We start from the raw sequence: 113,683 nt of genomic DNA on the forward strand, positions 1-113,683 counted from the left end.
CAGCGCCCGCGAGACACCCGCCCGCGCGGCCACATCCGCCATCGTCGGCCGCTGCCTGCCCGCCGCATCCACCAGTGCACCCACCCTCCGACGCCGGTCGTGCCGGAGCCTGTCGGCGATCTCGGAATCTCCTGGCGACAGGCTATTGACATGACATTTGGACTGGAGTCATCGTACTTGAGCTAGAGCGCGCTAGTAGAGCGCTTCACCAGCTCCTCGAAAGCCGCCCTCCCTCCTCTCCCCAAGGACTCGAGCATGACCGTACGTGTAGGTGTCATCGGCGCCGGATGGATCGGCCAGGAACACATACGACGCCTCACCGAGGTCGTCACCGGCGCCACCGTGACCGCCGTGACCGACATCGACGACGCGCGCGCCGAGGAGGCGGCGGCCCGGGTCGGCGCCCGGGTGTACGCGAGCGGCGCGGAGCTGATCGCGGCGGACGAGGTCGACGCCGTGCTGGTCACCTCGTGGGGGCCGACGCACGCCGAGCACGTGCTGAACGCGATCGCGGCCGGCAAGCCGGTGTTCTGCGAGAAGCCCCTGGCCACCACGGCCGAGGACTGTCTGAAGATCGTCGAGGCCGAGCGGGCGCACGGCCGCCGGCTGGTCCAGGTCGGCTTCATGCGCCGTTACGACGCGGGTTACCGGCAGATGAAGGAGGTCATCGCCTCCGGCCGGATCGGCGAGCCGCTGGTGGTGCACTGCGCCCACCGCAACCCCACCGTCCCGGAGTCCTACACCTCGGAGATGGCCGCTCTCGACACGGCGGTGCACGAGGTCGACGTGCTGCGCTGGCTGCTCGACGACGAGATCGTCTCGACCCAGGTCGTCACGCCCCGCGCCACGAGCAAGCGGTTCGAGCACCTCAAGGACCCGCAGATCATGCTCTTCGAGACCGCGAAGGGCGTCCGGATCGACCTCGAGGTGTTCGTCAACTGCCAATACGGCTACGACATCCAGTGCGAGACCGTCGGCGAGGAGGGTCTGGTGCGGCTGCCCGATCCGTCCTCGGTCGACGTGCGCACGGCGGGCCGGCACAGCACCACCGTGCTCACCGACTGGGTGGGCCGTTTCGTGGACGCCTTCGACACCGAGTTCCGCGAGTGGATCGCGAACCTCGCGGCGGGCAACGAGCCCGTCGGCCCTTCCGCCTGGGACGGCTACGCCGCGACCGTCATCACCAGAGCCACCGTCGAGGCCCTCAACTCGGGCCGCATCGTCAGCACGGACATGAAGCCCCGCCCCGCGTTCTACGGAGGTGCCGCGTGAAGATCGCCCTCGATCCGTACATGTTCCGCGCCCTGCCCATCGACGACATGGTCCGCACCGTCGCCGAACTCGGCTACGACTACATCGAGTTGTCACCGCGCGAGGACTTCATGCCGTTCTTCCTCCACCCCCGCGCGGACGACGAACGCATCAGCCAGCTCAAGAACGCCCTGCGCACCCACCGCGTCCAGCTCTCCTCCGTGCTGCCGCTGTACAAGTGGTCCTCCCCCGACGAGAGCGAACGCCAGGCCGCCGTCCGCTACTGGAAACGCATGATCGAGATCACCGCGGACCTCGCCTGCCCCCTGATGAACTCCGAGTTCAACGGCCGCCCGGAACGCGCCGCGGAGAGCGAGGCCGCCTTCTGGCGCTCCCTGGAGGAACTCCTGCCGCTCTTCGAGCGGGAGGGCATCGCCCTCAACCTGGAGGCCCACCCCGACGACTTCTGCGAGGAGAACACCCCCGCCGTCGACCTGGTCCGCGCCATCAACCAGCCCTGGGTCAACTACCTCTACTGCGCACCCCACTCCTTCCACCTCTCCGGCGCCGACCCGACCGCGGACATCGCCGCGATGCTGCGCTACGCCGGCGACAAACTCCAGCACGTGCACATCGCCGACTCCTTCAACCACAAGGGCTCCTCCGGCCTGCGCTACATCCTCAACCCGCCCGGCACCCCCGCCCGCATCCACCAGCACCTCGACATCGGCCAGGGCGAGGTCGACTGGGACACCTTCTTCACCACCCTGCGCGAGCTGAACTTCGACGGCGTCGCCACCGCCTGCGTCTTCGCCTGGGAGGAACGCGCCCGCGAATCCTCCGCCTTCATGCTCGACCGCATCACCAAGGAACTCGCCGCGTAGCTGTTCCTGCCGCGCTGTTGCCCGGTTTCACCGAGCCGTTGTCACGGCCGGACTAACAGCGGGCCCGGGGGACTCATCTCCCGCAAATAGAACAGTGATTCCCCCATTTCGCCTCTGCGTCGCTGCCATATTCGAAAGCCACTTCGGAGGTGGCTGTGACGCGAGAGGCGACAACATCCCGTGGCGGGGAGACGGCGACACGCGCTCCCGACCGCTCCATCGACCGCACTGCCGGGCGCATCGCCGAGCTGGAGGGCCGTCGGGCGCAGGCCGTGGCGGGTGGACCGAGGAGGCGTGGGGAGTTCGGGGCCCGGGAGCGGATCGAACGGCTGCTGGACGCGGGCTCCTTCACCGAGACGGGAGTGTTCGTGCGGGCCCGACCCGCCGGGGACGGTGCCCAACGCCCGTACGGCGACGGGGTGGTGACCGGGCACGGCACGGTCGACGGCCGTGATGTCTGCGTGTTCGCGCAGGACTCGACGGTCTTCGGCGGGAGTATGGGCGAGGCCTTCGGGGAGAAGACCGTCGCGCTGATGGACCTCGCCCTCAAAACCGGCCGTCCGGTCATCGGGCTCAACGACGGGGGCGGCGCCCGCATCCAGGAGGGCGTCGCCTCGCTCGCCCTCTACGCCGAGCTGGTCCGCCGCAACGTCAAGGCATCCGGCGTGATCCCACAGATCTCGGTCGTCCTCGGCCCGTGTGCCGGCGGGGCCGCCTACTCCCCCGCCATCACCGACTTCACCGTGATGGTGGACGGCGCCTCGCACATGTTCGTCACCGGGCCCGACGTCATCGAGGCGGTGACCGGCGAGCGCACCAGCGCCGAGGACCTGGGCGGCGCCCGCACCAGCAACACCGTCAACGGCAACGCGCATTTCCTCGCCGCCGACGAGCAGGACGCCTTCGACACCGTACGAGATCTGCTGTCGTATCTGCCCGCGAACAATCTGGAGCGGCCGCCGGAGTACGCACCGGCGGACGTGCCCGGCGGTGCGTGGCTGGACGAGGTCGTCCCTGACCGGCTCGGGCAGGCCTACGACATGCGGGACATTCTGCGCGCGGTCGTCGACGACGGTGAACTCCTCGAAGTGCAGGAGTTGTTCGCGCCGAACATCATCTGTGCGCTGGCCCGGGTCGAGGGCCGGTCGGTCGGTGTCGTCGCCAACCAGCCGCTGCACTTCGCCGGGGTCCTCGACATCGACGCCTCCGAGAAGGCGGCGCGGTTCGTGCGGTTCTGCGACGCGTTCGGCATCCCGCTGCTCACGTTCGCCGACGTGCCGGGCTATCTGTCCGGGGTCCGCCAGGAGCAGGCCGGGATCATCCGGCGCGGCGCCAAATTGCTCTACGCCTACGCCGAAGCCACCGTCCCGAAGGTCACCGTGGTCGTCCGCAAGGCGTACGGCGGCGGGTACGCGGTGATGGGGTCCAAGCATCTGGGCGCGGACATCAACCTCGCCTGGCCGACCGCCCGTATCGCCGTGATGGGCGCCGAGGGCGCGGTGGGGGTGCTGCACCGGCGCGAGCTCGCGGCCGCCTCCGACCCCGAGGCGCTGCGGGCCGGCCTGGTCGCCGCGTACGAGCGCACCCACGGCACGCCCTATCTCGCCGCCGAGCGCGGCTACGTCGACGACGTCATCGCCCCGCGCGACACCCGTGCCCAGGTCTGCCGTGCCCTGCGGGCGCTGCGCGGCAAGCGCGCCCCGATGCCGGAGCGCCGGCACGGCAACATCCCCCTCTGACCTGCCGACTGCTCCAACTGCTGCGCCCCGCAAGCCGATTACGTGACGTGAGGAGCCATGCCCGATGGAGAGCCGCCGCCCCCCGCTCGCGCCCGTCCACCCCAGCCTGCCGGAGTATGTACGCCACTGGGCCCAAGTCACCCCCGAACGCCGGGCGTTCACCTTCGTCGACCATCCGGCGCCGGGCTCGCGCGGCGTCCACCGCACGCTCACCTGGAGACGCCTGGACCTGCGGGTGCGGGCGCTGGCCGCGCGACTCGCAGAGGCGGCCGAGCCCGGGTCGCGGGTGGCGCTGCTGTGTCCGCAGGGCACGGAGTACGTCACCGCGTTCCTGGCGACCCTGGCGGCGGGCCTGGTCGCCGTACCGCTGTACCCGCCCGGTCTGCCCGGGCACGGTGACCGGCTCTCGGCCGTGTTCGCCGACGCGCGCCCGGCGGTCGTGGTGACCGCGAGCCGAGCCCTGGAAGAGGTGCGGGACTTCTGTGGCGACACCTCGGTGGGGATCGTCGCCGCTGACCAGGTGCCCGACGCCGCCGCCGGGGAGTGGCAGCCCGTCGCCCCGGACCCGGCGGCGATCGCCTATCTGCAGTACACCTCCGGCTCGACCCGCACCCCGGCAGGCGTGGAGATCACCCACGGAAACGTCGTCGCCAACGCCCGTCAGGCACTGACCGCCTACGGTGCCGACGCCCACCCAGTGACCTGTGTGGGCTGGCTGCCGCTGTACCACGACATGGGGCTCGTGCTGAGTGTCGCAGCCCCGGTGGTGCGCGGGCTGCTGTCGGTGCTGATGGATCCGGTCGCGTTCCTGCACGAGCCCGTGCGCTGGCTGCGGTTGCTCGCAGCGCATCCGCGCGCGCTGACGGCCGCGCCCAACTTCGCGTACGACTACTGCACTTCGGCCGTCACCGACGCGCAGAAGGCGGATCTGCGGCTGGACCAGGTCGCCGCGCTGATCAACGGCAGTGAGCCGGTCCGTCCCGGCACGGTCGACCGCTTCCACGCCGCGTTCGCCGCGCAGGGGTTGTCGCCGGAGGCGCACTGTCCGTCGTACGGGCTGGCCGAGGCCACGGTCTTCGTCAGCGCGGCCCGGCCGGGGCAGCCGCTGCGCCGGTTCGCGCTCGACCGCGACGCCCTCGCCGCCGGGAAGGCCCTGGCCGCGCGGGCGGACGATCCCCGGGCCGTACTGCTGGCGGGCTGCGGCACCCCGGCGGGTCAGCGGGTGCGTATCGTCGATCCGCTGTCCGGGGCCGGCCTGTCGGAGGGCGAGGTCGGGGAGATCTGGGTGCAGGGGCCCAACGTCGGCCGCGGCTACTGGAGTCGGGAGCGGCAGACGCGGCTCGTCTTCGGCGCCGAGTCGGACGCCGGGCCGGGCGGCTGGCTGCGCACCGGCGATCTGGGGACGGTGCTGGACGGGCAGTTGATCGTCACCGGTCGGCTCAAGGACCTCATCGTCGTCGACGGACGCAACCACTATCCGCAGGACGTGGAGGCCACGGCCCACGACGCCCATCCGGCGGTGCGCCGCGACCGCCTGGCCGCCTTCGGCGTGCCGGGCGGCGTGGGTGAGCGGGTGGTCGTCGTGGCCGAGCATGTGCGGGCCATGAGCCTCGCCGAGATCGACGTGCCGGCCGTCGTACGGGCCGTGCGTGCCGCCGTTTCCGGCCGGCACGGGCTGCGGCTGGCCGAGGTGGTGCTCGTTGCGCCGGGCACGGTGCCCCGGACGTCCAGCGGCAAGGTGTCGCGGGCGCTGGCCCGGGAGCGGTATCTGGCGGGTGCGTTCGCGGCGGAGTGTGCGCGGTGAGAACGGTCGACGAGGGCGGGGTGCGTCGGCTGATCGTGGAGCGGGTTGCCGCGTGGAGCGGGTCGGCGGCCGAGGCGGTCCCGATGGACCGGCCGTTGGCCGACCTGGGGATGTCCTCGCGGGACGCGGTGATTCTGGCCGGTGAGCTGTCCACCCTGACGGGGCGTGAGCTGCCGGCGACGCTGCTGTGGGAGGCGCCGACCGGCGATGCGCTGGTGGCGCGTCTGTGCCGGGGCTCGGCGGAGCCCGCGTCGACCACGCTCCCGGCCTCTGTCACGGCGGACTTCGGTGAGCCCGTCGCCGTCATCGGGGTCGGCTGCCGCCTGCCCGGGGGTGTGCATGGGCCGGGCGACTATTGGCGGCTGCTGAGCGAGGGCGTCGACGCGATTCGCCGCGTGCCCGAGGACCGGTGGCGGGACTTCACCGCGTTTCCGCCCGCCGATGCACCTTCGTACGGCGGCTATCTCGACGACATCGCGGGATTCGACGCGGAGTTCTTCCGGATCACCCCGCGCGAGGCCGCGGTGATGGACCCGCAGCAGCGGATCCTCCTGGAGGTCGTCCGCGAGGCGCTCGACCATGCCGCCGTCCCGGCCGCGTCGCTCGCCGGCAGCAGCACCGGCGTCTTCGTCGGTGTCTCGGCCCCCGAGTACGGTCAACTCACCGGCGCTGACACGGGTGTTGTCGATCCCTGGGCCCCGGCCGGTGCGGCGCTGAGTGTCGCCGCGGGCCGGGTGGCGTACGTGCTGGACACCCGCGGGCCGAGCATGGCCGTCGACACCGCGTGTTCCTCCTCTCTGGTGGCGGTCCATCACGCGTGCGTGAGCCTGCGCACGGGTGAGAGCGACCTGGCGATCGCCGCCGGGGTCAACCTGCTGCTCTCCCCCACGATCGGCGTCGCGTTCGGGCGGGCCGGGGCGCTCGCGCCGGACGGGCGGTGCAAGCCGTTCTCGGCAGGGGCCGACGGCATCGGCCGCGGCGAGGGCTGCGCGGTGGCGCTGCTGAAGCGGTTGTCCGACGCCGAACGCGACGGCGACCGGATCCTGGCCGTCGTCCGCGCCACGGCCGTCAACTCCGACGGCCGCTCCAACGGCCTCCTGGCACCCAACCCCGCAAGCCAGCAAGCTCTGTTGGCGACCGCGTACGCACGGGCCGGACTCGATCCGGCGGGCATCGACCATGTCGAGGCGCACGGCACCGGCACCCCGCTCGGCGACCCGATCGAGGCGGGCGCGCTCGGCTCGGTTCTCGGCGCGGGCCGGGATCCCGACCAGCCGCTGCTGCTGGGCTCGGTCAAGGGCAACCTGGGACATCTGGAGTCGGCCGCGGGCATCGCCGGGCTGGTGAAGACCGTGCTGGCGCTGCACCACGACGTGGTTCCGCCGTCCTTGCACTGCGCGGAGGGCAGCGCCCTGGACGACGTGCGGCTGCGGGTGGTGACCGAGCCCGAGCCGTGGCCGCGTTACGGCGGCACGGCCACCGCGGGGGTCTCCGGATTCGGCTTCGGCGGCACCAACGCCCATGCGGTACTGGAGGAATGGCGGCCCACCGTCCTGTCTCAGCCGCCCGCCGAGGAACCGGCTGCCCGCCTGCATCTGCTCTCCGACGTCGACGGCGAACGCCTGCGGGACACCGCGGCCCGGCTCGCCGACTGGCTGCGCACGCCCCAGGGCGGCACCGCGCGCCCCGCCGACGTGACCCGCACGCTCGCCGGCCGCACCGGACGCGGACCCGTGCGGGCCGCCGTCGCGGCCCGCGACCGTACCGAACTCACCGACGCCCTGGGTGCGTTGGCGCAGGCCCACCCGCATGCGCGAGTCCTGACCGGCGAGCGTGACCGCGTCGGGCGCGGCCCGGTGTGGGTCTTCTCCGGATACGGCAGCCAGTGGACCGGCATGGGCCGCCGCCTGCTGGCCGAGGAGCCCGCCTTCGCCTCCGCCGTCGAGAAGCTCGACGCCCAACTCGCCCCGGAGTGCGGCCTGTCCCTCTACGACCATCTGGCCTCCGGAGACGACCTCGACCGCCTGGAGGTGGCCCAGCCCGTCCTGTTCGGCGTGCAGGTCGCGCTCGCCGAGCTGTGGCGCTCCTACGGCGTCGAACCGGCCGCCGTGATCGGCCACTCGATGGGCGAGGTCGCCGCCGCCGTGTGCGCGGGCGCCCTGGACGTACCGGACGCGGCGCGGGTGATCGCCGTACGGGCCAGGCTGCTTGCTCGGCTGCGGGGCGGCGCCATGGCGGTCGTCGACGTCCACGACACCGAACTCGCCATCCTGCAAAGTGAGTTCCCGGGTGTCCATGTCGCCGTCCACTCCTCCCCCGGCCAGAAGGTGGTCACCGGCGAAGAGCCGGCGGTGTCCCGGCTGGTGCGGCGGCTGGAGGAGGAAGGGCGGGCGGTCCGCGTGATGCGGGTCGTCGGCGCCGGGCACTCACCACAAGTCGACCCGCTGTTGGAGGAGTTGACCGAAGCCTTGGCCGACGTCGAGGGCAGACGGCCGCGCATCCCCGTCTACTCCACCGTCCTGGACGACCCCCGCGGCGACTCCGCCTTCGACGCCGCCCACTGGGCGGCGAACCTGCGGCGACCCGTGCACCTGGAACGGGCGCTCTCGGCCGCCGCGGCCGACGGCCACACCGCGTTCGTCGAGATCTCGCCCCACCCGGTGCTGCTGCGGGCCGTCGCCGACACCGCTCCGGGTGCCCTCGTCGTGGGTACGCTGCACCGCGACGGCGACGACTTGGTCTCGTTCCTCGGCGAGTTGGGTGCCCTGTATGCCGCGGGGCTACGGCTGCCGGTGCCGTCCGGTCGCGTCATCGACCTGCCCGCACCGCGCTGGCGGCACGTGCGGCACTGGTGGACGGACGGGCGTACGGCGACCACAGCTGCACCGGCGGAACAGGTCGCCGTGCCGTCCGATACTTCCGTCGCCGCACGCCTGTGCCACCACATCGCCGCCGTCACCGGTCACGCGCCGACCCGCATCACCCCCGTCACCGTGCTGGCCGACCTCGGCCTGGACTCCTTGATGGCGGTGCGCATCCGCACCGCCCTGGAGCGCGAGTTCGGCATCGAACTGCATCTGCGCGAGCTGCTCGGCACCCCCACGGTCGAGCAACTCGCCGAGCGCATCGGGCAAGCGCTCCCGGCCGACGGCGGCTCACCTCTGCGCACCTTGCGCGCCACCGGCTCCCGTCCGCCGCTCTTCCTCGTGCACGCCGCCGGTGGAACGACCGACGTCTACCGGGCGCTGGCGGACCGGCTCGGGGAGGACCGGCCGGTGTTCGGGCTGGAACGGATCGAGGAGGCGGGCACGGTGACCGAGAAGGCGCGCCGCTATGCCGAGGCCATCATCGCGACCCGCCCCAACGGGCCCTGCCTGCTGGGCGGTTGGTCCTTCGGCGGCTTCGTCGCCCAGGAGACAGCGCGCCAACTCACCGCCGCCGGGCGGGAGGTGGAGCTGGTCGCGCTCATCGACTCCGTACGGCCCCTGCCCAGGCCCGGACAGTCGCCGGAGGACCGGATCCGCGCGCACTTCACGGGGTTTGCGCGGCACGTCGCCGACACCTACGGGGTCCGGCTGGAGTTGCCGTACGACGAACTGGTGGCGATGGACGACGATGGCGCGCGCATCGACGCCGTGCTGCGGGCCCTGCGTGAAGCCGCCGACGTGCCCGCCGCCGTGCTGGAGCATCAGCGGTCCTCCTACCTGGACTTGAGGATCGGCGAGGCGCATCGGCCGGGCCGTTACGACGGGCCCGTGGTGCTGTACCGGGCCACGGAGGCCGCTCCGCACACCGTGCGCGACCCGGCGTACGAGCGGGACGACGAGGCCCTCGGCTGGGACGAGGTGTGCCCGCGGCTGTCGGTCGTGCGGGTCGGCGGTCACCATCTGTCGCTCCTCGACCCGCCGCACGTCGAGGAGATCGCCGCCCATCTGCGGCGGGAGCTCGCCGCTCAGTCCCGCTGAACCGGATATCGAGGAGCCGCCATGCCCCACCGTCACCGCACCACCGCAATCTCCCGACGCACCGTCACCAAGGCCGCGGCTGCCGCCGGTCTGGCCGCCCTGCTCGGGGCGGCTGCCGGTACCGCGCGGGCCGCGACGCAGGTCGGGGCGCGCACCTTCGACGTGTCCGTGGGCTCCGCCGCGCTGGGCCGCAGCGCCCCGGTGCGGCTGATCCTGCCGTCCGGCTTCGACTCGCAGACCGGGCGGACCTACCCCGTGCTGTATCTGCTGCACGGCGCCCATGACGACTACACCTCGTGGACCCGGGAGACCGACATCGAGGCTTTCACCGAGGGTCGGGATCTGATCGTGGCGATGCCGGACGGGGGTCCGACCGGCATTCCTTCCGCCTGGCTGAGCGGCCCCGACTACGAGACCTTCCAGCTCACCGAGGTACCGGCGATGCTTGCGCGCGACTACCGGGCCTCGGGCGTGCGGGCGGTCGCCGGCGTCTCCACCGGCGGATACGGCGCGATGGCGCACGCGGCCCGCCATCCCGGCGCGTTCAGAGCCGCGGCGTCCTACAGCGGCATCCTCGACACCACCGCCCTCGGCGTGCCCACCCTCGTCGACGCCATCGTGGCCCGCGAGAACCTGTCGCCCTTGTCGCTGTGGGGCAACCCGGTGCTGAACGTGCTGACCTGGCGCGACTTCAATCCGCGGGCCCGCGCCGAGGGGCTGCGCGGCACTCCGCTGTACGTCTCCGGCGGCAGCGGCGTGGTCGGTGGGACCGGTGACTGGCTGCCCGAGGCGCTGGAGAGTGCGCTGTGGCCTTCCGCGCACAGCTTCACCAGCACGCTCAACCGGCTGGGCATCGCGGTCACCACCCACTTCTACTCAGGAGGAGGACACAGCTGGGCGTATTGGAAGCCGGAGTTCGCCGCGTCCTGGCCGATGCTCGCCGGTGCACTGGGACTGCCGGAGTGATGTCGGTGCCGTCGGGGCACGGAACGGAGCGCAGGGGACGTCCGTCCAACACAGGACTTGCCCCTCGACCCACGGGACCCAGCCCGCGGGTGAGCCTGCTCCGGTTGAAAGGAGGGTCCGCGATGGCCGTCCCCACCCCGCACGGCGGGCCGGCCGGTCCGGCATCCCCCTCGGTGCCGCCCGGCCTCGCCGAGTTGCTCCGTGCCCAACTCGAGGCGGTGGCCGACGAGGTCGAGGACGAGGTCCGCCGACAGGTGCCCGAGTACGCGGGCCCCGCGGACGGGATGTACGCCAGGAACCTGCGGGCCGGGGTGGTGCAGGCGCTGACCCTGTTCGTCGACCACATCGCCGACCCGCGCCGCCGGAGCGACGCGATCGCGTCGACGTACTACGAACTCGGGCGCGGCGTGGCCCTGGAGGATCGCAGCCTGGACGCGTTGCAGTCCGCGCTGCGGATCGGCGGAATGCACGCCTGGCGGCTGATGGGCCGTACCGCGGAGGAGCTGGGGCTGGACTCGGCGGTGGTGGCCGCGCTGGGCGAGCTGGCGTTCCGGACCGTCCACGAGGTGGCCGAGGCGGCCGCGGCCGGTTACGCGGAGGGCCGGCTGCGCAGCACGGACGAGCTCGAGCGGCGGCGCAGACGGCTGCTCGAACTGCTGCTGGGCGAGGGGCCGGTGTCGTTGGAGGCGGTGCAGGATCTGGCGCACGGTGCCCGGTGGTCGGTGCCGCGGCAGGTCGCGGTCGTCGCCCTCGCGGCCTGCCCGGACCAGCGCGAGGAGGAGCGGCCACTGGCGGCCGCCGGGGCGCTGGTGGACATGGAGTCCCGGCCGCCGCGGATGCTGGTGCCCGATCCGGACTCGGGCCGCTTCGGCGGGCGGGCGTTCACCCTCGCGCTGCGCGGCCGTCCGGCGGCGATCGGACCGACGGTGCCGCTGACCGAGGCCGCCCAGTCGCTGCGGTGGGCCGCCCGGGCGCTGGGGCTGATGGGTCGCGGGATCCTGCCCCGGCAGGGCGTGGTGCGCTGCGCCGACCATCTGTCGACGCTGCTGCTGCACGGGGACGAGCCGCTGCTGGCCCAGTTGGAGACGCGTGCCCTGGCCCCGCTGGAGACGGCCTCCGAGGGGCAACGGGCCCGGCTCGCCGAGACGTTGCTCGCCTGGCTGCTGAGCGGCAGCAACGTGCCCGATGTCGCCGCCCGCCTGCACATCCACCCGCAGACGGTCCGCTACCGCCTGCGCCAGCTGGAGAAGCTCTTCGGCGACGCCCTGCACGGCCCCGGCACCCGTCTGGACCTCATTCTGGCCTTACGTGCCGAGGAACTGCGGGCGGACCAGGAAACGCCTTCCACGCAAGGAATTCCCCCCGGCTCACCTCAGCTCAAGAAATCGTAGAACTTCTGAATTCCCATACATAACACCCTGTCAGACAAAGCGAATACGTTCGGGACGTCCTTTCCGCAGGCGCGCTCAACGCGCCCGACCCTCAAAGGATCCCCATGCGTATTCGCTTGTGCCTCGCAGCGCTCTCCCTGGCCGGCGGGGCCGGACTGGCCACCGTCTCGACATCGACCGCATCGGCCGCCGCCTGCTCGGACATCGACGTCGTCGCGGCCCGCGGTACCTTCGAGCCGGGCACGCTCGGCGCGATCGTCGGCGACCCGGTGTATTCCGCCCTGCAGAAGAAACTGACGGGAAAGAACCTCACCAGCTACAAGGTGAACTACCCCGCGGACCTTTCCCTCACCTCCGCCGCGCAAGGAAACGCGGACCTGGTGAACCACGTCAACAGCCAGGCCGCGGCCTGCCCGAATCAGCGTTTCATTCTCGTCGGCTATTCGCAGGGCGCGAACGTCGTCGACAACTCCATCGGAATCAGCAGCGACGGCGCGGTGGTCGGCAGCCCCATCGTGGCGACCATTCCCGCCGCGCTCGAACCGCGGGTCGCCGCGGTGCTGCTGTTCGGCAACCCGATCCGGGCCCTCGGCAAGAGCGTCACCGGCACCTACCAGAGCCGCACCATCGACTTCTGCGCCAAGGGCGATCCCATCTGCGAGAACGGCGGCGGCGACGTCCTCGCACACCTCGGCTACACCGCGAACGCCGACGCGGCGGCCGCCTTCGCCGCGGGCAAGATCTGAGCGCGGCAGGCAACAGGCATCGGGCCCGGGAGGAGCTCCTCCCGGGCCCGACGGCTGTGCGGCCACGGCTGCTTCGACCTGATCTCGGCCTGCTGCGGGCCGACAGGTTCGGGCCATCTATTGCGTGGTTCAACGGAGTCAGCGGGACGCCGTCTGGTGGAGACCGGGGACGTCCAATTCGTCAGCGCTGAGGTACTGGTTGTACGCGGTGACGTTCGTGAAGAAGATCGGGATGGGAAGGGTGAGCCCCGGTGGAAGCGGCGGCGGCATGCTCGGGGTGAACGTGACGGGGAGCAGGCCGAGGAGGTTCCCGCTGAGGATCTTGGTCAGCAGGACCACGGGCTGACCGGTGGCAACCGTCGTGCCGGCGGTACCGTCCGTCTCCAGCGTGCCCTGGCAGGGATACCAGGGGCCGGGAGCGGACGGGTCCACGCGGCCGATCCCGGGGATGCCCATGTCGAGCAGGGGCAGCCGGAGGCCGGGCAGGCCTTGGAAGGGCGGCTCGGGCGGCGGTGGCTGGTTGCGGCCGCACTGGGGCGCAAGAAGCGGTGCGGTCTCGCGCAGGCTCGCAATGTCGACCCGGGACGCGGTGAAGACCAGGACCTCCTCGGAACCCAACGCCGTTGGCACCTCGGTGATGCCGTGATAGGTCAGGCCGGTGAGCACCATCAGTGGGCTGAGGACCCGGAACGGCTGAGCGGCGGTGCGTACGCCGTACGCGGCGGCATCGACACCGAGGCGGAGAGAGATCAAGGGCTGCGGAAGGCACCATTGCGAATGCTCGTCCCGGCCGGAGTGGGCGCCCAGTTCGATGTGCAGGGGCAGCAGCGACAACGGCCCGTCCATCCGTCCGTCGGCAGGCAGCGGCGGGATGTTCAAGCGCAGGACGGATGGCGAGGCGGTGTTGTCGGCGGCGACGCGGGACCGGCTCGGCTGCTTGTCCGACGTACCCGGTCCGGCGGTGTGCTCGGGCCTACTGCGCTGCGACGGGCCGGCGGGGCGGGTCGGGCGCGGCGTCGCACGATCGTGCTGGGCGGCCGGGCCGCTGTCGTGGTCGTCGTGTGAATCGTGCAGGCCGAGCAGGTCGGCGACCGAGCCGAGAAGGCCCGCTCCGGATGAATGGGTGGGAGCGGGCGCAGGCGCGACGGAGTCGGGTCCGCGACTGGGCCCGTGTTTGTCGTGTGCCTCGGTCCGCGGGTTCGGCAGACGGGGGCCGAGGGACGTGTGCGGGCGCGGCGGGCCGTCCACCGGGATGCGGCTTCCGGTGCCGCGCGCGCCGGGTACTGCCCCGGCCAGCAGTCCGTCGAGCAGGGAGCAGACGGTCAGGCTCGGTGGGGATTCGGCGGCGGCAGTGCCCGCGAGCACACTGGGCGGATCGTCGAGCCTCGGCACCATCCGGGGGAGGTGCACCGGTGCTGGTTGCAGCCCGCCGGTCAGCAGAGCCCCGATCGGAAGCACACCGAGCGCCCGCATACGGTTTGTGCGCAAGCTCAGACGGTTCATGCGCGGGCTGCTGCCGGCTTGTCGGCCGCCGCCCGTATGACCTCCGGAGCCGCTTTCCCCGCTGCCCGGTGCACGGAAGCCGCCGGGGCCACCGGGCCAACCGAGACCGCCCGAATCATCAGGGTCACCACCGGTCCCACCGGAACCGTCCGAACCGCCAGGGCCGCCCGGACTGGGCCCCTGCGGGCCGCCGGATCCGGGGCCGTCCGAGCCGCTGCCACGACCCCAGTCCGGCCGGATCCGTGGCCGTTCCGGCCGCGCATACGGCACCCAGCTCACCGCCATCGCGCCGCCGGTGATGCCCAGCAGAAAACCGATCAGGAAGCCGCCGAAATTGGAGAGCACGAGTGAGGCGACGGCGAACACCAGTGTCGCGATGCCCGCGAACACCCGGTGCCCGGGCGCCAGCCACATGCTGAGCGCGAGGACCGCCATGAAGATCCCCATGAGTGACCCCGCCACGCCGGCGATGCCTTCATGCATCATGATCGGCAACGGCGCGAACGGGATGGAGAGGATCTCGACCCCGGCCAGCAGCGTCCACACCCCGGCCCAGAACGGGCGGCTGCGCCGCCAGTCGTGGAAGGCGTTCCACCATCCGAGCAGCCGCCCGTCGGAATCCGCCTTCCGCTGACGTCCCGCGCGCAGCCGCGCACTACTCACGTCGATCTCCCCCAGTGTGGTGGTGGTGGTCTTCGTGACCCGGCGTCAGAAAACATGAGTGGTCGCCGACCTGCACGCTCAGGTGGAGTCCCGGCAGCCGGAACGTCGCCGCACTGACCGAACGCGTCTGCTGTCGCAGATCATCGATGTGTACGGTGTCGGCCTGCTCGCCGAAGCCACCGGGTTCGCCGTGCACACCGGGCACACCCTGCACGGTGGCGGCATCCTGGCCGATGTTGATGTTGTGGAAGACCGCGTCACCCTGTAGGTCGTGACTGTCCGCGACGAGCCGGTCGGCGTGCGCGGGTTCCCCGCCGCTGCCCGAGGTCAGCCGCAGGGTGACGGGCCCGAGGACGGGCACGTCCTGTACGACGGACTGGCACAGGTCGTACAGGTCCGCGGACCGGATCCCCGACAGCGCTTCCGGGTACGAGGCGTGAGCGCCGCGGTCCAGCACACCGAACTGGACGAACCCGCGCCCTTCGAGCGTGCTGGCTCCGATCTGGAAACTCTCGCCGGAAACCGTGAACGAGTTGGGTGACACTCCGAAGGACGCGGCCAGGGCGCCACGCGCCATCGCCGTGCACAGCGCTGCGGACGCCAGCAGGGTGGGCACCATGGCCACGGCCAGGCGCCTCCATCGGGTGTGGCCCGTGAGCCGTGTGCTCACGGTGGTCTGGGTGGCACTGTCGGCGTTGCTCGTCATCCCTCTCCCCGTCAGACGATCGGGGTCGGCCCACGACCGGGCTGAGAAACCCCGATACCCGAGTCTCGGGCGGTACGCATCGCCAACTCCGGCGGGACCCTCTGGTGACTCCGAAGATCAGCCGGGGACCCCAATGGACCGACGATTTCACCCGCTTGGCCCCAAGGGAGAGGGAGGGCCGTTCAATAGCAGGGCTTGGCTCCGGCCTTCACGCTCAGGTGCAGGCCGGTGAGCCGGAAGGTCGCTGCGGTCACCTCTCGGGTCGACTGCTGCAGGTGATCGATGCGTACGGTGTCGGCCCGCTGTCCGAAGATTCCCGCCAGGGCACCGGAACCGTCTCCGAAGGTCGAGGCATCCTGTCCGATGGTGATGTCGCGGAACACGGCGTCGCCGCCGAGGTCGTCGGTATGGACGACGAGATGGTCCGCGTGCGCGGGCTTGCCGCCCCCGCCGGCGCCGATCCGCAGCGTGGTCTCGCCGACGACGGGCAGGCGGATGACCATCGACTGGCACAGGTTGTACAGGTCGGCCGAATCGATGCCGGCGATGGCTTCCGGGTACGCCTGGGACTTCGACTGGTCCATCCCGACGTACTGGGTGAACCCGGTGCCCTGCAGCCGGTCGGCGGAGATCTTGAGGTTCTGTCCGGAAATCACCATGGACTGTGCGGACACCGCGAGCGAAACAGGGAGGGTGCCGGTGCCGATGGCCGCCAGGAGTACCGCGGACACCAGCAGCGTCGGCACCATCACCAGGCCGAGCCGCTTCCACCGGGTGTGCCCCGCGGGGCGGGCCCCGGGATCAGGGAACGTCATCGCTGCCTCCCGGCTCGGGCGGTGCCGAGCGGCGGGGCGGGACAATCCCACGCCGCTGGCTGCGACCGTCGGGCCACAGCCTCATTGCAACCTGCGGCCTGACGGTCGGCAACCGGAGCTTGTGCAAGATCGAAGCTAGTGGGGCTCTCCGGCGAAGTGTGCGAGGTTGGTGGATACGGGCTCGGGCCGCCCGTTGTTCTGCTCGGGTGCCGCGGTGAGCACGTCGAGGTGCTGGTAGCCGTCGGCGACCACCGGATGCAGGTCGGCCGGGATGCGGCCGGCGAGCAGACCGTCGCCCGCGAGCACGGTGAGCGTCGGGTTGGCGGTGAGCCCCTCGGGGTGCACGATCAGCTGCTTCACCTGTGGGGAGGTGGCCAGTTCGAGGTCGGTGACCAGTTTGGTGGGGAAGTACTGCTCGGTGAAGTCCAGCGGCTGCCGGGCCAGGCTGCGGGCCAACTCCCCTATGTCGGTGACCTCTTTGCCGGCACTGGTGAAGGGCGTGCCGTCGGCCGACTTGTACCCGGGGTCGTCGGCGGCGCCCACACGGTCGTAATTGCGCCATGTGTAGAGCGGCCCGTGCGGTTCGGCGGGGATGGCCTTGTACTCGACGCCGAACAGTCCCGGCTGCTGCGAACTGCCGTTGGCGGCGGGGAAGTTCTTGTCGGCGATCGGTCCGCCGTCGAAGAAGCCCACGCTGCTCTGCAGAAATGCCAGCGGTACGGAGTTGTCGTCCAGCAGCGCTCCGAGGACGGCCGTGTTGGTGAGCCGGAAGTCCTTCACCGCGGGAGAGCCGGTGAGGAACGTGGCGGTGTCCTTGGAGAACAGGAAGCGGTTGGTGGCCTCGATGTTGGTGTTGGCGGGCAGATAGCTCGGCAGGTCCGCCTCACCGCCCGGATCCTGTACGGCGCCCACGCCGGCGATGGCCAGCAGGGTCATGGTCTCGGGGTTGAGCAGGACCGGCGCGGACAGTGAGCGCGGCAGCACTCCGCTGTCGAGTCCGGTCTGTACGGCGCCGTAACCCAGGCCCACGTCGGGCAGGTTGGTGTCGTCGGGCATGCTGCCGCTCAGGTCGCCGAGCGAGGTGGAGACGGTGGTGTCGAGGGCGAAGTAGCCGGCGCACTGGTTGTATCCGGCGTCCGTGGTGGTGGCCCGGTTGCCGTCGAAGTCGGCGGCCGCGAAGTAGCCGGTGATCACCCCGCCGAGCGAGTGTCCGCCGCACAGCACCTTGTGCTTGCGCATCTGCTGGTCGGGCAACTCGGCGGCGAGCAGGTCGTATTGGTCACGTACGGTCTGCTCGATGCCGAGCTTGGCCATCCACCCGAGTTTGTCGTTGCCGACGAAGCCGGCGAAGGTGCGGCCGTCGACCTGCTTGGCGCGGTAGTAGTAGTCGACGGCCGTGTGCTGGTCGCCGGAGTCTATGCCGGTGTGGTCCTCCAGGCAGTTGGAGCGCCGATCCAGCGCCCAGAACTCGATGTGCCTCCCCTGCTCGGCGGCGCGCGCCACGGTGTTGCGGGCGACGCTGTCGAAGGCTCCGGCTCCCTCGAGGATGCCCGGCTGGGCGACGAGGATCCGGTCGGCGTCGGCCGAGGCCGCCGGCCCGTCGGTGGAGCGGTAGCGCAGATACGACAGCCAGTCGCATGCCGCCGGACGGTCACCGAAGGACGCCGGCAGCGGGATCTTCACTCGCACCACCGACTCGCTCACTCCGGCGACCGCACTCGTCGACGCGACGGGTCTCTCGGTCCGCGCGCTCTCCCCCCGGGCGTCCGGTGCGGTCATGGTGATCGCCCCGGTGGTCAGCAGCACCGCCAGCGCGGCACTGCGCAGGGTCTTCGCGGTTCTTCCTCTGCTGCGGCTCGTGTCCATAGCCGGACCGTAGGGCTGCGCGGACCGCGCGATCGGGCAGTGCTCACAAAGACTCAGCTCCTGGTGAAGCGTTTGTCACCAGGAGCTGAGGCGCCCGTTCCGCGTCCCGATCCGCATGATCCGAGATGTGACCCAGCCCACGACGAAAACGATGCCGTTTCGATAGCGGCGGGGGCTATTCTGAGCAGCAAGTGAACGAAACAGTTTCGTTTAGAGGATGAGGGAGGACGGACGTGGTCTCCGTACTCATCGTCAACGACCAGTCCCTGCAGCGCGTCGGCCTGCGCATGCTCCTGGCCGCCGAGCCCGACCTGAGCATCGCAGGTGAAGCCGCGAGCGGGGCCGAGGCGGTCCGCATGAGCGCCGCACTCCGTCCGGACGTCGTCCTGATGGACAGCCGCCTGGCCGAAGCGGACGACATCGATGCCATCCGGCGCATCGCACGGCCCCCGCGCCTGCTGTCGGCAGCCGAGTCCCCCATGACCGCGGGCTCCCCTCCCCGCGTACTGGTGCTGACCTCGAGCACTGACGACAGGCACGCACACGCGGCCCTGCGCGCCGGAGCCGGCGGATTCCTCCTCACGGACGCAGCTCCGGAGGAACTGACCGCGGCCATCCGCGTCGTGGCCGCCGGCGACGCCGTCATCACCCCGGCCCTGACCCGCGCACTCATCGACGCCGTCCGCACACAGCCGGTCCTGCGCCCCCTCACTGGGGAGGCCGGGCTGGCCACCCTCACCGAACGCGAACGCGACGTCCTCACGGCCGTGGCTTCGGGCTGGTCCAACACCGAGATCGCCGTCCGACTCTCCATCGCCCCGACCACGGTCAAATCGCACGTCAGCCACATCCTCGCCAAGATCGGCGCCCGCGCCCGCGTCCAGGCGGTGGCCTTCGCCTACGAGTCCGGCCTGGTACGGCCGGCGGCCTGACGATCGCAGGACTGCCCAGCGTGTGCCTCAGGCGGGTGCCGCCGTAGTGCCGCGGACGACCAGGTGCGGGGCGAGCACGACCTCACGGGGTTCGGTGCGGTCCTGGTCGAGGCGCTCGACGGCGGCGGTCACCGCGTGCCGGGCCTGCTCCAGGGCGCCCTGGCTGACGGTGGTCAGGTTGAAGCAGCCCAGCCGGGAGAGCGTGTCGTCGTCGTAGCCGGCCACGGAGACCCGGCCCGGGACGGAGATGCTCGCGCGGGAGAGCGCGGCCAGGACACCGATGGCGCACTGGTCGTTGAACGCCACGACGGCGGTGGGCAGTTCGTCGCCGTCCAGGAGATGCCGGGCTGCACGCTCCCCGGCCGCTTCGGTGGTGGCGCCGCTCAACACCCGGATGCGCTCGCCGAGTCCGTGGCGGCGCATTGCCGTGCGGTAGCCGCGGCGCCGGTCGGTGGCGATGACGCCCTTGCCGCCGTCGACGTAGACGATCTCCTGGTGGCCGAGTCCGACCAGGTGGTCGACGATCTGGCCGACTCCGTCGTCGTCCGCGGTGCGTACGACGTCCAGCCCGGCGTCGGCGATCCGGCGGCCGACCGCGATGACGGGCGCCTTGTTGCCCAGGGCCGAGAGCGTGTCGGCGACGGCCGTGGGGCCGAGCAGGATCAGGGCCTCGCTGCGGAAGGCCAGCAGCGCGTGTGGCCCCGTTCCCGCCGACTGGGAACGGGGCCACTTGCGTTCCCGGGTCCGCAATCTGTGCACGTGCACAACCTCAGCACACGTATTTACAGCGCACTGGGCCCACTTCTACTGTGAACGTTCCCGGACACTCTTGCATGCACATGCCAGGTGACGACCACATCCATCAAAGGAGATGGGATGCCCGCGAACGGTTCGAGCCGAACAGTGAAGGCCGCCCTGCTCATTGCGGCGGCCGCCCTGCCCGCGTCCCTGCTCACCACCCCCACCACCGCCTCCGCCGCGAACTCGCTCAGCATGCTCGGCGCGGACGTCTCGACCGCTCAACGGGCCCTCGACCTCGGCGCCAGGTACTACGACGCGAGCGGCACCGCCAAGGACCCGCTCGACATCCTCAAGGGCCTGGGCGTGAACTACGTCCGCCTGCGGGTCTGGAACAACCCGGCCGGCGGATACAACAACAAGGCGAAGGTGCTGGCGTACGCCAAGCAGGTCAAGGCCAGGGGTCTGAAGCTGCTGGTCGACTTCCACTACTCGGACACGTGGGCGGACCCGGGCAAGCAGTACAAGCCCGCGGCGTGGTCCAGCCACGGCATCAGCCAGCTCCAGACCGACGTCTACAACTACACGTACGACGTCTGCAACAGCCTCAAGTCCCAGGGCACCACCCCGGACAGCGTGCAGATAGGCAACGAGATCAACGTCGGCATGCTCTGGGACGACGGCAAGGTGGTCAACAACGACTTCACCAATCTGAGCCTGCTCCTCAAGTCGGGCTACAACGCGACCAAGGCATGCAACAGCGGCACGAAGGTGGTCATCCACACGGCCGACGCGGACAGTGACGCGCATGCGCGCTGGTTCTACGACGGCATCAAGGCGAAGGGCGTCAACTGGGACATCACCGGGCTGTCGTACTACTGCATGTGGCACGGCACGCTGGCCAACATGGGCAGCGTCGTGTCCGACATGAAGTCCCGCTACGGCAAGGACGTGATCATCGCCGAGACGGCCTACCCGTTCACCTCGGCGAACGCGGACAGCACGAGCAACTCGGTCACATCCGGCTGCTCTGGCTATCCGCTCACCTGGCAGGGCCAGGCCGCCAACTTCACCGCCGTACAGAACACGGCCCGCAGTGCCGGGGCGATCGGGGTCTTCTACTGGGAGCCGACCTGGTACGCGGTCCCCGGCAACGGATGGGATCCGGCCGACATCAACAACAGCGGCGACGGCTGGGACAACATGGCCACGTTCAACTGGACCGGCCAGGTGAACCCGAACATCAAGTGGACGCCGTAGACGCTGCGTTGAGCGCGGACCGGCGGACGGATCACAGGGTGAAGCCGATGACCTGTCCGTCGGTCTCGATGTTGGCGCCGCTGACGTTGAGGGCGTCGTAGCAGCCGTGGCTGCTGAAGACCTGCACCCACTGGCCGGCGCAGACGGTGACCGAGATGTCCTTCGCCTCGCCGACGGTGAAGCCGCTGTGGCAGGTGTAGAAGCCCGTGGTCTGGGTCATGACGGAGTCTCCGTCGGTGATGGTGACACGCAGGGTGGCCGTGACATCGGCCTGGGCCGCCGATGCGGGTGCGGGTGCGGCGACGGCAGTACGCCTGCCAACTCCGGATTCTCGGCCCCGGACGCTCGGCGGCGACGGAGTGGGGGTGCCTCGAAACGGTTGCGCGGCGCCGTGCGGAAGCGCCGCCCGGGGATTGTTGGAGGTTCCACATCCATGGGCCACACCACCTTCGGCCATGTTCCGGCCCAGCCCGCCCAGCCAGTCCATCAAGCCACCGTCAACCACCGCTGCAGAACGCCGAGTTGGTGAACGAACTCCCGTCGCGGCGCTGTGCCTCGCACCGTACGGACTCGTGTGCACGGCAGCGCGGAACCGAGCCAAAGCAAAGGGCAGTTCGCTACAACGAGCCCGTCCAGCCCGTGGCGGCCGCCACCTCCCGCGCAATGTCCACCACAAGCCGCCCGTCGGTCGCCACCCGCACCGCGTCCGCCGGAGCCCGCTCGTCCAGGAGACGTGCCTTGCGCATGCTGCCCTGCAGTTCCGTCTCCAACTCCGAGCCGAGTTCCCGCCCCACCAGCCGCTGTCGGGCCGTGGCATCGGAGGCGGTGAGCAGCACTCGTACGATCCGCACCCCGGTCCCCATGGCGCGCTCGAACATGCCCGCCGCTTCAGGAAGCACGCTCGCGGTGTTCGTATAGATCAGGCGGCGGTACCCGCGTCGAGCGAAGTTCCCCCACACGGCCGTCAGATTGCTCTCGGTGATTTCGGAGCGGTCGGGGTCCCCGTCCGGCGCCGGATGCACCTGCCCCATGAAGTCCCCGTCGATGACGGCGTGAGGCACAGCCGCGGCACGCAGCAGTGCCGAAACCTCCCACCCCACCGTCGTCTTGCCCACCCCGGCCCGCCCACCGACGAGCAGCACTTCCGCGCGATCCATAGCGGTAGCGTGCCAGTTGACGACCACCGCGGGCGATCCGATACCGCACCCGCAGCCACGTACCTGGGGGACGGACCACAGCATGCCTACGATTCACCGCGAACCGCGTTTCCAGTACGACGACTTGGTCGACCTCGTGGAGGGACAGCTGCGGGTCGTGGAACTCACCGCCATCAACAGCGAGATCGGCGGTCCGGGCGAGCGGCTGTGGATGACCGAACCCGGACTCGGCATGGCCGATGTCTACCGGCTGTGGCGCAAGGGCAAGGGCAACCGCACGTACTGGGCCGTGGACCGGGACGACCCGTGGGATGCGATGCGCTGGCTGCGCGAGGCGCTTGCGGATGTCCTGGACCGGCTGACCCGCCCCGGATCGACGAAGGAGTACGCCCTGGAGGCGGGCCGCGAGGAGCGTGACCTCGCGGTACTGGCCGAGTTGGAAGCCGTCTGGCTGTCCGGTCTCTCACCGCTGAGCGAGGCATTCGGACCCCGTGCTGCCGAACTGGAACTGAACCGCGAGCTCCTCATCCCGGCCCGGGCGGAGCTCGCCCGGGCCACCGCACTGCGCTCCCGCATGCTGCAGGAACAGTTCGGCACCGGCCCGGAAGCCGCAGAGCGAGCCGCGAACGAACTCGGCTGGGAGCTCGACAAGGCCCGCACGGCACTGGCCGCGCGGGACGACTACCAGCGCTGGGTGCGCGAGGGGGCCGCGCACGCCCGCGCCACCATCCCGGTACACCGGCCGCCGGGCGAGACCGGCCTGCCCGACGTACTGGCGGCCACCCTGATGACCGCGGCATGCCAGGGCGAGAAGGTCGTTCCCGAACGCCCCAGCCCCATCCCGCTGCCGGACGAACTTACCCCCTGGTACGTCTTCGTCGAGAACCTCGGCGCGTGCGTCGCCATCGCGGTCGAGGACGCCTACGCCCCCGACGCCGGCCCCTGGGAGTACATGGACGTCGCCCCGGTCGCCATGGTCATCGAAGCCGGCTGGACCGTGCGCGACGGCGTGGTCTTCTCGCCCGTCCCCTACGACGGTTACTACGAGTGCATCGAGTACGACGAGGAGGCGATCCTCGTCGGCGGAGGCAGTCCGGTCCGCGGCGACACCGACTGAACGCCGGGGCCGCTCGCCTTGTGAGTCTTGTTGGCGTAGCCTCCTGCGCTGGTGTTGGCCCGGTACGTGGGGGGCCGGTTTCTTTGGGGGTTGGTGGCATGGTTGCTGGTCGTGTTGTGCGGTTCGACGGAGCCCGCGGTTATGGGTTCATCGCTCCCGACGACGGCACCGACGACGTCTTTCTGCACGTGAACGACCTGCTCATTCCCGAGCAGCAGCTGCGCCCGGGACTCGCGGTCGAGTTCGAGGTCGAGGAGGGAGACCGCGGTCTCAAGGCCTCGTCCGTGAAGCTGGCTTCGACGGTGGGCGTAAGGCCACTCGCACACGTGAGGGCGTCCTTCCCGGGCACCACCAGACCGGTGGACGGCGACGACTCGCTCTGCGACGTCCTCACCTCGGACGAGTTCCTCCACGAGGTCACCGAGGTCCTGCTCGCCACGGCTCCCACGCTGAACGGCGAACAGATCCTCCAAATCCGCCGCGGGCTCCTCCGGTTCGGCAAGAACCACGGGTGGACCGAGGACTAGGCTTCCCCCGGCTCGGTTGCCGCCACGACCGTTGCGGAGCCCGGGGCCGTAGCACGGTGGAGTTGAGCTCCGCTGTCTTCCCGGGAGCCGGTGTTCGCCCGAGCCTTCGCCGCAGCACGGCTCGGCGTGGTGAGCACGGCGAGGCAGCCGACGACGAGAGCGATGCCCAACCAGCCGAGCAGCGGCAGGCGTTCACCCACCACGAGTACGGCGAGTACGGCCGCGACGGCGGGTTCCAGCAGTGAGAGTGTGGTCGCGGTGCTCGCCGGGACGTGTGCCAGGCCCCAGCCGAAGAGGACGTAGCCGATGAACATGGGCACCAGGGCCATGTAGGCGCCGACGGCCGCGTTGGACCAGGAGTCGAGAAGTGGCGCGCCGGTGGCCAGCAGCACGGGCAGGAGCAGCAGACCGCCCAGCCCGAAGACGGTGCCCATGGCCGCACCGGAAGTGACACCGCGGCTGATCAGCCGGTGGGCCGCCCAGGAGTACAGGGCGTAGGTGAAGCCGGCCAGCAGGCCGAGCCCGACGCCGAGCACGATCGTCTGCGCGGAGTGGGCCCCGGACCCGGACTCTGCCCGGGCCGCTTCGGCCAGGCACAGCAGAACGGTTCCCGACAGGCCCAGGGCGGCACCGATCATCCAGCGTCGCGTCAGGCTGCGTTTGTCCACCACGCGCTCGATCACGGCCGAGGCGAGCGGGGCGGAGCCGATCGACACGACGGTTCCGGCCGCGACCCCGGCCAGATGCATGGAGCTGTAGAACGCCAGCGGGTAGGCCCCCACCGACAGTGCACCGAGCGTGACCACCCCGCGCTGCGCACGCAGCGCGGATGTCTCCCGCACGATGCGGGGAGCGGCCACGAGAGCCTGGAGCAGTCCGCCCAGGCCCATGGCGGCGGCGCCGATCGCGAGGGGTCCGACGGCCGGGGCGAACGTCGCGGCGGTTCCCGTGGTGCCCCACAGAACCGACGCCACGAGAACGCACAGGGAGCCCATTCCCACCGAGCCGGCCCCCCGTCCGACGGGCCGCGTCACAGCCGGTCCAGCAGGTTCGCCGCCATGGCGCGCGCATGCTCCAGACGCGTAGCCGCGCCCTCCAGCCCGGCGCGCGCCATCGCGCCTTCCAGCAGGAACGACAGATGCTCGGCCACCGCACGGGCCTCTTCGGGCCGGTCGGGCAACAGCCCTTCCAGGTGTGCGGCGAGCAGCGACTCGACCTCTTCCTTGTGCCGGCGCACCACGTCCCGCCCCTCGTGCCCGGCGGGCAGTTCGGCAGCCGCGTTCAGCAGTCCGCACCCGCGAAAGCCGTGCTCGTAGGCGAAGGCGGCGTGATCGGCGTACGCGTCGAAGACGGCCAGTACGCCGCCGCGCCCGTCCTGGACCTCTGCCAGCCGCCGCCGGTACAGGCCCAGCCACTCCTCGTGCCGTTCATCGAGATAGGCCATCACCAAGTCGGCCTTGGAGGAGAAGTTGTTGTACAGGCTCATCTTCGCCACGCCCGCCTCGGCAGTGATCGTGTCGATCCCTGTGGCCGACACGCCGTCCGCGTAGAAGCGACGCGCTGCGGCGTCGAGCAACCGCGTACGCGCGCTTCCCCGCTTCTTGCTGGGCCGTGCTGCGGGGGTGGGAGTGTCACTCATTGCGCACCTTCCTGCTACTAGGTAGGTCAGTCTACCTAGTAATCGGAGGAGACTACACCCGGGATATTGACAACGACGCCGAGCACTCGCTGGATTCTGCGTAAGGCATTACGCATCACGCCTCAGCGGCGCGGAGCAGCGGACCTCGTATCCGCGTGGACACCACCCTGCGAAGGACCCCATGCCCATCCATCAGGTATCCACCACCGACTACCACACCGGCGGTGAACCGTTCCGCGTCGTTCCCGAACCGCCTGTCGCCATCGCAGGTGCCACCGTCGCCGAGCGCCGGATGTTCGCCATCGGCGACCCCGAGGTGGACAACCTGCGCAAGCTGCTGTGCTTCGAGCCCCGCGGACACGCCGACATGTACGGCGGCTTCATCACGCCGCCCGACGACGAGGGCGCCCACTTCGGTGTGCTGTTCTGGCACAAGGACGGCTTCTCGACGGCCTGCGGACACGGCTCCATCGCGCTCGCCGTCTGGGCCGTACAGACCGGCCGCGTCGCCCGCGAACCCTCCGGCCCCACCACGGTCGTCATCGACGTCCCCTCGGGCCGGGTCACCCTGCGCGTGCACACGGCCGGCGAACAGATCACCGGCGTCGACTTCGTCAACGTCCCCAGCTACCGCCTCGCCGAACACGTCACCGTCGCCACCACGCGCGGAGACGTTGTCGTCGACATCGGCTACGGCGGCGCCATCTACGCCCACTTGAACGCAGCCGGCGTCGGACTGACCGTCACCCCCGAGCACTACGGCGACCTCATCGCGATCGGCCGCGAGGTGAAGTGGGCGCTCAACGACACCGAACACGCCCGGCACCCTGTCGACGACCGCCTCAGCGGCGCCTACGGCACCATCCTCTACGACGACCTCGGCACCGACGAGAACGGCAACCCGCACCAGCGCAATGTCACCGTCTTCGCCGACGGCCAGGTCGACCGCTCCCCGTGCGGCTCCGGCACCTGCTCACGCGTCGCCGTGCTGGCGGCCACCGGTCGCCTCAAGCCGGGCCAGACCTTCGTCCACGACTCGATCGTCGGCACCCGCTTCCATGCCCGCATCGCCGGGGAGTTGACCGCCGACGGACACCCCGCCGTCGTACCGGAGGTCACGGGGACGGCGTACCGCACCGGCGAGCACCGCTTCGAACTCGATCCCACGGACGACCTCGGCACGGGCTTCGTCCTGCGGTGACCGCCCGGCCAACCGACTGAGCGGGCGCGGCACTTCTGGCCACGCCTGCTTCCAACTCCGGAGACTCAGGAGTCGTTCTCGGCCCGTCCCGCCCAGATGCCGCGGCTGTGAGCGAGGGTCAACTCGCCCTGGTCCGCGAGCTTTTGAAGCCCTGCATCCGGGCCTGGTCGCGCAACTGGCCGACCATCGCGACCAGACGGCGATTTCCCCGCAGCTCCAGCAGACCCAGGTGGAACTGTCGGTCCAGATCGAGGAAGGAGGTCAGGTCCCCTTCCCGGGCGGCGTCGGTGATCTGCTCGGCCAACGGAATGGCCTGGCCGTCGAGGAGTTCGGTGACCTCGGACGTGGCCGGCGGCGTTCAGCGCGGCCTCGCTCCTCCCCCGGCGCAACGTCCGGCTAGGGACGCGCCAGGCCGTCGATCATCAGGGTGAGGGTGAAGTCGAAGCGGTCGTGGCCCTCGCCGGCCGTGAGTTCGGCCGCGTGGCGGGTGGTGTGCGGGAAGGTCTCGGCGGGCAGCGCGGCCAGTCGGCGCCGGAGCTCGTCGGTGTCGAGAACCCAGTCCGCCTCGCTGTGGACCTTGCGCTGCTGCACGATGGAGATCTCCAGGCAGTAGGCGGCCACGTACAGCAAGAGGGCGTCGACGGCCCAGGCGGCGGTCTGCGGGGCGACGCCGCCGGCCAGCAGGATCGCCAGCATTCCCTCGCTGACGCGCAGGGCCTCGAGGTCGGTGGGGGCCATGGCGAGCGCGGCGCGGGAGATGCCGGGGTATTTCAGGTACTGGTCGCGCACCTGGATGCACACACCGCGGAGCTGTTCCCGCCAGGCCGCGGGGTCGGGCTCGGGCAGCGCAAGCTCGCCGCACAGTCGCCCGATGAGCAGTTCGTCGAGGTCGGCCTTGTTGACCACGTGGGCGTAGAGCGAGGCGGGTCCGGTGTCGAGCGCGCCGGCCAGCCGACGCATCGTAAGCGCCTCGTACCCCTCGGTGGCGACGACGCCCAGTGCGGTGTCGATGACCTGCTCCACGGTGATCGGGGCCGTGCGGCGCCGCGGCCTGGGAGCGGCTTCGGCATCGGGGTTCGGCGGCTGGTGACGTGCCGCGCGTCGCTCTCTCGGGTTCACCCGGCCACTATAACTTGACACGAACACTGTTCGTTCATAGAACAGTGTTCGTGACGACGAATGTGAAGCAAGACGTGGACGTGACCGTGGTCGGAGCCGGGCCGGTAGGCCTCGTGCTCGCCGCGGAGCTGGCGCTCTCCGGGGCGACGGTGCAGGTACACGAGCGACTGGCCGAGCCGGACGAGGGGATGAAGGCGGGATCGATCAACATTCCGACGGCCGAGGCACTCGACCGCCGCGGCCTGCTCCCTGCCGCCGAACAGGTGCAGCGAGAGATCCTCGAGCGGGTGGGGTCGTTCGCCCCCAAGGCCGACGACCAACAGCCCGGCGGCCACCGGCGAGCACGCGAGTCCCGCTTCACCGGGCACTTCGCCGGAATGGTCCTGGACGCCGACCTCGTGGACTGGTCCGATGCCGACCTCGCCGCGCACACTGCGGCCGACGTTGCGCGGATGGTGCCACAGCGTGAGCTGGAGCAGCTGCTGGCCGAGCACGTCGCACGACTCGGCGTACCGGTGCGCCGCGGGGTGGAGGTCACCGCGCTCGAGGACACCGGCGACGGTGTGCTCGTCGGGACCACGGCCGGCTCCGTGCGCACGGGGTGGCTGGTCGGGTGCGACGGCGGGCGCAGCACCGTGCGCCGCCTCGCGGGCATCGACTTCCCCGGCACCGACCCCGAACTCACCGGACACCTGGCGGTCGCCGACATCGCCGACCCGGAGAAGCTCGCGAACGGATGGGCGTGGTCGGCCCGGGGGGCGTACCGCTACGGGCCGCAGCCCGGGCGAGTGGTCACCGTCGAGTTCGACGGCGCTACCGCGGACCTCCCCCACGCGCGGCCCCGCTCGCGCGGGGCGACCCCCGCGGCGCCGGTGACTCTCGAGGAGTTGCAGACGAGTCTGCGCCGGGTCTCGGGGACCGATGTCACGCTGAACGCGCTGCGCGGCCGCGCGACCCGCTGGACCGACAACGCCCGCCAGGCCGCCGCCTACCGGTCGGGGCGGGTACTGCTGGCCGGCGACGCCGCGCACGTGCACTCGCCGTTCGGCGGTCAGGGGCTCAATCTCGGGGTCGGCGACGCCATGAACCTCGGCTGGAAGCTCGGTGCCGTGGTCGCCGGGTGGGCACCCGAGGGACTGCTCGACACCTACGACGCCGAGCGTCGTCCCCTCGGCGCCTGGGTGCTGGACTGGACGCGGGCCCAGATCGGGGTGATGCGCGGGGACGCCAAGTCGGCCGCGCTGCGGGAGGTCGTAGCCGAGCTGCTGAGCACTCGGGCGGGCACGACCTACGCGGTCAAGAAGATCTCCGGCGTCACACAGCGCATCGATCTGCCCGGCGATCATCCCCTGATCGGCCGCTACGTCCCCGATCTGTGGCTGAGGGACGGCTCCCGCCTTGTCGACCACGGTCACGCCGGCGGGTTCCTGCTGCTCGACCGCACTCCGGACGGCACGTTCGCCCGCCTTGCCGCGGCCTGGAACGGGCGTGTGAGCACCGTGACCGACGACCAGGCAACGCCGACCGGGGTGTTGGTACGCCCGGACGGTGTGGTCGCCTGGGCCGCCGACACCCCCGACACCGACGCCGTCACCGGCCTCGAAGCCGCCCTGAACCGATGGGCCGGCGCGCGGTCGTCCTCACCCGAGCACCGGCCGGTGGGCTGAGACTAGGCATCGCCCGGCCTCCTCTGCCAAGGGAACGGCTCTCGTTCAGGCCCCCGTGTCCGTCGGCTCGCCGGGCAGCCACTGCAGAGCGAACCAGAGTTCCATCCGGACGCCGGGATCCTGAAGGTCGACGTCGAGGAGGTCGGCGAGCCGTGCCAGACGGTGGCGCACGGTGTTGCGGTGGACCTGCAAGGCCGCCGCGGTGCGGTCCCAACTGCCGTGCAGGGTCAGCCAGGTGCGCAGGGTGTCGAGGAGGACCGGGGCCCCCGGTGCGCCGGCGCGGTCCAGTGGGGCGAAGCGGGTGCGGGCGAGTTCGCGGCCGTCGGCCGGGGGGACGAGGGCGTGGACGGTGAGCGCGTCGGGGTTGTGGATGACGGCGGGTGCCTCGGCGGCGATCGCGCGTTGCAGGGCGCGTTCGGCCTGGGTGTCGGCGTGCGGCAGGTCGGGTGCGGACATGGGTGCGCTGAAGCCGAGGACCCACCCCAGGTCGGCGGCCTGGGCGGGGACGCTCGGCGTGGTGTCGGGGGCGCTGGGGATCAGGGCCTTCAGACTGGGGCCGTCCATGTGGACGTAGGGGGTGCCCAACAGGGCGGCCAGGGCTGCGAGTTGAGCCGGGTCGGCGGCGGTCCGCGGTACCGAGGCGTCCCGTGCGGGCCGGTGTCGGCCGTGTACGACCGTCCAGTGATCGCTCGTCCCGTCGCCGGGCAGGAGGGCGGGCGCCACCTCGGCGGGCGTGGCCCCGAGCATGAGCCGAACCAGCGCGCCGACGCTGTGGGTGTCGGTGCTCAGGGCGTGCCGCGGGCTGGTGAGCAGGGCGAGCAGGACCGTCGCCGTGCTGGTGACCTGGCGGTGCACGACGGTCGGGGCCGTGGTGGCGGCCTGGCCGAGAGCCAGCGCCGTGGTGCTGCCGTCCGCACCGGGCAGGGTGTGGACGGTCAGGTGGACCCCTTGGGCGTGATGGGCCGCTGCCGCCGTCGGACCCCCGCCCCGCTGCAGTGTGCGTACCGCGAGGTCGTGGAGGAGCCGTGGCGCGGGGGACGAGGGGCGGGAGCCCGCGCTGAACAGTTCGGTGCCCTGGGCGTCGTAGAGGACCGACCAGGTTCCGGTGCGGGCGGCGAGCTGTCCGAGGACGGCGCGCAAGGTGTCCGGGCGGGCGGCGGCCGAGGCCAGTGCCGACTGCGCCCGGGAGATCTCCCGCAGCTCCCGGTTGCGGGTCTCGGAGATCGCCGCATACGTGGCCTGCCCGACGGCGACGAAGGGGGTGGCCGGCGGCAGGCGCAGCAGCGGCAGCCCGTGCCGGTCGCAGGCCCGGACGAGGTCGGGCGGCACCTCCGGGTGCACGGGAGCGACGCCGAAACCGAGCGCGGCGACCCCGGCGGCGACGACCCGGCGCACGTACATGTCGACGCCGTCCGCGTCGTCGGGTAGGCGCACCCCCGCGGTGAGGAGGAGTTCGCCGCCGACGAGGTAGGGCGTGGGGTCCTCGATCTCCGTGGTGCCGACCGTGCTGACCAGGCGGTCCTCGGGCGGCCCGGCGACCTGGGTCAGGCCCAGCCCCGGGTCGGCGAGCAGCACACCGAGCCGCACGGACGGCTGCTCGGCGTTGGCGGATTCATCCAACGGGCGTCTCCATATTGGACAGAAACTTCACTTCAGACCCAGTACACCCGGTGGCTACGGTCATGTCACCCCCCACCTCTCCCCGCTCTCCCTCTCCCCTCCCCGGAGCACCCACATGACCGTCGATTACCTCGTCATGGCCGTATACCTGTTGGGCATCATCGGCGTGGGCTGGTGGGGCAAACGGCGTGCCGCCTCCAAGAGCGACTTCCTGGTCGCCGGCCGCCGGCTCGGCCCCCTCATGTACAGCGGCACCATGGCCGCCGTCGTCCTCGGTGGCGCCTCCACGATCGGCGGCGTCCGCCTCGGCTACACCTACGGCATCTCGGGCGCCGCCATGGTCTTCGCCATCGGCCTCGGGCTGCTGGCGCTGAGCGTCTTCTTCTCCGCCCGGATCGCCAGACTGCGCGTCTACACGGTCGCCGAGATGCTCTCCCTGCGCTACGGCGACGCCGCCAGCGTGATCTCCGGCCTCGTCATGTGGGTCTACACCCTCATGCTGGCGGTGACCTCGACCATTGCGTACGCCAGTGTCTTCGACGTCCTGTTCGACGTGCCGCGCTGGGTCGCGGTGGTCGTCGGCGGCACGATCGTCGTCGGCTACTCGGCGCTCGGCGGCATGTGGTCCATCACCCTCACCGACATGGTGCAGTTCGTCGTGAAGAGCATCGGCGTGCTCGTCCTGCTGTTGCCGATCGCGGTGGTCAAGGCGGGCGGCTTCGGCGCCATGGCCGACCGACTCCCGCACGGCTACTTCTCGCCCACCTCGATCGGCGGGCAGACCATCGTCACCTTCGTGCTGATCTACACCTTCGGCATGCTCATCGGCCAGGACATCTGGCAGCGGGTCTTCACCGCGCGCAGCGACAGGGTCGCCGCCTGGGGCGGCACCGTCGCCGGCGTCTACTGCCTGGTCTACGCCCTGGCCGGCGCCTTCATCGGCATGGCGACGAAGACCCTCTACCCGAACCTGGCCGCAGCCGACCAGGCGTTCGCCACCATCGTCAAGCACACTCTGCCGACCGGCATCCGCGGCCTGGTCCTCGCCGCCGCCCTGTCCGCGATGATGTCCACCGCCAGCGGTGCCCTGATCGCCTCCGCCACCGTGGCCAACAACGACATCTGGGCCCGGCTGCGCCGCCGTACGGCATCGAGGGACCACGACGAGGTCGGCTCCAACCGCCTCGCCATCGCCGTACTCGGCGTCGTCTCCATGGCGATCGCCTGCGTCCTCGGGGACGTCATCGAGGCGCTCACCGTCGCCTACAACCTGCTCGTCGGCGGCCTGCTGGTCCCGATCCTCGGCGGCCTGGTCTGGCGGCGCGGAAACCTGCAGGGCGCCCTGACCGCCATGGTCGCTGGGGGTGCGACGGTGATCACCCTGATGGCGACCGACGGCCTGCTCGCCAACGAGCCGATCTACTACGGGCTGCTCGCCAGCCTCGTGGCGTACGTCGTCGTCAGCCTCCTGACCAGGCCGACCGAGGACACGATCGTCGAGGCTTGGCGCCGCCGCCTGGCGGGCGAGCAGGCGCCGACCGCGGCCGCCGCCCCGGAACTCAGCGCGGCCTGACCCACACTCCGCACCCGCACCCGCACGTGCCCGTACTCCCGAAAGGCTCCGATGCCCTCCCCCGCCTGCGCCTCGGAAGAACTCCGCCTGCGTCGTGAACTCGCCGCGGTCTACCGCCTGGTGGCGCACTTCCGGATGACCGACCTGATCTTCACGCACATCTCGGCACGGCTCCCCGGGCCGGAGCACCACTTCCTGATCAACCCCTACGGGCTGCTCTTCGAGGAGATCACCGCCTCGAACCTGGTGAAGATCGACCTCGACGGCAACCCCGTCGAGGAGACCCTGCACCCCGTCAACCCGGCCGGCTTCGTCATCCACAGCGCGATCCATGCCGCCCGGCCCGACGCCCACTGCGTCCTGCACACCCACACCAGGGCGGGCTGCGCGGTCGCGGCCCAGGAGGAGGGCCTGCTCCCGCTCAACCAGATCTCCATGGAGTTCTACGGCAGGCTCGGCTACCACGACTACGAGGGCGTCGCCCTCAACCTCGCCGAACAGCGGCGGCTCGTCGCCGACCTCGGCGACCATCCGGCGATGATCCTGCGCAACCACGGCCTCCTGACCGTCGGCGAGACCCCCGCCCAGGCGTTCCTGCGCATGTACTACCTGGACAAGGCCTGCGAGATCCAGACCACGGCCACGGTCGGCGGCGCGAAACTCGTCCTTCCCGACCCCGAGACCTGCGAACTCACCGCACGCCAACTGGCCGGCCCGGACCACGGCTCCGACCTCCAGGACGACAAGGCGTACGACCTCGCCTGGTCGGCACTGCTACGGCTCGTCCGACGCATCGCCCCTGACTACGCTACGGACTGACCTCAGGCGGTCGGAGGCTCGGCGGCCGGGTGCGGCAGGTCCAGCAGGGCCCGCAGCGGGGCCGACGAGTGCGGGCCGGCACGCCAGACCAGCGCCTTCGCGTACGGGATTCGAGGCGTCACCGGCACCACGGTGACCCGTGGATCCCCGGCGATGCCCCGGGCGCCGCCGGCCGCGAGGGCGATGCCGACGCCGGCGGCGACGAGTTCCAGCTGCAGCGCGACGTGGTTGGTAGCGTACGCGGGCCGGAAAGGGACGTCGGCCGCTTCGAAGGCCTTACGCAGACGGACGTACAGGCCGCTGTCCGAGCCGTATGTGATCAACGGGGTGGCGGAGACCTCGCGCAGGGACAGTGCCGGCTGTCGGGCCTGCGGCCGGTCGGCGGCGACGAGTGCCACAATCTCGTCGCGGACGAGGACCCGGTGTCCGAACAGCGGGTCGAGTCCCTCCGGCGGGACGGCGACGAACACCGCGTCCAGGGAGCCCTGCCGCACCTGGGGAATCAGGCCGGCGCTGACTCCCTCGAGGAGATTCACGGTGACACCGGGATACAGCCGGTGGAAGGTGCCGAGCAGTGCCGGGAGGCTGCTGCTCTCCACGCCGTCGGCCACTCCGAGGGCAAGGGCACCGGTGAGCAGACCGGAACGTGCGGCGAACTCGGCCTTCGCGGCGGCGACGGCCGTCGACACCGTACGGGCATGCGGCATCAGCGCCTCGCCCGCGGCGGTCAGCCGGACCGTACGGGAGTCGCGCTCGAAGAGCGCCTCGCCCAGTTCCCGCTCCAGGGAACGGATCTGCTGGCTGATGGCGGGCTGGGCGACATGGCAGCGGGCCGCGGCCCGCGTGAAGGACTGTTCCTCGGCGACGGCGAGGAAGTACTGCAGCGTGCGCACCTCCATGACATCAGTGTATTCCCTCTCCTTATAGCTGGAGGAAGACCTAGGTCTTTGACCTATGAGTAGTGCGGCAGCAGGCTGGTGGCACATCCACCGTCGAGTCGCTCCGACACGAGCAAGGAGTTCCGTCATGCCCCTGGTCCGCATCGATCTCGTCAAGGGCCGCAGCGACGCCCAGGTCCGCGCCGTCGCCGACGCCGTCCACGCGGCCGTCGTCGAGGTGCTGGCCGTCCCCGAGCGCGACCGCTTCCAGATCATCACCGAGCACGAGGCGAGCCGGGTCATCGCGCTCGACGCCGGCCTGGGCTTCGAGCGAAGCAACGACACCGTGATGATCCAGATCTTCACGCAGACCGGCCGCTCGACCGCGGTCAAGCAGCAGCTCTACGCCGCCGTCGCCGCCTGGCTGGCGAAGGTGGGTGTGGCCGGGGAGGACGTGTTCATCGGATACGTCGAGAACACCCCGGCGGACTGGTCGTTCGGCTTCGGCCGGGCCCAGTACGTCGAGGGCGACCTGGGCATTCCCGCAGCCGCTGCCCGCTAGCCGCACTCCGGTGGTGGGTTCGAGGTGCGTCGGGCCTCGATGTCGCCGCTCCACGCCCAGCCCTACGGCAGCATCGCGGCCACCACCAGGGCGAGCAGGCCGATGTACGCCCAGACCGAGCCACTGCTGGATGCCGTCCACTCTCGCCGGGCCACACCTCAAGCACATGCTCACCGACCGGGATCCCCCAACCGCGGGGCCGGCGAACGGCCCCGGGCCGCACGCTTGCGCCGCATGCCGCACCAGGTCCCCTCTTGCCTCCGACGGGACGGCACCGTACGCTCACCGACCGTACCGACTGGACGGTATGCCTGGCAGACGCATCGGTGCGCGACGGCGGCGGGCTGCCCGGCTGCACCGACCGCCGATCCCACGCGACCGTCGAAGGAGCCGCCCGAGATGAGCAGAATCAACCACCAGGTGCGCCTGGCCGCACGTCCCGTGGGAGAGCCGCGGCCCACCGACTGGGAGCACGTCGAGGAGCGGACGGGGCAGCCGGGCGACGGGGAATTCCTGGTGCAGGTGCTCTGTCTGTCGATCGACCCGGCGATGCGCGGCTGGATGAACGCGGGCAGGTCATACATCCGTCCGGTGGAGATCGGCGAGGTGATGCGCGCCGGCGCGGTGGGAAGGGTGGTCGCCTCCCGGCACTCCGGGTTCGCGGTCGGCGACCATGTGTCCGGCTCGTTCGGCGTGCAGGAGTACTGCGTGTCGGACGGCCGCGACGTGACCAAGGTCGACCCGGCGGCTGCCCCTTTGCCGACGTATCTCGGCGCTCTCGGCATGTCGGGCCTGACGGCCTACTTCGGCCTGATCGACATCGGGCGTCCCGAGCCCGGTCAGACCGTCGTCGTCTCCGGAGCGGCGGGGGCGGTCGGCAGTGTCGTCGGTCAGATCGCCAAGATCCTGGGCTGCCGGGTCATCGGCATCGCCGGCGGTGAGTCCAAGTGCCAGCTGGTGGTCGACGAGTTCGGGTTCGACGCCGCGATCGATTACCAGAAGGAGGACGTCCGCAAGGCGCTGCGCGAGCACGCCCCCGACGGCGTCGACGTGTACTTCGACAACGTCGGCGGTGACGTTCTGGACGCCGTGCTGCTGCGGCTGGCGCGCGGTGCCCGCATCGTCGTCTGCGGCGCGATCTCCCAGTACAACAGCACCACGCCACAAGGCCCCGACAACTATCTGTCGTTGCTGGTGAACCGCGCCTCAATGACCGGCATGGTGGTGTTCGACTACGCCGACCGGTACGCGGAGGGCATCGCCCAACTGACCACGTGGCAGGCGGAGGGCCGGCTGAAGTCTCTGGAGGACGTGGTATCGGGCCCAGTGGCGGCATTCCCCGACACCCTCATGCGGCTGTTCCGTGGCGAGAACCGCGGCAAGCTGGTGCTGAAGATCGCGGACTGACCGGGCAGAGGGAGGGAGAAATCCAGTGAAAGCACTGAGCTACCACGGCCGTCACGACATCCGCTACGGGGATGCCCCCGACCCGGCCGTCATCAACCCCACTGACGCGGTCATCGAGGTCACCACGGCCGGCATCTGCGGCAGCGACCTGCACATCTACCAAGGCAGCCCGTTCAGTCCGGAACTCGGCTACACACCGGGACACGAGTGCGTCGGTGTGGTGGTCGAGACCGGCGACCGGGTCACCCGCTTCAAGGCCGGCGACCGGGTCCTGGTGCCCGCATCGGTCGGCTGCGCCCTGTGCCGGTCGTGCGCGGCCGGGTTCACCGCCCGGTGCGAGCGCGCCAAGTCCAGCACGGAGCTCTGCTACGGAGTCAGCCCACAGCTGCAGGGCAGCCAGGCCCAGGCCCTCTCGGTGCCGTACGCCGATGTCAATCTGGTGCACGTTCCCGAGGGCATCTCCGACGAAGCCGCCGTCGTCCTGACGGACAACGCCCCCACGGCCTGGTACGGCTGCCGCCGTGCCCGCATCCAGCCCGGTGAGACGGTCCTGGTCATCGGCCTCGGTCCGGTCGGCCTCATGGCCGCCCAGTCCGCCTTCGCGATGGGCGCCGCACGGGTGCTGGGCACGGACCTGGTCGCGGAGCGCCGCGCCTTCGCCGCCAGCCTGGGGGTCGAGCCGGTCGAGGGCGAGGACGCGCGGACGGCCATCCGGGACATGACCGGCGGACGCGGGCCGGACGCCGTGGTGGAAGCCGTGGGCTCGGACGCCACCATCGAGCTCGCTCTCAAGGCCGTCCGGCAAGCCGGCCGAGTCAGCGTCATCGGGGTCAGCCAGAGCAAGGCGTTCCCCTTTCACATGGGGCTGGCGCAGGTCAAGGAACTGGAGTTCGCCATCGGGCTGTGCTCGGTGCACTACGAGCTCCCTCCCCTGATCGCCCTAACCCGTGCGGGCCGGATCAAGCCGGAGGTGGTCGTCTCGCACCGCTTCCCCCTCTCTGAAGGCCCGGCGGCGTACGAACTGTTCGCAGGCCGCTCCGACGGCGTCCGCAAGATCCTTCTCGACCCCGCCCGCTGACCCTGTTCATAGGGGGAGACAGGGTTTCCTTTCATGCCGGGCATTTCCTGGCACGGGCGAACCGCCCATGCGCGATTGACGGCGTACGACCTTGTCGCCACGGATCACTGGTCGCCGGCTATGAGCCGGCGGCTGGTCATCCGGCGGACCGGCGGGGCCGGCACACCAGTGCCGTCGAGGATTCCGCGCCAGCGCGCTCGTTGCGCGCGGCCGCGGTCCCGGCGCGATCAGCGCACGCGGCGGGACGCGGCTTGGCCGGCTCAGCCGAGCAGGTGCGCACTGCTCGTCCGACATGTCGGCCGCCCGCTCAGCGGGCCGACGTAGTGCAGCCCGACGGTCTGTTACTCAACTCTGTGCGACCGGGAACAACGAGCCCTTCCGCAGCTCGGGCATCCGCAGGTCGGAGGGCATCGACTCGGACCGCCCATGCCGGCTCGGTTCGCCGGGGAACCGGACTGCTTGCGGATGTTCACCGGCTTACCGATCTCCGCCCGGCACCACTCAACCCCGAAACGTGACCCACGTCAGACTTACAAGGCATCCCAACCAGTCGGTATGGTGCGCGGCCTGATCACTCTTCCCCGTTCACCTCAAGGATCCGAGCCGCAGTGGAAGGCCAGGCGATGACATACGCCGACGAGAACCGATACCCACCGTCAGCACCTACGGGATGGGCGCAGTCGCACCCCCAGCCCCACGGGGTCCCCCCTCGACACGATGCATACGGGCAGAACCCGTGGCCGGAGCCGTACGGGCACGACGCCCCGCGATACGACCCGTACGGGCGCCAAGCCCCTTGGGACACCTCCTACACGCCCGAGACTCATCGGCACGACGCCGACCTCGCCGCCCTCCGCTCCGCCTACCGCCTGCTCCGCAGGATCTCCACGCTCACCGCGCTCGGCTCCTTCGTGGCGTATGTCGTGCTGTCCTGCTACGCGCCCGGCCTGATGGGATCCAAGATCACCGGAGAGCTGAGCCTGGGCATGGCCCTGGGCGTCCTCCAACTCGTCGTCACCTTCGCGGCCGTCTTCTGGTACGGACGCAGCGCACAACGCTCGGTGGATCCACTGGCCCGCGCGGTCAGGGAGCGGGCGGTCCCCGTCGGCCGGGACGCGGGAATGGCGAGATGAACGACTTCAGCTCCGGGACACAGGCCATCGTCATGGTTCTCTTCACCACGCTGGTCACCGTCACACTGATGATGTGCGTCATGGCGGGTCCGGACCGCGACGACCTGACGAACTTCTACACCGGCTACCTGTCGCTCACCCCGCTCAAGAACGGCCTGGCGATCGCGGGCGACTACATCTCCGCGGCCACCGTGCTGAGCACCACCGGCATCATCGCGCTCGCCGGATACGACGGCTACGTCCTCGCGGTCAGCACCGCCCTGTCCCTGGTTCTGCTGATGTTCCTGCTGGCCGAACCCCTGCGCAACGCCGGCAGGTTCACCATGGGCGACGTCCTGGCCCGCAACATACCTGGACGGGCCGTGCGTGTGGCGGCCTGCGTGGTGACGCTTTCGGCGACCCTGCCCTTCCTGGTCGTCCAGCTCTCGGGAGCCGGGTCGCTGCTCACCTTCATCCTGAACATCCCGCACGTGGCGGGCGTCAGGACGGCGTGCATCGTCATCGTCGGCAGCCTGATGATCATTTATGCGGCGATCGGCGGTATGAGGGGCACCGCTCTCATCCAGATGATCAAGATCGTGCTCCTGCTCGGCACCAGCATCATCGTCGCCGCTCTCGTACTCAACCGCTTCGACTGGAACCCCGGCGACGTGCTCAGAGCCGCCCAGCACGGCAGCGGCGCGGGCCCCGCCTACCTCCAGCAGGGCCTTCAGTTGGGCACCTCGGCCGTTGACCGGCTGGACTTCGTCAGTCTCCAGATCACCGTGGTCCTCGGCGTGGCCTGCCTGCCCCACATCACGATGCGTCTGTACTCCGCGCAGGACGTGCCGGCCGTGCGTCGCTCCATGTCGTGGGCCGTCGGCACGGTCACCACCTTCTGCCTGCTCGTGATCATCATGGGTACGGGTGCGGCGGCCCTGGTCGGATCGCGATACATCACCGCGGCCGACCCGCACGGCAGAACGTCGGTGCTCATGCTGTCGCAGGTGCTCGGCGGGGGTCCCTCCTCCGCAGGCGCGACGATCCTCTACTCGGCCGTGGCGGGCATGGTGTTCATCACCCTGCTGTCGTCGGTCGCCGGGATGACCCTGGCCGCGGCCTCGTCACTCGCCCACGACCTGTTCGCCCATACGCTGCGCCGGGGACAGGCCGAGCCGCGTACCGAGATGACAGTGGCGGCGTGGACGAGCGTGGCCGTGGGAGTCGTGGCCATCGGGCTCGCCACCACGGTGCAGAACTGGGACGTCGGCGTGTTGACCACGCTGGCCATCTGCGTAGGAGCATCGGCGGTGGCACCCGCGCTCACCTACTCCTTGTTCTGGCGAGGGTTCACGCGCACCGGACTGCTCGCCACTCTCTACGGCGGCGCGGCCTGCGCCATGCTGCTCATGGTCTTCTCCAAGGCCGTTTCGGGCACGCCGTCCGCCGTCTTCCCGGACTCCGACTTCGCCTTCTTCCCCATGCAGTCCACCGGACTGATCTCCATTCCGTTCGGCTACCTGGCGGGTTGGCTGGGCAGCCGTCTGGACCACCGGCGCCGTGCCGCAGACAGCCGCGAGCAACGGCGCCTGTACGACGAGAGCGAGCCACGGCTGCTCGCCGCAGCCGAATGACCACGGCGGCGCGGGGAGGCCGGCTCCGGGCGGCCTCCCCGCGCCGGCCGCGGCCTGAGACCGTCAGACGGACGTGCCGGTCAGTGGCTGTTCGGTCCACACGGTCTTGCCCTCGCGGGTGTAGCGGGTACCCCAGCGCTCGGTCATCTGTGCCACCAGGAACAGGCCACGCCCGCCCTCGTCGGTCGTACGGGCGCGGCGCAGGTGGGGTGAGGTGTGGCTCGTGTCGCTGACCTCGCACACCAGACACCGCTCACGGATCAGCCGTAGGGTCGCGGGACCGTCGGCGTAGCGGTAGACGTTGGTGACCAGTTCGCTGGCGATCAGCTCAGTGGTGAACGCCAAGTGCTCCAGGCCCCACTCGGTCAGCTTGGCCGAGGTCAATGCCCTGGCCCGGGCGGCGCTGGTGGGCTCCGGTGGCAGACTCCAGGAAGCGACGTTTTCCGGTGGCAGCAGGCGGGTGCGGGCGATCAGCAGAACGACGTCGTCGCTGTGGCGCGAGGGCACGAGCGAGTCGACAACTGCCTGGCATGTCCGTTCCAGCGCGTCCGCAGGGCGGCTGAGCGCCGCACGCAGCTTCGTCAGGCCGATGTCGGCATCGATGTGGCGTTCGCCGATGATTCCGTTGGTGTACAGGCACAGCAGACTTCCCGGGGCCAGTTCGATGTCCCGGGCCTCGAACGGCAGTCCGCCCAGGCCGAGCGGGGGGCCGGCGGGCAGGTCGAGCAGAGCCACCCGTCCATCCGGAGCGGTCACCACGGGCAGCGGGTGACCGGCGCGTGCCACGGAGCAGCGTCCGGAGACCGGGTCGTACACGGCGTACAGGCAGGTGGCGCCGACGACCTGCTCATCCATGGGCCGTTCGCCGGCTGCTTCCCGTTCGGCCGCCAGCAGGTTGACCAGGTCGTCCAGGCGGGAGAGGACCTCGTCCGGTTCCAGGTCGAGGCTGGCGAGCGTATGGACGGCGGTGCGCAGTCGGCCCATGGTGGCGGCAGCGTGGATGCCGCGTCCCACCACGTCGCCGACGACGAGGGCGACCCTGGCCCCGGACAGGGGAATGACATCGAACCAGTCGCCGCCCAGGCCCGGGGCCGCGCTGGCCGGCAGGTACCGCAGGGCCACTTCGACGGCCGACTGGTCCGGAACGGCCCGGGGCAGAAGGCTGCTCTGCAAGGTGAACGCGGTCTGCTGCTGCTGGGTGAAGCGCCGGGCGTTGTCGATGGCGACGGCGGCGCGCGAGCCGAGTTCCTGAGCGAGGGTGAGATCGTCCGCCTCGAAGGCATCGGGACGGCGCGAGCGCCACAAGGTCATGACGCCGAGCACGAGGCCACGCGCGGCAAGAGGTACCACGATCAGGGAGTGGGCGCCCAGGTCCGGAGCGTCGGCGCCCTGGCGGCCTTCCGCCGAAAACCACTCGGGCGGGAGAACCGGTTCCAGGACGGGCCGTCCCTCGGCCAGGCATCCGACCTGCGGTGTGTCGGGCCCGAACTCCAAGGGGTCGCCGTGGGGGTGGGGCGGGCCGGGTTGCTGGGCACCGACGCTGCAGGTCCCCAGTCGCACCACGGGCCCTGCCAGAGCGCGCGTCGGTTCCTCACCGCGCGTCACGGGTTGAAGCAGGTCCACCGACACGTGGTCGGCGAGGTGAGGCACCATCACCTCGGCGAGTTCCCGGGCGGTCTCCGCCACGTCGAGGGTGGTTCCAATACGGCTGCCGACCTGGTCGAGGAGCGCGAGCCGACGCTGGGCCCGATGGCGTTCGGTGATGTCCTCGATCATCTCGGCCACACCCAGGATGCGGCCGGAGGGGTCCTCCATCCGGAAGGACGACACCAACGCGACCCGCTCTCGTGCCGGATCCTGCTCCAGGCGAGCGAACTGCTCGGAGTAGACCAGGGGCCGTCCGGTCTCCATCACCTGGCGCACCCGGTCCACGGCCTTGCGTTCGTCGTCGGGAAGGAGCATCCGGCCGGTGGGCAGCCCGCGAAAGTCATCTGCCGGTACGCCGCTGAACCGTTCGATGGCTCGGTTGACGCGGAGAATCCTCAGGTCGGGGCCGTGGACGACCAAGCCGATCGGGCACTGGCGGTACAACCCGTCGAGAACCGCGCGGTCCCTCTGCCACTCCAGGACGTCACTCGCGAGTGCCCCCGCAAGAAACCACTCACGGACCCGGCCATCGCGTGACAGCTCATGGGCCCTGAGCCCCAGCTCCACGAGCCCCCCGTCGCGGTGCCGCAATCGGAGCACACCGAACCAGCCGCTGGCTCTCCTGCAGGTCGCCGCGGCCTCAGTGACAGCCGGCAGATCACGAGGATCGACAAGGACCTCGAACGCCGGGCGACCGATCACGGCTGTGTCCGGATAGCCGAGCAGTTGCTGAGCCCGCCGGTTCCATCCGACCACGACTCCCCGGTCGTCGAGCACCGCGAAGGCGCCGAGGTGCAGGGCGAACGGATCCTCGTGGCTTTCGCTGAGCTCCTTCATCCGCTTCTCCACCGCTGGACACCACCGTGCACTCGGTCACCGACGGTCTGCCGCGGGTCCTGACCACGGCCGGTGACCGGCATGACGGCGTCCGCGGCGGTTGTTCGGCGTTCCCGAATGCACTGGCCTGCTGACCATGTAAGCCTATTGAAATCCGGCGAAGGTCGCGGCCTTGCCCGCGGCGTGCCGCCGTGTCGCGAAGGAGGGTGCGCCGCGTGAAATCCGCGCCACCCGGGTCGCCCCGGGCCTGATCGACACCCCGATGGGCCGCGAGGCCCCGGCCCGGCGGTCGTCGCGTTCCACCTGGCCCGCGCGCATACCGCTCGGGCGCCAGGGCACCGTTCGGGAGGTGGCGGAAGCCGTCACCTCCCTGCACGCTCCGGCCACCGGGTCCGACGAACAGGCCGATGACGCCACTGGAGGTCGCGAGGGCAGTGGATCTACTGCGGCCTCCAGTGACGGGGGCGGGGGCAGTCCCCAGGGGTCAGGGCATCGACCAGGACCGCCCCCGCCAGCTCACTTCGCCAGCGGGCCGAACTCCTTGCGGGTGTCCACCGGCTTACCGAACAGCTGCCACCGCTCGCCCTTGAACCGCATCAGCTGCATCGTCTCGATCGGGAAGGCGTCATCGGTTCCGGTGGTCAGGGTGACACCGGGCAGCAGCATGCCCACCTTGACGTCCTTGAGGTTGCGCACCGCGTCCCGCAAGCCCTCCCTGGTCGGGCACTTCATCGCGTCCAGGGCCTTGTGCAGGCTGGAGGCAGCGGCCCAGCCGTAGGCGTTGAACTGGTTGGCCGGGTCGGAGTCGGGCGCGTACTTGCGCAGCGCGTCCCGGTACGTCTTCATCTCCGCGTCGTCGGCCCACTGCGGATCGGCGGGGTCCTTGAAGTAGGTCGCCGAAACCACGCCCTGCACGTTCTTGAACCCGACAGGCTTGAGCACGGTGGCGGACGAGGACACGTTGTTCACGATGTGCAGCGGGTTCCACTTGGTGTTCTTGGCATCGGCGGCGAGGGCCTGGCTGCCGAACTTCGGCGTGGTGATGCTGAGCAGCACATCCGCCTTGGACCGGGCGAGGCTTGTCATCTGTGCGGAGACGGAGGGGTCGGTGACCTCGTAGCTCTCCTCGGCGACCACCTTGATGCCGCTGCCGGCGACGGCTGCCTTGAACCCGCCGAGCAGATCCTTGCCGAAGTCGTCGTTCTGGTGGAGGACGGCGACCCTGGCCTTCGGCTTCTCCTCCTTGAGGTACTTGGCGTACACCCGTGCCTCGGCGACGTAGTTGGGCTGCCAGCCGGTGGTCCACGGGTGGTTGTCGTCCGTACCCCAGACGGAGGCGCCGGTGGCGACGAACGGCTGCGGCACCTTCTGCTTGTTGAGGTAGTCCCACACGGCGGCCGTGGACGGGGTGCCCAGGGTCTGGAAGACGGCGAAGACCTTCTCCTGCTCGACGAGTCTGCGGGCCTCCTCGACCGCCTTGGGCGGCTGGTAGCCGTCGTCGCGGACGGTGAACTCCACCGTGCGGCCGTCGATGCCGCCGTTGTCGTTGACGTGCTTGAAGTAGGCGCTCACGCCTTTGCTGATCGTGCCGTACGCGGAGGCCGGTCCCGACAGTGGGTAGATGCCGCCCAGTTTGATGGTCTTGTCCGTGATGCCGGTGGTCTGCTGGCCCTTGCACGCACCGTCGGCGGCGGCGTCCTTGTCGTCCTGCCCGCGCTGGCTGTTGCAGGCGGTGGCGAGGAGCAGGGCGGCGGACACGGCTGCGGCAGCCCGCAGAGTGGTCGTCTTGCGCATGTGATTCATTCCTTTTCCGTGCGGGGCGATGCGCCCACGGGTTCGGCATCGACAGGTGCGGAATCCGCCGAGGTGAGCGGTGCGGAGGGGTCGGGCGTCAGGTCGCCGGGGGCGGTGCGGTTGAGGCGGCCGGCGGCAGCACCCCGGGCACGGCCCGCCAGACCGGCCAGTCCCGTCGGCGCCACGAACATCACCGCGATGATCAGCAGGCCGAACACCACACCGGGCGCCGCCTCGCTGATGTCCTGGGCCACGCTCGGCACATACACGACGAAGGCCGCCCCCAGCAGGGGTCCGTACAGCGAGGCGAGCCCTCCGACCACCAGGCCGGCCAGCAGCGTGATGGACAGGACAAAGCTGAACGAGTCGGGTGAGACGAAGCCGATCACCCAGGTGTAGACGCACCCGGAGACACCCGCGAACAGTGCGCTCCACGCGAAGGCGAGGGTCTTGTGCAGCGAGAGCCGTACGCCCATGACCTCGGCGGCACTCTCGTTGTCCCGCACGGCGAGCAGTGCCCGGCCGACCCGGGACCGCAGCAGGTTGCGGGCGAGCAGCAGAGCCGCCGCGGTGACGGCGAGGACCACGAAGTACATCCACTGGTCCTCGGCCAATCCACTCCACACGGGCGGTTGCAGCTTGTCCACCGTCAGGCCCATGGAACCGCCCGTGACCGGTTCGAGCCGCTTGAGCAGCGGCGGCAGGAACACGGCGAACGACAGCGTGACCAGGGCCAGGTACAGTCCGCGCAGCCGCAGGGCGGGCACACCGAAACCGAGGCCCAGCAGGAAACATCCGCCGGCCGCGACCGGCAACGTGGCCAGGTGCCCGGTGTCGTAGCGGTCGAGCATGACTGCCGCCGTGTAGGCCCCTGCCGCGAAGAACGCCCCGTGCCCGAGGGAGATCTGCCCGCCGAATCCGACCAGCAGGTTCAGGCCGGCCAGCGCCACGGCGTACACCAGCACCATGGTCAGCTGGAAGACCTGGAAGGGGGCGAAGTAGAACGGTGCGCCGACGGCGACACCCGCGCCGAGCAGCGCGGCGAGCGCGACCCGCAGGCGGCGGGCGCGGTCGGTGCCGAGTGTTGCGACGATCGTGCTCATGCGCGCTCCACCGCCGCCCGTCCGAACAGGCCCTGGGGCCGCACCAGCAGCACCGCCAGAATGATCACCAGGGGAACGCCCACCTTCAGATCGGCACCGATCACGTCCACGTACGCCCCGGCCAGCGTCTCGGCCACGCCCACGAACAGGCCGCCGACGACCGCGCCGACCGGGCTGTCGAAGCCACCGAGGGTGGCCGCGGCGAACGCGTAGATCAGCACCCCGCCCATCATGTTGGGCTCGAGGAACAGCACCGGCGCGACGAGCACGCCCGACACCGCACCGACTGTCGCGGCCAGCCCCCAGCCGAGCATCAGCACGCGGCCGACTCTGACGCCCGAGAGCCGGGCGGAGGCGGGGTTGCAGGCGACCGCCCTCATCACCAGGCCGACGGAGGTGTGCTGAAACAGCAGATAGAGCAGGCCCATCACGACGGCCACCACCGCGATGATCCCGAAGGTCGACCAGTCCACGCGGACCCCGCCCAGGTCGATCCCGCCGTCGGGGAAGGGCTGCGGGAAGTCCTTCACGGTGAACGACCAGATCAGACCGGCCACCGCGTTGACGAAGATGAACAGGCCGACCGTGACGATGACCATCGTCAGCTCTGGTGCGCTCTGCACAGGACGGATGACGATGCGTTCGACCAGCATGCCGCCGACGAACGACGCTGCCAGGGTCACCGGCAGCGCCAGCCAGAACGACATCCCGGACGACACGAGCTGCCACGCCACGTACGTGGAGATCATGGCGAGCTCACCCTGCGCGAAGTTGACGATTCCGGTGAACCGGTGGATCAGCACCAGGGCCAGCGCCAGGCTGGCATAGACCGCGCCGGAGCCGACCCCTTCCACCACTTGCTGAAGCAGTTCGCTCACGGCACTCACCCGCCCTTTCCGGAGCGGACGGAGACACCGAGGTACACCTCGGCGACCTGCCCGTCCTCGCGGATCTCCCGGGCCGGCCCGGACAGCACCAGGCGACCGGCCTCCAGTACGTGCGCCCGGTGCGCCACATCCAGCGCGAGTTGGGCGTTCTGCTCGACGACGACCACGGTGGTGCGTTCCTCCTCGTTGACGGCACGGACGATCTCGAACAGCTCGCGAGTGACCAGCGGCGCGAGCCCCAGCGACGGCTCGTCCAGGAGCAGCAGCGAGGGCCGCAGCATCAAGGCCCTGCCGATGGCGAGCATCTGCTGTTCGCCGCCGCTGAGGCTGCCCGCGGTCTGGCGGGACCGCTGGCGCAGCTTGGGGAAATAGCCGTAGATCCGTTCCAGGTCGGCCGCCACGGCTGCGCGCTCGGCGCGGCCCCGCCGCCACCGGCGGGCGCGCGAGTGGGCGCCGATGCGCAGGTTCTCCTCGACGGTCAGGTCGTTGAAGGTGCCCCGGCCCTCGGGTACGTGCGCCACGCCCAGACGGGCGGTCTGCTCGGGCGAGCGGCCCAGCAGCTCCGTACCGCTCAACGTCACCGAGCCGCGTCCGCGGACCATGCCGCACAGGGCCCGCAGAGTCGTTGTCTTACCCGCGCCGTTGGGCCCGAGGATCGCGCACACCTCGCCGCGTGCGACGGAGAAGTCGAGCCCCTGGAGCACGCGGGCCTGGCCGTATCCGGCATGCAGGCCGGCGACCTTCAGGAAGTCCGGCTCCGCATTCGCCTGCCCGGCCTCGGTGCCGTCGGAGGTGGGTTCCGTCATGCCGCCACCCCCAGGTACGCCTCAACGACCGCCGGGTCGCGCTGGATCTCCTCCGGCGAGCCCTCGGCGATCCTGCGCCCGAAGTCGAGACACACGACCTTGTCGCACAGGCCCATCACGAACCCCATGTGGTGTTCGACCACCACGAGCGTGAGGTCGAACTCCTGACGCACCGACCGGACCAGATCCGCGAATTGGTCGACCTCGCCGTGGCTGAGCCCGTTGACGGGTTCGTCGAGCAACAGCAGCCGGGGCCGTACCGCGAGCGCCCGGGCGAGTTCGACGCGTTTGAGCGTGCCGAACGGCAGCCCGGACGCGGGGTGGTCGGCGACCTCCGCCAGGTCGAGCCGCCGAAGCAAGTCGTCCGCCTGGTCACGCAGTTCCCTCTCGTCCCGCCGGACGCGGGGCAGCCGGAGCGCCGCAGCGAGGTGTCCCGTGCGCCCCCGGCTGTGGGCACCGACCATGACGTTCTCCCGGACCGTGAGCCGTGGGAACAGACCCAGGTTCTGGAAGGTGCGGGCGATGCCGCGCCCGGCCACGGAGTGCGGCGGAAGGGCGAGCAGGTCCTCGTCCTCGAACCGCACCGTCCCCGCATCAGGGGTGCAGCGCCTGGTGAGGCAGTTGAACAAGGTGGTCTTGCCGGCTCCGTTCGGTCCGATGAGCCCCACGGCGGTGCCCGGCTCGACAGTGAACGCGACACCGTCCAGTGCCGTGATCCCGCCGAAGCGCACGCTGATACCGTCGACCGCGAGCATGAGTGACGCCCCTTCCGAGGTGCTGGGGGGTGGGCGAGCGTCACAGTAGGTGTGGGCCTTCCGAGCGCACATTGGGTGCGAGCACCCAACTTCGCGGCCTCCGACTTGTGCGCCGCGCCCAACTCCCCCGGCATCTGGCCCTCCGAGCCTGTTGACGGAACACGAGGTGGCCAGCGACGATCGGCGCCATGCCTCGCGGACCCGCCCTGGGCGTCCCCACACGCTCCGACCCGCTCGGCCGGGAGCGGCACCGGATCCTGCACGCCGTCCAGGACCGGCTCGAGGACGTGGCGAAGACCGCCGTCGCGGTGATGCGCACGGAGATCCCGTCGTACGCACTGCAGGACGAGCGGTTCTTCGACGACGTACGGGACCAGGTCCTCACGCACTACCGGATGCAGCTGGCGGCGCTGGCCGGCGACCGAGAGATGGCCCCCGAAGACCTGGTCTTCAGCCGCGCGGCCGCCATGCGCCGGGCACGCGCGGGGTTCGCCCTCGAGGACTGGATCAGTGCCTTCCGGGTGGGCCGGCAGGTGTTGTGGGACGAACTGTTGGACTGCGCGGGGACGTCCGCCGAGGCACAGCAGGCCGCGCTGTCCCTCGTCACACCGTTGATGCGCTACGTCGACTACGCCAGCACCCATGCCGCGCAGGCCTATGTCGAGTACGAGCAGCACGTGGTCGCCGACGCGGACCGGGAGCGCCGGGATCTCCTGGACCAGCTCCTGGCCGGCGTGGCGCCGACGCGTGGTCCGCTGCTCGCCGCGGCGCAGGCGTACGGCATCGGACCGCGTTCGCCAATGATGGCGGTCGTGGCGGTGTGCGTCGGCGACACCCGCACCGGCGACCTCGCCTCGGCTGAGCACGGCTACGCGACCAGCGCTTCCATCGGGATCTCCGGGCCCTGGGCCGGCCGAACCCTGGTCGTCGTACGCCACGGCGAGGTGGTGGCCGTGCCCGTGGTTCGCACCGGCATGAACGCGGAGGACATCTGTGCCCACTTCGAGGCCGTGCAGCAACGGCTCGCGCGAGAGGGAACCATGCTCTCCATGGGCATCAGCACAGTCGCCGCGGGCGCCGGCGAGCTGCCGCGCGCCTACGAGGAGGCACGGGCCGCCCTCGACCTCGTGCCGAGCGGGGGCGGGGTGGCGGCACTGCCGCGCCTTTCCCCCTTCGACTACCTGGCGCTGCGCGCCGACGACCTCGCCCGCCAGCTGGTCGATCCCCGCGTGCGTGCGCTGCTGGAGGAGGACCACAGACGTGGCGACACACTGGCGGCCACCATACGGGCCTTCGCGGAGGCCGACCTCAACCTGCGCCTGACCGCCGACCGGCTGCGGGTGCACCACAACACAGCGCACTACCGGTTGCGCCGGATCGAGGAACGCACCGGGCGCAATCCGCGCCGGATCGCCGACCTCCTGGAACTGCTGGTCGCCCTCGCCATACGCGACGGGGCCGGGGAAGGTGGGGATCACCAGTGAGCGGCACCATGGAGTCTGCCGGGGCCGAGGCGGCACGCCAACTGCCGGACGAGCAGGAGGGAATGGCCCTTCCGGAAGCACCCACCGGGCAGAACCGAACGGCGTTTCTGGACGCCGCGCTGGAAGTGTTCACCGAGCGCGGTTACACCGACGCCGGCCTCACCGAGATCGCGGCACGCTCAGGCATCCCGGTGGGCAGCCTTTTCCAGCACTACGGCGGAAAGCGGGGGCTCTACCTCGCGCTCTGGGAGGAGTTCCGGGAGGAACAGGAGCGCCGGACCGCGGCCACGGTGACCGCCGAGCGCAACCGTGGCGTGGACGACCCCATCGCCCTCTTCGTGGCGGGAGCCAGGGCCTACCTGGAGGGCGCCTGGGACAACCGGCATCTCGGCAGACTCCTCGCGGAGGAAGACGGCCCCGCGGGCTTCGACGCGCTGCGCCGCCAGTGGGACCGTGCCTGGGTACGGCGCAACGCCCGGCTCCTGGAGGTGGACGAGAAGCAACGTGCCGGCCGGGTTCGGGTGAGAGTGCTCACCACCGTGATCGGCGGGGCGGCACGCGAGCTCGGCGACTGCGGGGACGACACGGAGGCCCTGGAGATCGTCGACGAGGTGTGCGGCATCCTGATCCATCTGACGGCACCGCCCAGCTGAACGCCTGGCGCGTGGCGGGGCGTCGGGCCCCGGCCACAGCTCGACGACACCTGACTCCCCGGGCGCCGGGCACCGGCCGAGGGCCAGGGCAGCTGCGGCCACTCGACGCCGAGGTTTCGACCGCAGCTCACCGCCCCGGCGTCGAATCCGCCGACGTCCGCGCCAGACACCGATGCCGGCTCCTCGCCTGAACGGGAGCGCGTCACCGAGAAGCCGGCCGCCGTCGATCACCATCGTCTCGCCGGTGATCCAACTCGCGGCGTCCGAGACGAGAAAGGCGACCGCAGAGGCGATGTCGGCAGGCCCCCCGATGCGCCCGAGCGCCGTCGCGGCGGACACGGCCTGCTCGTGGTCCTTCCACAGAGCCTCGGCCAGCTTTGTGCGCACCACACCCGGTGCCACCGCATGGACGCGGACCTTGGGCGAGAGTTCCAGGGCCAGTCGCTTCGTGAGGTGGATCAGTGCGGCCTTCGACGCGTTGTACGGTCCGATGTTCGCCTCGAAGGCCATGCCCCCGACCGACGCGGTGTTGACGACGGCGCCGCCGTGCTCGCCCATCCAGGCCCGTGTGGCCAGAGACGTCCACAGGACAGGAGCCCACAGGTTCACGTCGAAGGTCTTGGCGAACCGGCCGTGGTCCTGGTCAATCACGGGCCCGAAGGCCGGGTTGGTCCCCGCGTTGTTGACGAGGATGTCCAGGCTTCCGAAGCGCTCGAGGGTCGGATCGACACAGCACGGGGCCGCTTCCTCGTCGACGGCGTGCGCACCGACGCCGACGGCTGTGCCCCCGACCTGGGCCGCCTCCTGGGACCGGTGGCGGGCGGTACCGGGTGCGACGAGACAGGCGGTCCAGGCTGCCGCTCAGCGGTGGCCGGGGAACCGCAGGGCGTTCGCCCAGAGCCGGGTGACCGTGGACACGAGCTCCTCGAAGTCCACAGCCGTACCTTCGTCTTGCCGTTCGCCGAGCACGAAGGCGTTGTAGGCCATGAAGCTGACCATGCCCGACAGCGCACGGGAGGCCATCATCGGATCGACCTCACGGTCTGCGACACCCCGCGCCTGAAGGTCGGCGATGCCGCGGGCATTGCGGCGGATGAACGCATCGCCACGCCGGCTTCGGAACTCACGGAACTCCGGCTCCACTTGTGCTACCTGCTCGAGCAGGGCCATCAGCTTCGCATTGCGTTTGTATGCCTCGAGATACCCGCGATTGCTCGCCTCGAGCACCGCATAAGGATCGTCGGCATCCTGCACCCGGCCCATACCGGGGTGCATCATGTCCTCCTGCGCCTCCAGGAGGACGGCGGCAAGCACCTCTTCCTTGCCGGCGAAGTAGGTGTAGAAGGAGCCCGCCGCGCATTGCGCCTCTTTGGTGATGTCGGTCAGGCGGGTGTCGAGGTAGCCGTCCCGTTCGAACACCTTCCGTGCGGCTTTCACCAAAGCGGCCCGTGTCCGCGCTCCGCGCTTCGTCGCAGGTGGCTCCCGAAGGTGCGAGAGGGGCGCCATGGGCGGTGCCTTCTCGCCGTCCAACTCCTCGGGCGCAGTAGTGTCCATCCCGGAAACCCTACTTGAATCCGACACCATGCTCACAATCTGTCAGGGCGGGATGCTGAGTGGCGGCGGGTGCCTTCCGGGATGTGAGCAGGTCATGGTGCGGGTCGCACCCTTGTCCATGAGTTGGCTTGGCGATTGTCAGGTGGTGATCCCGAAGCGTTCGGCGAGTTGGCGGCGGGTGTCGGCGGCGCTGGTGTGCAGTACGCCCGCGATTCCGATCCGTGCCGCTCCGTCGAGGTTCTGCTGCAGATCGTCGATCATGACTGCCTCCTCGGGGTCGATACCGAGGCGTTCACATGCGATCGCGTAGATCCGCCGGGAGGGCTTGCGGATGCCGACCTCGGAGGAGATGACGATCACATCGGCGACAGCGGCGAGTTCGACGCCGTCGTAGGTTCCGGTACCGAACGAATTGGACACGAGCGCAACGGAACGGCCGGCGGCCCGGAGATCACCGAGCAGCGCGAGCATGTCATGGTCGATCGACATTCCCGCTTGCATCCGGGCCGTGAGCCCCTCGGCCGATACGTCAGCGCCGTGGGCGCGGAGCCGTTCGGCGAATCCGCGCTCGAAGGCTTCGGCGTCGATACGGCCGCACTCGTGGTCGGCCAGGAGGGTGCGTGACGCCTCGTCCCGGCCGAGGAGGTCCAGCGGCAGGCGTGGGTCGCCGCCGAGCGAGGCGCCGAAGTCGGTGAAAGCCCGCAACACACTTGAGGTGATGACACCGCCGAAGTCCACCAGGACCGCGGTTCGGGTCTTTTCCACCCCGTTCCACAAGGTGTCCACGCTCAGACGACCTCGAACAGTCCGGCTGCGCCCATGCCGCCCCCGACGCACATCGAGATCACCACGTAGCGGACACCCCGGCGCTTGCCTTCGATGAGAGCGTGCCCCACCAGTCGGGCACCGGTCATTCCGTACGGATGGCCGACCGAGATGGCGCCGCCATCGACGTTGAACCGCTCCGGGTCGATATGCAGTTCGTCCCGGCAGTACAGCGCCTGGGAAGCGAACGCCTCGTTGAGTTCCCACAGGCCGATGTCGTCAATGGTGAGGTCGTGCTGCTTCAGCAGTTTCGGAATGGCGAACACCGGGCCGATGCCCATCTCGTCCGGCCCGCAACCGGCAACGGTCATACCCCGGTAGACACCCAGCGGTTCCAGGCCGCGACGCTCGGCCTCCTTCGACTCCATCAAGACCGACGCCGAAGCCCCGTCCGACAACTGCGAGGAGTTGCCCGCCGTGACGCTGGAATGCGCGCTCGCCTGACCGTCCGGCAGCACCGGCGCCAACCCGGCCAGGCCCTCGAGCGTCGTCGACGCACGGTTGCCCTCGTCCCGGGTCAGGACCACTGCCTCGTCCCGAACCTCCCCGGACTGCTTGTCCAGGACCTTCCTGACGCTGTCGAGCGCGACGATCTCCTGGTCGAACCGGCCGGCCTCCTGCGCCGCCGCGGTGCGCTGCTGCGACACCAGCGCGAACTCGTCCTGGCGTTCTCGGCTCACGCCGTAGCGTTCGGCGACGATCTCCGCGGTGTGCAGCATCGGCAGGTAGATGCTCGGCTTGTGCTCGACCAGCCAGGGATCCGCCATGCGGTGGGTGTTCATGTGGTCGTTCTGCACCAAGGAGATCGACTCGACACCGCCGCCGACAGCGACCTGCATTCCGTCCGCGACTATCTGCTTGGCGGCCGTCGCAACGGCCATCAGGCCCGACGAGCACTGCCGGTCGATCGTCATCCCCGACACGGCGTCCGGAAGTCCGGCGCGGAGAACGGCCTGACGCGCGACGTTGAAACCCGCGGACCCCTGCTGCACGGCACAGCCGAAGATCACATCCTCGACCTCACCTCCCTCGAGCCCGGCGCGCTGCACCGCGTGTGAAAGGGCATGGGCGGCAAGTTCCTGCGCCTGGGTGTCGTTGAACGCGCCGCGATAAGCCTTTCCGATCGGCGTCCGTGCCGTCGAAACGATGACTGCTTCCCTCATGTCGCCTCACTATTTCCTGTTGCCCGGTTCGCGCGGGGCCTCGTCGGGCGGAACTCCGAACGCCGCCAGCCGAGCTCGATTGCCGGTAGGGGATACCGACCGCCAACTGCGGCGAGGAGAAGGCCCATTGGCCGTCTCCTCGGGTGATCGATGACGTGTCACGGTCGCAGGGGCGATGGGATTCTGCCTTCCGACCGGTTATAGTTGAATTCGGCGTCAGGTTCAACCAACCCCCGGGTCTTGACAGTCCGCCCCCTCCCCTGAATCATACCGACCAGTTGGTATGAAGGGGTGGATCGTGACTCAGCTGAGCATCTCCACGGGTGGGGGCGTGTTCGACGCGGTCGTGGCGGGTCCACCCGAGGGCCGCCCGGTGCTGCTGCTGCACGGCTTCCCGCAGACGGGGCTGGTGTGGCAACGGCAGATGGAGGCGTTGGCCGCGCACGGCTACCGGGTGGTGGCACCCGACCAGCGTGGGTACTCCCCCGGCGCCCGCCCCCGGCGGCCCGAGGACTATCGCATCAGCGTCCTCGTCGACGACGTGGTCGCGCTCAGTGAGGAACTCGGCTGGGCGGCGTTCGACCTGGTCGGCCACGACTGGGGAGGCGCGGTGGCCTGGTGGACCGCACACGCCCACCCCGGCCGCGTACGCACCCTGACGGTTGTCTCGACCCCGCACCCCGGCGCTCTGGCCACCACCCTGCGCACCGACCAGGATCAGCGCACACGCTCCCAATACATGATCGACTGGGGCGAAACCCCCGCGACCGAGGAGCGCATGCTCGCCCACGATGCCCAAGAGCTTCGCGATGTCTACGCCGGAAAGGTTCCGCAGGACAGTGTGGACGCCTACGTGCGCCACCTGTCCCAGCCGGGCGCTCTCACCGCGGCGCTGAACTGGTACCGGGCGGGCCGCCCCGACGGCGCGATCGGCGTCATCGACGTGCCCGCGCTGTACGTCTGGAGCACGCTGGACAGCGCGTTCGGCCCGGCGGCGGCTCAGGAAACCGGGCGGTGGGTCAACGGACCGTACCGGTTCGAGACTCTCCAGGGCGTCAGCCACTGGGTCCCCGAGGAGGCGCCGGAAACGCTGAGCCGCCTACTGCTCGAACATCTGCGAGTGCACGGCGAGTACTGAACCGGCAGCGAGTACCCCGTTCGTCGACTCTCCGAAGAGGAGTCCTCCTTGACTTCTCCCGCAGCTGAAGCAGGGAGATTCTTCCCTCGCGGGTTGAGCTTTCTGCTTCTCAGACAGCAGCTGCCCCGAACTAACGGCAAGGGACGTGGGTACGCCCAGCAGTCTTACGCCAGCTCCACAGACCTGACATCCCGCCAGCCCGGCGGTAGGCCCGGCCAGCTTGGTTATCGCCGGCCGGACGGCATACAAACCACCGCTTACCTGCGGGTGGTTGGCCATGAACGCCGATCCGCCCTGGCGGCGAATCGGCTTTCCCTGCCCTGCTCCGCAGGAGTCCGTTTCCTCCCCCGCCTGAAGGCGGGGGTATCCACGGAGGAATCCCGATGAAGACAGCGCGCGCGGCCTGGCGCGGTCTCGAGCCCGTACACGGCATGATCTACTTCGTCCCCGAGGCAAGGCGACGGTACGCGGACCTCGGCCTGAGCGGACGCGCCGGGTACTTCACCTCGCGAAGCGCCGCGTTCGGCCGAGCATCCGCCGAGCTGGTCATCTCGACCTTCTACAACTTCAACCCCGATGTCGTACGGCAGGCGGTCGACGGGGTCTGGGACGCAACGACGCCGCAGCAGGTGTTGGACGCACGGTACGCCGCGGCGGGCGAAGCCCTGCGACGGGCGGGAATCCACGAGTTGCCCGACTTGGACGAGGTGCTGGCGCTGACTCGCCGGGCCGCCGAGGCGGCCTGCGAACACGCGCAGGGCCGCCCCCTGTTCGCCGCGCATGCCGCACTGCCTTGGCCGGAGGAGCCGGTATTGCAACTGTGGCATGCCCAGACGCTGCTCCGGGAGTTCCGCGGGGACGGCCATGTCGCGTGCCTGCTGAGCGAGGGCGTCGGAGGGTTGGAGGCCCTGATTCTGCACGCTGCGACCGGCGAGGTTCCCGTCGACTTCCTCAAGGCCAGCCGCGCATGGCCCGAGGAGGACTGGGACGGCACCCAAGAACGCCTACGCAAGCGAGGTCTCCTCGACGGCGACACCCTCAGCCCGGAAGGCGTAGTCCTGCGCCGGCACATCGAGGACCGCACGGACCGCCTGGCCCTTCCCGCCTACGCCGCCCTGGGTGACGCCGGCTGTGAGCGTCTCGCCGAACTCGCGAGCTCCTTCGGCCGCGCCGTCGTCAAAGCCGACCTTCTCAGTCTCGGCTGACCGGGCGTCCCATGGATCACGTTGCGCAGGGCAGTCATAGGTGACGCACCTGTCCCCGCACACGATGAAGTGGTCCCTGGCAGCCTGAAAGTCAGCACCGGACCAGTGGGCGGCGGGACATCGCCTGATCCGGGGATCTCGGGCGGGACGGGCCCGGAACGCCTCCCACAGCGATGCCGTCATGAGCCGTCGGCGGCACCTGTTCGCGGCTGTCGGTAGGGCCGCACCGCTCGGCGTGCAATGGCGAAACCGTGCGTCTCCGAAGGGCCGTCGTAGATACGGAACGGCCGCACCTCACCGTGCCGCCGGACCGCTCGGTACTCGAAACGGTCGAGGAGGCCGGCGTCGCGGTGGACTTCTCGTGCCGCGCCTGGTTCTCGACCTGTGACGGCGATCACCTCCAGCAATTTACTAGGACGTCCTAGTATCTCTGATGTCAGCAGTACCCAGCTCCGTCCGGGAAGGCCCTCATGAGCGATCTGCACCGGCCCGTGCACCCTGTTCGCCTGGTCACCGCTTCAGCTCTGTTCGACGGGCATGACGCATCGATCAACATCATGCGGCGGATCTTCCAGTCCCAGGGTGCGGAGGTGATCCACCTGGGACACAACCGCTCGGTGCGGGAGGTCGTGGACGCGGCGCTGGAGGAGGACGCACACGGCGTGGCCGTCTCCTCGTACCAGGGCGGGCACGTGGAGTACTTCGAGTACCTGGTCGAGTCGCTGCGTGCGCAGGGCGCCGACCACATCCGCGTGGTGGGCGGCGGAGGCGGCGTCATCGTGCCCGAGGAGATCGCCCGGCTGCGCAACAGCGGGGTGACCATCTTCTCCCCGGAGGACGGCCAGCGACTGGGCCTGGCCGGGATGGTCAACTCGGTGGTGCGGGACTGCGACTTCGACCTCTGGGACGGCAAGCCGACCGACGCGGCCGCCGTACTGGCCGGTGACCGGTTCGCGATCGCCCGTGCCATCACCGGTGCGGAACTCGGCAAGCTGCCCCCGGAGTTCCTCGCACCACTGCGTGCCGCGGCCACCGCCGGGGCGGTTCCGGTGCTGGGCATCACCGGCACCGGTGGTTCGGGGAAGTCGTCGCTCACCGACGAGTTGGTGCGCCGCTTCCGGGTCGACCAGCAGGACAAGCTGCGGATCGCGGTGATCGCGGTCGACCCGACCCGTCGCCGGGGCGGCGGGGCGCTGCTCGGTGACCGCATCCGGATGAACTCCCTGGACGGCAACCGGGTGTTCTTCCGCAGCCTGGCCACCCGCGGCAGCCGTGAACTGCCCGAGCATCTGTCCGACGTGATCGACGTCGTCAAGGCCGCCGGCTTCGACCTGGTGGTCGTGGAGACGCCGGGTATCGGCCAGGGCGACGCGGCGATCGTGCCGTTCGTCGACGCCTCGCTGTATGTGATGACGCCGGAGTTCGGCGCCGCCTCACAGCTGGAGAAGATCGACATGCTCGACTTCGCCGACGTGGTGGCGATCAACAAGTTCGAGCGGCGCGGTGCCAAGGACGCGCTGCGCGACGTGGGCCGCCAACTGGTGCGCAACCGCGAGGCGTTCGACAAGCGGCCCGAGGACATGCCGGTGTACGGCACCTCCGCGGCCACCTTCAACGACGACGGCGTCACCGCCCTCTATCAGCACCTCAAGGCGGGCCTGGCCGCCCACGGCCTGCCCCTGACCGAGGGCACCCTCGCACCCGTCGACGTGCGCCACTCCTCCGGCATCCGGCAGGTCGTGCCCGCGGACCGGGTGCGATACCTCGCCGAGATCACCGACACCGTCCGCGCCTACCACGGCGAGACCGCCCAACTGGCCGAGGCGGCACGGCGGGTGCAGCGCCTGGACGCGGTCCGGGACGAACTCGCCGAGGCCGGCTCCGACGCCGAGAACGTGCAGTCACTGCTCGACGAGGCCCGCAGGCGGCTCCCGCACGACATCAGCGAGCAGATCGAGAACTGGCCCGCCGTCATCGCCGCCTACTCCGGTGACGAGCAGATCGTGAAGGTCCGCGACAAGGAGATCCGCACCAAGCTGACCCGCGAGTCCCTCTCCGGCAACACCATCCCCCGCGTCGCCCTGCCCCGCTTCACCGACCACGGCGAACTCGTACGGTTCTGGCGCCGGGAGAACCTGCCCGGCCAGTTCCCGTTCACCGCCGGGGTGTTCCCGTTCAAGCGCGACGGCGAGGACCCGGCCCGGATGTTCGCCGGCGAGGGCGACCCGTTCCGCACCAACCGCCGCTTCAAGCTGCTCTCCGAGGGCCAGCCCGCCACCCGCCTGTCCACCGCTTTCGACTCCGTCACCCTCTACGGCCGCGACCCCGGCGAGCGGCCCGACATCTACGGCAAGGTCGGCACCTCCGGCGTCTCCGTGGCCACCCTGGACGACATGAAGGCGCTCTACGACGGCTTCGACCTGGTCGCGCCGACGACGTCGGTGTCGATGACGATCAACGGGCCCGCGCCGACCATCCTCGCCTTCTTCCTCAACACCGCCGTCGACCAGCAACTGGACCGCTTCCGGGCCGGCGAGGGCCGCGAACCGTCGCCCGAGGAGACGGCCGAGCTGCGGGCGCTCGCGCTGGCGAACGTGCGCGGCACGGTGCAGGCCGACATCCTCAAGGAGGATCAGGGCCAGAACACCTGCCTGTTCTCCACGGAGTTCTCCTTGCGGATGATGGCCGACATCCAGGAGTGGTTCATCGAGCAGAAGGTCCGCAACTTCTACTCGGTGTCCATCTCCGGCTACCACATCGCCGAGGCCGGCGCGAACCCCATCAGCCAGCTCGCCTTCACTCTTGCCAACGGCTTCACCTACGTCGAGGCCTACCTCGCCCGGGGCATGCACATCGACGACTTCGCCCCGAACCTGTCGTTCTTCTTCTCCAACGGCATGGACCCCGAGTACTCCGTCCTCGGCCGCGTGGCCCGTCGCATCTGGGCCGTCGCGATGAAGGAGAAGTACGGCGCGGGCGAGCGCAGCCAGAAGCTGAAGTACCACGTCCAGACCTCCGGACGCTCCCTGCACGCCCAGGAGATGGACTTCAACGACATCCGCACCACCCTGCAGGCGCTCATCGCGATCTACGACAACTGCAACAGCCTGCACACCAACGCCTACGACGAGGCCGTCACCACCCCCACCGAGGAGTCCGTCCGCCGCGCCCTGGCCATCCAGCTGATCATCAACCGGGAGTGGGGCCTGGCGATGAACGAGAACCCTCTGCAGGGATCGTTCATCATCGACGACCTCACCGACCTGGTCGAGGAGGCGGTGCTGAAGGAGTTCGAGCGGATCAGCGAACGCGGCGGTGTGCTCGGCGCGATGGAGACCGGCTACCAGCGCGGCCGTATCCAGGACGAGTCGATGCTCTACGAACAGCGCAAGCACGACGGCACCCTGCCCCTCATCGGCGTCAACACCTTCCGCAACCCCCACGCCGACACCGCCGAACCCGGCCTGGTCGAACTCGCCCGCGCCACCGAGGAGGAGAAGCACTCCCAGCTGGAGCGGGTGCGCGCCTACCAGGCCCTGCACCGCGACGAGGCCCACGCCGCCCTGGCCGCCCTCAAGGACGCGGCGGTGGGCGGTGACAACGTCTTCGCCGTCCTCATGGACGCCGCCCGGGTCTGCTCGCTGCAGCAGATCACCGACGCCTTCTTCGAGGTCGGAGGCCAGTACCGCCGCAACGTCTGACCACTACCACTGACAGGACAGGACATCACATGGACTCCGTCACCCGTCTCGGCGTCGTCGGCTGCGGCCTCATGGGCTCGGGCATCGCCGAAGTCGCCGCCCGCAACGGCCTTGACGTCCGGGTCGCCGAAGCGACCCCCGATGCCGCCGAGGCAGGCCGCCGTCGAGTCACCACCTCCCTCGACCGAGGCGTCAAGCGCGGCAAGCTCACCGAGGCACAGCGCGACCAGACCCTCGCCCGGCTCTCGTTCACCCACGACCTCAGTGACCTGTCCGACCGTCAGTTCGTCGTCGAGGCCGTCGCCGAGAACCGCGAGATCAAGACCGACGTCCTGCGCTCCCTGGACAAGGCGGTCGAAGACCCCGCGGCGATCCTCGCCACCAACACCTCCTCCATCCCCGTCGTCGACCTCGCCGTCGCCACTGAGCGGCCCGGCCAGGTCATCGGCATGCACTTCTTCAACCCCGTTCCGGTACAGAAGTTGGTCGAGCTCGTTCCCGCCCTCACCACCAGCCAGGACACCGTGCAGCGCACCCGCGACCTGGCCACGCAACTCGGCAAGCAGCCCATCCAGGCACCCGACCGCTCCGGCTTCGTCGTCAACGCCCTCCTCGTGCCCTACCTGCTCAGCGCGGTGCGGATGGTGGAGTCCGGCGGCGCCCGGCCCCAGGACATCGACCAAGGCATGGAACTCGGCTGCGCCCACCCCATGGGCCCACTCCGCCTGCTCGACCTCATCGGCCTGGACACCGCCCAAGCCGTCGCCGAGTCGATGTACGAGGAGTTCAAGGAGCCGCTGTACGCCCCGCCGGCACTACTGCGCCGCATGGTCGCCGCAGGCCACCTCGGCCGCAAGAACGGCCGCGGCTTCTACGCGTACGACGCCTGAACAAAGGCCGGCCGCATAGGCGGCACACGCACACTCCACCCCCGAACTATGTAGCCCCACCACATGTCCGCCTGAGCTGCCTCTTCCTACGGTGTGCCGACACGTACCCGTCCCCACCGCACACGAGGAAGTGGCGCTCATGGCCTCCGCAGCACCCGCTCCACCGACGCCGACCAACCTGAAGCGCATAGTCGCCGCCAGCCTCATCGGCACCACCATCGAGTGGTACGACTTCTTCCTGTACGGTTCCGCCGCCGCGCTCGTCTTCAACAAGCTGTTCTTCCCGGACTCCGACCCGCTGGTCGGCACGCTGCTGTCGTTCCTGACGTATGCCGTGGGATTCGCCGCCCGTCCACTGGGCGCCCTGGTCTTCGGGCACTACGGCGACCGGATCGGGCGCAAGAAGCTGCTGGTGCTGAGTCTGCTGCTGATGGGCGGGGCGACGTTCGCGATCGGCTTGCTGCCCACGCACGCGACGGTCGGATCCGCCGCTCCGGTGCTGCTGACCACGCTGCGGCTGGTCCAGGGCTTTGCGCTGGGCGGCGAGTGGGGCGGGGCCGTGCTGCTGGTGTCCGAGCACGGGGATGCTCGGCGGCGCGGTTTCTGGGCCTCGTGGCCGCAGACCGGGGCGCCCGCAGGGCAGTTGCTCGCGACCGGCGTGCTGTCCCTGCTGACCGCGGTCCTGTCGGATACCGCCTTCGGGTCGTGGGGTTGGCGGATCCCGTTCCTGCTGTCGGGTGTGCTGGTGATCGTCGGTTTGTGGATTCGTCTCTCTGTCGATGAATCACCGGTCTTCCAGCAGGCGTTGGCGCAGGCCGAGGCCCGCAAGGCGGACCGGACCGCGGAAGCCGAGAAGATGCCGCTCGTCTCCGTGCTGCGCCACCACTGGCGGGACGTGCTGGTCGCGATGGGCGCACGCATGGCGGAGAACATCAGCTACTACGTCATCACCGCGTTCATCCTCGTCTACGCCACCACCTCGGCCGGCGTCTCCAAGCAGACCGCCCTCAACGCCGTACTGATCGCCTCGGCCGTGCACTTCGCCGTCATCCCGGCCTGGGGCGCGCTGTCGGACCGTATCGGGCGCCGTCCGGTGTATCTGCTGGGCGCGGTCGGCGTCGGCCTGTGGATGTTCCCGTTCTTCTCCCTCATCGACACCGGCGGCTTCGGCAACCTGATCCTCGCCGTGACCGTGGGCCTGGTGCTGCACGGAGCGATGTACGCGCCCCAGGCCGCCTTCTTCTCCGAGATGTTCGCGACCCGGATGCGCTACTCCGGTGCCTCCATCGGCGCCCAGTTCGCCTCGGTCGCGGCGGGCGCACCGGCACCGCTGATCGCCACGGCGCTGCTGGCCGACTACGACAGCTCCACCCCGATCGCCCTGTACGTCATCGCGGCGGCCGTCCTGACCGTCCTGGCCGTGGGCCTCGCGAAGGAGACGCGCCACCGGGACCTGGCCGAGGTCGAGTCGTCCGGCGAGGCGGACCGTGCGACGGCCCCGAAGGCGGACGCGCGCACCGTGTGACCTGCAGGACCCGGCCCCCGTGCGCCTCGCGTACGGGGGTCAGTGCTGTGCGGGTGCCGACAAGCGGTGCAGCCGCAGGGCGAGTTGGATCTCCAGGGCGCGGGCGGGCTCCTGCCAGTCGTCACCGAGGAGGCGGCCGACGCGTTCCAGGCGCTGGGCGACGGTGTTGACGTGGACGTGCAGTTCGTCCTTGGTGCGGGCCGGGCTCATGCCGCAGGTGAAGTAGGCGTCGAGGGTGCGCACGAGGTCGGTGCCCCGGCGTTCGTCGTAGGCGACGACCTGGCCGATGGTGCGGTCGACGAAGCCGGCGATGTCCCGGTCCCCGGCGAGCAGCAGGCCCAGGAAGCCGAAGTCCTCGGCGGCGGCGCCGTCGCCGGAGCGGCCGAGCAGACGCAGGGCTTCCAGGCAGCGGCGGCCCTCGGCGTAGGCCGCGGCCACCGCGTCAGGGCGGGCGGCGAGATCCTGGACGGGGGCGGACGCGCCGACGGTGACCGCTTCGTGCACCGCCGTGCCGAGGTGGCGGGCGGTGCGGCGGGCCACGTCGGTCGCGGTGTCACCAGGGGCCAGCGGCAGCAGCAGGACAGTGCCGCCGTCGCGTGCGGCGGCCAAGCCGTGCCGGGTCGCGGCGAGGTGGGAGGCGGCAGACCACAGGCGACGGCGGGCGGCCGCCTCCTGGTCGGCATCGGGGGCCGCTGCGTCGAGGCGGGCGGCGAGCACGACGTGGCTGGCGTCGAGGTCGGCGTGCAGCCGTGAGGCGCGTTCCCGCAGCAGACGCGGGTCGCGGTCGCGGGCGTCGAGGAGGTCGTCCAGGAGCTCGCCGCGGACGCGCTGTTCGGCCTCGGCGGCGGAGCGTCTGGCGAGCAGGAGCAGCGAGGTGACCATCGCGGCCCGCTCCAGGGTGCGCTGGTCGACGGGGTCGAGGCCGGGGTGGCCGCGCAGGACGAGCGCGCCGAGCAGTTCGCCGCCGGCGGCCACGGCGGCGATCCAGTCGTCCTCGTGCCGTACGGCGTGTCCTTCGGCGCGGGACGCCTCCAGGGCCGCCGTGGGTGTGCCGGCGGCCTCGGTGAACTCGACGGTGTGGTCGAGGACTTGGGAGACGGCGGCGGCCACGTCGTGGACTCCGCCGCCGCGCAGCACGAGTTCGGCGAGCCGGTCGTGGACGTCGGAGGCGCGCTCGATGACGCCGCTGCGGTCCTGGATGATCTCGTTGGCCCGCTCCAGGTCTGCGAGGGCCGAGCGGGTCTCGGTGAGCAGGTTGGCGGTGTCGATGGCGGCCGCGGCCAGCGCGGCGAACGAGCCGAGCAGCGCGATCTGTTCCCGTTCGAAGACCCGGGCGCGCCGGTCGGCCGCGAAGAGGACCCCGATGACGTGGTGGCCCAGCATCAGGGGCACGCCGAGGATGGCGACCAGTCCCTCGTCCCGTACGCCGGTGTCGATGGCGTTCGTGTGCTGGAAGCGGTCGTCCTTGAAGTAGTCGTCGGTGACGTAGGGGCGTGCCGTCTGGGCCACCAGGCCGCCGAGCCCCTCCCCCATACCGAGCCGCAGTTGCTGGAAGCGGGCGGCGACCGAGCCCTCGGTCACCCGCATGTAGGTGTCGCCCCGGGCTGGGTCGTTGAGGCTGAGGTAGGCGATGTCGGTGCCGAGCAGGGAGCGGGCGCGGTGCACGATTGCCTGCAGTACGGCGTCCAGGTCCCGCAGGCCGGCCAGGTCGTGGGCCGTCTCGAACAGGGCGGACAGCTCGGCCTCGCGCCGGCGCCGCCCCTCCAGCTCCGCGCGCACCCGCAGGGCGAGCAGCTTGGCGTGCTCGAGCGCGGCGATCGTCTCGGCCGGCCGTCCCTCGGCGCGGGCCAGCAGCACCGGCTGCTCGTAGGCGTCGGCGGACGCGCCCCTGGCCAGCAGCTCCAGGAACGGCGACTCGGCGCCGGTGAGCGCAGAGGCTGCACCGTCCTGGCGCTCGGCGGACTGCACGTGATCGCGGGACATGCTCACAGGATTCCCCATCACGCGGCCGCCGCGTCAGCCCTGTGGACAACTCGTCGTGGCACGGGTACCGGCCCGCTCAGTGGGCGGTCCAGCCGCCGTCGAGGACGAGCGCGGTGCCGGTCACGAAGGAGGCCTGCGGGCTGCACAGATAGGCCACGGCCTCGGCGACCTCCTCTGGCTCGATGAGCCGCTTGACGGCACTGTCCTGCAACAGCACATCGGCCAGGACGCGCTCTTCGGGGACGCCGTGCGCCTCTGCCTGGTCGGCGAGCTGCTTTTCGACCAGTGGGGTGCGCACATAGGCGGGGTTCACACAGTTGGAGGTGACGCCGTGGGGAGCGCCTTCGAGGGCGGCGGTCTTGGACAGGCCCTCCAGACCGTGTTTGGCGGCCACGTAGGCCGACTTGTAGGCCGAGGCGCGCAGGCCATGGACGGAGGAGATGTTGACGATGCGGCCCCATCCCTGGCCGTACATGTGCGGCAGGGCGCCGCGGATGAGCCGGAACGGTGCCTCCAGCATCACGGTGAGCACGGTGTGGAAGACCTCTGGCGGGAACTCCTCGATGGGGCGCACCAGTTGCAGTCCGGCGTTGTTGACGAGGACGTCGGTGCCCGCGGCGGCGAGCTCGGCGGCGTCGAGGGCAGTGAGGTCGAGGACGTGCGGCTCGACGCTGCCGGCCAGGCCCCGGGCGGACTCGGTGAGGGCCTCCAGGCCCATGGCGTCCCGGTCCACCGCTCTCACCTTGGCCCCGGCGGCCGCGAGCCGCAGCGCACAGGCGCGGCCGATGCCACCGGCGGCGCCGGTGACGAGGGCGGTGCGGCCGCCGAGGTCGAGGGAGGCGGGGTGGGAGGCCGGAGCGCTGCTGGGCGGGGTCATGCAACGACCCTAGGCAGCGCCCGCACCCGTCCACATATGGCCGCCGCCCATACTTCAGTCGGAACTCATGGGCTCGAACCACGTGGGTTCGTCGGCCAGCGCCTGCTTGATCCGAAAGTGGTGGTAGTCGGTCATCTCCGGCAGCTCGTCCAGCGCGAACCAGCCGACGGCCAGGGACTCGTCGTCGTTCACCCGGGCCTCGCCACCGATGGCGCGGCACCGGAAACAGATGTCCATGAACTGGCAGACGTCACCGTTGGGGAAGGTGACCTCCTTCCCGGACCGCACGGAGACCAGCCGCTCGACGGCGACCCGGACGCCCGTCTCCTCCTCCACCTCGCGCGCGATGGCGACGGCGGGCTGCTCACCCGGCTCCGGGATGCCGGAGATCAACGCCCACTTGTGGTTGTCCGCGCGCTGCCCCAGCAGGACTCTGCCCTGGTCGTCGAAGGCAACGGCGCTGACGCCGGGAAGCCAGAGCAGTTGGTGGCCGGCGGTGGCCCGGATCTCGCGGATGAAGTCAGGTGTTGGCATGATCCCGACCCTACGGCGCCCACGTCGCCACGCGGGCGTACTGCCCAGGTCGCCCGCCCCGCGTACGGCTACGCGTCACCGGCGCGCCGTCCGCGCACTCCGGCGCCGATCGCCCAGCCCAGCCCGCCCGCGGCGACCAGCACCAGGGCGATCTCGGGCAGGATGCCGAGCCGCGTGGCCGGAGTCTCGGAGGAGCGCAGCGGCACCTTCTGCACCAGGTGAGCCGGGACGAACATGCCGGTCTTCTGCGTGATCTTCCCGTCCGGCATGATGATCGCGCTGACGCCGCTGGTGACCGGCACGGTGACGGTCCGGCTGTGCTCGACGGCGCGCACGCGGGACATGGCGAGCTGCTGGTAGGTCATCTCGCTGCGGTCGAAGGTCGCGTTGTTGCTCGGCACGGAGATCATCTGTGCGCCGTCGGTGACCTCGGAGCGCACCGCCCAGTCGAAGGCGGCCTCGTAGCAGGTGACCAGGCCGACCTTGGCCTGGTCCATGGTGAACACGCCCGGCTTGGTGCCCCGGCTGAAGTCCTGGCGGACCATCGAGGTCCAGTTGCTGTTGATCGCGCCGATGAGCGAGCGCAGCGGCAGGTACTCGCCGAAGGGCTGGATCTGCCGCTTGTCGTAGGTGTCGGTGGGGCCCTTCTTGGGATCCCACAGAATCTGCTCGTTCCACAGCTTGCCGTCCCGCGCGACGACGCCGCCGACCGAGATGGGCACACCGATCGCCTTGGCGGCGCTGTCGATGACGGCGTACGCATCCGCGTTGGCGAAGGGGTCGACGTCGGAGGAGTTCTCGGGCCACAGCACGAAGTCGGGCTTGGGGGTCTTGCCGGCCTTGACCTCGGCGGCCAGACGCTTGGTCTCACGCGCGTGGTAGTCGAGCACGGCCCGCCGCTGCTCGTTGAACTCCAGCCCGGAGCGGGGCACGTTGCCCTGGATGAGCGCGACGGTCGCGTAGCCGTCCTCCGCCTTGTCGCTGACCAGCGAATCGGCGGCCACCGCGCCCGCCACCGGGACGGCCACGCTCAGCAGGGCCACGGCCGCGGCCGACCGTCGTATCTCCCGGGTGCGTCGCGCATCCAGGGCCAGGCGTACGACTTCGTAGAGGCCGAATCCGCACAGGACGACCGCGAAGCCGAGCACCGGGGTGCCGCCCACCGCGGCCAGTGACAGGAAGACGCCGTCGGCCTGGCCGAAGGCGACCTTGCCCCAGGGGAAGCCGTGGAACGGCACGCGCGCGCGTGCCGCCTCGCCCGCGATCCACACCGCGGCCGCCCACACCGGCCAGGCGGGCAGCTTCGACACCGCGGCGACGCCCGCGCCGACCAGCGCGATGAAGATCGCCTCGATCGCCACCAGGGCGAGCCAGGGTCCGGAGCCGACCTCCACGCCGGTCCACACCAGCAGCGGCAGCAGGAACCCGAGGCCGAAGAGGTAGCCGAGGCCGAGGCCCGCCTTCCAACTGCGTCCGCGCAGTACCCAGCCGAAGCCGGCGAAGGCCGGCAGGGCCAGCCACCACAGGGTGCGCGGCGGGAAACTGACGTAGAGCAGCACTCCGGAGAGCGCCGCGGCGAGGGCCGGTACCAGGCGCACGAGGCGCGCCGCGCGCGATGCGGGCGCGACCTGCGGCTGCGTCTGGTCCGACTCGTCCACGGAGGTTGCGGTGACGGTCACTCCGGGAGTGTACGGCGGGTGACCTTGACGCGGACAGCGCGGTCCGCATGGCAGCACGGGGCGCAGCCCGCAGCAGTCGCCGCAGCGTTCCTGCGTAACTCGGTCCAACTCATCCACAAAACGCCCATCAGCAGTTACGGTGTGCCCAGCCTCAGTCGTCGGGCCGGTCACGGCCTCGGCAGCGAGGGTCGTGCGAGGTCGGGGGGCCTCGGTCGGGTTCGGGGGGCTGGGTGGGTTCCACGGGGATGACGTCTCTGGCCGGTCCTGGGGAGGACGGCGAGAGACGAAACGTTTCTGACGGGGCGGGCGTGGTGGTGCTCGGGGCATGCGCCACCTGGGCGCTGATCACGGCGACCGTGCAGGAGGGTCGCCCGGAGGGTGTGCTGCTGGCGGTGCTGGCGGTGGCCGCCGGCTACGCCGCGGGCCGGATCTGCGGGGCGCTGCTGCCGGTGGCCGCCCCGTGTGCCGGGGCGCTGGCCGGGCTCGGGCTGGCGGTGGCCGTGCCGCATCTCGCGCCCGGGCCCCAGGCCGTCGCGCCACTCGGCCATGCCGGTGCCACCGCCGCCCTGCTGACGCTCTGCGTCGGCGGCGCGTGCTGCGCCGCCTGGGCCGCCGAGGCACCGGCGCTGCGGCTGGCCCTGGGGGCGCTGGCGGCCGGCATCACGGTGACCGCCGCCGTCCTGGGCTCGACCAGCGGCTTCGTCATCTGCACCGCCGTACTGCTGTGCTCGCTCGCCGCCGGCCGGATGCAGCGCCGCGGCCTGGGCATCGCCGGGCTCGCGCTGGCTGCGGCCATGGTGACCGGCCTGACCTGGGCGGTCGCCGCCAACACCCTGCCGGACGGGCTCACCGCCTCCCTGGAAGGACAGCTCACCCAGCACCGGATCCAGCTGTGGCAGGACGCCCTGCACCTGGCGCACCGCAACGCCGCCCTGGGCGTGGGCCCGGAACGGTTCGGCGAGCTGAGCACGACGGCGACCCGGACCCTGCTTTCGGACGGCAAGCCGCACTCGGCGCTGCTGCAGCAGGCGGCGGAACAGGGCATAGTCGGGGTCGTGCTGCTGGCGGCGTCGTTCGGCTGGGTGCTGTACGCACTGTGGCGCTCCCCGCGGCCCACGCCGGTGGTGCTCACCGCGGGGGCGGCCCTCACGGCGCTGGCGGCGATCGCCGCGGTCGGCAACGCCCTGAGTTTCACCGCGGTGTCGGTCGGTGCGGGCGTGCTGGCGGGTCTGGCCACGGCCAGGCCGCTGGTGGACGAGTCACCGCAGCCCGAGATGGGTGCGCGTTCGCGCGGTGACCGTCTTACGCCGTGATGCCCGTACTCAGTGCGTGGCGCCGGGCGCGGCCGACCGCAGCCGGGCCCTGATGACCCGTACGGCGGCCTCGGCGTTGTCCACGGTGATCGTGAAGGTGTGGCCGTCCCACAGCTGCAGGACGACGCCCTCGCCACGGCGTACGACGACCGCCGTGCCCTTCTCGGGGCGCCAGCGGTAGCCCCAGCCGCCCCAGTGGCGGGGCGTGACGAGCGGGGCGAACTCGGCGCCGGCCACGTGCGAGAGGGGGATGCGGCGGCGCGGCACACCGATGTGGCCGCAGCGCACCTCGAGGGACTCCTTGTCGAGCTTCAGATCGACATGCACGAAGGCGAGCGTGCCGAAGAGGACCAGCAGTCCGGCGGCGATGCAGCCGACGACGGACATGACGAGCGGGGCGGTGCCGGACGTCCACGCGGAGTCGACGGCCAGCTCGATGCCGAGCGCCATGAAGGCCGCGCCGCCGAGCGCCAGCAGCCACTGGACCCGGCTGGTGGCGCGTCCGGTCCAGACATCGGGATGCTTGTCGCTCTCGCCGTGGGGGTGGTCCCTCATACCAATGAGGTTACTCATGTTTCGCTGCGCTGGTACCGAGTCGCACAGCGTGACTGCACCGACCGGGCCGAACGGGCTCGGTCCGGATGGTGGCCCTCGGTTACCGGGCGGGGCTGACCGCCTGGAGGAGGCGGCCTTCCTCGTAGGAGAGGGCGGTCGCGGGCAGCTCGGCCCGCCGTCCGCTGAGCAGCACCGTGAGCGTGGTGTCGGCCCGGGCTTCCGGGGCCGGCTGCGCGCCGATCCTGCGCAGCGACTGGGCGGCGACCGCTCCCGCGGATCCGTGCAGGATGAGCGGCGGGCGGCCCGGCTTCTGCACCGCCGCCCTGATCGGCTCGGCGACCAGCTCGTAGTTCGTGCAGCCGAGCACGACGGTCGACACGTCGTCCGGGGTGAGCGCAGCCGCCGCGGCGACGGCGGCCTTGATCGCGGCCTCGTCGGCGTGGTGCACGGCGTCGGCGAGGCCGGGGCACGGCACCTCGGTGACGGCCACGCCGTCGGCGAACTCCGCGATCAGATTCCGCTGGTAGGGGCTTCCCGTGGTGGCGGGCGTCGCCCAGATGGCCACCGGCCCGCCGCCCGCCGCGGCCGGCTTGATCGCCGGGACCGTGCCGATGATGGGCAGGTCGGGCTCGAAGCGGGCCCGCAGCTGGGGCAGCGAGTGCACGGACGCGGTGTTGCAGGCGACGATCAACACGTCGGGGCCGTGGGCGGCTGCAGCCCCGGCCACATCCAGAGCGCGCTGGGTGATGTCCTCGGGAGTGCGCGGCCCCCAGGGCATCCCGTCGGGGTCCCAGGAGAGTACGAGATCGGCATCGGGCCGCAGGCGCCGTACTGCGGCAGCGGCGGGAAGCAGACCGATTCCGGAGTCCATGAGCGCGATCTTCACCCGGCCACGATAGACGATGGGCCCCTGCGGGCCGCCCGCGTGGGGCAGACTGCGCAAGTGAGCGCCATCGCGTGGATTGCCGCCGTATCCCTCGCCGCATGGCTGTGGCTGCTGCTCTGCCAGGGCTTCTTCTGGCGCACGGACATCAGACTGCCGCGCCGCGAGGACGTCGGCGGCTGGCCACCGGTCTGCGTGGTCGTCCCCGCCCGCGACGAGGCCGCCGTACTGCCCGCGAGCCTGCCCGCTCTGCTCGCGCAGGACTATCCGGGGCGGGCGGAGATCTTCCTGATCGACGACGGCAGCTCGGACGGCACCGGGGAGTTGGCCCGCGAACTGGCGCGCACCCACGGCGGACTGCCGCTGACCGTCGCCTCCCCCGGCGAACCGCCGGCCGGCTGGACGGGCAAGCTGTGGGCCGTGCGGCACGGCATCGCGCTGGCACGCGCGCGTGGGCCCGTATATCTGCTGCTGACGGACGCCGACATCGCGCATGCGCCGGACAGCCTGCGGGAACTGGTCGCGGCGGCGCGCACCGGCGGTTTCGACGTCGTCTCGCAGATGGCCCGGCTGCGGGTGGAGAGCCTGTGGGAGCGGCTCGTCGTGCCCGCCTTCGTCTATTTCTTCGCGCAGCTGTACCCGTTCCGCCGCATCGGCAGGAAGGGGACGCGGACGGCGGCCGCGGCGGGCGGCTGCGTGCTGCTGCGCACCGAGACGGCAGAGCGCGCCCGGATCCCGGACGCGATCCGGCACGCGGTCATCGACGACGTGGCACTCGCGCGGGCGGTCAAGGGCAGCGGCGGGCACATCTGGCTGGGGCTGGCCGAGCGGGTGGACAGCGTGCGCCCGTATCCGCGGCTGCACGATCTGTGGCGGATGGTGTCGCGCAGTGCGTACGCGCAGTTGCGGCACCGTCCGCTGCTGCTGCTCGGGACGGTCCTCGGGCTGGTGCTCGTCTATCTGGTACCGCCCGTGGCCCTGATCTGGGGGCTGGCCGGCGGGGATACGGCGGCCGCGGTCGGCGGCGGGCTCGCATGGCTGGTGATGACAGGGACGTACGTTCCGATGCTGCGCTACTACCGCCAGCCGCTGTGGCTCGCGCCCCTGCTGCCGTTCACCGCGTTTCTCTATCTCCTGATGACGGTCGATTCCGCGGTGCAGCACTACCGGGGGCGCGGTGCGGCCTGGAAGGGCCGCACCTACGCACGCCCGGACGCCGTCACGGACGAGCGCCCTCTGTAATGAGGCTCACTTCCTGCCGGGCGTCCAGTTCATGCCCCACCCGTAGGCGTAGTCGACGGTCCGCTGGGGGCTCACTCCGCGGTCGGGCACCAGGTAGCGGGCCTCGCGCTGGACGACCAGGTCACTGCCGGTGTTGGTGATCAGTGCGAGGGCGCAGACGGTCGAGGGGACCGTGCACTCGTCGAGCGAGAAGTCGATCGGGGCACCGTACTGCGGCTGGAGGGTGACCGTGGCGTGCAGGTCGGCGAAGGACCGCGCGCCCTCGTAGATGGTCACGAAGACGAGGATCCGCCGGAAGTCCTGCTTGTGGTCGAGGTTGACGGTGAGGTTCTCGCCGCTCTCGACGGCGCCGGTGCGGTCGTCGCCGTCGAGGTGGATGTACGGCGGCTGGTGCAGGGCTCCGAAGGCGTTGCCGAGGGCCTGGACGACGCCCTTGCGGCCGTCGGTGAGCTCGTACAGAGCGCACAGGTCCAGGTCCAGGTCGGCGTGCGTGGCGACCGCCCGGCCGCGCTTGCTGCCCCAGCCCGAGAACTGCTTGCGCACCTGCCAGTTGAGGTTCACGCGCATGGCGCCCGATGTGCCGCCCTGCTTGGCCAGCGAGACCGCGGGGGCCGCCTTGGTGAGTGTCACCTTGCTCAGCCGGACCGGCTGCGCGGGAGGCGCCGACGGCGGGGGCGGTTGGACCGCGGCCGGGGGCGCCACCGGCCGCGGCATGGTCACGGGCGACGCGACCGGCGGCGGCATGGTCACCGGGGGCGCGGCGGGCGGGGCAGCCATGGTCACCGTGGGCGGCGGAGGTGCGGGCGCGGCAGCGGGGGCGGTGTGTTGCGGTTCGTCCACCGTGATGCCGAAGTCCGTGGCCAGACCCTCGAGCCCGCTGTCGTAGCCCTGGCCGACGGCACGGAACTTCCACGCGCCCTGGCGACGGTAGAACTCGCCGAGCACGAAAGCGGTTTCGACGCCGGCGCCGGTGCTGTCGAAGCGGGCGACCACGCCGCCCTGGGCCGCGTCGCGGACCTCGATGTAGAGGTCCGGGACCTGCCCGAACGTGCCACCGTCCGCGGAGGCGACCAGGACGACGGTCTCGACCACCGGCTCCACGCGGGCAAGGTCGACCAGAAGCGTGTCGACGACACGGCCGCCGAGGTCCCGCTTGCCTTCGTGGCGGACCGTGCCGGAGGAGTGCACCGGCTGGTTGTAGAAGACGAAGTCGCCGTCGGAGCGGACCTTGCCGCCCACGAGCAGAAGAGCAGAGGCGTCCGCGTCGGGCACTCCGGGTCCGGAACGCCAGCCCAATTCCACCCGCAGTGCCGTAGTCGGCACCGGCGTATTCGATCCTTTCGGCATTGACATGTCCGCCCCCATCACGTGTCACTGCGCCGTGTCCCGGCAGCCCTTCGGGTTGTCTACACGCACAACCTATTCCCCCCGACAGGGAACTCCCATGAGGAGCACAGCCGAACCGGTGTTCAACCCGCCGGTAACCCGCCCGGAACTCGGCCTTTACAGGATCCGGCCCCTGATCTCCGCCCTATTTTGGCAAGTTCGCTCGCATTGGGGATCCCGCGTCACTGCCGACGCAGAAAACAACCCTCTTATCGGTCTCCCCAACCAGCACATCGTGGGCTTAACTTATGTGCCATGACCTCCCCCCGCTCCACCTTCGGCGGCGGCTACTACTCCGCCTTCCCGGACACCCCGATCTACGACAAGCTCGTCGCCGAGCGGGGCACCCCGCAGATCGCTCCGATCCGGGTCCCCGCCGCGTACGACGCGCCGGGCAGCTACCTGCCGGCGCTCCCGTCGGCCCTGCCCGCCCTTCCGGCGGGTCCGTCCCAGCCCTCCTACGGCTACCCGCAGGCGCAGCAGCCGGCTCCGCTGCAACAGGCGCCCGCGGCGTACATCCCGCAGCAGGCCACCGCGCCGCGCGGGTATCCCGGTCCGCAACAGCAGCCGCAGCGGCCGATGGCGTCCGGCACGGGCTACGAGGCGATGCGCCCCGCGGCTCCCCGGCCCGCCCCGGCGGCCCCCTACCAGGATCCGTACAACAACCAGCAGCAGTACCGCGGCTACTGAGCCTCCGTCCCCGGCTGTCGGTGCCACCTGGCACGATGGCTGCATGGGGAACGCTCTGCTGCACTCGATTCACGTCCATCCGGTCAAGGCGTTCCGGGGCCTCGCGCCCCGGGAGGCCGACGTGGAGCCCTGGGGGCTGGCCGGAGACCGGCGCTGGGTGCTGATCGACGACGGGGGAAAGGTCGTCACACAACGTCAGCAGCCGCGCCTCGCGCTGGCCGCCGCCGAGCTCCTGCCCGGCGGCGGTGTGCGTCTGTCGGCACCCGGCATGGCCCCGCTGACCGTGCCGGTGCCACGGCCGGTGGACACAGTCCCGGTGGAGATCTTCCGCGACAAGGTCGAGGGGGTCCTCGCCGAGGACCAGGCTGCGCACGCCTGGTGCAGCGACTATCTCGGGGCCGAGGTGCGCCTGGTGCACATGGACGATCCGGCCACGCGCCGGCCCGTCGATCCGGAGTACGCGCGGCCGGGCGAGACGGTGTCCTTCGCCGACGGCTATCCGCTGCTGCTCACCACGACGGCCTCCCTCGACGCCCTCAACTCCCTGATCGCGCAGGGCAACCACGGGGCCGAGGGACCACTGCCGATGAACCGCTTCCGGCCGAACGTGGTCGTGTCCGGCACCGCCGCCTGGGCCGAGGACGACTGGTCCGTCGTGAGCATCGGCGAGGTCACCTTCCGCGTCGCGAAGGTGTGCGGGCGCTGTGTCGTGACCACCACCGACCAGGGCACCGCCGTGCGGGGCAAGGAGCCTCTGCACACGCTGGGGCGCCACCGCCGCCTCGACGGCAAGCTGGCCTTCGGCCAGAACCTGGTGCCCCTGTCCCCCGGCACGATCCGGGTCGGTGACGCGGTGACGGTCCTCGAATAGGCCTCCACCCAGGTCTTCGGAGAAAGATCCGGACAAGATCCGCCGGACGGGAACCCCGGCCGGGGGCCGGGGCGTTGAGTGTTCGTGAGAAGTTCATGAGAGGCCCCGGTCGCAGGTGATTTCGCTCTCTCTTCGACCGGACCCGCGGGTGGACGGCTCCGCCAGGGGTTATCACGGAGCGGGAAGGGGGTGAGGGACGTTGCGAGCAATCGGAGGGCTCTGGCGCTGGCGGCACAACCCGCTGCGGCGCACGAGCGATCTGGTCGAGGCCTGGGTGGCCCTGGTGGCGCTGCTGCTGATCCTGGTCGTCGCGCCCGTGATCGGCTCCCTCGTCGGCGGCCTCGCGCAGGACGCCCTGCAGCAGTCGGTCCGCGACCAGCACGCCACCCGGCATCTGGTGACCGCCACCGTGGTGCGCAAGCTGGACCGCTCCCCGCTGGACACGGATCCCGAGACGTCCTCGTCGCGGGACCTGCGCAGCCGGGTCGTCGCCGACTGGACCGCACCGGACGGCACCGGCCACCACGGCACGGCGCTGGCCGGCCTCAAGTCCCCCCACCACGGGGACCACTTCAAGATATGGACGGACGCGCACGGCGACATCGTGGCCCAGCCGCTGGACCCCGCGACGGCGACGACGCACGCGGTGCTCGCCGGGTTCGGTGCGGCCATGCTCACCGCGGGCGCCGTCGAGGGCGGGCGGCGGCTGATCCTTTGGCGCATGGTCCGTCGCCGGTACGCCCGTTGGGACCAGGCCTGGGACCGAGCGGGCCCGGACTGGGGCAGGACCGGTACCGGCAGCTGACGGCCTTCCGGCTCTGGTCAACCCACCACCCGCGCGCACGCTACGGTGGACCGGCCGAGGTTCTTCGGCAGCACAAACCCGCGTACTACGAGGTGGGGGCACAGCAACGCCATGGCACAGGGCACGGTCCAGGTGACGCACACCGGTACATCGAGGTGGCGGCGCCGCACGGGTGAGTACGCATCGCTCGCCGCCGCCCTGGAGGCCGCCGCGGACGGGGACGTCCTCACCGTCGCGCCCGGCACCTACCGGGAAAACCTCGTCGTCCAGCGGTCGGTGACGCTGCGTGGCCCGGAGGGTTCGCCCGGTTCGGTGCGGATCGCGCCCGCGGACGGGGTGCCGCTGACCGTGCGTGCCTCGGCGGTGGTGCAGGACCTGCATGTGGAGGGCCAGGACGCGGCGGCGCCCGCGCTGCTCGTCGAGGAGGGCACGCCGGAGCTGCTGGACCTGAGGATCGTCACGCGGTCGGCGGCCGGCATCGAGGTGCGCGGCGGTGCGCGTCCGACCGTGCGGCGGTGCACCGTCGACAATCCGGCCGGCATCGGTCTGGCCGTGGTCGACGGCGCGGGCGGGGTGTTCGAGGAGTGCGAGGTGGTGGCCGCCGGCCAGTCCGGGGTCTCGGTGCGCGGCGGGGCACACCCGCGGCTGGAGCGCTGCCGCATCCATCACGCCTCGGGCTCCGGTCTGACGGCGACCGGGGAGAACTCCGCGCTGGAGGCGGTGGGTTGCGAGGTCTACGAGGTCCGCGGCAGCGGCGTCCAGGTCACCGCCCGGGCCACCGCCCACCTCACCGACTGCGATGTGCACCGCACCACGGCGGACGGTGTCACGCTCGACACCGACGCGGTGCTCACCCTGGCCGACTGCCGTATCCACGACATCCCGGAGAACGCGGTCGACCTGCGTTCGCGCTCGGTGCTCACGCTGACACGGACGACGGTGCGTCAGTTCGGGCGCAACGGCCTGTCGGTGTGGGATCCGGGCACGCGCGTGGACGCCAACCAGTGCGAGATCTTCGACAGCACGGGCGACTACCCGGCCGTGTGGGTCAGCGACGGCGCCACCGCGGTGCTCGACTCGTGCCGGGTGCACGATGTGCCGGACGCCCTGTTCGTGCTCGACCGCGGCTCGCGCGCGGACGTCGTCGACAGTGACCTCTCGCAGGTGCGCAACACGGCCGTGTCCGTGAGCGACGGCGCCACCGCGCAGCTCGACGACTGCCGTATCCGGGACGCCGCGACGGGCGCCTGGTTCCGCGATCACGGCAGCGGCGGCACCCTCAACAACTGCACCATCGACGCCACCCAGACCGGCGTGATCGTCACCAAGGGCGCCGATCCCACGATCGAGCGCTGCACCGTCGACTCCCCCGCGGAGGCCGGCTTCTACGTCTCGGCGGGCGGCCGCGGCAGCTTCCTCAACTGCCGGGTGACGGGCAGCGGCGGCTACGGCTTCCATGTGATCGACGGCTGCCGTACGACGCTGACGAAGTGCCGTACGGCGCGGTGCGCGCGCGGTGGGTACGAGTTCGCCGAGGGCGGAGCCGACGCGGCCTCCGGCACCGGCCCCGTCGTCGAGGACTGCACCAGCGACGAGAGCGCCGGCCTCAAGCCGCCGACGGCCCGGGAGACCGCCGTGCAGACGGCGGGCCATTCCCCCGGCCTGCTGGGCGCCATCCCCGGCCAGCGCAGCACCGAGCAGGAGCCACTGGTCGCCGCGACGCAGCCGCAGCACCCGACGCGGACGTCGAAGGCCATGCTGGGTGAACTCGACGCGCTGGTGGGCCTGGAGAGCGTCAAGCGCGAGGTGCGGGCGCTGACCGACATGATCGAGGTGGGCCGGCGCCGGCAGCAGGCGGGCCTGAAGGCCGCCTCCGTCAAGCGGCATCTGGTCTTCACCGGCTCCCCCGGCACCGGCAAGACGACGGTCGCGCGCCTGTACGGCGAGATCCTCGCCTCCCTCGGCGTGCTGGAGAAGGGCCATCTGGTGGAGGTGTCCCGGGTGGACCTGGTCGGCGAGCACATCGGCTCGACGGCGATCCGCACCCAGGAGGCCTTCGACCGGGCGCGCGGGGGTGTGCTGTTCATCGACGAGGCGTACGCGCTGTCGCCGGAGGACTCGGGCCGCGACTTCGGCAAGGAGGCCATCGACACGCTGGTGAAGCTGATGGAGGACCACCGGGACGCGGTGGTGGTGATCGTCGCCGGGTACACGGCCGAGATGGAACGCTTCCTTTCCATCAACCCCGGTGTGGCGTCCCGTTTCTCACGCACCATCACCTTCAGCGACTACAACCCCGACGAACTCCTGCGGATCGTCGAGCAACAGGCCGAAGAGCACGAGTACCGGCTGGCGGAGGGCACCGCTGAGGCGCTGCTGAAGTACTTCACGGCGATCCCGAAGGGCCCGGCGTTCGGCAACGGCCGCACCGCCCGCCAGACCTTCGAGGCGATGGTGGAGCGGCACGCCGGCCGGGTCGCCCAGCTCCCGGAGCCGAGCACGGACGACCTGACCCTGCTCTACGCCGAGGACCTGCCCGACTCCGCCTGAGGGCGCGGTCCCGGCAGGTCCGGCTTGAGCCGGGCCAGCAGCCGTCTGCGCTCCCGTGCGAAGGCCGGGTCCGCCTGGTAGTCGCCGTGGCCCAGGATCGGTGCGGGCAGCGGGTGTTGTGCGGTGCGGCCGTAGGCGAGCGGGTCCTTCAGCGGGGCCCGGTCCACCTCGGGGCCGCAGTCGCCGGGCAGCCGGACCGGGCCGCCGATGGGGTCGGTGCGGCGGTAGAGGTTGCGCCAGCAGTCGACGTCGTGGTGCAGCGAGGTCAGCGCGGCCGGTCCGAAGTGGGCCGGGAACCAGCGGCCGTAGAGGCGCTCGAGCGGGGAGCCATAGGTCAGCAGGGCGACTCGCTTGCGGACGGCGGGCTTGAGCTGCCAGGCCGCCGCCGCGGCGAGCACGCTGCCCTGGGAGTGTCCGGAGAGCACCAGTCGGCCGCCCGTGGCGCGGGTCCAGGTCGCCATCCGCCAGGTCAGGTCCGGCACCGCGCGCTCGGCGTAGCAGGGCGGGGCGAAGGGGTGGGCGGCGCGCGGCCAGAAGGTGCCGACGTCCCACAGGATGCCGATGGTGCGCCGGGCGGAGGCGTCCTTGTAGGCCCGCCGTCCCCAGGTGACGAAGAGTATGAAGCCGAATCCGATCAGCCAGGAGCCCAGGGCCTGGGCGGTCTCCGCGGCGCCCTGCACAACGGCGTAGGCGTGCTGTGCGGCCTGGCCGGGCGCCTTGTCGGTGGCCCACGCGCCGAGCAGGGCTCCGGCGCCGAGGATCAGGGTCGTGGTGGAGGTGACGGCGACGATGAGCGGGCCGCGGTCGGTGAGCGCGGCCAGGGCACGCGTGGTGGCGACGCGGCGGGTGCGCGCGGTGTCCTTGGGTTCGCCGGGGTAGTCGAGCTCCACCTCGCCCAGTTCGGCGCGGCGCAGCTGCCAGGCGCGCCGGCCGAGCCAGCCGCAGAGCACGAGCAGCACCAGGAGCAGTACGGGGATCACGGACGCCTGCCAGGTCAGCAGGACCGGCGGGCCGTCGATGGAGGTGCCGGTGCCGTCCAGCCAGTCCGACACCCGCTGGGAGACGCCGCCGGACATCACCCCGCCCAGGGCGCAGGCCAGCATCGCGACCGCGGGTCCGGCCAGGCCGTGCATCGCGGCGCGCGGGTCGGGATGGGTGCGGTGGAGCAGGTGGGCGACGACGGCGAGGGCGATCACGAGGGCGCCCTGGGCCAGGGCGAGGCCGCCGAAGGTGGTGCCACCGCCGAGCAGGCGGCCGGTGGAGTGCCAGCCGGGGCGCTCCCATCCGGCATACACCGTGGCGCACAGCAGCAGGGCCAGGGCGGCCAGCGGCAGACGACGTACCAGATGCTCGTCGAGCTCCTGGTCGAGGCGGTTCTCGCTGCGTCCGCGGCGGCAGACCACCCAGACCACGACGGCTGCGGTGATCACGAGCGCCGCATTGAGCAGCAGGCCCGCGGTGGCGAGCAGGGCCGGGCCGCCGGGCTCGCGGTCGAAGCGGGCCGCGGCAGAGGCCAGCGCGGTGGCGACGGTCAGCAGACCCGCCGCGGTGTGCGCGGCGCGCAGCCGGGCGACCAGGCGGCGGCCGTACCAGAAGCCGGGGCGGCCCAGGGCGGTGCGGCTGGTGACCTCGTCGGGTTCGGGGCTGCGGGAGATCGGCTGCTGGGACTCGTACGCGCTCCAGGTGCGGTGGGACAGGTACCAGAGCAGACCGGTGAGCGCGGCGGGCACCAGGGCGGCGACGGCCAGGCGCCGTCCGGGCCTGCTCCACCAGCCGTCCTGCGACACGTCCGGTGACAGGAAGCCCAGCCAGGAGTGACGCTCCGCGCACGCACGTGTGCCCGCGCACTGCCAGGCCGCCAGGTCCAGGGCGACCTCGCAGGCGGCCGCGACCAGCAGCACCGTCAGGGTCAGGCCCGCCAGCCGCACCAACAGCCCGTAGAAGCGGACCGTCCGGCTGCGACCGCGGGCGGTGGGGCGCATCCAGTGGGCGAGGTTGACGACCATGAACGGCAGCAGCAGGAGCCACAGGGCGCGGGCGCTGTTGCCCGAGGTGAGGTTGCACCAGACGTAGGCCTCCGGGACCGGTCTGTCGCGGTAGTCCCCGGGTCTGCTCTCGGCGTCGACGTCCTCGGCGCGCCTGAAGACGGCCGCGGTGCCGTCGCCGGTGATCCGCACCGTGCGCGGATCGTCGAGCATCTCCTGCGGTGTGGTGCCGCCCACCCCGTGGACCAGGAGTTCCAGGGCGGTCGCTGATTCCTCGGGCCCCTGGGCGGGGCCGTCGGCCGAGGCCCGTTCCTGCGCACGCTCCACTGTTCGCCCTTCCCCCGTGACGCGCCGTCGGCTTGTGTCCGTGCGGGCACCAGGATCTCCGCTGGGCCGGGGGCGCACACCTCAAGCCACGGAATCTCCCCGATCCGGGTGACATGGGGGGAAAAGATGAGGCGTTGGTGACATGTGCGCGTCGGGTGGTCGCTGGCGCCGCGGACGCCGACCCGTAGAGTATGGGAGGTCCGCGCACCGGGTCGGGGAAAATGTCCTTGTCGGAGCAGGTGTGCAGGGCGTGTCGGACGGCTGTAGGCGAAAGGACCGGAGCGTACGTGAGTGAGAATCAGAACCTCCTCGCGGAGCAGCGGCGCGCCCTGATCCTGGACGAGGTGCGGCGCCGGGGCGGGGTGCGTGTCAATGAGCTGACGCGCAAGCTCGGCGTGTCGGACATGACCGTGCGCCGCGACCTGGACGCGCTGGCCCGGCAGGGCGTGCTGGAGAAGGTGCACGGCGGTGCGGTGCCGGTGGTCGAGGCGAGCACGCACGAGCCGGGCTTCGAGGCCAAGTCGGGCCTGGAGCTGACGGCCAAGGAGGACATCGCGCGTTCGGCGGCCCAGCTGGTCGCGCCGGGCACCGCGATCGCGCTCTCGGGTGGTACGACGACGTACGCGCTGGCCCACCAACTGATCGACGTGGCCGATCTGACGGTCGTGACGAACTCGGTGCGGGTGGCCGATGTCTTCCACGCGGCGCAGCGCACCACGGGCCCCCGGCAGGGCGCGGCCACCGTGGTGCTGACCGGCGGGGTGCGCACCCCGTCCGACTCGCTGGTGGGGCCGGTGGCCGACCAGGCGATCGCGGCGCTCCACTTCGACATGCTGTTCCTCGGAGTGCACGGCATATCGGTCGAGGCGGGCCTGTCGACGCCGAACCTCGCGGAGGCCGAGACCAACCGGCGCCTGGTGCAGTCGGCGCGGCGCGTCGTGGTGGTCGCCGACCACACCAAGTGGGGCGTGGTGGGGCTGAGTTCGTTCGCGGCGCTGGAGCAGGTGGACACGCTGGTGACGGACGCCGGGCTGCCGGGCGAGGCGCGCGAGGAGATCTCCGAGCACCTGCGGCAGCTGATGGTGGCGGGCGGGCCGGAGGCCTGACCCTCTGCAGGAGGCGGTGCTGACATCTGACGGGCCGCCAGCTATCGTGACGTCGCCCCGGTCAACCAACCTTCTCCGCCAAGGAGGTTCGCGTCCATGGCCCACCGTCTGCGCCCCGTCGGGCTCGAGTTCATCGAGACCGCCCCGGTACGTCTGGTCTTCGCCCAGGAGATCGACGCGACGCCCGAGGCGGTCTTTCACGCCCTCAACGACGACGTGCCGGGATGGGCGGAGTGGTTCGCGGCCGTGACACATGCGCGGTCGACCGACGACGGTGCGGGGCGTGACATCCGGCTGAAGGGCGGCGGGCGCTTCCGGGAGACGGTCATCGCGGCGAAGGAGGCCGAGGTGTACGCCTACCGGGTCGACGCCACCAACGCGCCGGGCGCCCGCGCCCTCGCCGAGGAGTGGCGGCTCATTCCGGCCGGGACCGGCACGCGCGTGCAGTGGACCTTCGCCGCGGACGGGACGGCACCGTTCCGGCTGGTGGTGAAGGCGGCGCGGGCGGGCCTCGGGCGGGCCTTCCGGGACGCGGTGGTCTCGCTGGACCGGCGGCTCGCGCGCCAGGGCTAGGGCTCAGCAGGGCCAGATGCCCGTCTCCAGCAAAGTGTCGATCGCCGCCGCGTAGGGCTCGATGTCCAGGCCCTGCTCGGCCAGCCACGTGTCCGAGTAGTACTTGTCGAGGTAGCGGTCGCCCGGATCGCACAGCAGCGTCACCACGCTCCCCTGCCGTCCCTCGGCCACCATCTCGGCGACGATCTTCAGCGCGCTCCACAGGCCGGTGCCGGTCGAGCCGCCCGCCTTGCGGCCGATGGCCTGCTCCAGGGCCCGTACGGCGGCGACGCTGGCCGCGTCGGGCACCTTCATCATCCGGTCGATCGCCCCGGGCACGAAGCTCGGCTCCATCCGGGGGCGGCCGATCCCCTCGATACGGGAGCCTCGGTCGCAGGCGACGTCCGGATCGCCGGTGGTCCAGCCCTCGAAGAAACAGGAGTTGTCCGGGTCGGCGACGCAGATGCGGGTGTCGCGCTGGGTGTAGTGGACGTAGCGCGCGAGGGTCGCGGAGGTGCCGCCGGTGCCGGCCGTGGCCACGATCCAGGCGGGCTCCGGGAACCGCTCCAACTCCAGCTGGCGGAAGATGGATTCGGCGATGTTGTTGTTGCCGCGCCAGTCCGTGGCCCGTTCCGCGTAGGTGAACTGGTCCATGTAGTGGCCGCCGGTCTCCACCGCGAGGCGGGCCGACTCCTCGTACATCTTGCGGGAGTCGTCCACGAAGTGGCACTGCGCGCCGTGGAACTCGATCAGGCGGACCTTCTCGGCGCTCGTCGTGCGTGGCATGACGGCGATGAAGGGCACGCCGATCAGCTTCGCGAAGTACGCCTCGGAGACGGCCGTCGAGCCACTGGAGGCCTCGATCACCGGGCGGCCCGGCCGGATCCAGCCGTTGCACAGGCCGTAGAGGAAGAGGGAGCGGGCGAGCCGGTGCTTGAGGCTGCCGGTCGGGTGGGTCGACTCGTCCTTCAGGTACAGGTCGATGCCCCACTTCTCGGGCAGCGGGAAGCGCAGCAGATGCGTGTCGGCCGAGCGGTTGGCGTCGGCCTGGACCTTGCGGACGGCCTCTTTCAGCCAGGCACGGTAGGCGGCGTCGCTGTGGTCGACGTCGAGGGTTTCGCCGGTCCGGGCGGGCTGGGTGGTGCTCACGGCGGTGCTCCTTAGGGCTTTTCGCCGACGGCGTGTCGTGCTGCCGACGCACCGATCATAAACACCTTCCGCACGCTTCTCACCTGCATAAACACCACTTTGAGCAGCCCAAAGAACAGCCTGGGGCAGGGGTGCGCCGGGGTGTGGGGGCGCATTCGGCGAGTGCTCCGGGCGCTCGGTGCGCGGGACCCGTGCGTACTGGTGCTCGACGCCGGGTGCGGGCAGACTGCACCGAACGGGGACGCACACTGGATCACGACACGCGCCGGACCAGGACCCACGCAGGAGTACGGGCCGGCGCACCGGACGCGTACGAGGGGGCGGGCGGCATGGCGGAGCCGGAGTTCACGGCGACGGGCGTGCGGATCGGAAAACGGCTGCGTTCGCTCACCCGGGCCGGGCAGGTCCGGATCAGCGACGGCAGGCTTGCGTTGCTCACCAGTTACGGCACCGAGATCGACAGTGCGCCGGTGCAGGCGGTGCGCGCGTCCAAGCCCTGGTTCGCCGCGGAGGACCGGGCGCTGGCGGACCTCAACGGCAAGCGGTACCTGCTGACCCTGGGCGATCACGATCCCGCACCGGGCGAGCCCGGGCCGCCCGCGGCCCGCCGGTTCATCGAGGCCGTACGGAAGGCCGCGGGGCGCGGCGGCTGACAGGCAGCAACCACAGGGCGGCGGCGGGCCGCGAGTTGCGGTCCCGCGCACCCTGGGTCACGCTGGTCTCACGTCACTCTGGGTTTACCGGCGATAACGCTGCGAACCAGCCCGCCGGGCACGACAGCAGGTGGCCGCTCCCTCAGGCACTCTGCTGGATCCGTCTTCCGTGTTCTTCCGGACCTCTCAGTCGGGGAGTCGCAGCCGTGATCAGTCACCCAAGCAGGCACTGCACGGTGGAGCTCCAAGCCCTGCCGTCGCGGATCGGCCAGGTCCGCAGAATCGTCTCTGCGCAATTGCGCTACTGGCATCTGGACCCTCTCATCGACCGGGCCGCGCTCGGTGTGACGGAGCTGTTGACCAACGTCCACCGCCACGCCCAGCCCGACAAGGTGTGCACCGTGGAGATAGAGCTGCTGCTGGACCGGCTCACGGTCTCCGTGCACGACCACGACCCCCGCCTGCCCGAGGTGCGGGACGTGGAACCGTCCGCCACCAGCGGGCGCGGGCTCGCCATGGTGGCCGCCGTCAGCGAGAGCTGGGGCGTGCGACCCGACGGCGAGTCGGGCAAGGTCGTGTGGTTCACGCTGCCCACCGCGCCCGCCCCGGTCGCGGCGCCGGCCCGGCTGCCGAGGCGCACGGCGGAGAAGCCTGCCCATCGGTTCGTGGAGGTCGAGGTCGACGGCCACAGGGCCGGACATGCTCCCGCCCGGTCGACCGTTGCCGGTTGACCGGGCGGTGATCTGCTGTAGCCGTGTTGGTCGGCCGGAGATCACTCGGTGGCGATGGCGCGCAGTACGTCCAGGCGCGCCGCGCGTCGGGCCGGGCGCAGACCCGCCAGGGCTCCGGCGGTCACGCCGACCAGGGCCACGATGAGCAGTTGTATGGGTGGGATCGCGAAGGCGAAGGCGCTGTCGCTCGCGCCGTCCGAGGCCTTCACCAGCACCCAGCCGAGGAAGGCGCCGAGGCCGAGGCCGCCGACCGTGCCGAAGGCTGCTACCAGGATCGACTCCCAGCGGACCATGGCGCGCAGCTGGGGGCGGGTCTGGCCGACGGCCCTCAGCAGGCCCAGTTCGCGGGTGCGTTCGTGGATGGCCAGGGTGAGGGTGTTGGCGATGCCGAGGAGTGCGATCAGGACCGCGAGGGCCAGCAGCGCGTACACGAGCGTGAGCATCATGTCGATGCCGCCCGCCGAGGACTGTGCGTACTCGTCGCGGGTCTGCACTTCGGGGTTGCCGTACCGGGCGGCGGCCTTCTCGACTGCTGTCCTGCCTGCGGCCGTGCTCACGCCGTCCTTGAAGGAGACGGCGACGAGGGTGTCGGAGTCCTGGGTGCGGTGCGGGGCCCAGGCAGCGCGGGTGATGACGTAGTCGCCGGCGAGTTCGGACCGGCCGTAGACCGCGCGGACCGTGAAGGTCTGCCTCTTGCCGTCGGTGAAGGTGAGTTGAGCCTTGTCGCCGGTGGTCAGGTGTTGTTTGTCGGCCTCGGTGCGGGTGATGGCGATGCCGTCGGTGCCTAGGGCGCGCAGGGAGCCGTCGACCTTGCCGAGGTCGAAGGTGCGCTCCAGGGCGAGAGGATCGGTGACGGTCAATGCCCGTCCCTTCCCATCGACTTGGGCGACTCCACGGCCCAGTCCCACGGCCGTGTCGACCTCGGGCAGCTGCTGGATCGCGCCCGCGAGGCGGGGGCTCAGGCCGCTGCCGCCCGCGCCGAAGGACGGGGTGCTCACGGCGACGTCGCCCGCGAAGGAGCGGGAGACGGTCTGGTCCATGGTCGCCTTGAGCGAGGCACCGAAGACGGTGAAGAGGGAGACCACGGCGACGCCGATCATCAGGGCGCTGGCGGTGGCGGCCGTGCGTTTGGGGCTGCGCAGGGCGTTGCGGCGGGCGAGGCCGCCGGTGACGCCGCGGAGCCTGTCGAGGGGGCCGCCGAGGATTCGTACCGCCGTCGTCGAGGCGACCGGGCCGAGGACGACGAATGCGGCCAGGGCGAGCACGGCGCCAAGTCCCGCCATCCACAGGGACGGTGAAACCAGGACGCCGCTGAGCGTCGCGGCCGCGGCGAGGGCGGCCAGACCCATGCCGGTGACGGCGCGGGTGCGGGAGGCGCCGGAGGTGTCGACGGCGGTCTCGCGCAGGGCCGCCAGCGGGGCCGTGCGGCCGGCGCGGGCGGCAGGCACAAGGGCGGAGCCCAGGCAGACCACGATGCCGACCGCCAGCGGGAGGGTCATGGACAGGGCGCTGATGACCAAGTTGCCGTCGGGGAAGGGGAATCCGATCGCCGGGAAGAGTGCCTGGAGGCCGGCTGCGATGCCGATGCCGCCTGCGAGGCCGGCGACCGAGGCGGTGACGGCGACGACGGTGGCCTCGACGAGAGTGGTCGCGGTGACCTGGCGGCGGGAGGCACCGAGGGCACGCAACAGGGCGTTCTCGCGGGTGCGTTGGGCCACGACGATCGCGAAGGTGTTGTGGATGGAGAAGGTGGCGACGAGCAGGGCGATGCCGGAGAAGACGAGGAGGAAGGTGGTGAAGATGGTCAGGAACTGGCTGGAGATCATGTCCGTGTTCTCCTGGGCCGACTCCTGACCCGTGATGGCCTCGACCCCCTTGGGGAGGGCGGGAGTCAGCCGGTCCACGAGTTCCTTCTCGCTGACGCCGGGGCCTGCTCGTACCTTGATGCTCGCCGCCTCGCCGGGGCGGGCGGTGAGGTACTTCTCGGCGTCGGCGCGGGTCATGCCGGTGAAGGTCACCTGCGCCATGCCGTCCTCGCCGCCGAAGGTCGCCAGGCCGACGATCGTCACCTCGACCGGGTCCGGGGTGCGCAGGGTGGTGGTGTCGCCGATCTTGAGGTCGCCCTTCTCGGCGGCGCCGCGGTTGACGACGACCTCGCCGGGCCTCTGCGGGGCGCGGCCTTCGGCGAGTTGGTACGGGTTGAGCTCGGTGTCGGTGATCCAGTTGCCGGCGAGGGTGGGCGGGCCCTGGCCGTCGATGGGCTTGCCGTTCTTGCCGACCAGTTGGCCGGCGCCCTCGATGTCGGGGGCGGCGGCCGCGACGCCCGGCACCTTCTCGAGGGTGCGGACCAGGGCCGTGTCGACGGGCTGGCGGACGCCCTGGCTCTCGCCGGGCGTGGTGATGGCGTCGGCGCTGCGGACGACGGCGTCCGTGCCGCTGGTCGCGTTGCCGAACATGGTGTCGAAGCTGGCGCGCAGCGTGTCGCCCATGACGAGGGTGCCGGCGAGGAAGGCGACGCCGAGGAACACGGCGAGAAAGGTACCGGCGAAGCGCCGCTTGTGGGCGCGCAGGGAGGACACGCTCAGGCGTACGGCGGCGCTCATGACGACACCTCGAAGGCCTTCATGCGATCCAGGACCTTCTCGGGGGTCGGGGATTCCATCCGGTCGACCAGGCGGCCGTCGGCGAGGAAGACGACCTCGTCGGCGTGGGCGGCGGCCACCGGGTCGTGGGTGACCATGACGACGGTGCGGGAGGTCTGGCGCGCGGCGCGGCCGAGCAGGCCGAGGACCTCCTCGCCGGAGCGGGAGTCGAGGTTGCCGGTGGGCTCGTCGGCGAAGACCACGTCCGGCTGTCCGGCGAACGCCCTTGCCACGGCGACACGTTGCTGCTGGCCGCCGGAGAGTTCGGAGGGCCGGTGGTGGAGGCGGTCGCGCAGGCCCACGACATCGATCAGGGCGTCGGTCCACTCCGGGTCGCCCTTGCCGCCCGCGAGGTCCAGCGGCAGCGTGATGTTCTCGGCGACGGTCAGCGTCGGGACCAGGTTGAACGCCTGGAAGACGAAGCCGACGCGGTCGCGGCGCAGCAGGGTCAGGCGGCGGTCGTCGAGGCCGCTCAGGTCGGTGTCGCCGATGTAGGCGGTGCCTGAGCTGAGTGTGTCGAGGCCGGCCGCGCAGTGCATCAGGGTGGACTTGCCGGAGCCCGAGGGCCCCATGATCGCGGTGAAGCGGCCGACCGGGAAGTCGACGCTCACCCCGTCCAGGGCCCTCACCTCGGTGTCGCCGCGGCCGTACACCTTCACGGCGTCGACGACCCGGGCGGCCGTGCGCCTGGCGGTCGTGGTGGTCACGCCGCACCACCCTTCGTGCGGCCGAACTGCTCGTCCAGGACGGACAGCCGGCGCCAGTACTCGTCCTCGTCGATCTCGCCGGCGGCGAAGCGGCGGCCGAGCACCGCGAGCGGCGAGTCGCCGGACGGGCGGGGGTCGTCCATCGCGCGCCAGGGTCCGCGCCGGCCGCGCCAGACGGTGCGGCGCAGCATGGTGACGACGCCGATCACGACGGCCGCCCAGATCAGCGGGAAGAAGAGGATCCACGGGCCGGGGCCGCCGTCCCAGTTCGCAAGGGTCTGCATCTCGAGTCATCTCCCGGGTGGTGTTGTGGTTGATGCCTCGAGACTCGCGCCGGTGAGGGGTCCGGGTCGTCGTACGGCCAGCGGCAGTGCGTGTACCTCCCGGGGAGTACGCCGGCTTGTTCCCGCTGCTCCGCACGGGGCCCGGTGCCGGGCGAAAAGATCTCGACTTCTGTAACTACTAGTATGTACAGTGAGGGCATGAGCACCTCGGACCGACTGATCGAGTCCACCCGCGAGCTGCTGTGGGAGCGCGGTTACGTGGGCACCAGCCCCAAGGCGATCCTGGAGCGCGCGGGCGCCGGACAGGGCAGCATGTACCACCACTTCAAGGGGAAGCCGGATCTCGCGCTGGCGGCGATCCGGCGCACCGCCGAGGAGTTGCGGGCTACCGCCGAGGGGGTACTCGGCGGGCCGGGGACGCCGTACGAGCGCATCGAGGCGTATCTGCTGCGCGAGCGTGACGTGTTGCGCGGCTGTCCCGTAGGGCGGCTGACCATGGACCCGGACATCATTGCCAGGGACGCGTTGCGTGCGCCGGTCGACGAAACCCTCGACGCGATTCGCGAGTTGATCGCCGGGATCGTCGAAGAGGGCAAGGAACAGGGGCAGTTCGCGCCCTCGCTGGACGGCGAGGAGATCGCCGCGACCGTCCTGGCGACGGTGCAGGGCGGGTACGTCCTCGCGCGTGCCTCCGGCTCCCCCGCCGCCTTCGACGCCGGTGTCCGAGGTCTGCTTTCCCTGCTCGCCACGCGATAGGAGTACCCGTACGTGCACATCACCAGGAAGCGCCCCGAGACGCAGCAGGGCCCGGCGGAGAACTTCACCGGCTCGGTGTGGCTCGACGAGATAGCCACGCCCGCGGCGCCGTCCCGACTGCGCATGTTCAGCGTCCACTTCGCGCCCGGCGCGCACACCGCCTGGCACCGCCATCCGCACGGTCAGGTCCTGCACGTCCTGGAAGGCGAGGGGCTGGTGCAGCGCAAGGGCGGTGACGTGGAAGCAATCCGTGCGGGCGACACGGTGTGGATCGAGCCGGGCGAGTGGCACTGGCACGGCGCCGGACCGCGCACCTTCATGACCCATCTCGCCGTCGTCGAGGCCGCGGCGGACGGCACGACCACGGAGTGGGACACCCACGTCGGTCCGGAGGACTACCCGGTTGGCGATTCCCGGCACAACTCGGCCTGAGGAGGCATCCGATGCACGCCATGCAGTACGAGCTGACCCTGCCCGCCGACTACGACACCGCCATCATCCGCGCCCGCGTCGCCCGCATCGGGCATCTGCTGGACGACTGGGAGGGCCTCGGCTTAAAGGCGTATCTGCTGCGCGAGCGCGGGCAGTACGGATCGCCGGTCAACCAGTACGCGCCGTTCTACCTGTGGAACACCGTGGAGGGCATGAACGCGTTCCTGTGGGGCGGAGCTTTTCAGGGGCTCAGCAATGACTTCGGGCGGCCGTCGGTCCGTCAGTGGTCGGGGGTGGCGTACGAGGACGGCGGCGGCGTCGGCTCTGTGGCGCGGTTCGCGGTGCGGAGGCGTCAACTCGTAGCGGAAGGCGTCGAGTTGGCGGAGGTGATGGCGGACGCGGTGGGCGAGACGGAGCGGCTGGCCGGTACGGACGGGGCGGTGCTGGCCGCGGCCGCCGTGGATACGAGCCGCTGGGAGCTGGTCCACTTCTCGCTCTGGGAGCACGACGCGCCGAAGGCCGACGGCGACCTGTTCCCGGTGCTGCATCTGTCGCCGGGGCGGGGGCGGTTGCCGCGGGGGCGGCAGTGGTGAGCAGCGTTCGTACGGTGCTGGGCGACGTACGGCCCGGGGACCTGGGCGTGTGCGACGCGCACGACCACCTCTTCATCCGCAGCCCGCAACTGCCCGGCCAGGAACTCAACGACGCCACCGCCGCGCGGGCCGAGCTGGAGGCGTTCCGGGCGGCCGGCGGGGCGAGCGTCGTCCAGTGGACGCCGTACGGGATGGGGCGCCGCGCCGCCGACCTGCCGCTGCTGTCCCGGGCAGCCGGGGTGCACGTGGTCTGCGCGACGGGACTGCATCAAGCGGCGCACTACGCACCGGAGTTACTGGACGAGCTGCGCGGCAAGCTCGCCGACGTGTTCGTCTCCGAACTGACCGGGGGCATCGGCACGTCGGGCGTCCGGGCCGGGCTCGTCAAGGTCGCGGGCGGCTTCCATGCCCTGGACGCGCACGCCCGCTGGACGATGACCGCGGCGGCCGAGGCCCATCACGCGACGGGCGCGCCGATCGCCGTCCACCTGGAGATGGGCACGGGCGCGCTGGACGTACTGGACCTGCTGTGCGGGGAGTTGGGGGTGCCGCCGCACCGCGTGATCCTCGGTCATCTGAACCGTTCGCCCGACTTCGTGGTCCAGCGGCAGGCGGCCGAGTCGGGCTGCTGGCTGGCTTTTGACGGTCCGTCACGCACCCATCACGCGACCGACTGGCGGATGCCGGACGCCGTACGGGCCCTGGCCGAGGCCGGTTTCGGGCATCGGCTGCTGCTCGGCGGGGACACCGTGGTCGCCGGGGCGCGGTCGGTCGACGGCGGGCCCGGAATGCCGTATCTGCTGCGCAGGGTGCGACCGCGGCTGGCGCGAGAGCTGGGTGCGGAACTGACGGACCGGGTCCTCACGGAGAACCCCGGCCGGGTGTTCGCCGTGGAATGGCGCTGAGCGGAACGGAGAACCACCGTCATGCCCTTTGTCCGCATCGACGCACTGCGGGCCGACCCGGCGCGCCTCGACGCACTCGGACGTGCCGTGCACGAAGCCCTGGTCGAGACGATCGGCATCCCGGCCGACGACCACTTCCAGGTGCTGGTGAGCCACGACGGCATCAACAGCGCCTGCGCCACGGCGATTACCTGGGCGTGCACCGGGACGACGGCATCGTCTTCGTCGCCATCACCATGCGGTCCGGGCGCACCCGCGGCCAGAAGCAGGCGCTGTACCGGCGAATCGCCGAACTCGCCCACGCCTACGCGGGAACGGAGCCGCGGAACGTGTTCGTCACCGTGACCGAGAACGGGTCGGCCGACTGGTCGCTCGGTCACGGTGCAGCGCAGTACGTCGAGGACCAGAAGGCCTGACCAGGCTCATCGGCACAGCTCGTCGATGTCGTCGGAGAAGGTCGGGAACTCGGCCTGGGCGGTGGTGACGATCTCCCGGGTGGTGCGGCGCGGGGTGGTCGCATGGCGCTCGGCGAGCTCGGTCAGTGCCGTGTTGGGACGCGGCTCGTACTGCTCGTACTCCACGATCTCCATCGGGCCCAGGCCGTCGGCCAGCACCCACAGGAAGTCGGACAGGTTCGCCGCCACCACCCCGCGCTCGCCCTCCGAACCCAGGAACACCACGGGCTGCTCGGCGAGAGTCCGCCCCGGCCGCACACACCAGAGGGCGGCCAGACCGCCGGTGCCGTCCTGCCCGAAGACCCGGTAGGCGTCGCCGACGAGCTCGTGGTTGCCGGTCCAGTTGCGCAGCCAGTCGGTGGTTTCCTCGGCGGAGTCGAAGGCGTCGTACGGCTCGAAGTCGACGCCCTCGCCCTCGTCGTAGTCGAACTCCACCCGGGCCACCTCAGCCAGGGCAGTCGGAAAGCTGCGGTCGTCGTGTCTCGTCTCGATCACGCGCGCAGGCTATCCGCCGCCACTGACAACGGCCCTACGCCACCGAGATGTCCACCGACGGCCGCAGCTTCGCCGCCGCGGCCAGGGCCTCGTGCACCGGATGGCTGCCGAAGGCCGCCAACAGGGCCTCGTCCGCCGGGTGTTCGGCGGCCGGGTAGGCGATCTGCTCGTACGCCGCCTGGAAGCGCGGGCCCCAGCGGCGGGCGCCGAGGCGGGCCGTGCGGGAGCAGTTGTCGACCATGTACGCCACGTTGCGGGCGTGCATGTAGGGCAGCAGGGAGTCGACCGCCTCGATCACGGACTCGTTGACGATCTCCGACCAGGGGTGGCCGCGCTCGGTGAACTCGTCGATCTGGGCGGTCATGGTGGCGACGAACACGCCGGCGGTGAACGGGTCGACGGGCAGGGGGTGTTCGCCGCGCCGGGCGTGCACCTCGTTGCTGACGGCCCACATCGGGGAGCCGCCGATCCCGCTCATCGGGCGGTTGCCCAGGCGGCGTTCGGCGAGGATCACGCTGCGCAGTTCGGTGCCGTCGGCGACCTCGTCGTAGATCTCGGCGACGAGGTCGCGGGCCGGTCCGTACGTGGCCGTGTACGCGCGGTCGAAGACCTCCCGGCCGGCCGGGTCGAGGCCCTCGCGCACGGCGCGCAGCCCGGTGTGCGAGACGGTGCGGGCGATCGGGCCGGTGATGTTCTCGCAGGACCGCTCATAGGCGGTCACCTCGTCGTCCCCGGCGAGGCGGAAACGGGTGTGGAGGCTCTCGACGATGCCGTGGACCGCGCCGAGCAGGATGGCGCGTTCGCCCACGATGTCGGAGAGGTACTCGCTGTCGAGCGTGGTGCGGAAGGTGTACGGCGAGCCGAGCGCGACCGACCAGCCGAGCGCGAGGTCGGTGGCCCGGCCGTCGGGGTCGGCGTGGACGGCGTAACTGCTGTTGATTCCGGCGCCGTTGATCTCCTCGCCCTGCTGGTAGAGGCGGCGCACGGAGTCGCCCATGCCCTTGGGGCACACGGCGATCACCCCGTGCCCGGACGGGAACTCCCCGCCCGTTTCCCGGAGATGACCGAGCAGGAAGCCGTGCGAGAGGCCGATGACCGCGCCCGGCTTGAGGGCGGCGAAGATCTCCTGGTGGTGGGCGGCGAGTGCGGCGTCCGCGATCAGGAGGATCACGAGGTCGCTGTCGGCGGTGACGGCGAGCCAGTCGCCGAGCGTGCCGTCCTCCTCCGTGAAGCCGTGGGCGCGGGCGTCGGCGGCCGAGGCGGAGTTCGGGCGCAGTCCGACGCTCACCCGGATGTCCGTGCCGGCCAGCGAGTCCCGCAGGTTCTGGGCCTGGGCGCGGCCCTGCGGGCCCCAGCCGATCACGCCGATGCGACGCACGCCGGCGAAGGCCTGCGGCAGCAGCGGGAAGAGGAGCCGGCCGCCGCGGAGGATGGTCTCGGTGCCGCCGGGCACGTCCATCGTTTCGAGGGGGAAGACGCGGGAGGTGTATGACGTGGTCGTGGTCGAGGTCATGGTCGAGTTGTAGGCTCCGGCAGAGCATTGCAGCAAGCGCAACATGTGAAGCGGGGTGTTGCGGGAAGCGAAAGGGCCAGGTGAGCTGGTGCGCGACGACCATCGGGAGCTGCGGCTCTTTCTGCATCTGACGCAGACGCTGAACTTTGGACGGACGAGTCTGGACTGTCATGTCAGCCCGGCGACGCTCACGCGTACGGTGCAGCGGCTGGAGACGGATCTCGGGCACCGACTGTTCGAGCGCGGACCGCGCGGGGTGTCGCTGACGGCGGAGGGGCACCGGTTTCGTGAATACGCCGTCCAGGCACTGGAGTTGTGGCGCTCCTACCGCGAGGAGCATCCCGATCCGGCCCGACTCACCGGCCGTCTGGCACTGTTCGCCACGGTGACCGCATGCCAGGCGCTGCTGCCCGACCTGTTGGCACCCTTCCGCACCGCCCACCCCCAGGTCCTCCTCGACCTGCGCACCGGGGACGCGGCGGCCGCGCTGGCCCGGCTGGACGAGGGCGAGGTGGACGTGGCCGTCGCGGGGATCCCGGCGCGGCTGCCGGAGGGGCTGGTCGGGCGCACGGTGGCGGTGACCGAGCTGGTCCTGGTCACGGCACGGGACCGCCCGGATCCCGGGCTCGAGGGCCCGTTCGTCCTGCCCCACCGTGGGCTGGTGCGCGAGGCCGCCGACCGGTGGTTCCGTGCCCGTGGCACGACACCCGAGGTGGCCTGCGAGCCGGACGGCCACGAAGGGCTGCTGACGCTGGTCGCCCTGGGCTGCGGCACCGGCGTGGTCCCCCGCCTCGTACTGGAGCACAGCGCGGTGCGCGACCGGCTGGCGGTGATTCCGGCCGATCCGGCGCCGGATCGGTTCGAGATCGGGTTGTGCGTACGGCGGGCCGATCTGCGACGGCCGTTGGTGGCGGCCCTGTGGAGCCTGTGCCAGTGAGCCGGCCTCCGCCTGTGCCAGTCAATCAGGGGGACGTTTTGCCGAGGTCGAGCCGCTCGATGCGCTCCACGTTCCCCCGGTCCTCGGCGTCCTCGCTGGCCTCGCCCGCGAACCAGGCGTCGAGGATCTCCGTCAGCAGCGGTTCGGAGGTCAGGCGCAGGCTGAGTGCCAGTACATTGGCGTCGTTCCAGCGGCGGGCGCCGTCCGCCGTGTAGGCGTCGGTGCACAGGGCGGCCCGTACGCCCGGCACCTTGTTGGCGGCGATGGACGCGCCTGTGCCGGTCCAGCAGCACACGACCGCCTGGTCCGCGGCACCCTCGGCGACCTCGCGTGCGGCGGCCTCCGAGCAGGCGGCCCACTGCGGGTCGTCGCCGGGGCTCAGCGCCCCGTGGGTCACGACGTCGTGGCCGCGTCGCCGCAGCTCCGTGACGAGCGTGCGCGCGACGGGTTCGTCCATGTCCGAGGAGACAGAGATCCGCATGCTCGGAGCCTAGCCTCCCAGCGCCCGGGCGAGCAGGTCGCGGCGGTTGTGGGTGCCGGTCTTGGCGAACACCGACTTCAGGTGGTCCTGCACGGTGTGCTCGGAGACGTACATGCTGCCGGCCACGGTGTGGCTGTCGGCGCCCGTGGCGAGCAGGCCGAGCAGTTCGCTCTCCCGTCCGGTCAGAGCGAAGGCGCGGGCGTAGACGGCGAGCCGCTCGCCCGGTGAGGTCTCCTCGATGGTGACGGCGATGGTGCGCCGTTCCGTCGGCCCCTCCTCCCCCAGCCGGGCCGCGCGCAGCGTCAGCCACAGCCCGCCGGCGAGGTGCACGCGCGCGCGTGGCGGATGCGGGTCGACGCCCGCCTCCACCGCCAGGAGCTGCGCGGCGACGTTGTACGCGCCGGCCGGCACGGGTGGGCGCCCCTGTTCCGGCGGCACCAGTACGCGCAGGTAGGCATGCGTGTCGGGGGTCTGCCCGAGGACCTGGAGCTCGGGCGAGAGCAGCAGCACCAGTGGCCCGGGCCGGGGCGCCTCCCGCTGCCGTACGACGAAGGTGGCGGCCTGGCTGCGACGCAGCGCGGTGGTGATCGGCGCGGTGAGGCGAGCCAGGTGGGCGGCCTCGGCAGGGCTGAAGGCGCGGTCGGCCCGCCACAGGTCGAGGAAGCCCCAGTTGCCGTGGCGGTCCCGGAAGGTCAGTGAGGCGACGTCCCGGATGCCGTGGGCCTGCAGCAGGTCGCGCCACAGGGGCCCACGGTCACCCTCGGGACGGTCGCTCAGCAGGGCGACATCGCGCATCGCGGTCCAACGGTTCGCCCGGGTCAGGTACTTGAGGCGGATCAGCCGGGGCAGCTCCGGCAGATACGGCACGTCGGCGATGGGCGCGCAGCCGACCGCGGTCTCGGGGTCGGTCAGCAGGAACGCGTACGCGTCGAAGCCGACCGCGGCCCGCACTTCGCCGAGGAGCCGCAGGCGCAGCTCCCGTGCGTCGCCACCGGCCTCGCACAGCCGGACGATGCGCTCGTAGCGGGCCGCGAGCCGGTCCTGGTCGGCCATGATCCGAGCGTACGCCCGCTGCTGCCCTGCTGAGTGCAGGAGCCATGCGCTACGCCACGGAGCACCCTGCCCGCTAGCCGACCGGATTGCCGCCCTGCGCCTGCACGCCGGTGATGGCCGCGGCCAAGTAGGCGGCGTAGGCCTGTCGTTGGTTCCATGTGAACAGGACTGTGCGGGAGTTGTTCGCGATGGCCCTCTCGGCTTCCGCCGTGGCGATGACGAGTCGGCCTCGATCCTGCTCGGTGGCAAGTTGCACATACCCGTTGACGAGACGGGTGGGCTCCTTGGAGAGAACCTTGATCACGTTGCGGAGCGGGGTCACTGAGTCCCTGGCACCGGTCATCTTCCCCATGAGCTTGCGTTTGATCTCGGCCCGGTCCGCGTAGAGGTCACGGTCGCGACGTACCCCTTGAAGACCTGTGGTTCGGACTGGGGCGTGGGCTCGCCCTTGGAGAGATTGTGTGCCATCGGGCCAGTGTTGCGGCTGAGCATCTTCCCCGGAAAGCCCCGGAAAGCCCCGGCAATGGGGAACGGCTCCCGCGTGCGCTGCGGCTCCCCCACATATCTGGGATGTACGGCGGCCCGGCCCGCCGCCCAGCATGAAAGTGACCGGGGAAACGGCCCGAGGAGGAGTCATGTCGACCCTGCACATCGAGCATCCGATCACGGACTTCGCCGCCTGGAAGACGGCCTTCGACCGCTTCGCCGGAGCGCGGGAGAGCGCGGGCGTGCGGCGGCATCGGGTGCAGCGGCCGGTCGACGATGCCGCGTACGTCGTCGTGGATCTGGATTTTGACGATGTGGCCGGGGCCGAGCGGTTCCTGGGTTTCCTCAGGGCGCGGGTGTGGTCCTCGGACGAGCACGCCCCCGCCCTGGCCGGCACGCCGCGGACGCGGATTCTGGAGACGGCCGAGGAGGGGTGATCGTCAGGCGAGCGCTCCCAGCGGGTCGTCCAGCACCGGCTGCCACGCCAACTCCGCTGCTCCGACAAGGCTGTTGTGGTCGAGGGTGCAGGCGAGAATGGGCACGCCTCCGCTCTGCCCCCACAGGCTGCGGTCGGCGACGACGGCGCGCAGGCGCTCGGGATCGGCGTCGAGGAGGGTGCGGTGCAGGCCGCCGAGGATGATGCGGTCGGGGTTGAGGATGTTGACCAGGCCCGCGAGGCCGAGGCCGAGGCGGTCGATGAGGGCCTCGGTGGCCGTGCGGATGGACGGGTCGTCGTAGTGGTTGCGGATCAGGTCGATGGCCTGCTGGAGGAGGGAGACCTCGGGACCCGGGTCGCGGCCGGCCGCGGTGAGCAGAGCCAGCGGGTCCGCCTCGACGTCGAGGCAGCCGCGGCTGCCGCAGTGGCAGGGGCGGCCCTCGGGGTTGACGGTGAGGTGGCCTACCTCGAGGGCGAGGCCCGAACTCCCGGTGTGCAGACGGCCGTCGAGGACCAGCGCGCCGCCCACGCCCCGGTGTCCGGTGGCCACGCACAGCAGATCGCGGGAGCCGCGGCCCGCGCCGTGCCGGTGCTCTGCGAGGGCGGCGAGGTTGACGTCGTTGCCCGCGAAGGCGGGGCCGGTGATGCCGGCCGCGCGTACGCACTCCGCGAAGATCCGGCGGACGGGCGCGCCGGCCGGCCATGCCAGATGCAGCGGGTTGAGGGCGAGGCCGTCGGGTTCGGCGACGGCGGACGGTACGGCGAGTCCGGCGCCGACGCAGCGCCGTCCCGTCGAGTGCAGCAGTTCGGCGCCCGCCTCGACGACGGAGCCGAGGACCTTCGCCGGGTCGGCGTCGACGGTCTCGCAGCCGGGTGCGGTGGCAACGATGCGGCCGCCCAGTCCGACCAGCGCGGCCCGGAAGCCGTCGGCGTGCACCTGCGCGGCGAGCACGACCGGGCCGTCCTCGGCGACCGCGAGCCGATGCGAGGGCCTGCCCTGCGAACCGGCCGCCGCGCCGGGCCGGGCGTCGACCCGGATCAGCCCGAGCGCCTCCAGTTCGGCGGCGACCGCGCCGGCCGTCGCCCGCGTCACCCCGAGCTCGGCGGTGAGCACGGCCCGGGTCGGCGCACGTCCGGTGTGCACGAGCTCCAACGCGGGCCCGAGCGCACCGCGCCCCCGGTCCAACCGCGCCCTCGAGGTGGTCCCTTCCCCCGCCTGCCGGGGGTCCGCGTTGCCGCTCATGAGGGCGAGTCTCCCATGATCCGCAGTTGTGTCGGCCTACAGGCCACTGACCCGAAGCGTGATGTTCAAACGTCCGGACAGCCCCAACTCCGGCGGCCCACTGCCCGCATACACCCTGGGCACCCCGTGATACGCGAGCCGCGACGGCCCACCGAACACGAACAGGTCCCCGCTGCGCAGCTCGACGTCCGTGTACGGCTTGGCCCGGGTCTCGGTGTTCCCGAAGCGGAGGACGCACGTGTCGCCGAGGCTCAGCGACACCACCGGCGCGTCCGCCTTCTCGTCGCTGTCGCGGTGCATGCCCATGCGGGCGTCCCCGTCGTAGAAGTTGATCAGCGCGATGTCGTAGGAGCAGGGGTCGGGGTACGAGCTCGTCGGCGCTCCCAGCGCGTCGGTGACCGCCTGCCGCCCCAGCTCGTCGAGCCACGCCGGGAACGGCTTCACGGGGGCGCCGTCACCGTCGGCGACCGTGCGGGCGTAGGCGTACGGGTACCAGTGCCAGCCCAGACATACCTGGCGGGCGGTCATCGTGCCGCCGCCGGGTGTGCGCACGGTGCGCAGGCCGGCAGGCGGCCGGGCCCAGTCCCGGCACGCCTCCAGCAGCTCCCGCTGCCGTCCCGCGTCGAGCCAGTCCGGCACGTGCACCGCGCCCGGTGCGACCTCCGTACGAGCCCTGGGGAACAGCTCGGCGTCCATGGGTCCCATCCTGCCTGACGGGTCCGCCCGACCGGGCCTGAGCTGCGGCTCGGCTAGCCTTGACGCACGATGAACGACCGTATGACGACGCCGTGGGGCGAGCTCGAGCTGGCCCGGTTTCCCGAGGATCCGCGTGACAGGCTGCGTGCCTGGGACGCCTCCGACGAGTACCTGCTCAGGTATCTCGCCGCTGAGAAGATCCCGCTGTCCGGCACGGTCGTGGTCCTCGGGGACCGCTGGGGTGCCCTGGTCACCGCGCTGGCGAAGCACCGGCCGCTGCAGATCACCGACTCCTTCCTCGCGCAGGAGGCGACCCGGGCGAATCTGGCCCGGGCGGGCGTCGAGACCGGTGCCGTAGGGCTGCTGACCAGCCAGGATGCGCCGCCGGAGCGTATCGACGTGCTGCTGGTCAGGGTGCCGAAGAGTCTCGCGCTGCTGGAGGACCAGTTGGCGCGGCTGGCGCCCGCCGTGCATGAGGGGACGGTCGTCGTCGGGACCGGCATGGCGAAAGAGATCCACACCTCCACGCTGCAGTTGTTCGAGCGGATCCTCGGGCCGACCCGTACCTCGCTCGCCGAGAAGAAGGCCCGGCTGATCTTCTGTACGCCGGATCCGGGGCTGCAGCGGCCCGCCAATCCGTGGCCGTACAGCTATGCGCTGCCCGAGGGGGTGGGCGCGGTGTCGGGGCGGACCGTCGTCAACCATGCGGGGGTGTTCTGCGCCGACCGGCTCGACATCGGCACCCGGTTCTTCCTGCAGCACCTGCCGAGCGGGCCGGGGGCCCGGCGGGTCGTGGATCTCGGGTGCGGCAACGGAGTGGTCGGTACGGCGGTTGCAGTCGCCGATCCGGCGGCCGAGGTGCTGTTCGTGGACGAGTCGTTCCAGGCCGTGGCCTCGGCGGAGGCGACGTACAAGGCGAACGGGGTGCCGGGGCATGCCGAGTTCCGGGTCGGGGACGGGCTGGCGGGGTTGCCGGCCGACAGTGTCGACCTGGTGCTGAACAATCCGCCGTTCCACTCGCACCAGGCGACGACCGACACCACGGCGTGGCGGATGTTCACCGGGGCGCGGCGGGTGCTGCGGCCCGGCGGCGAGCTGTGGGTGATCGGCAACCGGCACCTCGGCTACCACGTGAAGCTGCGCAAGGTGTTCGGCAACAGCCAACTGGTCGCCAGCGACCCGAAGTTCGTGGTTCTGAAGGCCGTCAAGCGATAGTCATGACCGGGCGAGCGTCCGGATGATTCCGGTCACCGCCCGCACCATCGCCTCCCTGCCCACGCTCAGGTACTTGCGCGAGTCGACCGCCTCGGGGTGAGTGGCGAGGAACTCGCGGATCGCGCCCGTCATGGCGATGTTGAGGGCGGTGCCGACGTTGACCTTGGCGATGCCGCCCGCGACTGCCGCGGTCAGCTCGTCGTCCGGGACGCCGGAGGAGCCGTGCAGCACGAGCGGCACGTCCAGCGCTGCGGACAACCGTTTGAGCAGGTTGTGGTCGAGGGTGGCGGTGCGGGTGGTCATGGCGTGCACGCTGCCGACGGCGACGGCGAGGGCGTCCACGCCGGAATCGGTGACGAAGGCACGGGCCTCGGCGGGATCGGTGCGCGCGCCGGGTGCGTGGGCGTCCAGCGGCGGCTCGCCCGCCTTGCCCGCGACCTGCCCCAACTCGGCCTCGATCCACAGCCCTTGGGAGTGCGCCCAGCCGACGGCGGCCCGGGTCGCAGCGAGGTTCTGCTCGTAGGGCAGGCGGGCCGCGTCGTACATGACGGAGCTGAATCCGGCGTCCGCCGCCTGCCGCAGCAGGTCGTCGCTCTGGATGTGGTCGAGGTGCAACGCCACGGGTACGGCGGCGCGTTCGGCGGCGGTGACGGCGGCGCGGGCGAGCGGGAGGAGGCGGCCGTAGCGGAACTTGACGGCGTTCTCGCTGACTTGGAGGACGACGGGTGCGTCGGCCGACTCGGCGCCGGCGATGACGGCCTCGACGTGTTCGAGGGTGATGATGTTGAAGGCGGCGACGGCGGAGTGCTCGGCGGCGGCGCGGGTGACGAGTTCCCCGGTGGTGACGAGGGGCACGGCTTCTCCCTTCGAAGGGGCGCGTCGGAGGTCTTCGGCGGACGCGTCAGGGCGTGAGGATCACCGAGCGGGTGAGGTGGCGGGGGCGGTCCGGGTCGAGGTCGCGGGCCGCGGCGACGGCGACCGCGAGGCGCTGGGCGCGGACGAGTTCGGCGAGCGGGTCGAGGCCGCCCGCGATCCACAACCCGCCGGCGGCGCGCACCTGTTCGGCCAGGCCGTCGGGGGCCTCGCCGAGCATCCAGGTCGCCGTGCCGCGGGTGGTGATGCTGATGGGGCCGTGCCGGTACTCCATCGCCGGGTAGGCCTCGGTCCAGGCGAGGGAGGCCTCGCGCATCTTCAGCCCTGCCTCGTTGGCCAGGCCGACCGTCCAGCCGCGGCCGAGGAAGGTGAACTGCGTGCAGGCGACGAGGCCTTCGGGCAGCGGGGCGTCGAGCGCGGTGCGGCCGTCGGCGACGACGGTGTCGGTGTGCAGGCCCAGGTGGGCGCGGAGCAGGGTCAGCGCGCTGGTGGCGAACCGCGTCTGCACGACGGACTGTTCGTCCGCGAAGTCCAGTACGACGACGTCGTCGGCCGCCTGCATGACGGGGGTGTGCGGGTCGGCGGTGATCGCGGTCGTCCGCGTACGCCCCCTCAACTCACCGAGGAGTTCGAGGACTTCGGTGGTGGTGCCGGAGCGGGTGAGGGCGAGGACCCGGTCGTAGGAGCGGCCACTGGGGAACTCGGAGGCGGCGAAGGCGTCCGTCTCGCCCAGGCCGGCGCCCTCGCGCAGCGCGGCCACCGCCTGCGCCATGAAGTACGAGGTGCCGCAGCCGACGATCGCGACGCGCTCTCCCGGTGCGGGGAGCGTCCCGCGGTGCCGCTCCGCCTCGGCGGCGGCGCGTGTCCAGCACTCGGGCTGGCTGGTCAGCTCGTCCTCGACGTGGGTCATGACGTACCCCTTTCCCGCTTGCTTGTTCTTGCAAGATATAGCGAGCTTTCGAGCACAATCAAGCACGCCGTTGTATGTGGGGTGCGCTAGGGTCGCCGGGAGATCGAGGAACGGAGGCCGGGCATGTCGCGGGACGCCCGCTGGAAGGCGCTGCTGGAGCTGCTCGTCGAGCGCGGCCGGCTGGACGTCGAGGAGGCGGCCGTCGAGCTGGAGGTGTCGGCCGCCACGATCCGGCGCGACTTCGACCAGCTCGCCGAGCAGCAGATGCTGGTGCGCACCCGGGGCGGCGCGGTCGTGCACGGAGTGTCGTACGAGCTGCCGCTGCGCTACAAGACCGCCCGGCACGCCTCCGAGAAGCAGCGGATCGCGAAGGCGGTCGCGGATCTGATCGCGCCCGGCGAGGCGGTCGGCCTGACCGGCGGCACGACCACCACCGAGGTGGCCCGCGCCCTCGCCGTGCGCAGCGATCTCACCTCCGGCTCCCCGGCGCTCACGGTCGTCACCAACGCGCTCAACATCGCCAACGAGCTTGCCGTACGCCCCCAGTTCAAGATCGTGGTGACCGGCGGCGTCGCACGCCCGCAGTCGTACGAGCTCATCGGGCCGCTCGCGGACGGGGTGCTCGGCCAGATCACGATCGACGTGGCAGTGCTCGGCGTGGTCGCCTTCGACGTCACGCACGGCGCCGCCGCGCACGACGAGGCGGAGGCCGCGATCAACCGGCTGCTGTGCGAGCGCGCCGAGCGCGTGATCGTCGCCGCCGACTCCAGCAAGCTGGGCCAGCGGGCGTTCGCCCGGATCTGCGCGGCCGAGGTCGTGGACACCCTCGTCACGGACACGGCGGCCAGCGCGGAGGCGGTGCGCCGCTTCGAGGAGGCGGGGATCGCGGTCGTCGCGGTCTGATCCGCGACGGTGCGTGCGGCCTCCGCGATCCTCGCGCTCGCGCCCCCGATTCCGCCTACGCTGGGGAGGGGATGCGTGTCGGGGCAGGGAGGCTGCGATGGGCTCTATGGCGAGCGACGAAGAAGTCCGGGGCGCCGGGCCTCGTTATCTGCCGATCGCCGAGCACGGGCTGATCGGTGATCTGCGCAGCGTGGCCCTGGTCGGGACCGACGGCACCATCGACTGGTACTGCTGCCCTGCCTTCGACGCGCCCAGTGTCTTCGCGGCGATCCTGGACGCGGAGCGCGGCGGGGCATTCGAGCTGGCGGCGTCCGTGCCGGCGAAGACGAAGCAGTTCTACTTCCCCGACACCAACGTCCTGATCACCCGCTTCTTCACCGAGGACGGTGTCGGTGAGGTGCAGGACTTCATGCCGGTCAACGGCCGCGCGGTGGAGACCGAACGGCACCGGCTGATCCGGCGGGTGGTGTGCGTGCGCGGCTCGATCCCGTTCCGGGTACGCGTCGCCCCGCGGTTCGACTACGGCACCCGGCCGCACACCGTGCGCCTCGCCGGTGACGTGGCGGTCTTCGAGTCCGACGGACTGTCGCTGGCACTGACGGCGACGGTACCGCTGGAGGCCGAAGGGCTGGACGCGCGGGCCGAGTTCAAGCTTTCCGAGGGCGAGTCGGCGGTGTTCGCGCTGGACCAGGTCGGCGGCGATGTGGAGCCGCGCCGTTGCGCGCGGGTGGAGGCGGAGGAGCAGTTCGGCACGACGGTGGCGTACTGGCGACGCTGGCTGTCCGCCTCCAAGTACCGTGGCCGCTGGCGGGAGATGGTGCACCGCTCCGCCCTCACCCTCAAGCTGCTCACCTACGCGCCCACCGGCGCGATCGTGGCCGCGCCGACCACCAGCCTGCCCGAGCAGCTCGGCGGCGAGCGCAACTGGGACTACCGGTACGTGTGGGTGCGCGACGCGGCCTTCTGCGTGTACGCGCTGCTGCGGCTCGGCTTCACCGAAGAGGCCGAGGCGTTCATGAACTTCGTGACCCGGCACATCAGTCCGGGCGACGGCAAACCCTCGGGTCCCCTGCAGATCATGTACGGCATCGACGGCCGCACCGACCTCACCGAGGCCGAACTCGACCACCTGGAAGGCCATCAGGGCTCCGCGCCGGTGCGGGTCGGCAACGCCGCCGCCGAGCAGCTCCAACTCGACATCTACGGCGCGCTGATCGACTCGATCTACCTCTACGACAAGTGGGCCAAGCCCATCTCCAGCGGCCAGTGGGACGACGTGTGCGCGCTGGTGGAGTGGGTGTGCGAGCACTGGGACCAGCCCGACGAGGGCATCTGGGAGACCCGCGGCGGCCGTAAGAACTTCCTGTACTCCCGCCTGATGTGCTGGGTGGCGATCGAGCGGGCCATCCGCATGGCCACCCGGCGCGGACTGCCCGGCGATCTGCTGCACTGGCGCGAGTGCCGCGACACGATCTACCGGCGGATCATGAAACAGGGCTGGTCCGAGACCCGCCAGGCATTCGTCCAGCACGAGGACGGCGACGACGTGCTGGACGCGGCCGTCCTGATGATGCCGCTGACGAAGTTCATCGCGCCCACCGACCCCAAGTGGCTGTCCACGCTGGACGCGCTCACCCACGACCTGGTGTCCGACTCCCTCGTCTACCGGTACGACCCGATGGCCAGCCCCGACGGGCTGCGCGGCGACGAAGGCACCTTCTCCATCTGCTCGTTCTGGTACGTCGAGGCCATGGTCCACGCCGGGCGGATCGACGAGGCCCGCCTGGCCTTCGAGAAGATGCTCACCTACGCCAACCATCTCGGCCTGTACGCCGAGGAGATCAGCCACACCGGCGAGCAACAGGGCAATTTCCCCCAGGCGTTCACCCATCTCGCGCTCATCAGCGCGGCCTTCAACCTGGACAAGGCCCTCGGCTGACAACTGGCTCCACCCACACGGGTGTTGGTAAGCCCACCCCCTGTCCGCCACCCAGGCCCAGGGACGGGCGGCCCCGCGGCCGGAAGGATTCATGACGTCGGCGAACGGACCGACGCGGAATCCACCTCACGGACTCGGGGGAACTCCCATGAACGAAACCTTCGCCCGGCGCCTGACGGGCGTCGCCGGCATCGCTGCCGCGGCCACTCTCATCGTCGAAGTGCCCCTGTACTTCGTCTACTCGGGCCCGCCGCCGGACGCGAACGTGCTCACCAGGCTGCTCCTCGGAATCGTCGCCCTCGCCTGTCTGGTCGTGTTCGTGACGGCCTTCCGCGAACTGGTCAAGCGCACGCATCCCGACTACGAGTGGGCGGGTTCGCTGGCCTTCGCCACGGGGCTGGTCTACGCGACGATCACCCTGGTCTCCATGGGACTTGAGGCAGGCGCGGTGATCGCCACCGACCACCCGATCGATCCGACCATCACGGTCAACGGCACGTACATCCTCTACGGCTCGATCTCCCGGCTGATGCTGGCGCTGTTCCTGACCACGGTCGGCTGCATCGTCTCGCGCACCGGCCTGCTGTCACGCTGGATCGGCCGCTCGGCCTACGTCCTCGCCGCGATCAACCTGGCCTTCGTGCCGTCCCTGTTCTTCGGCAACACGCCCGCGCACTTCTACGCGGCGAACGGCTGGGGCACGACCGCCTCGATGGGGGCGATCCTCAGCTACTGGCTGCTGGCCGTGGGCATCTCCACCTACCGAAGCTCCACCCGACTGCGCGGCTCGATCGCCGCGTAGCCTCAGCAGCAGATCGCCAGTGGGCGGGGCAGCGACCAGTTGCCCCGCCCGAGCGCACGTGACCTCACGACTGGAGCCCCGATGACGAGCCTCGACGGCATACCCGGCCCCTTGGCGGACGAACTCGACACGCCGTCTGCGCTGACGCTCTCCCGGGTGCGGCTGGGTGCGGGTGGGCCGTTGGGCAGTGTGCGCATCGCCGAAGGCAAGGTCGTCGCCGTCGTGGTGGAGGGCGAGCTGGAGGGCCCGGTGCTCGACCTGGACGGTCGCACCGTACTGCCGGGTCTGTGGGACGCGCATGTGCATGCCGCGCAGTGGGCCGGCAACCGGCACCGGGTGGATCTGGCCGGCCTGGGCTCCGCTCGGAAGGTCGCCGAAGCGGTACGGCTGCACTCGGTCGGCCTGCCCGCGGGCGAGGTGCTCATGGGGCAGGGGTTCCGGGACGGGCTGTGGCCCGACGCACCGCACAAGGCGCTGCTCGACCAGGTGTGCCCGGACCGGCCGGTCGCGCTGATCAGCGCCGATCTGCACGCCGCGTGGCTGAACTCGGCGTGTCTGCAGCTGGTCGGCCGGGGTGACCATGAGACGGGCCTGCTGCGCGAGCACCAGGCCTTCGAGGCGCTCCAGGCGCTGCCTGCGGTCCCGGCCGAGGTCCTGGACCGGTGGGTGGCGGAGGCCTGCCGGGACGCGGCCGCGCGGGGAGTCACCGGCATCATCGACTTCCACTTCTCCGACAACATCGCCGACTGGAGCCGCCGCGCGGCCAATTCACCACTGGATATACGGGTGCAGGCCGCCGTCTATCCCCGGCACCTGGACGCGGCGATCGAGCGCGGCCTCCGGACGGGTGACGTCCTGCCCGCAACCGACGGCCTGCTGCAGGCCGGCCCGCTCAAGCTCTTCACGGACGGCTCCCTCAACACCCGAACCGCGCTGTGCTGCGACCCGTATCCCGGCCTGGAGGGCACGCCGGAGGCGTACGGCATCGAGGAGACACCTTACGAGGAACTGGTACGGCTGATGCGGCGCGCCGTCGGACACGGCATCGAACCCGCGGTGCACGCCATCGGCGACCGGGCCAACACGCTGGCCCTCGACGCGTTCGCGGCCGTCGGCCGCCCGGGCCGCATCGAGCACGCGCAGCTGCTGACGGCGGCCGACATCGGGCGGTTCGCGGCGTTGGGGGTGACGGCGGGAGTGCAGCCCGCACACGCGACCGACGACCGCGATGTGGCGGACCGCCACTGGGCCGGGCGCACCGGGCGCGCCTTCGCCTACGCCGACCTGCTGGCGGCCGGTGCCCGGCTGGAGTTCGGTTCGGATGCCCCCGTCTCGCCGCTCGACCCGTGGCTGGGCATCGCCGCCGCCGTACACCGGACGGGCGACGAGCGGCCGGCCTGGCATCCCGAACAGCGCGTCCCGGTACGAGCGGCGCTCGCCGCGTCGGCGCGGGGGCGTTCGGAGATCCGGGTCGGTGACGCGGCCGACCTGGTGGTCGTGGAGGTCGATCCGCTTGAGGCCGACGCCCGCACACTGCGGGAGATGCCGGTGCACGCCACGATGCTGGGCGGGCGGTGGACGCACGGGCCCTACTGACGGCGAACGGCGCTCCTGGTCAGCCAAGGCGAGTTCCGACGCGCTGATCACACCAGCCACGGCGGGATCGTCTCACCTTGGTCATGTTCCAGGGCCCGCAGCCTCTGGCGGGACATATCTCGGTCGCCTGGGCGGATTGGACGTGAGAGCCTCCCGTTCGTGGCTACCGAAACCGAGGTGGGAGAGCTGTTGCACCAGCGCGGTTGGCGGGCGGCATTCACGGTCGCTGAAAGGGTGAACGCGTGGGCCGCCCTGGTAGGCGTCATCGAGTGCGGCTACGGCGACGACATCTACGAGTACACCAACGACCTCTCCTGCCGAAACTGGCTGCACGAGGCTTGGCTCCTGCTGGACGAACACATCGTCCAGCTCTGGACCCCTCGGATCAAAGCTTTGGACGACCGGTACGGGCCACGACCATCGACAACGACGGCCAAGCACTCAACCGGTTCCACAGACTGCCCGGCCCCGACCTGTGGTGGTGGCGACACCCCCGCATCCTCACCGGAGACCTCAGGCGTTCGCTTCGCTCGGCCGGCGCCATCGGCACCGCCCCTGAGTATGGATCTCCCTTCCGACACCGTCTTCGTTTTTGACCAGGACGAGGACCTGATCGTCTTCGAGACCTTCGTGTACGCCACGAACTACCTTGAGGCGATTGACGTATCGGATGGTGAGTACACGGCGGCGTACTCACCGGACGGTGGCGTGTTGGCGCTGACTGCTCCAGAGGGGCCAGAAGGCTCGGTCGTGCTGACCAGGACTGGCAGAGGCGACCTGGCCGATCTGGAACGGAGAGTGGCCCACTACTGGCAACGTCACCAGGTGGGCCAGCCCCCGCGTGACCCGCTGCACACAGCGCGCTTCCTGATCGACAGGGACAATCAGCCCCGCATGGGATGGCTGAGCCGAGTCACCGGCCTGCTGAGACGCAACAGTCCTGGCGCTGAGCCGGCGTCGTCGCTTCCGGATCACTTCACCGAGCAGGGCGGCGGTAGCTGATGAGGGCTGCGGCGATGTCGACGAAGGCGAGGAAGTGCTCGGCCAGGCGTTCGCAGCGGCGGTGCAGGCGTCGGCATCCGGCGAGCCAGGAGCTCGGGTCGGCCGCGCGGTGAGGTGCCTGCCGTGGCAGGTCCTGATACCTATAGGCGCGGTTCTCGGCGCTTTCCAGAACCTGCGGAAACGGGTGGATTGATGATTGACGTGATCGTGGTCGGCGGCGGACCGACCGGGCTGATGCTGGCCGCCGAGTTGCGGCTGCACGGCGTGCACGTCGTCGTACTGGAGAAGCTGACCGCGCCGACCGAGCAGTCCCGCGGACAGGGTCTGCACGCGCGCAGCGTCGAGATGATGGACCAGCGCGGCCTGCTGGACCGCTTCCTCGCCGTCAGCGAGAAGTTCCAGGCCGGCGGTCTCTTCGGCGGCATCGCCAAGCCTTGGCCGGACCGGCTGGACACCGCGCATCCGTACGGGGTCGCCACCCCGCAGCCGCTCACCGAGCGGCTGCTCAACGAACGCGCCCTCGAACTCGGCACCGAGATCCGGCGCGGCTGCGAAGTGGTCGGGCTGAGCCAGGACGAGGACGGAGCGACCGTCGAGCTGGCGGACGGCACGCAGTTGCGCTCGCACTACCTCGTCGGGTGCGACGGCGGCCGCAGTGTGGTGCGCAAGCTGATCGGCGTCGGCTTTCCCGGTGAGCCCGCCAAGGTCGAGACGCTGCTGGGTGAGATGGGACTGACCGAGGATCCGGCGACGATCGAGGCCGTCGTCGGGGAGGTCCGCAAGACCCAACGGCGGTTCGGTGCCTCCCCCGTCGGGGACGGCGTGTACCGCGTCGTCGTACCCGCCGAGGGGGTGGCCGAGGACCGTACGGCCCCGACGACCCTCGAGGAGTTCAGGCAGCAGCTGCGGGCCGTCGCCGGCACCGACTTCGGTGCGCACTCGCCACGCTGGCTCTCCCGCTTCGGTGACGCCACCCGGCAGGCCGAGCGCTACCGGGTCGGCCGGGTGCTGCTGGCCGGCGACGCGGCACACATCCACCCGCCGACCGGCGGACAGGGGCTCAACCTCGGTATCCAGGACGCCTTCAACCTCGGCTGGAAGCTGGCCGCCGCGGTGGCCGGCTGGGCGCCGGAGGGGCTGCTGGACAGCTACCACACCGAGCGGCACCCGGTGGGCGCCCGCGTGCTGGAGAACACCCGCGCGCAGATCACGCTCCTGGGCACCGACCCGGGTGCGACCGCGCTGCGGGAGCTGTTCTCGAAGCTGATGGACTTCGAGGAGGTGAACCGGTACGTGACCGGGATGATCACCGCGGTCGACATCCGCTACGACTTCGGCGAGGGCCACGAACTGCTCGGCCGGCGGCTGCGGGACGTCAAGCTGAAGCAGGGGCGCCTGTACGAGCGGATGCACGGCGGCCGCGGCCTCCTGCTCGACCAGACCGGCCGGCTCTCGGTGGCGGGCTGGGCGGACCGGGTCGACCACGTCGTCGGCGTCAGCGAGGAACTCGACGTGTCTGCGGTGCTGTTGCGGCCGGACGGTCACGTGGCATGGGCCGGTGAGGATCAGCAGGACCTGCTCGGCCCCCTGAGGAAGTGGTTCGGCGGCTGAAAGCGCCGGGAGAGCGCTGCCTCACCGCGCGGAGCCCCTCAGTGCCACCAGGACCTGCTCCACCAGTCCGGCGCGGGTCTCGGCGTCCGTTTCGTCGTCGTCGCCAGGATGTTCCGCCCAGCCGTCCTGGCGCAGGCGCTCCAAGTGCCGGGTGAGTTCGGCGCGTTGGACGTCGGTGAGGTCGTTCCTGCTGTCGATCACGAAGGCGTCCGTGACGGACACGAACACGGCCTGAACATCGGCCCGTTGCAGCTCGGTCGTCAGCCGGGCGAAGGCGCCGGGCTCGTCGCGCAGCAGCGCTCCCTCCACGCTAGCCGCGCGCACCCGTGCGTCGGCGGAGTCGGCGTGGCGGGCCAAGGCCCGTGAAGCGGCACGGGTGTTGGCCTCGTCGGCGCAACTGATGCCGGCCAGCGCGGTCGCCGCGCAGCGCACCACTTCGGCGTCCGGATCGCTGTCCAGGCTGTCCGTCAGCGCGGCGACTACACGCTGCTCCTCGGGCAGCCCCGGCCCCACCCGGTCCAGTCCGGAGGCGGCGGCAGCCCGCACCACCTCGTCGGGGTGACCTAGCGCGTTCAGGAACAGCTCCACCGGCGGATCGTCCAGCGGGTCGTCGGCCTGGAGGGCGGCGTAGCCGAGCAGCCCCTCGCTGAACGTGTACGGCTCCTGATCGGGCACGCACACCCGGTCGAGCGTCGTGCGGATCGCGGTGCGCCGCAGCACGGGGCCGAACAGCATCAGACTGTGCAGCGCTTCCAAACCCAGCGTGACCCGCGCGGGCTCGGGGCTTCGGCACAGGGCGAGCGCCTCGTCGATGCGCAGCCCGGCCAGAGCCCGGTCGGTCCAGGTCTCCTCCTCGTCGGGCCGCATGCTCAAAGCGACCAGCACGCCCAGGCGTTCGTCACTGTCCGCCGGGAGGGCAAGGGCACGCTCCAGGGCGGTGCGGATCTCCTTGCGCGCATGCTCGGCCTCGTCGCCCGGCAACGGTGCGCTGCGCCGGACGGCGTCGTGGACCAGCACGACCGCCGTGCCGAACGCGATGTAGTAGGCGAAGGAATCCTTGTGCATGCGGGACAGTTCGCGATGCCTCCAGCCCTGGCCGGCCAGTCGCCGGAGCCGGCTGCGTACGTCCTGGCCGAGCTCGTCGTCGACCGTTTCCATGGCCGCACCGGCGCCGCACTCCGCCATGAACGCCGTCCAGGCCCGCACCAGTTCGGCCGGCTGGTCGTCAGGCAGAGCGAGGATCTGCTCGACCCGTTCCCGTGCAACCCGGTCGCGGAAGAGCGCGTCGCAGAAGGCGCCTGCGATGTCGGAGAAGGTGTCCGGCAAGGGCTCCCGCTCGAGGGCCTGCGCCAACTCCCGTAGCGCCCAAGCCTGATCACGCACCTTGGCGATCTCCGCTGCCGCGCCCGCCCGGTCTGCGGCCTCGGCGGACCTGATCCGCGCGGACAGATCGCGCTGCTGCTCCTGCGCCTTGCGAGCCCTGCGCCTGCTGAACATCCCGACAGCCTACGGCGATCGGCCATGGGCAAGGCGTCGTGGTCCGACCTGCTCGGCTCAGACCTTCCAGGAGCGGAGTCGGTCGGCGGTCGCGGGGACGCGGAGGCGTGTGTCGCGGATCTTTCGTACGAGGTCGGACAGGGCGCCGTAGGGCGGGTCGATGCCTTCTCCGGACTGGTCCATGTACTGCGCTGCGACGAACGCGGCGTAGAGGCTGTTGCGGTGCGGAAGCGGCTCCAGGCGCACGATGGTGTGCATGAGCGCGGCCGCGCGCCAGGCGGCGTCCGGGTCGGCGGCTTCGAGGGTGGGCAGTTTGGTTTTGTGCCGGGCGACGGCCGCGACGAGGGCGGAGTAGTCCGCGACCGACATGTCCTCGGCACCGAGGGCGGCCTCCTGGACGTCGAGGAGCCAGGAGACGTCGATGTGCAGGTGCATCAGGCAGCCGCGGTCCCGTCCGGCCGAGCCGAGGGCGGCACTTCGTCGGGAAAGGCGTCGTCGAACTCTTCCCGCAGCCGGTCGGCCCACGCGCCGGCGCCCGCGACGAACCGCTTGCGCTGCATCTCGCGGACGCCGAGGTCGTGCAGGTACTGCTTGAGGCTCTTGCCTTCGGCCGCCGCGGCCGCGCGTACACCTTCGAGTTCCTCGTCGGTGAAGGACACGTTCAGTGAGGGCATGACCTGATGGTACCTAGTTGGTGCCTGGACCGCGACGGGCCTTCACAGCCGTACGGGAAATCGAACCTGCCGCCTGGTGGGATCGGGAGGGGCACAGGGCAGATCAACGACGACGGCGGGCGTTGAGCCGGGCGGCCTGGCGGGTCAGGTGGTCGCGTTCGGCGAGGTTGGGCGCCTTCCGGGCCGCCTCGGCGTACAGCTGTGCCGCCGTCGCCAGGTCGCCGTCGCGTTCGTGGAGGTAGGCCGCCACCGCGGTGTGGCGGGGCAGTGCGTCGTCCAGCTTCGCGAGTTCCGCCAGGCCGGCGCGCGGCCCGTCGGCCTCACCGACAGCGACCGCGCGGTTGAGCCGGACGACCGGGCTGTCGGTCAGGCGCGCGAGTTCGTCGTACCACTCGACGATCTGCACCCAGTCGGTCTCATCGGCGGTGGGTGCGTCGGCGTGGAGGGCCGCGATGGCGGCCTGGGCCTGGAACTCCCCGAGTCGGTCGCGGGCGAGGGCCGCCTGAAGGATGTCCACGCCTTCGGCGATCGAGGTGGTGTCCCACCGGCCGCGGTCCTGCTCGGCAAGCGGCACCAGGCTCCCGTCGGGCGCGGTCCGGGCGGCGCGCCGGGCGTGGTGAAGCAGCATGAGGGCGAGCAGCCCTGCGACCTCGGGGTGGTCGATCGCGGCCGCGAGCTGCCGGGTGAGCCGGATGGCCTCGGCGGCGAGGTCGACGTCGCCGGAGTAGCCCTCGTTGAAGACCAGGTAGAGGACGCGCAGCACGGTGGCGACGTCGCCGGGCTGGTCGAACCGCACGTCGGAGACGGTGCGCTTGGCCCGGCTGATGCGCTGCGCCATGGTCGCCTCGGGCACCAGGTAGGCCTGGGCGATCTGCCGGGTGGTGAGCCCGCCGACGGCGCGCAGGGTGAGCGCGACCGCGGACGACGGTGTCAGCGACGGGTGGGCGCAGAGGAAGTAGAGCTGAAGCGTGTCGTCCACCGCGGGCGCGGGACCGGGCCCCGGCTCCTCCTCCACGCGGTCCTCACGCCGGCGGCGGGCGGCGTCCGCGCGGGTCGCGTCGAGGAACTTGCGCCAGGCCACGGTGACCAGCCAGCCCTTGGCATCCCGCGGAGGGTCGGCCGGCCAGACGCGCAGTGCCTCGATGAGCGCGTCCTGCACGGCGTCCTCGGCCGCCGCGAAGTCGGCTCCGCGGCGGCCGAGGACGGCAAGCACGTTCGGTGTGAGGCTCCTGAGCAGGGCCTCATCCATGGATGAGGCACTCCGTGATGGTGGGCGCCGCGTGCAGGAACGGACGCAGTTCCAGCCACTCGTGGATCGGCTTCCCGCCCGCCCCGGGGGCGGCCGACAGCTCGCCGGCAAGCTCGACGGCGCGCTCGTAGCTGTCGACGTCGATGATCATCCAGCCGGCGATGACGTCCTTGGTCTCGGCGAACGGGCCGTCGGTGACCGGCGGGCGCCCCTCACCGTCGTAGCGCACCCAGTTCCCTTCGGGCGCGAGCGCCTGGCTGTCGACGAACTCGCCGGTCTTCTCGAGCCGCGCGGCGAAGTCGTTCATGTACTGGATATGCGCCGAGATCTCCTCCGGCGTCCACTGGTCCATGGGCACGTCGTTGACCGCAGCCGGGGCACCGCGGTAGTGCTTGAGCAGCAGGTACTTGGCCATCGGATTTCTCCTCGGTGGTGGTGCGACCCATTGTGGTCGCGTTCACCTCGGGGACGGAGCCGGGCAGGGGTTCTCGACATCTCCGCCGAACTTTTTTTGGGCTCTGGCACACAAGCCTGATCAGCAGGGGCCGGGCAACCGGCTCAGTCGTCCGACTCAAGCCGGGCAGAGGCGCGAGGATCACCATGGTCACGTACGGCGATCCGCGTGGTCGCGTGTGCGCCCCATCGGCATGCGCCCGGAGAAGGGAACTCCCATGAACACCACGGCCACCATGCACGCCGTCCGCGGCCACCGGCGCGGCGGGCCGGAACAGCTCGTCTACGAGGTCGCGCCTCGGCCGGTGCCCGGGCCGGACGAGGTGCTCGTCGCCGTCCGGTCGGCCTCGATCACGTCGGGGGAACTGGGCTGGGACGCGACCTGGACGGACAGCTTCGACGGCACCGGCGGCTCCCGCGTGCCGATCGTCCCCGCCAAGGAGGTGTCGGGGCAGGTCGCCGAACTGGGCGCGCAGGTCTCGGAGTTGTCGGTCGGTGACGAGGTGTTCGGGCTGATCCCCTTCACGCGGGACGGTGCGGCGGCCGAGTTCACCGCCGTCCCGGCGGAGGTCCTCGCCGTCAAGCCCACGGCGCTGACCCACGACGGTGCGGCCGCGTTGACGCTGGCCGGGCTGACGGCCTGGCAGGGCCTTGTCCGCCATGGCGGC

General features: G+C 71.0%; 99 protein-coding genes and 5 pseudogenes (1 of these 104 cut by a window edge). 54 read left to right on the forward strand and 50 right to left on the reverse strand.

Features of this window, described 5'->3' with window-relative positions:
* The first annotated feature begins 255 nt into the window (after positions 1-255).
* The 8 genes from ABZ880_RS00005 to ABZ880_RS00040 all read left to right on the forward strand — a co-directional run bounded on the left by ABZ880_RS00005 (position 256) and on the right by ABZ880_RS00040 (position 12,746).
* Positions 256-1,272, forward strand: coding sequence for a Gfo/Idh/MocA family oxidoreductase (locus tag ABZ880_RS00005; RefSeq protein ID WP_361254239.1), 1,017 nt, complete (start codon positions 256-258; stop codon positions 1,270-1,272).
* Positions 1,269-2,135 (forward strand): sugar phosphate isomerase/epimerase, encoded by an 867-nt coding sequence (locus ABZ880_RS00010; protein ID WP_361254242.1) that lies wholly within the window; start codon positions 1,269-1,271, stop codon positions 2,133-2,135. Before ABZ880_RS00005 ends, ABZ880_RS00010 begins: the two co-directional genes overlap by 4 nt.
* A gap of 218 nt (positions 2,136-2,353) precedes the next feature.
* Positions 2,354-3,874, forward strand: coding sequence for an acyl-CoA carboxylase subunit beta (locus ABZ880_RS00015; protein WP_361255801.1), 1,521 nt, complete (start codon positions 2,354-2,356; stop codon positions 3,872-3,874).
* A 64-nt stretch (positions 3,875-3,938) separates the two neighbouring features.
* Positions 3,939-5,678: a fatty acyl-AMP ligase gene (locus ABZ880_RS00020; protein ID WP_361254244.1), complete on the forward strand. Its 1,740-nt coding sequence runs from the start codon at positions 3,939-3,941 to the stop codon at positions 5,676-5,678.
* Entirely contained in the window at positions 5,675-9,643 is a 3,969-nt protein-coding gene (locus ABZ880_RS00025; RefSeq protein ID WP_361254247.1) for an acyltransferase domain-containing protein, read from the forward strand. The genes ABZ880_RS00020 and ABZ880_RS00025 overlap by 4 nt, the downstream gene beginning before the upstream one ends.
* Positions 9,644-9,664: 21 nt before the next feature.
* Positions 9,665-10,609: an alpha/beta hydrolase family protein gene (locus ABZ880_RS00030; RefSeq protein WP_361254249.1), complete on the forward strand. Its 945-nt coding sequence runs from the start codon at positions 9,665-9,667 to the stop codon at positions 10,607-10,609.
* Positions 10,610-10,731: 122 nt separating this feature from the next.
* Positions 10,732-12,000 (forward strand): helix-turn-helix domain-containing protein, encoded by a 1,269-nt coding sequence (locus ABZ880_RS00035; RefSeq protein ID WP_361254252.1) that lies wholly within the window; start codon positions 10,732-10,734, stop codon positions 11,998-12,000.
* Between the two features lie 104 nt (positions 12,001-12,104).
* Positions 12,105-12,746, forward strand: a complete 642-nt coding sequence (locus tag ABZ880_RS00040) for a cutinase family protein (RefSeq protein WP_361254255.1) — start codon at positions 12,105-12,107, stop codon at positions 12,744-12,746.
* Between the two features lie 138 nt (positions 12,747-12,884).
* On the opposite strand, the gene ABZ880_RS00045 is transcribed toward ABZ880_RS00040, so the two are convergent.
* The 4 genes from ABZ880_RS00045 to ABZ880_RS00060 all read right to left on the reverse strand — a co-directional run bounded on the left by ABZ880_RS00045 (position 12,885) and on the right by ABZ880_RS00060 (position 18,299).
* Complete coding sequence (locus ABZ880_RS00045; protein WP_361254258.1) at positions 12,885-14,912, reverse strand: DUF6114 domain-containing protein; 2,028 nt, start codon at positions 14,910-14,912, stop codon at positions 12,885-12,887.
* The gene (locus ABZ880_RS00050) at positions 14,905-15,618 is read right to left on the reverse strand and encodes a DUF6230 family protein (protein ID WP_361254261.1); all 714 of its coding nucleotides are present in this window, start codon (positions 15,616-15,618) and stop codon (positions 14,905-14,907) included. The genes ABZ880_RS00045 and ABZ880_RS00050 overlap by 8 nt, the downstream gene beginning before the upstream one ends.
* Before the next feature lie 182 nt (positions 15,619-15,800).
* On the reverse strand, positions 15,801-16,433 hold the full coding sequence (locus ABZ880_RS00055) for a DUF6230 family protein (RefSeq protein ID WP_361254264.1): 633 nt from the start codon (positions 16,431-16,433) through the stop codon (positions 15,801-15,803).
* A gap of 135 nt (positions 16,434-16,568) precedes the next feature.
* The gene (locus ABZ880_RS00060; RefSeq protein ID WP_361254267.1) at positions 16,569-18,299 is read right to left on the reverse strand and encodes a hypothetical protein; all 1,731 of its coding nucleotides are present in this window, start codon (positions 18,297-18,299) and stop codon (positions 16,569-16,571) included.
* 233 nt (positions 18,300-18,532) lie between these two features.
* On the opposite strand from ABZ880_RS00060, the gene ABZ880_RS00065 reads away from it, so the two are divergent.
* A complete protein-coding gene (locus tag ABZ880_RS00065; protein WP_361254269.1) occupies positions 18,533-19,231 on the forward strand; it encodes a response regulator transcription factor in 699 nt (232 codons plus the stop codon).
* A gap of 27 nt (positions 19,232-19,258) precedes the next feature.
* Here ABZ880_RS00065 and ABZ880_RS00070 read toward each other — a convergent pair.
* Positions 19,259-19,921: pseudogene (locus ABZ880_RS00070) on the reverse strand (substrate-binding domain-containing protein); the annotation flags it as partial.
* A gap of 186 nt (positions 19,922-20,107) precedes the next feature.
* On the opposite strand from ABZ880_RS00070, the gene ABZ880_RS00075 reads away from it, so the two are divergent.
* Entirely contained in the window at positions 20,108-21,229 is a 1,122-nt protein-coding gene (locus ABZ880_RS00075; RefSeq protein ID WP_361254272.1) for a glycosyl hydrolase 53 family protein, read from the forward strand.
* A gap of 31 nt (positions 21,230-21,260) precedes the next feature.
* On the opposite strand, the gene ABZ880_RS00080 is transcribed toward ABZ880_RS00075, so the two are convergent.
* The gene (locus ABZ880_RS00080) at positions 21,261-21,449 is read right to left on the reverse strand and encodes a hypothetical protein (RefSeq protein ID WP_361254275.1); all 189 of its coding nucleotides are present in this window, start codon (positions 21,447-21,449) and stop codon (positions 21,261-21,263) included.
* A 397-nt stretch (positions 21,450-21,846) separates the two neighbouring features.
* The gene (locus tag ABZ880_RS00085) at positions 21,847-22,386 is read right to left on the reverse strand and encodes an AAA family ATPase (protein WP_361254278.1); all 540 of its coding nucleotides are present in this window, start codon (positions 22,384-22,386) and stop codon (positions 21,847-21,849) included.
* Between the two features lie 82 nt (positions 22,387-22,468).
* On the opposite strand from ABZ880_RS00085, the gene ABZ880_RS00090 reads away from it, so the two are divergent.
* The gene (locus ABZ880_RS00090; RefSeq protein WP_361254281.1) at positions 22,469-23,503 is read left to right on the forward strand and encodes a hypothetical protein; all 1,035 of its coding nucleotides are present in this window, start codon (positions 22,469-22,471) and stop codon (positions 23,501-23,503) included.
* A 98-nt stretch (positions 23,504-23,601) separates the two neighbouring features.
* A complete protein-coding gene (locus tag ABZ880_RS00095) occupies positions 23,602-24,030 on the forward strand; it encodes a cold shock domain-containing protein (protein WP_361254284.1) in 429 nt (142 codons plus the stop codon).
* Here the strand turns inward: ABZ880_RS00095 and ABZ880_RS00100 are convergent.
* Positions 24,027-25,025 (reverse strand): EamA family transporter, encoded by a 999-nt coding sequence (locus ABZ880_RS00100; protein WP_361255804.1) that lies wholly within the window; start codon positions 25,023-25,025, stop codon positions 24,027-24,029. The genes ABZ880_RS00095 and ABZ880_RS00100 overlap by 4 nt on opposite strands.
* Before the next feature lie 35 nt (positions 25,026-25,060).
* Positions 25,061-25,669, reverse strand: a complete 609-nt coding sequence (locus ABZ880_RS00105) for a TetR/AcrR family transcriptional regulator (protein WP_361254286.1) — start codon at positions 25,667-25,669, stop codon at positions 25,061-25,063.
* A gap of 181 nt (positions 25,670-25,850) precedes the next feature.
* Between ABZ880_RS00105 and ABZ880_RS00110 the strand changes: the two genes are divergently transcribed.
* Complete coding sequence (locus ABZ880_RS00110; protein ID WP_361254289.1) at positions 25,851-26,870, forward strand: proline racemase family protein; 1,020 nt, start codon at positions 25,851-25,853, stop codon at positions 26,868-26,870.
* A gap of 118 nt (positions 26,871-26,988) precedes the next feature.
* Here ABZ880_RS00110 and ABZ880_RS00115 read toward each other — a convergent pair whose 3' ends face one another.
* Positions 26,989-27,174, reverse strand: coding sequence for an FCD domain-containing protein (locus ABZ880_RS00115; RefSeq protein WP_361254292.1), 186 nt, complete (start codon positions 27,172-27,174; stop codon positions 26,989-26,991).
* A gap of 92 nt (positions 27,175-27,266) precedes the next feature.
* Positions 27,267-27,989, reverse strand: coding sequence for a TetR/AcrR family transcriptional regulator (locus tag ABZ880_RS00120; RefSeq protein ID WP_361254295.1), 723 nt, complete (start codon positions 27,987-27,989; stop codon positions 27,267-27,269).
* 50 nt (positions 27,990-28,039) lie between these two features.
* Between ABZ880_RS00120 and ABZ880_RS00125 the strand changes: the two genes are divergently transcribed.
* Complete coding sequence (locus ABZ880_RS00125) at positions 28,040-29,656, forward strand: FAD-dependent oxidoreductase (RefSeq protein ID WP_361254297.1); 1,617 nt, start codon at positions 28,040-28,042, stop codon at positions 29,654-29,656.
* Between the two features lie 45 nt (positions 29,657-29,701).
* Here the strand turns inward: ABZ880_RS00125 and ABZ880_RS00130 are convergent, their stop codons facing one another.
* Positions 29,702-31,276 carry a PucR family transcriptional regulator gene (locus ABZ880_RS00130; protein ID WP_361254300.1) on the reverse strand — a complete coding sequence of 525 codons (1,575 nt, stop codon included), beginning with the start codon at positions 31,274-31,276 and terminating at the stop codon, positions 29,702-29,704.
* A 115-nt stretch (positions 31,277-31,391) separates the two neighbouring features.
* Here ABZ880_RS00130 and ABZ880_RS00135 point away from each other — a divergent pair, with 115 nt between their 5' ends.
* Both ABZ880_RS00135 and ABZ880_RS00140 read left to right on the forward strand, forming a co-directional pair.
* Complete coding sequence (locus ABZ880_RS00135; protein WP_361254303.1) at positions 31,392-32,849, forward strand: sodium:solute symporter; 1,458 nt, start codon at positions 31,392-31,394, stop codon at positions 32,847-32,849.
* A gap of 51 nt (positions 32,850-32,900) precedes the next feature.
* On the forward strand, positions 32,901-33,668 hold the full coding sequence (locus ABZ880_RS00140) for a class II aldolase/adducin family protein (protein WP_361254306.1): 768 nt from the start codon (positions 32,901-32,903) through the stop codon (positions 33,666-33,668).
* 2 nt (positions 33,669-33,670) lie between these two features.
* On the opposite strand, the gene ABZ880_RS00145 is transcribed toward ABZ880_RS00140, so the two are convergent.
* The gene (locus tag ABZ880_RS00145; RefSeq protein ID WP_361254308.1) at positions 33,671-34,567 is read right to left on the reverse strand and encodes a LysR family transcriptional regulator; all 897 of its coding nucleotides are present in this window, start codon (positions 34,565-34,567) and stop codon (positions 33,671-33,673) included.
* Positions 34,568-34,694: 127 nt separating this feature from the next.
* Here ABZ880_RS00145 and ABZ880_RS00150 point away from each other — a divergent pair, with 127 nt between their 5' ends.
* The 5 genes from ABZ880_RS00150 to ABZ880_RS00170 all read left to right on the forward strand — a co-directional run bounded on the left by ABZ880_RS00150 (position 34,695) and on the right by ABZ880_RS00170 (position 40,339).
* The gene (locus ABZ880_RS00150; RefSeq protein WP_361254311.1) at positions 34,695-35,108 is read left to right on the forward strand and encodes a tautomerase family protein; all 414 of its coding nucleotides are present in this window, start codon (positions 34,695-34,697) and stop codon (positions 35,106-35,108) included.
* Positions 35,109-35,507: 399 nt separating this feature from the next.
* On the forward strand, positions 35,508-36,515 hold the full coding sequence (locus ABZ880_RS00155; protein ID WP_361254314.1) for an NADP-dependent oxidoreductase: 1,008 nt from the start codon (positions 35,508-35,510) through the stop codon (positions 36,513-36,515).
* A gap of 25 nt (positions 36,516-36,540) precedes the next feature.
* Positions 36,541-37,593 carry an alcohol dehydrogenase catalytic domain-containing protein gene (locus ABZ880_RS00160; protein WP_361254317.1) on the forward strand — a complete coding sequence of 351 codons (1,053 nt, stop codon included), beginning with the start codon at positions 36,541-36,543 and terminating at the stop codon, positions 37,591-37,593.
* Between the two features lie 623 nt (positions 37,594-38,216).
* The gene (locus tag ABZ880_RS00165; protein WP_361254320.1) at positions 38,217-38,726 is read left to right on the forward strand and encodes a DUF485 domain-containing protein; all 510 of its coding nucleotides are present in this window, start codon (positions 38,217-38,219) and stop codon (positions 38,724-38,726) included.
* Positions 38,723-40,339, forward strand: a complete 1,617-nt coding sequence (locus tag ABZ880_RS00170; protein WP_361254323.1) for a cation acetate symporter — start codon at positions 38,723-38,725, stop codon at positions 40,337-40,339. Before ABZ880_RS00165 ends, ABZ880_RS00170 begins: the two co-directional genes overlap by 4 nt.
* A 63-nt stretch (positions 40,340-40,402) precedes the next feature.
* Here the strand turns inward: ABZ880_RS00170 and ABZ880_RS00175 are convergent, their stop codons facing one another.
* Positions 40,403-42,823, reverse strand: a complete 2,421-nt coding sequence (locus ABZ880_RS00175) for a SpoIIE family protein phosphatase (RefSeq protein ID WP_361254326.1) — start codon at positions 42,821-42,823, stop codon at positions 40,403-40,405.
* Between the two features lie 172 nt (positions 42,824-42,995).
* Between ABZ880_RS00175 and ABZ880_RS00180 the strand changes: the two are divergent.
* A pseudogene (locus tag ABZ880_RS00180) lies at positions 42,996-43,193 on the forward strand (SDR family oxidoreductase); the annotation flags it as partial.
* 146 nt (positions 43,194-43,339) lie between these two features.
* Here the strand turns inward: ABZ880_RS00180 and ABZ880_RS00185 are convergent.
* From ABZ880_RS00185 to ABZ880_RS00205, 5 genes are read right to left on the reverse strand one after another with little or no spacing between them, the layout of a single operon-like run.
* Positions 43,340-44,617, reverse strand: coding sequence for an ABC transporter substrate-binding protein (locus ABZ880_RS00185; protein WP_361254329.1), 1,278 nt, complete (start codon positions 44,615-44,617; stop codon positions 43,340-43,342).
* Between the two features lie 5 nt (positions 44,618-44,622).
* On the reverse strand, positions 44,623-45,720 hold the full coding sequence (locus tag ABZ880_RS00190) for a branched-chain amino acid ABC transporter permease (protein ID WP_361254332.1): 1,098 nt from the start codon (positions 45,718-45,720) through the stop codon (positions 44,623-44,625).
* A complete protein-coding gene (locus tag ABZ880_RS00195) occupies positions 45,717-46,598 on the reverse strand; it encodes a branched-chain amino acid ABC transporter permease (protein ID WP_361254335.1) in 882 nt (293 codons plus the stop codon). The genes ABZ880_RS00190 and ABZ880_RS00195 overlap by 4 nt, the downstream gene beginning before the upstream one ends.
* 5 nt (positions 46,599-46,603) lie before the next feature.
* A complete protein-coding gene (locus ABZ880_RS00200; protein ID WP_361254337.1) occupies positions 46,604-47,413 on the reverse strand; it encodes an ABC transporter ATP-binding protein in 810 nt (269 codons plus the stop codon).
* Positions 47,410-48,168 (reverse strand): ABC transporter ATP-binding protein, encoded by a 759-nt coding sequence (locus tag ABZ880_RS00205; protein WP_361254339.1) that lies wholly within the window; start codon positions 48,166-48,168, stop codon positions 47,410-47,412. The genes ABZ880_RS00200 and ABZ880_RS00205 overlap by 4 nt, the downstream gene beginning before the upstream one ends.
* A 188-nt stretch (positions 48,169-48,356) precedes the next feature.
* On the opposite strand from ABZ880_RS00205, the gene ABZ880_RS00210 reads away from it, so the two are divergent.
* Positions 48,357-49,652, forward strand: coding sequence for a helix-turn-helix domain-containing protein (locus ABZ880_RS00210; protein ID WP_361254342.1), 1,296 nt, complete (start codon positions 48,357-48,359; stop codon positions 49,650-49,652).
* On the forward strand, positions 49,649-50,305 hold the full coding sequence (locus ABZ880_RS00215) for a TetR/AcrR family transcriptional regulator (RefSeq protein WP_361254345.1): 657 nt from the start codon (positions 49,649-49,651) through the stop codon (positions 50,303-50,305). The genes ABZ880_RS00210 and ABZ880_RS00215 overlap by 4 nt, the downstream gene beginning before the upstream one ends.
* A 222-nt stretch (positions 50,306-50,527) precedes the next feature.
* Here ABZ880_RS00215 and ABZ880_RS00220 read toward each other — a convergent pair.
* The 4 genes and pseudogenes from ABZ880_RS00220 to ABZ880_RS00235 form a co-directional block, all read right to left on the reverse strand.
* Positions 50,528-51,118 (reverse strand): annotated as a pseudogene (locus ABZ880_RS00220) (SDR family oxidoreductase); the annotation flags it as partial.
* A gap of 48 nt (positions 51,119-51,166) precedes the next feature.
* Positions 51,167-51,859, reverse strand: coding sequence for a TetR/AcrR family transcriptional regulator (locus ABZ880_RS00225; RefSeq protein ID WP_361254348.1), 693 nt, complete (start codon positions 51,857-51,859; stop codon positions 51,167-51,169).
* Between the two features lie 138 nt (positions 51,860-51,997).
* The gene (locus ABZ880_RS00230) at positions 51,998-52,624 is read right to left on the reverse strand and encodes an HAD family phosphatase (RefSeq protein WP_361254351.1); all 627 of its coding nucleotides are present in this window, start codon (positions 52,622-52,624) and stop codon (positions 51,998-52,000) included.
* 23 nt (positions 52,625-52,647) lie between these two features.
* The gene (locus tag ABZ880_RS00235; RefSeq protein WP_361254354.1) at positions 52,648-53,847 is read right to left on the reverse strand and encodes an acetyl-CoA C-acyltransferase; all 1,200 of its coding nucleotides are present in this window, start codon (positions 53,845-53,847) and stop codon (positions 52,648-52,650) included.
* A gap of 298 nt (positions 53,848-54,145) precedes the next feature.
* Here ABZ880_RS00235 and ABZ880_RS00240 point away from each other — a divergent pair, with 298 nt between their 5' ends.
* The 5 genes from ABZ880_RS00240 to ABZ880_RS00260 all read left to right on the forward strand — a co-directional run bounded on the left by ABZ880_RS00240 (position 54,146) and on the right by ABZ880_RS00260 (position 62,306).
* Positions 54,146-54,985: an alpha/beta hydrolase gene (locus tag ABZ880_RS00240; RefSeq protein ID WP_361254357.1), complete on the forward strand. Its 840-nt coding sequence runs from the start codon at positions 54,146-54,148 to the stop codon at positions 54,983-54,985.
* A gap of 383 nt (positions 54,986-55,368) precedes the next feature.
* On the forward strand, positions 55,369-56,190 hold the full coding sequence (locus ABZ880_RS00245; protein ID WP_361254360.1) for a hypothetical protein: 822 nt from the start codon (positions 55,369-55,371) through the stop codon (positions 56,188-56,190).
* Between the two features lie 470 nt (positions 56,191-56,660).
* Positions 56,661-59,891, forward strand: coding sequence for a fused isobutyryl-CoA mutase/GTPase IcmF (gene icmF, locus ABZ880_RS00250; RefSeq protein WP_361254363.1), 3,231 nt, complete (start codon positions 56,661-56,663; stop codon positions 59,889-59,891).
* 29 nt (positions 59,892-59,920) lie between these two features.
* Complete coding sequence (locus tag ABZ880_RS00255; RefSeq protein WP_361254365.1) at positions 59,921-60,781, forward strand: 3-hydroxybutyryl-CoA dehydrogenase; 861 nt, start codon at positions 59,921-59,923, stop codon at positions 60,779-60,781.
* A 139-nt stretch (positions 60,782-60,920) separates the two neighbouring features.
* On the forward strand, positions 60,921-62,306 hold the full coding sequence (locus ABZ880_RS00260) for an MFS transporter (protein WP_361254368.1): 1,386 nt from the start codon (positions 60,921-60,923) through the stop codon (positions 62,304-62,306).
* A gap of 39 nt (positions 62,307-62,345) precedes the next feature.
* Here ABZ880_RS00260 and ABZ880_RS00265 read toward each other — a convergent pair whose 3' ends face one another.
* The 4 genes from ABZ880_RS00265 to lnt all read right to left on the reverse strand — a co-directional run bounded on the left by ABZ880_RS00265 (position 62,346) and on the right by lnt (position 67,379).
* Positions 62,346-64,289: a GAF domain-containing protein gene (locus tag ABZ880_RS00265; protein WP_361254371.1), complete on the reverse strand. Its 1,944-nt coding sequence runs from the start codon at positions 64,287-64,289 to the stop codon at positions 62,346-62,348.
* 76 nt (positions 64,290-64,365) lie between these two features.
* On the reverse strand, positions 64,366-65,166 hold the full coding sequence (locus ABZ880_RS00270) for a 3-hydroxybutyrate dehydrogenase (protein WP_361254373.1): 801 nt from the start codon (positions 65,164-65,166) through the stop codon (positions 64,366-64,368).
* A gap of 54 nt (positions 65,167-65,220) precedes the next feature.
* A complete protein-coding gene (locus ABZ880_RS00275; protein WP_361254376.1) occupies positions 65,221-65,700 on the reverse strand; it encodes an NUDIX domain-containing protein in 480 nt (159 codons plus the stop codon).
* Between the two features lie 68 nt (positions 65,701-65,768).
* On the reverse strand, positions 65,769-67,379 hold the full coding sequence (lnt, locus tag ABZ880_RS00280; RefSeq protein WP_361254379.1) for an apolipoprotein N-acyltransferase: 1,611 nt from the start codon (positions 67,377-67,379) through the stop codon (positions 65,769-65,771).
* A gap of 311 nt (positions 67,380-67,690) precedes the next feature.
* On the opposite strand from lnt, the gene ABZ880_RS00285 reads away from it, so the two are divergent.
* Positions 67,691-68,692, forward strand: coding sequence for an O-antigen ligase family protein (locus tag ABZ880_RS00285; protein ID WP_361255807.1), 1,002 nt, complete (start codon positions 67,691-67,693; stop codon positions 68,690-68,692).
* A gap of 9 nt (positions 68,693-68,701) precedes the next feature.
* Here ABZ880_RS00285 and ABZ880_RS00290 read toward each other — a convergent pair whose 3' ends face one another.
* Complete coding sequence (locus ABZ880_RS00290) at positions 68,702-69,247, reverse strand: hypothetical protein (RefSeq protein ID WP_361254382.1); 546 nt, start codon at positions 69,245-69,247, stop codon at positions 68,702-68,704.
* 100 nt (positions 69,248-69,347) lie between these two features.
* On the reverse strand, positions 69,348-70,133 hold the full coding sequence (locus ABZ880_RS00295; RefSeq protein WP_361254384.1) for an aspartate/glutamate racemase family protein: 786 nt from the start codon (positions 70,131-70,133) through the stop codon (positions 69,348-69,350).
* Positions 70,134-70,190: 57 nt separating this feature from the next.
* Here ABZ880_RS00295 and ABZ880_RS00300 point away from each other — a divergent pair, with 57 nt between their 5' ends.
* Complete coding sequence (locus ABZ880_RS00300) at positions 70,191-71,372, forward strand: glycosyltransferase (protein ID WP_361254387.1); 1,182 nt, start codon at positions 70,191-70,193, stop codon at positions 71,370-71,372.
* Positions 71,373-71,378: 6 nt separating this feature from the next.
* Here the strand turns inward: ABZ880_RS00300 and ABZ880_RS00305 are convergent, their stop codons facing one another.
* A complete protein-coding gene (locus tag ABZ880_RS00305) occupies positions 71,379-72,719 on the reverse strand; it encodes a TerD family protein (protein ID WP_361255810.1) in 1,341 nt (446 codons plus the stop codon).
* A 294-nt stretch (positions 72,720-73,013) separates the two neighbouring features.
* Between ABZ880_RS00305 and ABZ880_RS00310 the strand changes: the two genes are divergently transcribed.
* From ABZ880_RS00310 to ABZ880_RS00325, 4 genes are all read left to right on the forward strand, one after another.
* Positions 73,014-73,448 carry a DUF6643 family protein gene (locus ABZ880_RS00310; protein WP_361254389.1) on the forward strand — a complete coding sequence of 145 codons (435 nt, stop codon included), beginning with the start codon at positions 73,014-73,016 and terminating at the stop codon, positions 73,446-73,448.
* Positions 73,449-73,491: 43 nt separating this feature from the next.
* Positions 73,492-74,319: an MOSC N-terminal beta barrel domain-containing protein gene (locus ABZ880_RS00315; protein WP_361254392.1), complete on the forward strand. Its 828-nt coding sequence runs from the start codon at positions 73,492-73,494 to the stop codon at positions 74,317-74,319.
* Positions 74,320-74,518: 199 nt separating this feature from the next.
* Positions 74,519-75,124 (forward strand): hypothetical protein, encoded by a 606-nt coding sequence (locus tag ABZ880_RS00320; RefSeq protein ID WP_361254395.1) that lies wholly within the window; start codon positions 74,519-74,521, stop codon positions 75,122-75,124.
* A 111-nt stretch (positions 75,125-75,235) separates the two neighbouring features.
* A complete protein-coding gene (locus tag ABZ880_RS00325) occupies positions 75,236-77,674 on the forward strand; it encodes a right-handed parallel beta-helix repeat-containing protein (protein WP_361254398.1) in 2,439 nt (812 codons plus the stop codon).
* Here ABZ880_RS00325 and ABZ880_RS00330 read toward each other — a convergent pair.
* On the reverse strand, positions 77,644-79,986 hold the full coding sequence (locus ABZ880_RS00330; RefSeq protein ID WP_361254401.1) for a hypothetical protein: 2,343 nt from the start codon (positions 79,984-79,986) through the stop codon (positions 77,644-77,646). The two genes, ABZ880_RS00325 and ABZ880_RS00330, sit on opposite strands and share 31 nt — an antisense overlap.
* A gap of 287 nt (positions 79,987-80,273) precedes the next feature.
* Between ABZ880_RS00330 and ABZ880_RS00335 the strand changes: the two genes are divergently transcribed.
* Complete coding sequence (locus ABZ880_RS00335) at positions 80,274-81,092, forward strand: DeoR/GlpR family DNA-binding transcription regulator (RefSeq protein ID WP_361254403.1); 819 nt, start codon at positions 80,274-80,276, stop codon at positions 81,090-81,092.
* 96 nt (positions 81,093-81,188) lie between these two features.
* Positions 81,189-81,665: an SRPBCC family protein gene (locus ABZ880_RS00340; RefSeq protein ID WP_361254406.1), complete on the forward strand. Its 477-nt coding sequence runs from the start codon at positions 81,189-81,191 to the stop codon at positions 81,663-81,665.
* A 3-nt stretch (positions 81,666-81,668) separates the two neighbouring features.
* On the opposite strand, the gene ABZ880_RS00345 is transcribed toward ABZ880_RS00340, so the two are convergent.
* Positions 81,669-82,793, reverse strand: coding sequence for a PLP-dependent cysteine synthase family protein (locus tag ABZ880_RS00345; protein WP_361254409.1), 1,125 nt, complete (start codon positions 82,791-82,793; stop codon positions 81,669-81,671).
* Positions 82,794-83,122: 329 nt separating this feature from the next.
* On the opposite strand from ABZ880_RS00345, the gene ABZ880_RS00350 reads away from it, so the two are divergent.
* Complete coding sequence (locus tag ABZ880_RS00350) at positions 83,123-83,446, forward strand: hypothetical protein (protein WP_266963703.1); 324 nt, start codon at positions 83,123-83,125, stop codon at positions 83,444-83,446.
* A gap of 206 nt (positions 83,447-83,652) precedes the next feature.
* Positions 83,653-84,177 carry an ATP-binding protein gene (locus ABZ880_RS00355; RefSeq protein WP_361254413.1) on the forward strand — a complete coding sequence of 175 codons (525 nt, stop codon included), beginning with the start codon at positions 83,653-83,655 and terminating at the stop codon, positions 84,175-84,177.
* A 41-nt stretch (positions 84,178-84,218) separates the two neighbouring features.
* On the opposite strand, the gene ABZ880_RS00360 is transcribed toward ABZ880_RS00355, so the two are convergent.
* From ABZ880_RS00360 to ABZ880_RS00370, 3 genes are read right to left on the reverse strand one after another with little or no spacing between them, the layout of a single operon-like run.
* On the reverse strand, positions 84,219-86,780 hold the full coding sequence (locus ABZ880_RS00360) for an FtsX-like permease family protein (protein WP_361254416.1): 2,562 nt from the start codon (positions 86,778-86,780) through the stop codon (positions 84,219-84,221).
* Complete coding sequence (locus ABZ880_RS00365) at positions 86,777-87,526, reverse strand: ABC transporter ATP-binding protein (RefSeq protein ID WP_361254419.1); 750 nt, start codon at positions 87,524-87,526, stop codon at positions 86,777-86,779. Before ABZ880_RS00365 ends, ABZ880_RS00360 begins: the two co-directional genes overlap by 4 nt.
* On the reverse strand, positions 87,523-87,810 hold the full coding sequence (locus tag ABZ880_RS00370; protein ID WP_361254422.1) for an SHOCT domain-containing protein: 288 nt from the start codon (positions 87,808-87,810) through the stop codon (positions 87,523-87,525). The genes ABZ880_RS00365 and ABZ880_RS00370 overlap by 4 nt, the downstream gene beginning before the upstream one ends.
* Positions 87,811-87,993: 183 nt before the next feature.
* Between ABZ880_RS00370 and ABZ880_RS00375 the strand changes: the two genes are divergently transcribed.
* The 5 genes and pseudogenes from ABZ880_RS00375 to ABZ880_RS00395 all read left to right on the forward strand — a co-directional run bounded on the left by ABZ880_RS00375 (position 87,994) and on the right by ABZ880_RS00395 (position 90,912).
* Positions 87,994-88,566 carry a TetR/AcrR family transcriptional regulator gene (locus ABZ880_RS00375; RefSeq protein ID WP_361254425.1) on the forward strand — a complete coding sequence of 191 codons (573 nt, stop codon included), beginning with the start codon at positions 87,994-87,996 and terminating at the stop codon, positions 88,564-88,566.
* A 12-nt stretch (positions 88,567-88,578) separates the two neighbouring features.
* A complete protein-coding gene (locus tag ABZ880_RS00380) occupies positions 88,579-88,998 on the forward strand; it encodes a cupin domain-containing protein (RefSeq protein ID WP_361254427.1) in 420 nt (139 codons plus the stop codon).
* A gap of 11 nt (positions 88,999-89,009) precedes the next feature.
* Positions 89,010-89,591, forward strand: a complete 582-nt coding sequence (locus tag ABZ880_RS00385; RefSeq protein WP_361254430.1) for a DUF4865 family protein — start codon at positions 89,010-89,012, stop codon at positions 89,589-89,591.
* Positions 89,585-90,496 carry a phosphotriesterase gene (locus ABZ880_RS00390; RefSeq protein ID WP_361254433.1) on the forward strand — a complete coding sequence of 304 codons (912 nt, stop codon included), beginning with the start codon at positions 89,585-89,587 and terminating at the stop codon, positions 90,494-90,496. Before ABZ880_RS00385 ends, ABZ880_RS00390 begins: the two co-directional genes overlap by 7 nt.
* A 21-nt stretch (positions 90,497-90,517) precedes the next feature.
* A pseudogene (locus tag ABZ880_RS00395) lies at positions 90,518-90,912 on the forward strand (tautomerase family protein).
* A gap of 6 nt (positions 90,913-90,918) precedes the next feature.
* On the opposite strand, the gene ABZ880_RS00400 reads toward ABZ880_RS00395, so the two are convergent.
* Both ABZ880_RS00400 and ABZ880_RS00405 read right to left on the reverse strand, forming a co-directional pair.
* Positions 90,919-91,446, reverse strand: coding sequence for an SMI1/KNR4 family protein (locus ABZ880_RS00400; protein WP_361254436.1), 528 nt, complete (start codon positions 91,444-91,446; stop codon positions 90,919-90,921).
* 34 nt (positions 91,447-91,480) lie between these two features.
* Positions 91,481-92,959: a ketol-acid reductoisomerase gene (locus tag ABZ880_RS00405; RefSeq protein ID WP_361254439.1), complete on the reverse strand. Its 1,479-nt coding sequence runs from the start codon at positions 92,957-92,959 to the stop codon at positions 91,481-91,483.
* Between the two features lie 88 nt (positions 92,960-93,047).
* Here ABZ880_RS00405 and ilvY point away from each other — a divergent pair, with 88 nt between their 5' ends.
* Positions 93,048-93,896 (forward strand): HTH-type transcriptional activator IlvY, encoded by an 849-nt coding sequence (gene ilvY / locus ABZ880_RS00410; protein ID WP_361254442.1) that lies wholly within the window; start codon positions 93,048-93,050, stop codon positions 93,894-93,896.
* A 25-nt stretch (positions 93,897-93,921) separates the two neighbouring features.
* On the opposite strand, the gene ABZ880_RS00415 is transcribed toward ilvY, so the two are convergent.
* The 3 genes from ABZ880_RS00415 to ABZ880_RS00425 form a co-directional block, all read right to left on the reverse strand.
* Complete coding sequence (locus ABZ880_RS00415; RefSeq protein ID WP_361254445.1) at positions 93,922-94,377, reverse strand: RpiB/LacA/LacB family sugar-phosphate isomerase; 456 nt, start codon at positions 94,375-94,377, stop codon at positions 93,922-93,924.
* A gap of 9 nt (positions 94,378-94,386) precedes the next feature.
* On the reverse strand, positions 94,387-95,430 hold the full coding sequence (locus ABZ880_RS00420) for a helix-turn-helix transcriptional regulator (RefSeq protein ID WP_361254447.1): 1,044 nt from the start codon (positions 95,428-95,430) through the stop codon (positions 94,387-94,389).
* 73 nt (positions 95,431-95,503) lie between these two features.
* Positions 95,504-95,773 (reverse strand): hypothetical protein, encoded by a 270-nt coding sequence (locus ABZ880_RS00425; protein ID WP_361254449.1) that lies wholly within the window; start codon positions 95,771-95,773, stop codon positions 95,504-95,506.
* A gap of 292 nt (positions 95,774-96,065) precedes the next feature.
* Here ABZ880_RS00425 and ABZ880_RS00430 point away from each other — a divergent pair, with 292 nt between their 5' ends.
* On the forward strand, positions 96,066-96,353 hold the full coding sequence (locus ABZ880_RS00430; RefSeq protein ID WP_361254452.1) for a hypothetical protein: 288 nt from the start codon (positions 96,066-96,068) through the stop codon (positions 96,351-96,353).
* 3 nt (positions 96,354-96,356) lie between these two features.
* Here the strand turns inward: ABZ880_RS00430 and ABZ880_RS00435 are convergent, their stop codons facing one another.
* Together ABZ880_RS00435 and ABZ880_RS00440 are read right to left on the reverse strand one after the other, a co-directional pair.
* Positions 96,357-97,595, reverse strand: a complete 1,239-nt coding sequence (locus ABZ880_RS00435; protein ID WP_361254455.1) for an ROK family protein — start codon at positions 97,593-97,595, stop codon at positions 96,357-96,359.
* A gap of 36 nt (positions 97,596-97,631) precedes the next feature.
* Complete coding sequence (locus tag ABZ880_RS00440; RefSeq protein ID WP_361254457.1) at positions 97,632-98,291, reverse strand: alpha-ketoglutarate-dependent dioxygenase AlkB; 660 nt, start codon at positions 98,289-98,291, stop codon at positions 97,632-97,634.
* Positions 98,292-98,372: 81 nt separating this feature from the next.
* Here ABZ880_RS00440 and ABZ880_RS00445 point away from each other — a divergent pair, with 81 nt between their 5' ends.
* A complete protein-coding gene (locus ABZ880_RS00445) occupies positions 98,373-99,506 on the forward strand; it encodes a methyltransferase (RefSeq protein WP_361255813.1) in 1,134 nt (377 codons plus the stop codon).
* Here the strand turns inward: ABZ880_RS00445 and ABZ880_RS00450 are convergent, their stop codons facing one another.
* Both ABZ880_RS00450 and ABZ880_RS00455 read right to left on the reverse strand, forming a co-directional pair.
* Positions 99,507-100,361: a class II fructose-bisphosphate aldolase gene (locus ABZ880_RS00450; protein WP_361254460.1), complete on the reverse strand. Its 855-nt coding sequence runs from the start codon at positions 100,359-100,361 to the stop codon at positions 99,507-99,509.
* 46 nt (positions 100,362-100,407) lie between these two features.
* Positions 100,408-101,289: a sugar isomerase gene (locus tag ABZ880_RS00455; RefSeq protein WP_361254463.1), complete on the reverse strand. Its 882-nt coding sequence runs from the start codon at positions 101,287-101,289 to the stop codon at positions 100,408-100,410.
* Between the two features lie 123 nt (positions 101,290-101,412).
* Here ABZ880_RS00455 and ABZ880_RS00460 point away from each other — a divergent pair, with 123 nt between their 5' ends.
* From ABZ880_RS00460 to ABZ880_RS00480, 5 genes are all read left to right on the forward strand, one after another.
* Positions 101,413-102,192 carry a DeoR/GlpR family DNA-binding transcription regulator gene (locus ABZ880_RS00460; RefSeq protein WP_361254465.1) on the forward strand — a complete coding sequence of 260 codons (780 nt, stop codon included), beginning with the start codon at positions 101,413-101,415 and terminating at the stop codon, positions 102,190-102,192.
* Positions 102,193-102,298: 106 nt separating this feature from the next.
* The gene (locus ABZ880_RS00465; protein WP_361254468.1) at positions 102,299-104,131 is read left to right on the forward strand and encodes a glycoside hydrolase family 15 protein; all 1,833 of its coding nucleotides are present in this window, start codon (positions 102,299-102,301) and stop codon (positions 104,129-104,131) included.
* A gap of 148 nt (positions 104,132-104,279) precedes the next feature.
* Complete coding sequence (locus ABZ880_RS00470; protein ID WP_361254471.1) at positions 104,280-104,933, forward strand: hypothetical protein; 654 nt, start codon at positions 104,280-104,282, stop codon at positions 104,931-104,933.
* Between the two features lie 81 nt (positions 104,934-105,014).
* On the forward strand, positions 105,015-106,529 hold the full coding sequence (locus ABZ880_RS00475; protein ID WP_361254474.1) for an amidohydrolase: 1,515 nt from the start codon (positions 105,015-105,017) through the stop codon (positions 106,527-106,529).
* A 159-nt stretch (positions 106,530-106,688) separates the two neighbouring features.
* On the forward strand, positions 106,689-107,531 hold the full coding sequence (locus ABZ880_RS00480; protein ID WP_361254477.1) for a hypothetical protein: 843 nt from the start codon (positions 106,689-106,691) through the stop codon (positions 107,529-107,531).
* On the opposite strand, the pseudogene ABZ880_RS00485 reads toward ABZ880_RS00480, so the two are convergent.
* Positions 107,506-107,622 (reverse strand): annotated as a pseudogene (locus ABZ880_RS00485) (IS5/IS1182 family transposase); the annotation flags it as partial. The gene ABZ880_RS00480 and the pseudogene ABZ880_RS00485 sit on opposite strands and share 26 nt — an antisense overlap.
* Positions 107,623-107,723: 101 nt before the next feature.
* On the opposite strand from ABZ880_RS00485, the gene rox reads away from it, so the two are divergent.
* Complete coding sequence (rox, locus tag ABZ880_RS00490) at positions 107,724-109,142, forward strand: rifampin monooxygenase (protein WP_361254480.1); 1,419 nt, start codon at positions 107,724-107,726, stop codon at positions 109,140-109,142.
* A gap of 21 nt (positions 109,143-109,163) precedes the next feature.
* Here the strand turns inward: rox and ABZ880_RS00495 are convergent, their stop codons facing one another.
* The 5 genes from ABZ880_RS00495 to ABZ880_RS00515 form a co-directional block, all read right to left on the reverse strand.
* Positions 109,164-110,639 carry a HEAT repeat domain-containing protein gene (locus ABZ880_RS00495; protein ID WP_361254483.1) on the reverse strand — a complete coding sequence of 492 codons (1,476 nt, stop codon included), beginning with the start codon at positions 110,637-110,639 and terminating at the stop codon, positions 109,164-109,166.
* A 57-nt stretch (positions 110,640-110,696) separates the two neighbouring features.
* Positions 110,697-111,074, reverse strand: coding sequence for a toxin Doc (locus ABZ880_RS00500; protein WP_361254486.1), 378 nt, complete (start codon positions 111,072-111,074; stop codon positions 110,697-110,699).
* Positions 111,074-111,313, reverse strand: coding sequence for a hypothetical protein (locus ABZ880_RS00505; RefSeq protein ID WP_361254489.1), 240 nt, complete (start codon positions 111,311-111,313; stop codon positions 111,074-111,076). Before ABZ880_RS00505 ends, ABZ880_RS00500 begins: the two co-directional genes overlap by 1 nt.
* 103 nt (positions 111,314-111,416) lie before the next feature.
* The gene (locus ABZ880_RS00510; protein WP_361254492.1) at positions 111,417-112,562 is read right to left on the reverse strand and encodes a DUF6596 domain-containing protein; all 1,146 of its coding nucleotides are present in this window, start codon (positions 112,560-112,562) and stop codon (positions 111,417-111,419) included.
* Entirely contained in the window at positions 112,555-112,977 is a 423-nt protein-coding gene (locus tag ABZ880_RS00515; protein WP_361254495.1) for a YciI family protein, read from the reverse strand. Before ABZ880_RS00515 ends, ABZ880_RS00510 begins: the two co-directional genes overlap by 8 nt.
* Positions 112,978-113,233: 256 nt before the next feature.
* Here ABZ880_RS00515 and ABZ880_RS00520 point away from each other — a divergent pair, with 256 nt between their 5' ends.
* On the forward strand, positions 113,234-113,683 hold the 5' portion of the coding sequence (locus ABZ880_RS00520) for an NADP-dependent oxidoreductase (RefSeq protein WP_361254498.1). Its footprint extends 501 nt past the window's final position; 450 of the gene's 951 nt are visible here — the first part of the coding sequence; its start codon is at positions 113,234-113,236; its stop codon lies off the right edge, out of view.

Source organism: Streptomyces sp. NPDC047043 (genome assembly GCF_040644055.1).
In the GTDB taxonomy this organism is placed as follows: domain Bacteria; phylum Actinomycetota; class Actinomycetes; order Streptomycetales; family Streptomycetaceae; genus Streptomyces.

Excerpts from the sequence above, each read along its gene's own strand:
- ABZ880_RS00005 (WP_361254239.1), top strand. The coding sequence starts at position 256 with ATGACCGTACGTGTAGGTGTCATCGGCGCCGGATGGATCGGCCAGGAA.
- ABZ880_RS00020 (WP_361254244.1), top strand. The coding sequence starts at position 3,939 with ATGGAGAGCCGCCGCCCCCCGCTCGCGCCCGTCCACCCCAGCCTGCCG.
- ABZ880_RS00030 (WP_361254249.1), top strand. The coding sequence starts at position 9,665 with ATGCCCCACCGTCACCGCACCACCGCAATCTCCCGACGCACCGTCACC.
- ABZ880_RS00035 (WP_361254252.1), top strand. The coding sequence starts at position 10,732 with ATGGCCGTCCCCACCCCGCACGGCGGGCCGGCCGGTCCGGCATCCCCC.
- ABZ880_RS00040 (WP_361254255.1), top strand. The coding sequence starts at position 12,105 with ATGCGTATTCGCTTGTGCCTCGCAGCGCTCTCCCTGGCCGGCGGGGCC.
- ABZ880_RS00050 (WP_361254261.1), bottom strand. The coding sequence starts at position 15,618 with ATGACGAGCAACGCCGACAGTGCCACCCAGACCACCGTGAGCACACGG.
- ABZ880_RS00055 (WP_361254264.1), bottom strand. The coding sequence starts at position 16,433 with ATGACGTTCCCTGATCCCGGGGCCCGCCCCGCGGGGCACACCCGGTGG.
- ABZ880_RS00060 (WP_361254267.1), bottom strand. The coding sequence starts at position 18,299 with ATGGACACGAGCCGCAGCAGAGGAAGAACCGCGAAGACCCTGCGCAGT.
- ABZ880_RS00075 (WP_361254272.1), top strand. The coding sequence starts at position 20,108 with ATGCCCGCGAACGGTTCGAGCCGAACAGTGAAGGCCGCCCTGCTCATT.
- ABZ880_RS00080 (WP_361254275.1), bottom strand. The coding sequence starts at position 21,449 with ATGACCCAGACCACGGGCTTCTACACCTGCCACAGCGGCTTCACCGTC.
- ABZ880_RS00085 (WP_361254278.1), bottom strand. The coding sequence starts at position 22,386 with ATGGATCGCGCGGAAGTGCTGCTCGTCGGTGGGCGGGCCGGGGTGGGC.
- ABZ880_RS00090 (WP_361254281.1), top strand. The coding sequence starts at position 22,469 with ATGCCTACGATTCACCGCGAACCGCGTTTCCAGTACGACGACTTGGTC.
- ABZ880_RS00095 (WP_361254284.1), top strand. The coding sequence starts at position 23,602 with ATGGTTGCTGGTCGTGTTGTGCGGTTCGACGGAGCCCGCGGTTATGGG.
- ABZ880_RS00100 (WP_361255804.1), bottom strand. The coding sequence starts at position 25,025 with ATGGGCTCCCTGTGCGTTCTCGTGGCGTCGGTTCTGTGGGGCACCACG.
- ABZ880_RS00105 (WP_361254286.1), bottom strand. The coding sequence starts at position 25,669 with ATGAGTGACACTCCCACCCCCGCAGCACGGCCCAGCAAGAAGCGGGGA.
- ABZ880_RS00110 (WP_361254289.1), top strand. The coding sequence starts at position 25,851 with ATGCCCATCCATCAGGTATCCACCACCGACTACCACACCGGCGGTGAA.
- ABZ880_RS00135 (WP_361254303.1), top strand. The coding sequence starts at position 31,392 with ATGACCGTCGATTACCTCGTCATGGCCGTATACCTGTTGGGCATCATC.
- ABZ880_RS00140 (WP_361254306.1), top strand. The coding sequence starts at position 32,901 with ATGCCCTCCCCCGCCTGCGCCTCGGAAGAACTCCGCCTGCGTCGTGAA.
- ABZ880_RS00145 (WP_361254308.1), bottom strand. The coding sequence starts at position 34,567 with ATGGAGGTGCGCACGCTGCAGTACTTCCTCGCCGTCGCCGAGGAACAG.
- ABZ880_RS00150 (WP_361254311.1), top strand. The coding sequence starts at position 34,695 with ATGCCCCTGGTCCGCATCGATCTCGTCAAGGGCCGCAGCGACGCCCAG.
- ABZ880_RS00155 (WP_361254314.1), top strand. The coding sequence starts at position 35,508 with ATGAGCAGAATCAACCACCAGGTGCGCCTGGCCGCACGTCCCGTGGGA.
- ABZ880_RS00165 (WP_361254320.1), top strand. The coding sequence starts at position 38,217 with ATGACATACGCCGACGAGAACCGATACCCACCGTCAGCACCTACGGGA.
- ABZ880_RS00170 (WP_361254323.1), top strand. The coding sequence starts at position 38,723 with ATGAACGACTTCAGCTCCGGGACACAGGCCATCGTCATGGTTCTCTTC.
- ABZ880_RS00175 (WP_361254326.1), bottom strand. The coding sequence starts at position 42,823 with ATGAAGGAGCTCAGCGAAAGCCACGAGGATCCGTTCGCCCTGCACCTC.
- ABZ880_RS00185 (WP_361254329.1), bottom strand. The coding sequence starts at position 44,617 with ATGCGCAAGACGACCACTCTGCGGGCTGCCGCAGCCGTGTCCGCCGCC.
- ABZ880_RS00190 (WP_361254332.1), bottom strand. The coding sequence starts at position 45,720 with ATGAGCACGATCGTCGCAACACTCGGCACCGACCGCGCCCGCCGCCTG.
- ABZ880_RS00200 (WP_361254337.1), bottom strand. The coding sequence starts at position 47,413 with ATGACGGAACCCACCTCCGACGGCACCGAGGCCGGGCAGGCGAATGCG.
- ABZ880_RS00205 (WP_361254339.1), bottom strand. The coding sequence starts at position 48,168 with ATGCTCGCGGTCGACGGTATCAGCGTGCGCTTCGGCGGGATCACGGCA.
- ABZ880_RS00210 (WP_361254342.1), top strand. The coding sequence starts at position 48,357 with ATGCCTCGCGGACCCGCCCTGGGCGTCCCCACACGCTCCGACCCGCTC.
- ABZ880_RS00225 (WP_361254348.1), bottom strand. The coding sequence starts at position 51,859 with ATGGACACTACTGCGCCCGAGGAGTTGGACGGCGAGAAGGCACCGCCC.
- ABZ880_RS00235 (WP_361254354.1), bottom strand. The coding sequence starts at position 53,847 with ATGAGGGAAGCAGTCATCGTTTCGACGGCACGGACGCCGATCGGAAAG.
- ABZ880_RS00245 (WP_361254360.1), top strand. The coding sequence starts at position 55,369 with ATGAAGACAGCGCGCGCGGCCTGGCGCGGTCTCGAGCCCGTACACGGC.
- icmF (WP_361254363.1), top strand. The coding sequence starts at position 56,661 with ATGAGCGATCTGCACCGGCCCGTGCACCCTGTTCGCCTGGTCACCGCT.
- ABZ880_RS00255 (WP_361254365.1), top strand. The coding sequence starts at position 59,921 with ATGGACTCCGTCACCCGTCTCGGCGTCGTCGGCTGCGGCCTCATGGGC.
- ABZ880_RS00260 (WP_361254368.1), top strand. The coding sequence starts at position 60,921 with ATGGCCTCCGCAGCACCCGCTCCACCGACGCCGACCAACCTGAAGCGC.
- ABZ880_RS00265 (WP_361254371.1), bottom strand. The coding sequence starts at position 64,289 with ATGTCCCGCGATCACGTGCAGTCCGCCGAGCGCCAGGACGGTGCAGCC.
- ABZ880_RS00270 (WP_361254373.1), bottom strand. The coding sequence starts at position 65,166 with ATGACCCCGCCCAGCAGCGCTCCGGCCTCCCACCCCGCCTCCCTCGAC.
- ABZ880_RS00275 (WP_361254376.1), bottom strand. The coding sequence starts at position 65,700 with ATGCCAACACCTGACTTCATCCGCGAGATCCGGGCCACCGCCGGCCAC.
- ABZ880_RS00290 (WP_361254382.1), bottom strand. The coding sequence starts at position 69,247 with ATGAGGGACCACCCCCACGGCGAGAGCGACAAGCATCCCGATGTCTGG.
- ABZ880_RS00305 (WP_361255810.1), bottom strand. The coding sequence starts at position 72,719 with ATGCCGAAAGGATCGAATACGCCGGTGCCGACTACGGCACTGCGGGTG.
- ABZ880_RS00310 (WP_361254389.1), top strand. The coding sequence starts at position 73,014 with ATGACCTCCCCCCGCTCCACCTTCGGCGGCGGCTACTACTCCGCCTTC.
- ABZ880_RS00315 (WP_361254392.1), top strand. The coding sequence starts at position 73,492 with ATGGGGAACGCTCTGCTGCACTCGATTCACGTCCATCCGGTCAAGGCG.
- ABZ880_RS00325 (WP_361254398.1), top strand. The coding sequence starts at position 75,236 with ATGGCACAGGGCACGGTCCAGGTGACGCACACCGGTACATCGAGGTGG.
- ABZ880_RS00340 (WP_361254406.1), top strand. The coding sequence starts at position 81,189 with ATGGCCCACCGTCTGCGCCCCGTCGGGCTCGAGTTCATCGAGACCGCC.
- ABZ880_RS00350 (WP_266963703.1), top strand. The coding sequence starts at position 83,123 with ATGGCGGAGCCGGAGTTCACGGCGACGGGCGTGCGGATCGGAAAACGG.
- ABZ880_RS00360 (WP_361254416.1), bottom strand. The coding sequence starts at position 86,780 with ATGAGCGCCGCCGTACGCCTGAGCGTGTCCTCCCTGCGCGCCCACAAG.
- ABZ880_RS00370 (WP_361254422.1), bottom strand. The coding sequence starts at position 87,810 with ATGCAGACCCTTGCGAACTGGGACGGCGGCCCCGGCCCGTGGATCCTC.
- ABZ880_RS00375 (WP_361254425.1), top strand. The coding sequence starts at position 87,994 with ATGTACAGTGAGGGCATGAGCACCTCGGACCGACTGATCGAGTCCACC.
- ABZ880_RS00385 (WP_361254430.1), top strand. The coding sequence starts at position 89,010 with ATGCACGCCATGCAGTACGAGCTGACCCTGCCCGCCGACTACGACACC.
- ABZ880_RS00405 (WP_361254439.1), bottom strand. The coding sequence starts at position 92,959 with ATGACCTCGACCACGACCACGTCATACACCTCCCGCGTCTTCCCCCTC.
- ABZ880_RS00415 (WP_361254445.1), bottom strand. The coding sequence starts at position 94,377 with ATGCGGATCTCTGTCTCCTCGGACATGGACGAACCCGTCGCGCGCACG.
- ABZ880_RS00420 (WP_361254447.1), bottom strand. The coding sequence starts at position 95,430 with ATGGCCGACCAGGACCGGCTCGCGGCCCGCTACGAGCGCATCGTCCGG.
- ABZ880_RS00425 (WP_361254449.1), bottom strand. The coding sequence starts at position 95,773 with ATGACCGGTGCCAGGGACTCAGTGACCCCGCTCCGCAACGTGATCAAG.
- ABZ880_RS00430 (WP_361254452.1), top strand. The coding sequence starts at position 96,066 with ATGTCGACCCTGCACATCGAGCATCCGATCACGGACTTCGCCGCCTGG.
- ABZ880_RS00435 (WP_361254455.1), bottom strand. The coding sequence starts at position 97,595 with ATGAGCGGCAACGCGGACCCCCGGCAGGCGGGGGAAGGGACCACCTCG.
- ABZ880_RS00440 (WP_361254457.1), bottom strand. The coding sequence starts at position 98,291 with ATGGACGCCGAGCTGTTCCCCAGGGCTCGTACGGAGGTCGCACCGGGC.
- ABZ880_RS00445 (WP_361255813.1), top strand. The coding sequence starts at position 98,373 with ATGACGACGCCGTGGGGCGAGCTCGAGCTGGCCCGGTTTCCCGAGGAT.
- ABZ880_RS00455 (WP_361254463.1), bottom strand. The coding sequence starts at position 101,289 with ATGACCCACGTCGAGGACGAGCTGACCAGCCAGCCCGAGTGCTGGACA.
- ABZ880_RS00460 (WP_361254465.1), top strand. The coding sequence starts at position 101,413 with ATGTCGCGGGACGCCCGCTGGAAGGCGCTGCTGGAGCTGCTCGTCGAG.
- ABZ880_RS00465 (WP_361254468.1), top strand. The coding sequence starts at position 102,299 with ATGGCGAGCGACGAAGAAGTCCGGGGCGCCGGGCCTCGTTATCTGCCG.
- ABZ880_RS00470 (WP_361254471.1), top strand. The coding sequence starts at position 104,280 with ATGAACGAAACCTTCGCCCGGCGCCTGACGGGCGTCGCCGGCATCGCT.
- ABZ880_RS00475 (WP_361254474.1), top strand. The coding sequence starts at position 105,015 with ATGACGAGCCTCGACGGCATACCCGGCCCCTTGGCGGACGAACTCGAC.
- rox (WP_361254480.1), top strand. The coding sequence starts at position 107,724 with ATGATTGACGTGATCGTGGTCGGCGGCGGACCGACCGGGCTGATGCTG.
- ABZ880_RS00495 (WP_361254483.1), bottom strand. The coding sequence starts at position 110,639 with ATGTTCAGCAGGCGCAGGGCTCGCAAGGCGCAGGAGCAGCAGCGCGAT.
- ABZ880_RS00500 (WP_361254486.1), bottom strand. The coding sequence starts at position 111,074 with ATGCACCTGCACATCGACGTCTCCTGGCTCCTCGACGTCCAGGAGGCC.
- ABZ880_RS00505 (WP_361254489.1), bottom strand. The coding sequence starts at position 111,313 with ATGCCCTCACTGAACGTGTCCTTCACCGACGAGGAACTCGAAGGTGTA.
- ABZ880_RS00510 (WP_361254492.1), bottom strand. The coding sequence starts at position 112,562 with ATGGATGAGGCCCTGCTCAGGAGCCTCACACCGAACGTGCTTGCCGTC.
- ABZ880_RS00515 (WP_361254495.1), bottom strand. The coding sequence starts at position 112,977 with ATGGCCAAGTACCTGCTGCTCAAGCACTACCGCGGTGCCCCGGCTGCG.